Here is a 115,343-nt window from a genome sequence, read left to right on the forward strand (position 1 = left end):
GAGATCCAGCCTTCCTGCAGCGCCTTGATCAGCGCTTCCTCGTCCACGGTGGCGCCGCGGCCGGTGTTGATGAAGATCGCGCTCTTCTTCATTTGCCTGAAGTGCTTCTCGCCGAGCATGTGGTGCACCTCGGGCCGGGCCGGCGCGTGCATCGACAGGAAGTCGGACTGCGACAGCACCTCCGACAGCGTCGCCGGGATCACGCCGTGGTCGGAAATCAGGGTTTCCTGGATGAAGGGGTCGTAGGCCATCATCCGCAGGCCGAACGGAGCGGCGCGCTTGGCCACCGCACGTGCCACCCGGCCGAACGAAATGAAGCCGAGCGTCTGGCCCATCAGCCGCGGGATCTTCAGCAGTGCCGGGCGGCCCTCGGCCCAGCGGCCGCTACGCACCATCTTGTCCTGCTCGACCAGCCGACGGAAGCCCGCAAGCAGCAGCATCATGGCGTGATCGGCCACTTCCTCGATGAAGGTATCGGGGATGTTGGTGACGGGGATGCCGCGGGCGGTCGCGGCCTTGACGTCGACACTGTCGACACCGACGCTGCCGAGCGTGATGACCTTGCAGTTTTCCAGGGCGTCGATCACCGTCTTGGTGATCGGCATGCCCTTGGCGTAGATGGCGTCGGCGGTTTTGGCGGCGGCAATGAACTCCGCTTCATTGGCGGGCGCCTCGATGATTTCGGCGCCGATCGGATCGAGCGCCTCCTTTTCATAATCGTAATTGCTGCCGGCAACGGTGAAGCTCGCACCCTTCGGCGTCAATATCCTGAATTTCGGCATTTCCTGGTCCCCCCGATTTGACTCTTCGGTGTTGGTTGTGGCGGCGACGAAGCGGCGCCGTCTTCATCTTTCGCGCGATCCCTTAAGCGGCCTGGACCGTATTCCGTCCCATTCCCGGTCGCCCGAGGGGGCGCTGTCTTTATGTTACCGGGTCAGGACTTCTACGGAGTGCGCTTAACAGAGTTCTAAAGGGTCTCACGATATCGTGCACTGAATCAATCCGCCAATCGCACACCCGCGCACCCGTTCCCGGAGATCCCCCTGTGAAGCTGACAAATATGAAGATCACCCCCAAACTCGGTATTTTGGTGGGTGTGACCCTGCTCGGCCTCTGCACCGCCGGCGCCCTCGCGGGCTATTTGATGCAGCGCGAGATGTTCAACGCGCGTCTCGACCAGACCAAGGCGATCGTCGACATGGGCCTCAATCTGGCGGCCGGCCTCAAGAAGCAGGTCGATGCCGGCGAAATGACCAAGGAGGCCGCGCTGAAGGAATTAGGCAAGCGGGCCAACTCCCTGACCTACGACAAGGGCGCGGGCTACCTGTTCGGCACCGCCTATAACGGCATCACGGTGCTGGCGCCCGATCCCAAGCAGGTCGGCACCAACCGCATGGACGTCGTGACCAACGGCCGCAAACTGTCCGTGGAACTGATGGACGGCGTCAAGGCCAACGGCTCGATCCTGCTGTTTTATGAATATGTGAAGCCCGGCGAGGAAAAGCCGATCCGCAAGATGGGCTACGCGGTCGCCGTTCCCGGCTTCGACATGTACCTCGGCACCGGCGCCTATCTCGACGACCTCGACGCCAAGATGAAGCCGATCGCGTGGCTGCTCGGGCTCGCTATTCTCGGTATTGGCCTGATTTCGGGCAGCATCGCCTGGATGATCGGCCGCAGCATCAGTAAGCCGCTCGGCGAACTCGGCGCGCGCATGGAGGCGCTGGCCGACGGCAAGCTCGACGGCGCGATTCCCGGCCTCGGCCGTGGCGACGAAGTCGGTGCGATGGCTGCGACCGTGCAGATCTTCAAGGACAACGCGGTGCGCATCCGCGGGCTCGAAGAGGCCGAGGCAGCGACCCAGGCCCGCGCCGCGGCCGATCGTCGCGCTGCGATGGAGAACATTGCTGGCGATTTCGAACGCAGCGTCAACGGCATCGTCCGCTCGGTATCGACGGCCGCCGCCGGCATGCAGACCACGGCGCAGTCGATGACGGCGACCGCGAGCGATGCCAGTTCGCGCGCCGCCACGGTCAGCGCCGCGTCGGAAAGCTCGTCGAACAATGTCGGCACGGTTGCCGCCGCCGCGGAAGAACTTTCCAGCTCGGTCACCGAGATTTCCCGCCAGGTGGCGCGCTCCAGCGAGATCGCCAGCAAGGCGGTCGGCGATGCCGAACGTACCAATGCCACCGTCGGCGCGCTCTCGACCGGAGCCGAGAAGATTGGCGAAGTCGTCAAGCTGATCCACTCGATTGCCGCGCAGACCAACCTCTTGGCGCTGAACGCCACCATCGAGGCGGCGCGCGCCGGTGAATCCGGCCGCGGTTTCGCAGTCGTGGCTTCCGAGGTGAAGGCTTTGGCTAATCAGACCGCAAAGGCGACCGAGGAAATCTCGGCGCAGGTCGCGGCGATGCAGGCTTCCACCAGCGAAGCCGTCACCTCGATCGGCGGTATCACCGAAACCATCGCGCAGATGAGCGAGATCACGGTCTCGATCTCGACCGCGATCGATCAGCAGGGCGACGCCACCCGCGAGATCGCCCGCAACATCCAGTCGGTCGCGGCCGGATCGAGCGAGATCAACGCCAACATCGGTGGCGTCACCACGGCGGCCGCAGCCACCGGCAAGGCCGCGTCCGAAGTGCTGTCGAACGCCCGCGAACTCGACAACCAGTCCGGCATGCTGCGCAGCGCGGTCGACGAATTTTTGGCCAAGGTCCGCGTGGCGTAACACCAACTGTCGTGCCCCGCGAAGGCGGGGCATCCAGTACGCCGGGACGTCAGTGACAAATGGCGAAGAGCGCGGCGTACTGGATCGTCCGCTTTCGCGGACGATGACAGCGTTACTGTTTCTCAATCCCCGCCGCCGTAATCAGCTTCTCCCACAGCACCAGCTGCTCCTTCAGGAATGCGTCGAACTCCTCCGGCGGGCCCGAAAAGGCTTCCATGCCGCGCTCGGCGAGCTGGCTCTTGATGTCCGGCCGCTCGACGATCTTGCGGATTTCGGCGTTCAGCTTGACGACGATATCCTTGGGCATGTTGGCTGGGCCGAGATAGCCCTGCCACGAGGTGATATCAAAACCCTTCACGGTGTCGTCCATGGTCGGAAGTTGCGGCAGCAGCGCCGAGCGCTGCTTGGTGGTGACCGCAAGCGCCTTCAGCGCCTTGCCGTTGACGTGCGGCAGGCCGGTCGGAACGTCGACGAACATCATCGAGACGCGCCCCGCGATCACGTCGGTCAAAGCCGGCGGCGAGCTCTTGTAGGGAACGTGCAAGAGGTCGATGCCGGCGAGACGGGCGAACGTCGCGCCCGAGACGATCGCCGACGAGCTGCCGCTGGCATACGAATATTTGCCCGGCTCCTTCTTCGCCAGCGCGATCAATTCGGCGACCGAATTGGCCGGAATTTCCGGATTGATCACCAGCATGAAGGGCAGGTCGCCGGTCCGCGCGATCGGGGTGAAATCCTTGACCGGGTCGTAGCTCATGGTCTTCAGCAAATACGGGTTGGCCGAATGCGTCGTGTTGGTGGTCACGAACAGCGTGTAGCCGTCGGGCGCCGAGCGGGCGACATAGCTCGCCGCGATCGAGCCGTTGGCGCCGGCCTTGTTGTCGATCACCGTGTTGACGCCGAGCGCCACGCCGAGTTCCTTGCCGATCAGGCGGGTGGTGGTGTCGGTGCCGCTGCCGGCGGCGAACGGCAGCACCAGCGTGATGTTGTGGTTCGGATACGGCGCCTGCGCGGAAGCCGCAGCGGTCAACGCCAGCGTCAGCGAAATGGCAGCCGTGGCGAGCCGGCACGGTTTCGACAATGCGATCATATTCTCGTTTCCTCAAATGCGTTTATTGATGGATTGCGGTTCTTGATAAATTGGCGAGCACGCTAGCCTGCCTGTGCCGTAAAATCTACGCCTTCGCCGAGGCCCGCCTTGAGGCGATCACGACGCCGGCCAGCACCAGCGCGTAGCCGGTCAGGTGAAACAGCCGCAACTGTTCGCCGAGCAACAGGATCGCCATCGCCGAGCCAAACACCGGCACCAGATGGAAGAACGGCGCCGCACGATTGGGCCCGATCAGCGCGAGGCCGCGGTTGAAGAACAGGTAGGCCAGCGTCGACGGAAACACGATGGCGTAAGCCAGCGTCGCCATCGAAATCGAATCGAGTTTCAGCGTCACGCCGGTTGAAAACTCCCAGATCGAGAACGGCACCAGCATCATCGCGCCACAGCAGGTGGTGAACGAAATCAGCGACAGCGGATGCGTCACCGGCCGGCGCTGCAGCAGCGCCGAATACAGCCCGAACGCGACCAGCGAACTGCCGAACATCAGGTCGCCCCGGTTGAAACTGATGCCGGCGAGCGCACTCCAGTCGCCGCGCAGGATGATGGTGAGCACGCCGATCAGCGAGATCGCGATCCCGGCGAGTTGCGCGCCGGTCAGCCGCACACCGAACAGCAGCAGCGTCCACACCGCCACGAACAGCGGGCCGGCCGACTGGATCAGCAGCGCATTCAGCGCCTCGGTATATTGCATGGCCCAGAACGAGATGGCGTTGTTGTAGGCAAAGCCGAGCACCGACAGTAACAACAGCAGGGGCAGATGTGCGCGCAGCACCGGCCAGTCGCGCTTCAGATGCGGCCAGGCGAACGGCAGCAGGATCAGGAACGTCCCGAACCAGCGCAGGCAGGACAGCGTCAGCGGCGGCACGTGGCCGGCGACGTGACGCGCCAGCACGATATTGCCGGCCCAGAACAGCGAGGTCAGGGTCAGCAGAATATAGGGCTGGTTGTTGAGCCACCGGACCGGATCGAGGGGCGGCGCTGAAGGTGCGGGCTGGGACATGATCTCGGACGAAGTTGCGCTTGATCACATCGCGCGACAAGTCCCGCGCCTGCAATGCTACAATGTGCGAGGCAAAGCTTCGGAGAGTAAAAAATGGGCGTGGACCTGTTGAATGTCAGGGGTCTCGAGGCGATGGAGCCTGGGGCGCCGGTCGTGATGGTGAACCTGGTGCGGTTTCGCGAGCGTTCGCTCGACGGTGACGGTTCGGGCTGGGATGCGTATCTGCGTTACAGTGCACTGACCGTGCCGATGATCAAGGCGCGCGGCGGCACGTTGCTGTGGACCGGCGATGCCAAGGCGGTCGCGCTCGGCGTTGAGGCCGGCAACCAGTGGGACTATCTGGCGCTGGTGTATTACCCGACCGTATCGGCCTTCATCGACATGATGACATCGGCGGATTACGAAACCCGCTGCGACCCGCACCGCACCAACGGCTGCGCCGAGCATGTGATCATCGCGACCAAGGAAGCCTACAGCAAGTTCAAGGTGGGGTGAGACGGTCTGCTCCCTCGCCCCGCTCTTGCGGGGAGAGGGTTGGGGTGAGGGGCTCTCTCCGCGAATTCGATGCGCGTGAATAGACCTGTACCCCCTCACCCGGATTGCTTCGCAATCCGACCTCTCCCCGCAAGCGGGGCGAGGTTCAAGCAGGCCGCTTCAAAACTTCCTCACCAGGTCCGGCGTGATCTCGCTGAGCTTGCGTATCCCCAGCAAAGCGAGGTCGCGATCGATCTCGGCCTGCAGCAGCGTGATCGCGCGGGTGACGCCGGCCTCGCCGCCGGCGATCGCGGCATAGAGGAAGGGGCGTCCGATCCAGACGAAATGGGCGCCGAGCGCGAGCGCCTTGATGACGTCGGTGCCGCGGCGGATGCCGCCGTCGACCATAATGGTCATGCCTTTGGCTTCGGCCGCGATCTCCGGCAAGGTGCGCAGCCCCGACATCGTGTAGTCGAGCTGGCGGCCGCCATGGTTGGAGAGCATCAGGCCGTCGACGCCGCTCTCGCGCGCGATTCTGGCGTCGGCGGGCGAGACCAGGCCCTTGATCACCAGCTTGCCTTTCCAGCGGCGGCGGATCAACTCGACATGTTTCCAGGCGAGCTGGTCGCGATGGCCGATATTGCGCATCAGGTTCTTCGCCATCACCGGCGGGCCGCGCTGCGCGTCCATGTTCTCGAAATGCGGCATGCCGTGGTTCATCACGGTGCGCGACCAGGTACCGAACAGCCAATGCGGATGCGTCACGGTATCCCAGGCGACGCGTGGTGTGATCGCCAGCGGTACCTGAAAGCCGTTGCGGATGTTGTTCTCGCGGTTCGGCGGCACCGGCACGTCGGCGGTGACGACGAAGGTGTCGTAGCCGGCCGCCGCGACCCGGTCGACCAGCGGCTCGATCCGTTCCGGCACGCCGGCGAGATAGGCCTGGTACCACGCATCCTGATTGGCGCGGCGGACGTCTTCCAGTGTGATCAGCGACGAGGCGCTGAGAATCATCGGCACGTTTGTTTCACGCGCGGCCTTCGCCAGCACGATGTCGCCGCGATAGGCGCACAGCGCCGAGGAGCCCATCGGCGGAATGCCGAACGGCGAGGCGTAGCTCTTGCCGAACAAGGTCGCGGTCTGGTCGCGGCCGGAGACGTCGTTGAGCACGCGCGGCACAAAACCGTATTCGTCGAACGCCTTGCGGTTGTCGCGCACCGCGGCGTCGGTCTCGGCGCCGCCGGAAATATAGCCGTAGAGAAATTTCGGAATTCTCCGACGCGCCGTCGCCTCGAAATCATCCAGCGCCAGGTACTTCTTCAAGCTCCGCGGCACGGTGTTTTCGGCGCGGGTGACGGTGGCGGGCGGCGGCGTGACGGTCGTGGATTTGTCGAGCACGGCGGGCGTTTCCTGTTTTTGCTTATTATCGTGGCGCGAGACTACCGCCTGGCGGGGAGTCTATCTCCTGGCGGGGCCTGCGCCAAACTTGCTGCTGTTGATGGACTGACTGAGATCGCCGAGCATTTTTCGGGCATCGTTCAGCGCCCTGTCGGACTTCTTGTCAAAACTCTCGATCAGTTCGCGCAGCGAGATCACGGTCGGCAACAGGTCGCCGCCGTATTTGTCGCTGGCGAGGCCGCCGAGAAAATTCTGGGTCTTGCTCAGCGCGCTGTCGACGCTGCTGATGCTGGCATCGGCGGTGTTGACGATACTGGTGATCCGCTCGCCGCTGCCGGACAGCGAGGCGGTGAAGGTTTCGAAATTCAGCAGCGTGTCCTTTACCGCGACCTCGTTGTCAGTGATCACCTTGTCGACGTTGCGCAGCGCGATGCGGATTTTTTCCTGCAGGCCGAGCGTGCCCTCGGCGTCGGCGGTCAGTTCCGGAATGCCGTCCGGGCCCTTGGGCGGCGGCGGCGCGCCGTCCGAGCCGCCGGTGAACGAGATCGCCGCGATTCCGGTCAGGCCCTGGAATTCGAGGCCGACCTGGGTGTCCTTGCGGACCGGCGTGGCGCCGTCGATCATGGTCAGGGCGACGACGCGGCGCGGATGGTCGAGCTTCAGCGACACCACCTCGCCGACCCGGATGCCGGCGAAATTCACGCTGCCGCCCTTGCGCAGGCCGGAGGCGGAACCCTCGAAGATCACGCGGAACGGCACCTGCTGCCGGATGCCGGCAATCTTGCGGTAGGTGAGGAACGCGCCGAACGACCCGGCGATCAAGGCCAGGGTCAGGGTGCCGATCATCAGATTGCTGGCGCGCGCTCTCATCAGAGTGCCTTGGGGGTGCCTTGCAAAGCAGGCTTTAGAGATAGCGGATTTGGCGGGGTAAGTCACCGCGCCCTTCGGTGCCTCGCCCCGCTTGCCTTGCGGGGAGAGGGAAACGTCAGGTTTTGGGCTTTCGCGACGCAACCAGCACGCCGGTCAGCACCAGCGCAAAGCCGATGAAGTGGAAGGCTTGCGGATGCTCGTCGAGGAAGACGATCGACATGATGGTTCCGAACACCGGGATGACGTGGAAGAACGGTGCGGCGCGGTTGGCGCCGATCAACTGCACCCCGCGATTGAAGCAGAGATAGGCGATCGTGGACGGAAACACCGCGACATAGAGCACCTTCAGCAGGTTCGCGGCGTCGATCTGCATCACCGGGCGCGCGTATAGTTCCCAGATCAACAGCGGGATCAGGCAGGCGGCGCCGGCGCCGAAGGTGAAGGCGACGAACGACAGTGCGTGGATATTCGGGCGCTTCAGCGACAGCACCGAATAAAGCCCGAAGATCACCAGCGCCGCCGTGAAGATCAGGTCGCCCTTGTTGAACTCGATGTTGGACAGCGTGGTCAGGTCGCCATGCAGCAGGATCACCAGCACGCCGATCAGCGACACCAGGATCCCGCCGGCCTGCGCCAGTGTCAGCCGCACGCCGAGCAGCAGCAGCGACCAGCTCGCGACGAACAGCGGTCCGCCGGATAGCAGCAGCAGCGTGTTCAGCGCCTGGGTGTGCTCGAGCGCCCAGTATTGCAGCGTGTTGAAGGCGCCGATGCCGGTGACCGAAAGCAGGATCATGAAGCCGAGGCGGCCGCGGATCGCGCCCCAGTCGCGCGTCAGATGCTTCCAGGCAAACGGCAGCACGATGACAAATGCCAGCGACCAGCGCAGGAACGAAAGCGTCACCGGCGCGATATGCCCGGCCGCCAGCCGGCCGACGATGGCGTTGCCGGCCCAGCACAGCGCGGTGATCGAGAGCAGCAGATAAGGCTGGTTGGCGATCCAGTTTCCGGGCGCGGCAGGCGCCTTTGAGGTCGGTCCAGAAACAGACATTTTTATCCATCGTGTTTTCGCCCGGCACGAGCCACAGACACGGAATTGACGGCTTCATCAATGGGCCAGATGCATGGCGGCTGGAAAATGCGCGCGCCGCTCGCAATGGACCGTTCGGGGTTGCCAATGAGGGGGCGAATATGCAATCTAAGCGCGATTTATGAGCACGACCCAACCTGATTTTTTTTGGGACAACAGGAGGCGCAGGCGTCAGGTGTCATAACCGAGTTAAGTGTAGAGCGCTGAGTATCGAGTTCGGGTTTTGAACTGAAGAATTGAGTGTCCGTTCGACCGGTGGACCACGTTCTGGGACGACTGCGTCATTCGCTGTTCGTCTTCCGTGCGGTCGGATTTGGCAACTGATGGAACAGATTTTTGAACAAGCCATTGCTGGCCGACCAGGCCGAAGACGAGAAACTTCACCGCTTTGCGGTTCGTGCCAATTCGATTCTGGCATTCATCGAATGCGACGACGAGCAGCGCCCTAAATTGCGCGAGGCCATCGTCGAGGCGATGCTGTGGGCGCAGACGCAACCCTGACGCCGACCAAGCCTCGATCAAGGCTGTAGCGAACGCCGGGCTTATGCCGTCAGCGGCCGCGCGATCGCGCCCAAAACCATGACGACATCGTTGGGATCGAGCTCGACCTGCAATCCGCGCTGGCCGCCATTGAGGAATACGGCGGCGTGGCCGAGTGCCGCCGCCTCGATCGCGACAGGCACGCGCTTCTTCTGGCCGAACGGACTGATGCCGCCGACATGGTAGCCGGTCAGCCGCTCGGCGTCGGCCGGGCGCATCATCTTCGCGGCCTTGGCCCCGAAGGCGCTGGCGAGCTTCTTCATGCTGACCTCGGCGTCCGACGGCACCACGGCGCACACCGGCTTGCCGTCGACTTCGGCCATCAGCGTCTTCAGCATGCGATGCGGTTCGACGCCCAGCGCCTCGGCGGCCTGCAGCCCGATGCTTTCGGCGTCCGGATCGTAGTCGTAAGCGTGCAGGGTGAACCGCACGCCGAGCTTTTCCAGGGCCTGGGTTGCCCTTGTGGTTTTGGACATCTGGCAGATTACTCCCTGTTCATCACTTCGCCCCAGCGTCGCCACAAATTTTCCGGGGATATCAATGGGTTGGAGACCCTCTAAGCGGCCCCGGAGACTGCCTTCTTGCTTGCGTCAGTTGCCCGCTTCCTTTATCCGATGGAGCTGCCTTGCATCCGAACGGCCCCCGGCCGTGATTTTGGCTGGGCAGCATGATCCCGGAAAAGTGGCTACCGGTTTTCCGCAAGGATCATGCTCGGACAAGAGACTAAGGCATGATCCCGGAAAAGTGGGTACCGGTTTTCCGGTGAGATCATGCTGGGACCAACTGAGTTGCAGGGAACACCTTAGAAATGGCCAATGTTGTCGTCGTCGGCGCCCAGTGGGGCGACGAGGGGAAGGGCAAGATCGTCGACTGGTTGTCGGAGCAGGCCGATATCGTCGTGCGCTTCCAGGGCGGCCACAATGCCGGCCATACGCTCGTCATCAACGGCCAGACCTATAAACTGGCGCTGCTGCCGTCCGGCGTGCTGCGGCCGTCGAAGCTGGCGGTGATCGGCAACGGTGTGGTGTTCGACCCGCAGGCCTTCCTCGACGAAGTCGCGAAACTCAAGGGCCAGGGCGTCGCCATCAGCCCCGACAACCTGCGCATCGCCGAGAACGTCACGCTGATCCTGCCGCTGCACCGCGATCTCGATGCGCTGCGCGAATCCGGCAACGCGGTCCACGCCATCGGCACCACGCAGCGCGGCATCGGCCCGGCCTATGAAGACAAAGTCGGCCGCCGCGCTATCCGCCTGATGGATCTCGCCGATCCCGACACGCTGCCCTACAAGATCGACCGCCTGCTGGCGCACCACAACGCGCTCCGCCGCGGCTTCAACCTGCCTGAATTTGACGGCGCCGCCATCCTGAAGGAACTCACGGCGTTTGCGCCGAAACTGCTGCCTTATGCCGAGACCGTGTGGCGGCTGCTCGACATCAAGCGCCGCGAGGGCAAGCGCATCCTGTTCGAGGGCGCGCAGGGCGCTCTCCTGGATGTGGATCACGGCACCTACCCCTACGTCACCTCGTCCAACACGGTGGCGGCGCAGGCGGCGACCGGCACCGGCATGGGTCCGGGCGCGGTCGGCTATGTGCTCGGCATCTGCAAGGCCTATACGACCCGGGTTGGCCAGGGTCCGTTCCCGACCGAGCTCGACAACGAGATCGGCGAGGAGATCGGTCGCCGCGGCAAGGAATTCGGCGTCAACACCGGGCGCAAGCGGCGCTGCGGCTGGTTCGACGCCGTGCTGGTGCGGCAGACGGTGCGGACCTGCGGCATCACCGGCCTGGCGCTGACCAAGCTCGACATTCTCGACGGCTTCGATTCGATCGAGGTCTGCACCGGCTACATGCTGGACGGCAAGGAAATCGACCATCTGCCGGCGGGCGAGGGCGCCCAGGCCCGGGTCGTGCCGATCTACGAGACCATCGAGGGCTGGAAGGAACCGACCGCCAATGCCCGTTCGTGGGCGGATTTGCCGGCCCAGGCCATTAAATATGTGCGCCGGGTCGAGGAACTGGTGGGGTGCCCAATCGCCTTGCTTTCCACCAGCCCCGAACGCGAGGATACTATTCTGGTCCAGAACCCGTTTGAGGCTTAACGGGATGTTACCGGCAAGGGTGCATGATTGAGTTGATATGGCTGATTATTACCCGCTGATCGCACGTGCTATTGCCGGCCTGGACCCCAGCGCCCCCGGCGAAAGCCGGCGTGCGCTGTATGAGCGGGCCCGCTCGGCGCTGATCGCGCAGTTGCGCAGCGTACAGCCGCCCTTGAGCGAATCCGAGATCACCCGCGAACGGCTGTCGCTGGAAGAGGCCGTCCGCAAGGTCGAATCCGAGGCCGCCCAGCGCGCCCGCGAGGCCTCACGGTCGGGCGGCACCCCACGCTCCTCCAGCGGCGATGCCTTCCGCCGCGCCAACGCCCGGCCGCCGGAAACCGATCCGTCCGCGCAGGCACCGGGCCTACGTCCGCGTCCGCCCGCGGCGCCGTCGCGCGACGCCCGCCCGCCGCTCGGCCAGGACGATCCGCAGCGCGCACCGCGCAATCTCCGTCCCGATGCGCCGCCGCCGCGCCCGCAGCCGCCGCATGTGCCGATGCAGGAGACGGCGCTGCCGCCGACCCGCGAACGGTCCGGCGCGCCGCGCCGCGGCCCCGACAATTCGGCGCCGCAGATGCCGCAGCCGCCCGGCATGCGCGGCTTCCGCGATATCGCCGCCGACGCTGACGATCTCGGCCGCGCTGCCGCCACCGCCAATCGCAACGCGCGCAAGACCTACGCCAACGTGCCGTCGCCCTCGCCGGAATTCGACCGGATCGAGCCCGGCATGGAAAACCGCGGCGCCGATCCCGAGGCGCCCTATTCCTATGACGAGTCGCAGGAGGAAGCGGACCGCTACGCGCCGCAGCCGCCGCAAATGCCGCAACCGCCGCAGCAGCGTTCGCGGATCGGCCAGGGCGGCGACCGCGAGCCGAAGAAGCGTACCCGCGCCCCGGCGGTTTTCCCGTTCAAGAGCGCGATCGCGATCGGCATCGTGCTGATTCTGGTCGGTATCGGAATTGTCTCGTACAAGTCGGTCGCCTCGATGGTGAGCGGCCTGTTCAAATCGTCGCCGACCACGGTGGTGGAAGCGCCGAAGGATTCGTCCGCGCCGCAGTCGAAGCCGAAGATCCCCGATCGCGTCGGCCAGCCGTCGTCGTCGGATACGGTGGCGCCGGTGGCGCAGCGCGTGGTGCTCTATGACGAGGACCCGGGCGATCCCAAGGGCAAGCAATATGTCGGCTCGGTGATCTGGCGCACCGAACAGATCAAGGCGACCGGCAACCAGAAGCCGGATATCGCCGTGCGCGCCGACATCGATATTCCCGACCGCAAGTTCAAGATGACGATGTCGTTCCGCCGCAACACCGACTCCTCGTTGCCGGCGAGCCATACCGCGGAACTGACCTTCATCCTGCCGCCGGATTTTTCCGGCGGCGGCGTCGGCAACGTGCCCGGCATCCTGATGAAGTCGAACGAGCAGGCGCGCGGCACGCCGCTGGCCGGCCTCGCGGTCAAGGTCACCGACGGCTTCTTCCTGGTCGGCCTGTCCAACGTCGACGCCGACCGTACCCGCAACCTGCAGCTCCTGAAGGAGCGCTCCTGGTTCGACGTGCCGCTGGTCTACGTCAACCAGCGCCGCGCCATCATCGCGATCGAAAAGGGCGCCCCCGGCGAACGCGCATTCAACGAGGCGTTCGCGGCGTGGGGGGAGTAGGCGGAAGGGATCGTTGGTCTTCGCAGCTTTAACGATTCCTTAGCCACCCGCCGCCTTGCCTTGATTTTATGGACAGCGTTCGACTTTTGATACCCAGCCAGAGTGGATATGGGTCGTCCGTATAAATGCGGACAATGGGGTTTGGCCGGCAACTTCCCATTAGGGGAACCTCCGTAAACTTCCTGATTATTTGCCGTCTCGCATCGACGTTGCCCTCATTGAAGGGGGACCTGGCAGAGCCAGTGACCCGCGCGATGCTGGAACCGCATTGGGACAGATATGGCTGCCGCATCGACGAACCTCCGCGCGGAATTGAACGGCGCCCAAAAGGGCGGACCGGAGCACGATGCCCAAATTTTCGGGCAGGTGACGGACCTGTTTCTGTCCAACGTCGATCATCTCAGTGAGGCCCAGATCAATTCTGTCGATGGCGTCCTCGCTCGCCTGATCGGGCGCGTGGAGGCGACGATGCTGGTCGATCTCAGCGAAGACTTGTCCGCGATCGCGCGGGCGCCGCGCCAGACGATCCGTGCGCTTGCTTTTCACGACAATCCACGGGTCGCCGCGCCGGTGCTGCGAAGGTCCAACTGCCTGTCGGAAGCGGACCTGCTTGAAATCGTCAACAGCGGTCGCCAGCAACATTTGCTGGCAATCTGCGACCGAAAAGTCCTCAACGAGAAACTCACCGATGCGTTGATGAGATTTGGCGACGTCAATGTCTCCAATGCGCTGGCGCGGAACGCCGACGCGCGTTTCTCCGAATGCGGCTACGCGACGCTGGTCGGAAGGGCGGAGCGCGACGAAAGCCTGGCCGAAAAGCTCGGCCTTCGGCTGGACCTTCCCGGCAACCTGCTGCGGGAGTTGCTTGGCAAGGTTGCCGACGTGGTGCAGGCGCGATTCCTGACGGCGCCGCGACCTGTTGCGAAGGCGAAGGCAGAAGGGTCAGCTACGGCCGTCGAACCGGGGCGCGCGACGCGGCCAAAGGTCGACTACACCGCGGTGCAAATCGAACTCGCTGCGCTCAATCGCGCCGGCAAGCTCAATGATGGAAACGTGAACCGGTTTGCGGTGCGGGGCGAATACATCAATGTGGTGGCAGCGCTCGCACTGAAAGCCGACGTCAAGCCGGAAGTCATTGAACTCCTGCTCGACGCCGACCGGCTGTACGGGTTGATCGTGGCCTGCAAGGCCGCCCGGCTGAGCTGGTCGACAACGACGATGATCGTTCGCAACCGTCCGGGCTGCCCGCCGCCGACCCAACGCGAGCTCGACCAATGCGTTGCGATCCATGAATCCCTGCTGCTGTCGGTGGCGCAGTGGACGATCCGATACGGCGCCGATCGGCTGCTCGCCGGGAAGCCCGATCGTTCGTCTCCTCAAACGACGGCCGGCAAGATACCGGGCTGACCGGATCGGTACGATCCGCGACTGTGGCCGCGGCTGAACGGCCGGTCTGATCACTCTCGCGAACCGGAATTGGTCCCAACGGTTTCACACGGTGTGACCGAAGCCGGTTGGCTCTTGACTCCGCTCTGACCGAATTCGAAATTGCACGCGCCGAGTTGCCGATCAGGAACCGGATCATGTCCGGTCAACGGTACAAGTTCAACCTGAGACACGGGTTCACGCAGAGGCCGCAAATGAAACGCTATCTGATCTTCGGAGCCATCGGCCCCTGCGTCGGCGGCTTCCTGTTGCTGCTCGCGACCACGGTGTCGTCGGGGTATTGGACCGATACCAGTTGGGGTGAGGTCGGAAAATTCCTGGCGGCGTTCTTCAAGACGCTGCCTTACAGTTATTTGTTCGGCATCGTGCCGGCGCTGATGATGGGCGCGATCGATGACATCCTGTTTCATGTGCCGCGCATCAAGCCCGCGTTCCGCGCGGTGATCATGGCCTGTCTCGGATTTGTGCTGGCGGAATTGCTTTACGGTTCGCGCGGGCCCGATACCGGCGCGCTGCAGTTCATCCTGTACGGCAGCGCTGGCCTGGCGCCGGCGGCGATCTCGTCCGTGCTCACGCACAAATATGCCGACGAGCCGCAGCCGGTGCATTCGACGTAAAACGCCCGCGTTTCGGCGCGTCTCGCAGGCGCGAGACGCCTCCATCCTTCGGCTAATGCGACCACTCCTCATGGAACGCTTGTCTCGCTACGGCGTTCCAACTCATGAGGAGGAACTCGCCATGAAACTGAGAAGATTGTTTATCGCAGCAGCCGTGCTGCTGATGCCTGCCGCTGCACTGGCGGCGCCGGGCATCGTCACCACCACAGTCAGCCTGAGGGCAGGTCCCGGTGAAGGCTTTCCGACCGTCGACCGCATTCCCGGCGGCGCCGGTGTCAACATCCATGGGTGTCTCAGAGGCACCGCCTGGTGCGATGTGAGCTGGTCGGATGATCGTGGCTGGGTGTCGTCGCAATATCTCGAATATCTCTACCGCAACCGCTACGTCTATCTGCCCGACTATGTCGACCAGATCGACGTTCCCGTCGTGCCGTTCGTGCTGACCTCATACTGGTCGAGCTACTATGCGGGACGTCCCTGGTATCATCGCCGCGCCTACTGGAGCGGCTACTGGCAATCGCATGAGCATTTCGCGACGCGCTTGACGATCGACCGCTCGGCGGCCCGGATCGGCCGCGCGGCGGCAGCGCGCGACGCTGCGCTCCCCGAGGCAAAGGCGCGTGTCGGTGTCGAGGAGAGGTCGCGTGCCCGTGTCGACGAACGGACGCGCGCCGGCGTGACGGAACGCGTTACGCGGGAGAAAGACATTGCTACGCGGAGCGCGCGCCAAGGGCACGAAAGCGCAGTGCAGACCCGCATGACGCGCGAGAACGCGCGGATGACGCGTGAGAACACCAGAGCGGCCGTGCGCGAGCAGCCGATGGCCCGCGCCCGTACGCAGACGCCGCCGATCATGGCCCGCGGTCATGATGAACCGCGTGCGGCTGCGCCGCGGATCGAGCGTGCCACGCCCCACGAGCGTGCCACGCCCCAAATGACGCAGCCTAATGCGGTGCGGGGCGGCGGTAGCCCGCCGATGAACGCACGCGCGCAGATGCCGGCCCCGGCCGCAGCGCCCGCGATGCCGCAGGGCGGCGGCGCGCCACATATCAACGCCGCACCGCGCGGCGGCGGACCGGGCGGTGGTGGAGGCCACGGTCAGGACAAACGCCAATGAACGAAAGCCCGGCCTGAGCCGGGCTTTTCGCGCAATGTCTGGTGTGGGTTATTCAGGCAGTCCGCGCCCGAGAAGCAGTAGGCGACAGCCATGGCAGTGACGACGAGGCCCGGAATGCCCCCCGGCGTCCGGGCCTCGTAACTGCAACAGCCCATCCATTCAGCGCGATGCGAATGTTTGTCCCCCGCTGCGCGGGAAGACTTGTAGGTTGTGCGTGGTGGTCCGGCCAATCCGTATCATTACGGTGTGGATGTCGCGCTCTCACACCTATGATTCGGCTCCGCGCGCAAGGATAGAGTTGACCGAGCGCGTGCGACAAAGCAACCCGACGGGCAAATCAACGAAAGTCTGTCCAGCCCCTCGCGCAAAAATATTCCGCTGGCGCCGTCGGGCAAATCAGTCGTTCAACTCCCGCCATCCTGTCCCGCCGGAGGGGCGTAGGCCATCGTCGCAAACGAGGGGCAGGGAGCGGTGGACGCGAAGGCTGCGACTGACGAGCGCGGCAGACGCGTACGGCGAAATCGTTTGGGTCCGACGCCCCGGTGCTGGCGTCAAGTTGGCGGAAGCGAAAGCTTCCAAGGACGATGGTGGCAAGAAAGCCGGTCACCAGGACGAAATCGTATAAGCCGTAAAGCCATTGCGCGGGGAAGGCCGGTGTGTTTCCGCCAAACCTGTATGCTCGTGCGCGTGTTGTTGTTGAGTTCTGCGCATGAGACCGCGGGTGCGGCGTGCACCCGGTCTTCCCTGCGCCCTCTAATAGCGAGGGCAAGGTTTCCTGCAAAACTTCGGGCGATCAGTGCCGCGAGAATGCGAAGTCGTGTCTCGCCAGCTCTTTGACATTTGAATCCGAAACCTCTCCGCGCTCATTGCGAGCAGCGGCAGCGACGACTTGTCCGCCGTAGCTCAACGAGCGAAGGCGGAAGCAATTCATGCTCCCTCTGCGGCGGGATGGATTGCGTCGCTAGCGCTCGCAATGACGAAACGACGCACGGGCGGTCTTTCGGCCCGATTCAGACCGCCGCAGCAGGCCGTTGGTGGCGTGACGCGGCTTGCGTCTCGCATTCGCGTTACCATCTGAGGTCCATGTCAAACGACGATATCATCATGCCGAAACGTTCCCGCGCCGAGCGGCCTTCCCAAGGACCTTCTCAAGGGCCGTTCCGGGAGCGGGCGCAGGGCCGCGGGCCCGTGATCGACCAGGACGGCAACGAAATTCCGGATCCGGGGATGCGCTCGCAGTTCGAGGCCTTTCGCTTCGATCTGGGCAATAACGCCGCCAACCCGTTCGCCAACCTCACCCGCGAGCAGCGGCTGGCGCGGCTCGACGCGATCGCCAAGCTGCTCGACGTCGCCTTCATCCTGCCGGGCACCAACATCCGCTACGGCATCGACGGCCTGATCGGGCTGATCCCGGTGATCGGCGATCTCATCACCACCGCGATCTCGCTGTGGCTGGTGCGCGAGGCGCGGGCGTTGGGCGCGCCCTGGCACATCACGGCGCGGATGCTGGCGAATGTCGCGGTCGACGGCGTGGTCGGGATGGTGCCGCTGGCGGGCGACGCCTTCGACGTCATGTTCCGCGCCAATGTCCGCAACGTGCGAATGCTCAAGCGCTGGATGGACAGGCAGCCGCGCGCGTGACCCCGAAAAGTGGGTACCGGTTTCGCTCGCGACAAACGCGAAGCGTTTGCGCGGAGGTCACGCGCAAACATGCCGCAAAAAAATAAGCCCCCGGACGTGAACGTCCGAGGGCTGGTTGATTGAAACGAAAGTCTAGGCGGCGTCGGCGTCCGCAGGCGCGTCCGCGCGGGGGCGGCGCTCGAGCGGGAAGGCTTCGCTTTCATAGAGCGTGCGGATGCCGCTCTGGTCGAAGCGCGCTTCCTCGACTTGCAGATAGGCGCCGTTCAGCGAGTCCGCCGGCAGCTCCTCGATCGCGAAGCGAACCGCTTCGGCAGCGGTGCCAAATCGCCGATAGGCGAAGCCAGCCCGCTTCTTCTTGCGGATCGCGGCGGGGAAGAGTTCGGCGGCGGTATCGTAACTGAAGGGACGCATGGTCTCTGACCTCAATCTTTTTGGCTCTTGCGTGGAGCGAATGTGGATTGGATGACGGTGGGCCGCATCCCGGCGGCGCGCCGTGCTCGTCATTTCGACCCCCAATATAAGCCTGTTTGACAGAAATGCGACTCCTGAGGCGGCTCATCGGGGGTGATGATGAATCCACGCATGGCTGGGGCGGCTTGCAAATAAATCCTGTAATTTCAAATATTTATGCGGATTACAGCTTGCCGAGCAGCACCAGGATGACCAGCACGATCAAAATCACCCCGACGAGCCCCATGCCGGAATGGCCCATGCCGTAGCCATAGCCGCCGATACGGCCCGAGAAGCCGCCCAGCAGGAATATAATCAGAATGATGATGAGTATCGTTCCAAGCGACATGGCGGTCTCCCCGAAAGGCCGCGGGCGCTACGGAAAACGCTCCCGCGGGGCGGATCAAAGCACAATCCGGGCCGCGAGTCCGCAGGTGATCCGCCGACACCGCCATTCCGGGGCGCGAAGCGAACCCGGAATCTCGAGATTCCGGGTTCGATGCTGCGCATCGCCCCGGAATGACGACTAGATTATTTCTTCGTCTCGTCCACCGGCAACACCTTGAGCGGGCTCGCATAAGGCTCGACGCGAAGCGATTCCGCGGCGATCAGGCCGACCTTGTGCAGCGGCGCCTGTTCGAGATCGCCGCTGGCGGATTTGTGCACGGCATATTGCCAGACGCTCATCGAGCCCTTCGCCACCAGCATCTTGGCGATGCCGCCGGCGTTCCTGCCGTCGACCTGCGCCAGTTCGTCGTCGGACATTCCGATCACGATCTCGTCCTTCTGGGTGATGACCTTGAACAGCGAGACCTTGTCGGCGGCGAGGGCAGGCTGGATCACAACGCTCTCCATGATGAGGCAGGCAAAGCCTAGACCGGGCAGCAGACGTTTGGACATGTGCATCAGAACTTCCTGGTGGCTCGCGCGCGGGGGCAGGCGAAGGAAACGCAAAGAAAAACCCCGCGCGACCAGCTCTTGGTCGCACGGGGCGTGATACGCGTTCGAGTCAATCCGAAACTATTTCGGCTGCAGCTTCAATGCGGCCGAGTTGATGCAGTAGCGCAGCCCGGTCGGGCCGGGGCCGTCGTCGAAGACGTGGCCGAGATGGCCGTTGCACTTCGAGCACAGCACCTCGGTGCGGATCATGCCGTGGGTGACGTCGCGTTCCTCGTCGACATGGCTATCGACGGCGGGCGCCGTAAAGCTCGGCCAGCCGCAGCCGGAATCGAACTTGGCGTCGGATTCGAACAGGGTCTGGCCGCAGCCGGCGCAGGTATAGGTGCCCTTGCGGTGCTCGTGCTCATATTCGCCGGAGAACGGCCGCTCGGTCGCCTTCTCGCGCAGCACCGCATACTGCATCGGCGTCAGCTCGCGGCGCCATTCGGCTTCGCTCTTCTCGACCTTGGTCGTCTTGGTGTCGGACATTCAATCTCCTTTCAGGACGCCGTCAGTTGGTGACCTTCGCGGTGCTCACCAGTGTCGGCTTCTCGATGTAGTTCTCAGCAAAGATCTTCTTCAGGTTCTCGACCTTCGGGATGTCGTTGTAGGCAATATAGGGCTGGTTCGGGTGCAGCGTCAGGTAGTCCTGGTGATAGGCCTCCGCCGGATAGAACGCCTCCAGCGGGCCGATCTTGGTCACGATCGGCTTCTTGTACACCTTGGCGGCGTTGAGCTGGGCGATATAGGCCTCCGCGACCTTCTTCTGCTCGTCATTGGTGGTGAAGATCGCCGAGCGGTACTGCGTGCCCGAATCCGGGCCCTGGCGGTTCAACTGGGTCGGATCGTGCGCGACCGAGAAGAAGATCTGCAAGATCTTGCCGTAGCTGATCTTCTTCGGGTCGAACTTGATCTCGACCGATTCCGCGTGTCCCGTCGTGCCGGTCGATACCATGTTGTAATCGGCGGTGGCCTTGGCGCCGCCGGCATAGCCGGACACCGCGTTGATCACGCCAGCGGTGTGCTGGAACACGCCCTGGACGCCCCAGAAACAGCCGCCCGCAATCACCGCGGTCTGGATATTGCCGGCGGCTTGCGTGTCGGCGGTGGGGGCGGGAATGACCACGGCATCTTCGGCAGCAAGCGAGGGGGCGACGGCGAACGCGGCAATGGCCAGCGCGCCAATGGCGGCGGCGCCGAACGAAAGACGGCTGAATCGGCGAGGGGACATGGTTTCCTCTTGGCGAGCGGGTTGGGGGCAGTCTAGAGCGGGAGCCGTGTTTCGCAATCGGCACGGTTCTGCCCGATGCCCCAAGATACGGCCGGTGGCGGATATTGTTACGGCCCGCTTCACACGAGTTCGTGAATAAAACCGCGTGGCTGCAAGGATTTAGACCAGGAGCCAGGAAGGTTCGCGCGAATGCGCGCCCGATGGCCGGCTCCGCGACGAAGCAATCCAGACTGTTGGCGCGACGAGATGGATTGCTTCCGCCTTCGCTCGTTGAGCTTCGGCGGACAAGTCGCTTCGCTCGCAATGACGGGAAAAGATCCCCTCACACCACCACGCTCAGCCGTTTCGCGGCACGCGTGATACCCGTATAGAGCCATCGGGCGCGGCTTTCCTGGAACGCGAAGCTCTCGTCGAACAGCACGACGTCGTCCCACTGCGAGCCCTGCGACTTGTGCACGGTCAGCACATAGCCATAGTCGAACTCGTCATAGGGCTTGCGCTGTTCCCACGGAATGGTCTCGATGGCGCCGCCGAAGCAGTCGCCGCGCACCGAGACCTTGGTCACCTTGTGGCCGAAGTCCTCATCCGGCGACAGCCGCATGGTGATGATCTTGGATTTCGACTGCGCCCGCGACTTCACCCGCCACAGCCCGCCGTTGAACAGGCCTTTCTTGCGGTTGTTGCGCAGGCACACCAGCTTGTCGCCGGCGACCGGCAACGGATCCTCGATGTTCTGCTTCTGCCGTACCCGCATGTTGTAGGCGCGACGGGTGTTGTTGCGCCCGACCAGCACCTGGTCGGCTTGCATCACCCGGTCCGGATCGAGTTCGTTGCGCGAGACCACTTCGCTCTCGCCGTGGCGGCCGATTTCGAGTTCGCGGCCCTCGCGGATATCCATCGACATCCGTACGATCGGGTCGTTCTGCGCCTGGCGATGCACCTCGGTCAGCATCGCGTCGGGTTCAGAGTCGGTAAAGAAGCCGCCTCCCTGGATCGGCGGCAATTGCGCGGGGTCGCCGAGCACCAGCAGCGGACAGTCGAACGACATCAGGTCGCGGCCCAATTCCGCATCCACCATCGAACATTCGTCGATCACGATCAGTTTGGCCTTCGAGGCCGGTGCATCGTCCCACAGCTCAAAGCTCGGTTGCTCGACGCCGGATTCGCGCGCGCGGTAGATCAGGGAGTGGATGGTGGAGGCGTTGTCGCAGCCCTTGTTGCGCATCACCAGCGCCGCCTTGCCGGTGAAGGCCGCGAATTTCACCTCGCCGTCGACGCCGTCGGCGATGTGCCGCGCCAGCGTGGTCTTGCCGGTTCCGGCATAGCCGAACAGCCGGAACACCGGCGGCGTGCCGTTCCTGCCCGGCTTGGCCTTGAGCCAGTCGGCAACAGCCTTGAGCGCGGAATCCTGATGCGGCGTAAAGGTGGTCATGGGGTCCAGCGGAGGGGAGAGCGGGCCGATAGCGGCCGCGACTCATCCTCCCCAAGCTAACCATTCAGGCCGCCAGTGCAAGCCGCCTCAGGCGGCCCTGCCACCCTGTTACTGCCAGCCCGGGACGCCGCGCATGTCGGGCAAATGGTGGGCGATGCCCTTGTGGCAGTCGATGCAGGTTTTCTCGCCCGTGAACAGAAAACGCTGATGTGCCACCGCGGCGCGCGGCGATTGCCGGGTGATGTCCATCGATTCGGCGCTGTGACAGTTGCGGCATTCCAGCGAGTCATTGGCCTTGAACCGCGCCCATTCGTGCAGCGCCAGTTCGAGCCGGTTGTCGAGGAATTTCTCGCGGGTGTGGATGCTGCCGAACAGATGGCCCCAGACCTCTTTCGAGGCCTGCATCTTGCGCGCGATTTTGTCGGTCCAGTTGTGCGGAACGTGACAGTCCGGGCAGCTTGCGCGCACGCCGGAACGATTGGAGAAATGGATCGTGGGCTTCAGCTCCGCGAATACGTTGTCGCGCATCTCGTGGCAACCGGTGCAGAATTTTTCGGTGTTGGTCAGTTCCAGCGCGGTGTTGAAGCCACCCCAGAACACGACGCCGGCGACGAAGCCGGCGAATACCAGCACGCCGAGCCCGAACACCGAGCTCGGCCGCCGCAGCACGTCCCACAATTCGAGGACGAAAATCCACAGCCGCGCCGGCCACGACCGGCGAGGGGAGGCCGGGTCGACCGTGCTCATCGCCGTCCCCCGGGCGTGGCGCGGCTCAGCATGGCGTCGATGTCGATGAAGTCGTTGTCGATCGGCGGCTTCACCACATTTTGCGGCACGTGGCATTCGGTGCAGAAGAAGCGGCGCGGCGACACCGAGGCCAGGAACTGGCCGTCGCGGTCCATGAAATGGGTAATGCTGACCATCGGGGCCTGCGATTCCCCGGTGCGGGCACGGGCATGGCAGGACAGGCACTTGTTGCCATTGATATCGATCTGATAGCCCTCGGTGGTATGCGGAATGACCGGCGGCTGCTCCGGATAATTTCGTACTTCCTTCTCGGCGGTATTGCGCAACGGCGTCATCGGCGCCGCCGGCCCTTCCTCGTTGAGCGGGGTCGAGCCGCGCAGCGCGGAATTCACGGTCTGGGCGACCAGCGAAGTCGATGCGGTGGCGCTGATGATGGCGAGCGCCAGAAGCCAGTATTTTCCGATCATGAGCTTTGCACCCGCTCGATGCGTACCGCGCATTTCTTGTAGTCGGTCTGCAGCGAGATCGGATCGGTGGCGTCCAGCGTCACCTTGTTGATCAGCTGCGCCTCGTCGAACCACGGCACGAACACCAGTCCGCGCGGCGTCTTGTTGCGGCCGCGGGTTTCGACCCGGGTGCGAATGAAGCCGCGGCGCGACTGCACCTTCACCTCGTCGCCGCGCCGCAGCTTGAGTTCGGCCGCGTCGTCGGGATGCATGAAGCACACCGCCTCGGGGAACGCCTTGTAGAGTTCGGGGACACGGCGCGTCATGGTGCCGGAATGCCAGTGCTCCAGCACGCGACCGGTGGAGAGCCAGAACGGATACTCGGCATCCGGCGATTCGGCCGGCGGCTCATAGGGCAGCGCGAAGATGCGCGCCCTGCCGTCCGGAAAACCGTAGAACTGGACGTCGGCGCCTTGCTTCACATAGGGATCGAGACCCTCTCGGAAGCGCCATCTGGTTTCCTGACCGTTGACCACCGGCCAGCGCAGACCGCGCACCTGATGATAGGTGTCGAACGGCGCGAGGTCGTGGCCGTGGCCGCGGCCGAAACTCGCATATTCCTCGAACAGGCCCTTGTGGACGTAGAATCCGAACGCCTTGGATTCGTCGTTCAGGTAGCCGCCTTCGATATCGGACACTGGAAACTTGTCGACCTGGCCGTTGGCAAAGAGCACGTCGAACAGCGTCTTGCCGCGATATTCCGGCTTCTTCGCAATCAAGTCCTCGGGCCAGACTTCCTCGACCTTGAAGCGCTTTGAAAACTCCATCAATTGCCAGAGGTCCGATCGCGCCTCGCCCGGCGCGGTCACCAACTGGTGCCACAGGTGGGTCCGCCGTTCGGCGTTGCCGTAGGCGCCTTCCTTCTCGACCCACATCGCGGTCGGCAGAATGAGATCGGCCGCCAGCGCCGTCACCGATGGATAGGCATCGGATACGACGATGAAGTTGTCGGGATTGCGGTAGCCGAGCCAGGTCTCCTCGTTGGCGTTGGCGCCGGCCTGCAGGTTGTTGTTGACCTGCACCCAGTAGGCGTTGAGCAGGCCGTCCTTCAGCATCCGGTTCTGCAGCACCGCATGATAGCCGGGCTTGTCGGGAATGGTGCCTTCGGGCAGCTTCCAGATCTGTTCCGCCTTGTCGCGGTGGGCCTTGTTGGTGACCACCATGTCGGCGGGCAGACGATGCGAGAAGGTGCCGACTTCGCGCGCGGTGCCGCAGGCCGAGGGTTGGCCGGTCAGCGAGAACGGGCTGTTGCCGGGTTCGGAAATCTTTCCGGTCAGCAGATGAATATTGTAGACGAGGTTGTTGCACCAGACGCCGCGGGTGTGCTGGTTGAATCCCATGGTCCAGAAGCTGACGACCTTGGTCTTCGGGTCGGCATAGAGTTCCGCCAGCGCCTCGAGGCGGTTCAGCGGCACGCCCGACATGTCCGCGGCTTTCTCCAGCGTGTAGTCGGCGAGGAACTTGACGTAGTCGTCGTAGCTGATGTCGGTCGAATCGCCGGCCTTCGCGGCGCCGGTGGCCTTCTTCTGCAACGGATGTTCGGGCCGCAAGCCATAGCCGATATCGGTCTGCCCGCGCTTGAACAGCGTGTGTTTGTCGACGAAGTCCTTGTTGACGCGGCCGGTCTTGACGATGTGGTTGGCTATGGCGTTGAGAAGGTAGAGGTCGGTCTGCGGCTTGAACACCATGCCGATATCGGCCAGGTCGAACGAGCGGTGCTCGAAGGTCGAGAGCACGGCGACGCGGACATGCGGTGCGCTCAGGCGCCGGTCGGCGACGCGGGTCCACAGGATCGGGTGCATCTCCGCCATGTTGGAGCCCCACAGCACAAAGGCATCGGTGGCCTCGATGTCGTCATAGCAGCCCATCGGCTCGTCGATACCGAAGGTACGCATGAAGCCGACCGCGGCGGACGCCATGCAGTGGCGCGCGTTCGGATCGAGATTGTTGGAGCGGAAGCCTGCCTTCATCAATTTCAGCCCGGCGTATCCTTCCCAGATCGTCCATTGGCCGGAACCGAGCATGCCGACGCCACTCGGCCCACGCTTTTTCAGCGCGTCCTTGAACTTCTCCGCCATGACGTCGAAGGCTTCGTCCCACGACACCGGCGTGAACTCGCCGTTCTTGTCGTATTTGCCGTTCGTCTTGCGCAGCATCGGGCGGGTGAGGCGGTCATGGCCGTACATGATCTTGGAAAGGAAATAGCCTTTCACGCAGTTGAGGCCGCGGTTGACTTCGGATTTTGTGTCGCCGTGGGTCGCCACGACGCGGTTTTCCTTGGTCGCCACCATGACGCTGCAGCCGGTGCCGCAGAACCGGCACGGCGCCTTGTCCCACTTCAGCTCGCTTTCGCTTCGCGCGGTGACGAGATTGGCTGATATCGCTGGCGTCGCCATTCCTCCCGCCAATGCCGCCAGTCCGGCAGCTTCCAGCTTCAGCAGCTCGCGGCGGTCGAGCTTGGGTCCGGTCATGACAATTCTCCCGAAGAGGCCGCGTCGATGGCGTGAAAGACCAGCGCTGCGGAATAGACATCCGGCAGCAGCGCGATGGTGTTGAGCGTCGATCCCAGCGTGCCGGCATCCGGTACATCGGCCACGACGACGAGCTTGCCCCTGGGATCGCGGCCGTAGATCTCGCAGCCGGCCAATGCCAGGATGTTTGCTTCCACGCCGGCGAGGCATTCCGGCCGCGCCTGCACCAGAATGCTGGCGATCTCTCCACCATGCGGCGCGACTACGCGGTCTGGATTGAGCAGGCGGCCGGTGATGAGGGCCCGGCGGTCGATTGCGGTGTGACGTGCGGCCATGTGGTTGGTCCTTGCTGTGCTCATCGCGTTGGAGGGCCGGGCGGACCGGCCATCATTTGATAGATCCACACGGCAAGCCCGTAGCTGCCGACCGTCGCGACCGCGAAGGCCGGCATCAGCACCGCCGTCAGAAATAGAAACGCAAAGATTTCCATACGTTTGCGGCGCGGCCTTCCGCGCGCATCGTCGCCGGCGACAGACATGCGGGTCTCATTTCGATCTGATGAAAGGATGATTTGCGGCGTCAGGGCCGCTGCCCGCGCCCAAGCTAGAAGACGCCCCGAGCGCCGCCTTGATCCAAATCAAAGCGGGAACCTATCCACCGGCGTCAGCGCGCTTCCGGCCTATTCGTCGCACCCCGGTGTTGCAGCCCAGGCGCGCGTTTCGTCTGGCGGAATTCTGCATGGCTGGACACGTCGGAGCCGGGGAATACACTGGCTGAAAACAACAAACGGTTTGGGAGAGACGTCATGAAGTTCGGTATCTTCTATGAGCTGCAACTGCCGCGCCCCTGGGAAGAGGGCGACGAACTGCGGCTCTACCAGAACGCGCTGACGCAACTCGAGACGGCCGACCGGATCGGCTACGACCACGCCTGGGTGGTGGAACATCATTTCCTCGAGGAATATTCGCACTCGCCCTCGCCGGAATCTTTTCTCGCCGCCGCCAGCCAGCGCACCAAGAAGATCCGGCTCGGCCACGGCATCTTCCAGCTCACCACCAATCACCCGGCCCGCGTCGCCGAGCGCGTCGCTGTGCTGGACCTGCTCAGCAACGGCCGCTGCGAATTCGGTATGGGCGAAAGCGCCTCCATCACCGAGCTGACGCCGTTCGGCCGCGACATGGAAACCAAGCGCGAGGTGTTCGAGGAGGCGGTGCAGGCGATCTTCCCGATGTTCACCAAAGTGGGCACCGAACATCACGGCAAGTATTTCGACATTCCCTTGCGCAACGTCGTGCCCAAGCCTGTGCAGAAACCGCACCCGCCGCTGTGGATGGCGTGTTCGCAGTTGCAGACCATCGAGCGCGCCGGCGAAAACGGTTTTGGCGCGCTCGGCTTCCAGTTCGTCAGCGCCGAGGCCGCGCATGCCTGGGTGCACGCATATTACAATGCGATCACCAAGCGGCTGAAGAAGCTCGCCGACTACCAGATCAATCCGAACATGGCGCTGGTGTCGTTCTTCATGTGCGCCAAGACCGACGAGGAGGCGCGGGCACGCGCCGACGGCGCGACCTTCTTTCAGTTCGCGCTGCGCTTCTACGGCGCATCGCAGAACCGCCAGCGCCCGGCGCCCGGCACCGTCAACATGTGGGACGAATACAACAAGTGGAAGCGCGAAAATCCGGAAGCCCAGGAAGCGGCGCTGCGTGGCGGCCTGATCGGCTCGCCGGAAACTATCCGCAAGAAGCTGCGGCGGTTCCGCGCCTCGCATATCGATCAGGTGATCCTGCTCAACCAGGCCGGCAAGAACAGCCACGAGCATATCTGCGAGTCGCTTGAACTGTTCGGCAAGGAAGTGATGCCGGAATTCCAGAACGATCCCGAGCATGACGCCTGGAAGGCCGGCGTGATGAGCGGCGCGATCAAGCTCGAAGAGATCGATACCGAAGCCTTCAAGGATCGCTACGGCAAGCTCGCGGTGAGCGTGGCTCCCGCAGCGAAAGTCGCAGCGGGATAACATCGCTAGGTGTGGACGGTTGACGCGGCGCGAGAGTCATCCTCGCGCCGCGGTCGCTTCGTGGTATCGTCAGTTCAAGTTCGCCGCCGCCGTGAAACTGCGATCGACGGCTTTGCCGACGTCGAGTTTTTTCGAGAGGATTCCGTAGCGCGTGGCGCGGTCCGACGCCTCCTGAACCTCCTTGACCACAGTTTCGTCGATCGCGATCGGACTGGTGCGCTGGGCGGTGTAGGCGCTCAACAGCACGTCCTCGGGAAGTTTGGTGAGTTCGGCCGTACTCCTGGCGTACTCGGCGAGATGATCGAGCGACCAGAGTCGCGCCTTGTTCAGCCGCTGCACGAGATCCTGCACGGCGGCGCGCTTGGTGGCGATAGCCGCATCGGAGGCAACGATGAAGGTGACGGTCGGCGTCAAGCCTTCGCCATTGGCGACAATCCGCGCATTGTCCTTCAGCGTCGCATAGGACACGTAGGGTTCCCAGACGGCCCAGCCGTCGATCGAGCCCGCGACCAAAGCGATCTTGGAATCCACCGGGCCGAGCGGTGCGAAGGTCGCGTCCTCGATCCTGTTACCGCTGTTTTCCAGTGTCGCGTCGATCAGGAACTGACCCCATCCGCCGCGCGTTCCGGCCAGCCGCTTGCCTTTCAGGTCGGCGGCGCTTTTGATCAGCGAGTCCTGGCGAACCAGGATCGCCTGGGTCCGCGCATCGGCGCGGGTGCCCCCGATCGCCTTGATCGGTGCACCTGCCGCATACACGCTGAGAAACGCGAGATCGCCGGTGTAACCGACATCCAGCGCGCCGGCGTTGAGCGCTTCAAGAATAGGTGCCGCCGCCGGAAATTCCGACCATTCGATCTTGTACGGCAGGTCCTTCGCCAGCCCTGCAATTTCGAGCAATGAGCGATTGCCGCCTTTCTGGTCGCCGACGCGCAAGGTGATGGTGTCTGCGGCCATGGCCGACGTCGTCATGGCGATCCCGACGGCGACGCCGAACAGTGCCGCGCCAAGGTTGCGGATGCGTGCGCGCGCTTTTGATTCTGTGTGGACCGTATTCATGCCTGTCATCTTTCCGATTTGATCGGCTGTATTGCGTTTGCAACCAGCGACCTGAAAAAACTAAGACCAGCGGCATATCAGTCAATGAAATGGCTGACTGAATATCTCGGCACGCGGGCAATGATCGTTTCGTGTTTTCAAGGACGACAGAACGTTCTCGATGGCGTAGCGCGATCGTGTCGGCCGTCGGTCGCTCCGAAGTATAATTATCTCGTGCGGCATTCTGCTGGCGCAGACACAGCAGGAATTGGGGAACGCGTATTTTGCGCGATTGATCGGCGTCGATTCATGCCGGCAGTGGTGCCCAATCCAGGATTAGCAAGTCGAGGCAGTATTCGCGTCAAAATAAATGCGGCGCGGCCAATCGTGTTTCGGCAATAAACCCATCGTCGAAATCGGACCCGGCAGTGCTGCCGTTGCTATTTTCTCCGCGCACTCGACACTCCCATCGTGCCGCACCATCATCCTGACATCGCATGATCGCGCTACGTCGCGAACATGATCAGGAGAATGTGATGAAGCGTCGGGAATTCCTCAAACTATCGCTTGGAACTGCGGCCGTCGTTGCGCTGTCGATGCGCGCGCGAGCGGAGGCCGACGTCAAGGAAATTCGTGTCGGCTACCAGAAGAACGGCGTTCTCGTTCTCGCGCGGCAACAGGCGACCCTGGAAAAACATTTCAAGCCCCAGGGTATCGAGGTGAAATGGGTCGAGTTCTCGTCGGGGCCGCCGATGATGGAAGCGATGAATGTCGGCAGCATCGATTACGGCGCGGTCGGCGATTCGCCGCCGGTGTTTGCGCAAGCTGCGGGCGCCGCCATCGTCTATGCCGCCGGCCAGCCCATCACCAACGGGCAGGGCATCCTGGTGCCGCAAAATTCGACCATCAAGTCGATCGCGGATCTCAAGGGCAAGCGCGTCGGCTTCACCAAAGGGTCGAGCGCCCACAACATTACGGTACAGACGCTGGAAAAGGCAGGTCTGACCTATGCCGACATCACGCCGGTCTACCTGACGCCGCCGGATGCCGGGCCGGCGTTCGCCAATGGCAGCATCGACGCGTGGGCGATCTGGGATCCCTATTTCGCGATCGGCGAAACCAGGCAGAACGGTCGCATTCTCGTCAACGCATCCGAGATCACCAAGACCAACTCCTTCTACATCGCGAATCGCGATTTCGCGAAGAACCACGGCGCCGTGCTGCAGCAGATCATCGATGCCACGACTTCGACGGCGAAATGGGCCGAGCAGCATCGCGACGAGGTGGCGAAGTCGCTCAGTGCCGTCACCGGCATCGCGCTCGACATTCAGACCATCGCCGCCAGCCGCTCGGCGTTCGCCGTGGGGCCGATCACCGAAGACATCATCGCCACCCAGCAGGGCGTGGCCGATCGCTTCTTCAAGCTCGGCCTGATTCCGAGGCAGATCGCGATCCGCGACATCGTCTGGCGCCATACGCAGACCTGATGCTGCCGGCAACCCTTTCGACATAACACGGAGAATGCCAACATGACGCGTCTCATTCGGCGCTGGATTGCGAGCGCGGTACTGTCGGTCAGCATTGTCGCCGCCGCAGTCAGCGCTTCCTATGGACAGGACAAGGTGGTCCGTATCGGCTTCCAGAAATACGGCAAGCTGGTTCTGCTGAAAGGCAAGGGCTCGCTGGAAGAAAAGCTGGCACCGCTCGGTTACAGGGTGGTTTGGACGGAATTTCCATCCGGTCCGCCGCTGCTGGAAGCGCTTAATATCGGTGCCATCGATTTCGGCAATACCGGCGAGGCGCCGCCGATCTTCGCGCAGGCCGCCGGCGCGCCAATTCAATATGTCGCCTATGAGCCGCCGGCACCGAAGGGCGAGGCGATCCTGGTCCCGAAGGACAGCAAGCTGAGTTCGGTGGCGGATCTCAGGGGCAAGAAGGTTGCGCTCAACAAGGGCTCCAACGTTCACTACCTGCTGGTGAAGGCGCTCGAACAAGCGGGCGTCAAGTATTCCGAAATCGAACCGGTGTTCCTGGCGCCGGCCGATGCCCGCGCGGCGTTCGAACGCGGCTCGGTCGATGCCTGGGTGATCTGGGATCCGTTTCAGGCTGCGGCCGAAGCCGCCACCAGCGCCCGGACGCTGGCCGATGGCACCGGCATCGTCTCGAACTATCAGTTCTATTTCTCGTCGAAGAAATTTCTTGAGAGCGATCCGAAGATCGTCGATCTCGTGCTTGCGCAGTTGCGCGAAGTCGACGACTGGGCGAGGGGCGATGTTCACGCCGTGGCCGAGCAGATCGAACCGGCGGTCGGACTGCCGGTTGCTGTGGTCGAAGTGGCGCTGAAACGCCAGGCTTACGGGATCAAGCCAATCACCGATGGCGTTATCGCCGATCAACAGCAGGTCGCGGACACGTTCTTCGCCCTCGGGCTGCTGCCGAAAGCCATCAAGATTTCTGACGTCGCACGGAGGCCGGGAACATGAGTACGCCAACCAACGCCAATATCCTCTGGTTCCTGCCGACCCATGGAGACGGCCGCTATCTCGGTACCACGACCGGTGGCCGTGAGGTCAACTTCAACTACCTGCGCCAGATCGCGCAGGCGGCAGATCAACTCGGCTATTTCGGGGTGTTGCTGCCGACCGGACGAAGCTGCGAGGACTCCTGGGTGGTTGCGTCCGCGGTCGCACCCTGGACCGAGCGCCTGCGTTATCTGGTGGCGGTGCGGCCTGGCCTGCAGTCGCCGAGCGTCGCAGCCCGCATGACGGCGACGCTGGACCGGGTCACCAGCGGGCGGCTGCTGGTCAACGTCGTCACCGGCGGCGATCCCGTCGAGAACAAGGGCGACGGCATTTTCCTTGGCCACAACGAGCGCTATGCCGTAACGCGCGAGTTCCTCAACGTCTATAGCGACCTGCTTGCAGGGAACACCGTCAACGTCGAGGGCAAGCACATCCGTATCGAGGATGGTCGCCTGCTGTTCCCCCCGGTGCAGTCGCCGCGCCCGCCGCTCTATTTTGGTGGATCGTCGGATGCCGGCATCGATGTCGCCGTCGATACCGTGGACAAATACCTGACATGGGGCGAGCCACCGGCGCAGGTCGCCGACAAGGTCGAGCGCGTGCGCGCGGTCGCAGCCAAACGTGGGCGCAAGCTTTCCTTCGGCATCCGGCTGCACGTCATCGTTCGCGAGACCAATGCCGAGGCCTGGAGGGCCGCGGACGAACTCATTCAGCATGTCACCGACGAAACCGTGGCGTCGGCGCAAAAAATCTTCTCGCGCATGGACTCGGTCGGCCAGCAGCGCATGGCGCAACTGCATGGCGGCCGTCGCGACAAGCTCGAGATCAGCCCCAATCTCTGGGCCGGCGTCGGCCTGGTCCGCGGCGGGGCGGGCACCGCGTTGGTCGGCGATCCCGCCACGGTAGCCGCGCGCATTCGTGAGTATCAGGATGTCGGCATCGATACCTTCATCCTGTCGGGCTACCCGCATCTCGAGGAAGCCTATCGTTTTGCCGAACTGGTGTTCCCGCTGCTGTCGCTGACGCAGCCGAACAACGTGACGCCGATCCGCGTCAACACCGGTCCGTTCGGGGAAACTATCGGCAACGAATACCGTCCGCAGAAACAGGTATCGCAATCATGAGTCTCACTGAAAACCTTCCCCGCATCCGCGGCCGCAGCCTGCGATTGCCGCGGGCCGATGGCCTGATCCCCTGGATCGTGCCGCTCGGCATCCTTCTGGTCTGGCAACTCGCCTGCGTGACCGGCTTCGTGCCGGCGCGGGTGCTGCCGGCGCCGAGCGACGTGGCGCTAGCGGGGTGGAAACTGCTGCTGTCCGGCGAGCTCGCGCGCAACATCTGGGTCAGCTTCTGGCGCGCCAGCGCAGGCTTTCTGATCGGCGGCGGTATCGGCTTTGCCTTTGGTCTGGCCAACGGCCTGTCGCCGCTTTCCAGCAAATTGACCGACACCACGTTGCAGATGGTGCGCAACATTCCGCATCTGGCGCTGATCCCGCTCGTGATCCTGTGGTTCGGCATCGACGAATCCGCAAAACTGTTCCTGGTCGCGCTCGGCGTGTTCTTTCCGATCTATCTCAACACGCTGCACGGCATCCGCACCGTCGATCCGCAATTGATCGAAATGGGGCGGATCTACGGAATGACCGACGGCGAATTGTTCCGCCGGGTGATCTTTCCGGGCGCGCTGCCGTCGATCTTCGTCGGCCTGCGCTTCGCGCTCGGCATCATGTGGCTGACCCTGATCGTCGCCGAGACCATCGCGGCGTCGTCCGGTCTCGGTTACATGGCGATGCAGGCGCGCGAGTTCATGCTGATCGACGTCGTGGTGCTCTCGATCCTGATCTACGCCTTGCTCGGCAAGCTGGCCGACAGCGCCTCGCGCGCGCTGGAGCGGCTGACGCTGTCCTGGCATCCGGCCTTCCAGAAACATTGAGGACATCATGCAGCAAGCTATTCGTTTCATTTCTCCCGAGGCCGAGCTGGTCGAACCCGCGAACTTCGTCGAACAGGCGCGGCTGGTGCAGCGTGGTTCGGAGAGCCATCCACGCGGCCTGTCGCTGACCATTCGCGGTCTTCGCAAATCGTTCGGCGACAACGAGGTGTTGCGCGGCATCGACCTGCATATTCCGGCGGGCCAGTTCGTCGCCATCGTTGGCCGCAGCGGCTGCGGCAAGAGCACGCTGCTGCGGCTGATCGCCGGGCTCGACGCCGCCACCGCCGGCACCATCGCCTTTGGTGAACAGGCGCGGGCGGAGGACGTTCGCGTGATGTTTCAGGAGCCGCGGCTGTTGCCGTGGGCGCGGGTGCTCTCCAATGTCGAGGTGGGCCTCGGCCGCGAACGGACCACGGCCGACGCGCAGGCGCGCGCCGAAAGTGCGCTGGTCGAGGTCGGGCTCGGCGACAAACGGGCGCAATGGCCGGCGGTGCTGTCCGGCGGACAGAAGCAGCGCGTCGCGCTGGCGCGGGCCCTGGTCAGCCGGCCCCGCGTGCTGGCGTTCGACGAGCCGCTCGGCGCGCTCGACGCCCTGACGCGGATTTCGATGCAGCGGCTGCTGGAACGGGTCTGGCACGATCAGGCCTTCACCGCGATCCTGGTGACGCATGACGTATCGGAAGCCGTCGCTCTGGCCGATCGCGTGCTGGTCATCGAGGACGGCCGCATCGCGCACGACATCGACGTCGATATCCCGCGTCCGCGCCGGCGCGGCTCGGCCGAGTTGGCCGCGCTGGAGGGCTCGATCCTGAAGAACCTGCTGCAAGGTACCGACGATACTTCTGACCTTTAAGGCTGCGACCTGTGAGGCTGCCATGAATTCCGTTGTCCGCAACATCGCGATCGCGCATGAAGTCTCTTCAACCGATTTTCGCGGCGCCATGCGTCAGTTGACCGGCGGGGTCAGTGTCATCACCGCCGGGCGGGGCAAGGATATTTCCGGCATGACGGTGACGTCGGTGTCGTCGCTGTCGGTCGAGCCGGCGGCACTGATTGTCAGTATCAACCGGGAAGCCTCGTCCTGGCCGCTGGTGAAGCGCCACGGCTTTTTCGGCGTCAACATTCTGGCGTCGGATCAGCTCGACATCGCCGAACGCTTTACCGGCAAGGGCGGGCTGAGGGGTGCCGCGCGCTTCGCCGGCGCCGAATGGGTGACGCGGGTCTCCGGCGTACCGTTGCTGGTGGGCGCGCTGGCGGCGATCGACTGTGAGGTCGAGGATATCATCGAGCGGCATTCCCACGCGATCGTCATCGGCCGCGTGCTGGACCTGCGACTCTCGACGCGCACCGCGGCGCTGGCCTACTGGCAGGGCCAATATGTCGCGATCGACCGCGACGAGGATGCCGTGAGGCTGGCGGAAGTCAGCGTTCCGGGCCCGCGGGCGGTGCGTTGAACGGCCGAGCTGTCCAAAAAATAGCGGCTATGGCGCCGGGCGCACGGGAACGTTAGAAGGCTTGTGGCAAATCCTGCCCGAAACCTCAACGCGGAACCACGACGTGCTGAAGCGGATTGCGACCTGGGCATTTTACGGCGTCGGTACGCTCGCGATCGCCTATCTGGCGCTCTATGCCTATGTGGCCTTGACCGGGCGCGAGTTTACGCCTGGCGATCCCATTCATATTTTCCGCAAGCCGGACGCGCCGAGTTATTCGTGAATGGTAGTCGCGAGCTCTGATGTTTCGTCATTCCAGGGCGCGAAGCGAACCCGGAATCTCGAGATTCCGGGTCTGGTCCTTCGGACCATCCCGGAATGACGTTGGAGAGATTCGACCTACCCCGCCGCCGCAAAGCGCTGATAGTCGCCGGCGCCGGCCGGCGTGATCGGGATGCCGCCGTCGGCATATTCGTTCAGCTTGTTGCGCAGCGTGCGGATCGAAATGCCGAGGATGTTGGCAGCATGGGTCCGGTTGCCGAGGCAGTGCTTCAGCGTCTCCAGGATCAGGTCGCGTTCGACGTCGGCGACGGTGCGGCCGACCAGCGCGCGGGTGACCTGTTCGGCGGCGAAGGTCGCATGCGCCACCGCGGGCGGGGTCTTGGCGAGGTCGAGACGGTCGCCGTCGGGCGTCAGGATGGCGTCGGCGCCGATCTCGTCGCCCTGGGCCATCAGCACCGAACGGTGCATGGTGTTTTCCAGCTCGCGGACGTTGCCCTGCCAGCGGTTGGCCGTCAGCACCCGCCGTGCGTCGGCCGAAATCGGGCGCAGCGGCACGCCGTTGGCTTCGGCATATTTCTTGGCGAAGTGCTGCGCCAGTTCGAGAATGTCGGCCGGGCGGTCGCGCAGCGGCGGGATCTTCAGGTTGACGACGTTGAGGCGGAACAGCAGGTCCTCGCGGAAAGAGCCTTCGCGCACGGCGTCGGCGAGGTTGCGGTTCGAGGTCGCGATGATGCGGATATCGACCGGCACCGGCTTGGTGCCGCCGACGCGGTCGATCACGCGCTCCTGGATCGCGCGCAACAGCTTTGATTGAAGCCGCACGTCCATCTCGGAGATTTCGTCGAGCAGCAGCGTGCCGCCGGTGGCCTCCTCGAACTTGCCGATCCGCCGCGCCACCGCGCCGGTGAAGGCGCCTTTCTCGTGGCCGAACAGTTCGGATTCCAGGAGATGCTCCGGGATCGCCGCGCAGTTGATCGAGATGAATGGCCGCTTGGCGCGGGCCGAGCGGGTATGGACATAGCGTGCCAGCACTTCCTTGCCGGTGCCGGACTCGCCGGTGATCATGACAGAGGCGTCGGAGCCGGCGATCTGCTGCGCCAGCTTGATCACCTTGCCCATCGCTTCGTCGCGGTAGACGAGGTCGCGGGAATCGTTGGCGACGGCGGCCAGCACCGCTGCGATCAGTTCCGGATCGGGCGGCAGCGGGATGTATTCCTTGGCGCCGGCATGGATCGCTGCGACCGCGGCGCGGGCATCGTTGGTGATGCCGCAGGCCACGATCGGCACGTGGATGTGTTCGGCTTCCAATCGCATCACCAGGTCGCGGATGTCGAGGGCGACATCGACCAGCAGCAGATCGGCGCCTTTGCCGCTGCGCAGCACGGCCATGGCCTGCTCGGTCGCCTCGGCGTGGGTCACCGAAGCGCCGTTGTCCATCGCGATCTTGGTGGCCGTCGTGAGCTGGCCCTTCAATGTGCCAACGATGAGAAGCCGCATGTTTATCTCCTGTTCGTCTGTGCGCGCCTGTTACGCGCGTATCGCCAAAATTATTAGGTGCGTTCTGCCTTGATGATTTCGGTCATGGTCACGCCGAGCTTGTCTTCCACCAGAACCACTTCGCCGCGCGCCACCAGGCGGTTGTTGACGTAGATGTCGATGGCTTCACCGACGCGGCGATCGAGTTCGAGCACGGTGCCGGGTCCGAGCTTCAGGAGCTCGCCGACGTCCATCTTGGAGCGGCCGAGCACGGCCGAGACCTGTACCGGCACGTCGAAGACGGCCTCGAGGTCGGCCGCGATCCGGGAGGCCTGTTCGTCCTCGTTGTAGGCCAGATCGTCGACCGGGGGCGCGTCCGCGGCGTTGAGATCGGGAAGCGGTACCTGTCCGTCGGTGTCACTCATGGTTCAGTCCTCATGGCCTTCAACTTCCGGCCTGATCGCGGGACGCCAAATAGCGCCCGACAAGTTCGTTGATCTTGGCTTCGATGGCCGCGCGCTCCAGCACCACGCCACCGTCAGCCCATTCGATTCGGCAGTCGCCGCCGGCGATGCCCGGTTCGGCCAGGATGACGAGCCGCCCCTCGAAGCCGCACTGGGAGGCGAGCCGCTCGATCTTCTCGCGGGCGGCCTCGTAGAGCTGATCGTTGATGCGCACAACCAAGTGCGGCGTCGCCACCAGATGCGAGAAGCAGTCGCTCACCAGGGCGATGATCTCGGCGATCGGTTCGCGGGAAACCAGTTCGTCGCACAGCTTGCGCGCCACCGCGACCGCGACGTCGACGGCCTCGGTCTCCATCCGGGTTTCGATGCCGGAAAAGCGCGACGCGATGCCCTTGACGGCGATGCCGATTTCCTCGAGCGCCAGCGCCGCGCGGCGGTCGCTCTCCGCCTTGGCTTCGCGCTGCGCGGCGTCGTAACCGGCGCGATAGGCGCGGGCCTCGGCGGCCGCGATCTTCTCGGCGATCTCGGCGGCCGTGGCGGCACGCTCGCGCGCCTTGTCGGGCGTCCCGAAATCCATGTCGAACAGGAATTTTGCGGGTGCTGCCATCAGTACACCAGCTCGTCGTCGGCGCGGTTTTTGGTCAGCGTAATTTCACCCTTGGCCGCCATGTCCTTGGCGAGGTTGACGAGCAGCGCCTGCGCCTCGTCGACGTCGCGCAGCCGCACCGGTCCCATCGCGGCCATGTCGTCCATCAGCATCTTGCCGGCGCGCGAGGACATGTTGCCGAGGAAGAAGCTGCGGACTTCCTCGTTGGCGCTCTTCAGCGCGATGCCGAGCTTGTCCTTGTCGATATTGCGCATCAGCGTCTGCGCCGAGGCGGAGTCGAGCTTGATCAGGTCGTCGAAGGTGAACATCAGCGCCTTGATGCGCTCGGCGGATTCGCGGTTTTCCTCCTCCAGCGAGGTGATGAAGCGGGTTTCGGTCTGGCGGTCGAAATTATTGAAGATTTCGGCCATCACCTCGTGGGCATCGCGGCGGCGGGTCTGCGACAGGTTGGACATGAATTCGGTGCGCAGCGTCTGCTCGACGCGCTCGATCACTTCCTTCTGCACCGCTTCCATCTTCAGCATGCGCCCGACCACGTCGAGGGCCAGGTCCTCTGGCAGGATCGCGAGCACGCGGGCGGCGTGTTCCGGCTTCAGCTTCGAGAGCACCACGGCGATGGTCTGCGGGTATTCGTTCTTGAGATAGTTGGCGAGCACCTCTTCCTGGACGTTGGAGAGCTTCTCCCACATGTTGCGGCCGGCGGGGCCGCGAATTTCGTCCATGATGCCGGTGACGCGCTCGGAAGGCAGGTATTGCTGCAGCAGCCGTTCGGTGGCGTCGAAAGTTCCCATCAGCGCGCCGGATGCCGACATGCGCGAAACGAATTCGAGCATGAGATCCTCGACCACGTCGGCCTCGACGTTACCGAGCGTCGACATGTGGATCGACAATTCGCGAACCTCGTCGTCATCGAGCAGCGACCAGACCTTGCCGCCATATTTTTCGCCCAGCGCCAGCATCAGGATGGCGGCGCGCTTCGGGCCGCTCAGCGGCTTGCCCTTGGGCCGGGTGGCCTGACGGCTCGCCAGCGCCGAGATGACGGTGGTGATGTCGTTGGTGTTGTTGACTTGGGGTACGGCGGCCATGTCCGGTTACTCGACGGGTTCGGTCAGCCATTGACGAACAATGGATGCGGTTTCGTTGGGATTGCGTTCGGCCAGTTCGCCGACCCGGTGCACGGCCTGGGCGTGGACCTGGCCCTGAACCTGGGCGACGTCGATCAGCGATACGGGAAGCAGCGCCTGGCCGGCCGCGCCATCCGCGCTGCCGTCGGTCAGGGCCGGCGCGGCTTCGGTCTTCGGCGCCGGGACGACTTCGGCAGCCAGGATGCGCTTGACCAGCGGCCGGATCACCATGAACAGCACCACGAGGCCGAGCAGCATCATGACGCCGAGCTCGATGACGTACATGACGTCATCCTTGGTGAATTGCAGCATGCCGAGGAGGCCGGTCGGCTCCGCGACCGGGGGGACGGTCGGGGCCTCGGCGAAGCGGAGGTTGACGACCTCGACCTGGTCGCCGCGCTTCTGGTCGAAGCCGATCGCCGAGCGCACCAGGGTGGCGATACGGTCGAGCTGTTCCTTGCTGCGGTCTTGGTAGACCATCTCGCCTTTTTCGTTCTTGGTATAGGCGCCGTCGACCAGCACCGCGACCGAGATCTTGTTGACCCGTCCGACCTCGGTGACTTCGGTCTTGGTGGTGCGCGAAATTTCGTAGTTGTTGGTTTCTTCGCTCTTCTTGCTCTGGTCGCGCGCGGTCGGCCCGCTATTGGCCTGGTTGCCGGGCAATTCGTTATTGACCGTCACCTGGCCGTTGTTTTCGGCGGTGGCAGACGATTCCTCGCGGCTCTGGCTGGAGCGCAGCACCCGTCCCTCCGGATCGAACTTGTCCGAGGTCTGGGTGATCTTGTTGTAGTCGAAATCGGCGGTGAGCTGGACGCGGGCGCGGCCCTGGCCGACCACCGAGGAGACGATGCCCTCGACCTCGTTACGCATCCGCCTTTCGAAAGCGGAGCGGCGCTCGTCGCCGGCAGTGCTTTCACTGTCGCCGCCGGCGCCGTCGGCCAGCAGCCGGCCGCCCTCGTCGACGATCGATACCCGTTGCGGCTTCAGCCCGTTGACGGCGGAGGCGACCACGTGGCGGATGGCGCGGATTTGCGCCGGCTCGAGGCTGCCGCGCACCCGGACCACGATCGAGGCCGACGGCTCCGGGGTTTCGCGCGAAAACAGCGGACGTTCGGGCAGCACCAGATGGACGCGGGCGGCCTGGATGCGGTCGATGGCGCGAATGGTGCGGGCAAGTTCACCCTCCAGCGCGCGCAAATGGTTGATGTTCTGGACGAAACTGGTGGTGCCGAGGGCGTCCGATTTATCGAAAATCTCGTAGCCGACGCCGCCACCCTTGGGCAGGTTGCTTTCGGCAAGCTTCATCCGCAGTCGGGTGACCTTGTCCTTCGGCACCATGATCACGGCGCCCTCGTTACGCAGTTCGAAGGGGATCGCCTGGCGTTCCAGGTCCTTGATGATGCCGGAGGAGTCTTCGGCGGACAGGTCAGTGAACAGGGTCGTCATCTGCGGCGTCGTGACGCGCATGATGACGAACGCAAAGAAGGCAACCAGCGCGGTCGTAACCGCGATCATGGCCATCAGCCGCGAGGCGCCGAGACTTCGCAGGAAAGCAACGAGACTTTGCACCAACTGCCCCCAGGGATTCGGCCCAAGGGACCGACTGGGCAATTATTGCCTAGGTGATGGTTTCCATATGGTTAACGAAGGTTAAGAATGGCGACGAAAGTTCGGCATGAAAAAAACCGGCTTCGCAAAGCGAAGCCGGTTTTCATCAAATGCCGTTGTTCGGGAAGCTTACTGGCGGTATTGCTGGATCCGGGTGGTCCGCAAGCCGGCCAGGCCATGCTGATCGATGGAAAACTGCCAAGACAGAAACTCGTCCACCGTCAGCGTGTAGCGGCTGCAAGCCTCCTCAAGGGAGAGCAGGCCGCCGCGGACTGCGGCAACGACTTCGGCCTTGCGGCGGATGACCCACCGTTTGGTTCCGGGCGCGGGCAAGTCCGCAATTGTTAACGGACTGCCGTCAGGCCCGATGACGTATTTTACCCTCGGGCGATGGGGTTCTGTCATGGCGTACTCACAAACTCTCAACCACTGAACTCACTCTAACAACCTACGCCCCTCAACTTAAAATTTGCCTAAGCCCAAGCCTCCAATACGAATCTCCTTGAAATGGCCTGGAACGCGGTTCGGCCCGGCAATGCCGGGCCGAAGCTGTCTGGGTGGTATTGAGGGGACGCTGCCCGTCCGGCGGGCGACCGGCTAGCTGACGATGGCCTTGACCTGATTGACCGTGTAGGTCTGCCCGTTGATCGTCAGCAAAGGCGGCGACTGGGTGAGGTCCACCGAGCTGACCGTGCCCTGCAGCCGGGTCGCAACGCCGACGGTTTGGCCGTTGCTGTCGGTGGCGGTGGCGTTCAGCGTATATTTGCCGTCCGGCCACTGGGTGCCGTCGGTGCCCTTGCCGTTCCAGACAAATGGCTGATTGTCGCCGGCCTTGACTGAGTAGGTGTTGCTGAAGACGGTCTGCCCGGCGCTGTTGGTGACCGTGAGATTCAAGTTGGCGTCCTTGGGAACGCTGACATCCCATGTCGCCGAAGCGTTGGTCAGGTTCGCTGTGCTGCCGTCGACCACCGCGGTCTTGCCGACCAAGCCCAGTGCCTGCGTCGATTGCGCGGTCTGCTGCAGCGAGATCAGCGAGCCCAACTGATCGTTGGTCTTGAGCTGCTGTTCCACGCCGGCGAACTGCACCAGCTGCTGGGTGAACTGGTTGGTGTCCAGCGGACTGAGCGGATTCTGGTTCTGCAACTGCGTCGTCAGCAGCGTCAGAAACGTCTGGAAATTTCCGGCGAGCGTCGCGCCGGTGGTCGAACTCAGCGACGAGCCCGTTGATGAGGTCGGTAGCGGCGTCGTTCCCGAGACCACCGGGCCGGCCACTGTTGCTGCACCTGTCGTTGCCATGTCGTTCTCCTCAAACCCTGATGTCGACGCCGCTGCTCGATCCGAGCATGCGGCCATAGCTTCGTCCCGCGATCGCGGTTGCGGGCATGGTGTCGTCTTCGCTGATCACCAGCCGCTGCGCGTTACGGCCGGTATCGTTGCCGCTGTTCTGGCCGGAAGATGACTGGTCGCGCAGGCTGAATTGCAGCCCGCTGCCGTCGGTCTTGAAACCGGCGTCGTCGAGCGCGCGCTGCAACTGGGGTGCGTCCTGCCGCAACATCGAAAGCGTTTCCGGCTTTTCGACCGTCAGATGCGACGTCACCTGGCCGTTGCGATCGACGTCGATACGGACGTCGATGCGGCCAAGATCGGCGGGGTCGAGCCGGATTTCGAAACGGCTCTTGCCGCTCTTTGCCGACGCTGCGATCTCCATCGCAACGCCGCTCAGCGGCACCGTGGTGCTCGTCGCTGCGGTGACGGTCAATTGTGCCGCCGTAGCAGTCGTGGTGGCAGCAGACGGCTGCTGCGCCTGGATGACGCCGGCGCCCAGCACGCCGTTGCCCGACGTGTTGGCCAGGGTCTGACCGGCGTCGGCGGCGGCCGCATGTCCGTGAGCGGCGGCGTTGACGGCCGGAGCGGCATTGGCTGACGCGTCGGCCTTCACGGCATCGACGATGCCGTTCTCGGCTTTCGGCTTGCCCGCAGCTGCCTGCGGCGTGCCGGCCGGAACGATGGCGGCTGCGCCGCCGGTCGCGGTTGCCGGTGTATCCACCGTGCCGTCCGTCTCGCCCGGCGTTGTGGCGCCTTCCTTGGCTGCGACGGGAGCCTTGATCTGGGATGCGCCTTTCGATGCGGCAGGCGTCTTTGCACCCGCGGATGCGGCGAGCGCAATTCCGACGGTGACGGTTGTGTCGGCCGAGGTGGCCTGCGCGGTGACGGTCTCGCCGCCGGCGGTCTGGGTATTGGTCTTGGTGCCCTCGGCCTTGGTCGCGTTTCCCGTTGCCGCTACTGCCGTTGCCGCTGCCGTCGTCGCGACGTCGGCTGTAGCAGCGCCGGGCGCCGTACCGTTGGCCACGGCCGCGGAGGCGGCGATCGCTGCTGCGGCGATCGCGAGCGGCGCTGCCGCCTTGTCGGTCGAAGGCGTTGCGGGTAATGCGCCCGCGGGTGCTGCGGGCGCTACGGGTGCGGCAATGGTGACGGCAATGGCGTCCGCGGTCACCGCGGCCGTTGCATCCAGCTTCGCCTGATCGGTGGCTGAGGCGTCACCACTGGCGGATTTCGCCGAAGCATCCTTGGCGTCATCGGACTTGGTGTCGGTGGACTTCGACGCGTCGGATTTCGATTTGGCGCGGGGCGCATCGGTCTTGGCGCTCGCATCGGCATCGTCGCGGGCGTTGACCGCGGTATCGCGGTCATCAGAGTCGTTGCGCGGCGTATTGTCCGACGTGGCGGCGGTGTCGCGCGAGCGGCTGTCGGATGGTCCTTGCGAATCGTCGGCGCGCCGGGGGGCGGGCGCCTGTGACGCTGCCTGGGAATTGTCCTGAGAACTCGGCTGTGAATTCGCTTGCGCGCGGTTGTCGATATGGCCCGCATTGCTGTCGATCAGCGCCGCGAAACTGTCGTTTCCGGCCGGCGGGCTGGGATCCGGCCGGGCGGATCTCGCCGACGCGCCCTGCAGAGACGCGTTTGCCAACACTTCTGACGTGACACTGACCACCGACGAACCCTCGCGCTGAAACCTGGCTACTAGTCAGCAAGGACCGGGCCACCGGCGTCTGAGAAAAATATACCAATAATTTCAATTGCTTAAGCTATGACCCGGCGGGCTGCCGTGGGGTTGCCATGGCCCCCTTTTCTGCCCGGCGGCAAGATTTGCCGTCTGGAGCTGCTCCAAATGCGGGTTCGGCTGATTGCCTCGCGGGAATACGGCCTATATTAAAGAGCGGCGTCCGATCTGGGCTGCGGTGGCCGAAAAATGCCCTAAGGCCTTATATATAAAAGGTTTCTAACTCCCGGCCGTGCGCGCCACGCTAATCCTCGCGATTGAAGTCGATGACCTCTGCCATGCCAAACAGTCTGGATATCGAAGGCCGCCCCCAGGACACACGGATCGTGGTCGCCATGTCGGGTGGCGTCGACTCCTCGGTGACGGCCGCCTTGCTGAAGTCCGAAGGCTATGACGTGGTCGGGATCACGCTGCAGCTCTACGACCACGGTGCGGCGACCCATCGCAAGGGCGCCTGCTGCGCCGGCCGCGACATCCACGATGCCCGCAACGTCGCCGAGCGCATCGGCATCCCGCATTACGTGCTCGACTACGAAAGCCGCTTCCGCGAATCCGTGATCGACAATTTTGCCGACAGCTACGCGCTCGGCGAAACGCCGGTACCGTGCATCGAGTGCAACCGCTCGATCAAGTTTCGCGACCTGTTGTCGACCGCGCGCGAACTCGGCGCCCACGCGCTGGCGACCGGGCACTATGTCGCGTCGCGCCGGCTTGCCGACGGATCGCGGGCGATGGTTTGCGCCGCGGACAGCGATCGCGACCAGAGCTATTTCCTGTTCGCCACCACGCGCGAGCAGCTCGATTATCTGCGCTTTCCGCTCGGCGACATGAGCAAGCCCGAGGTGCGCGAACTGGCGCGGCGCTTCGAACTTGAAATCGCCGACAAGCAGGACAGCCAGGACATCTGCTTCGTGCCGACCGGACGCTACACCGACATCATCGGCCGATTGAAGCCCGGCGCGATCGAGCCCGGCGATATCGTCGATCTCGGCGGAAACGTCATTGGCCGGCATCAGGGCATCGTTCATTTCACCGTCGGCCAGCGCAAGGGACTGGGCATCGCATCCGGTGCGCCGCTCTACGTCATCAAGCTCGATGCCTTGAGCCGCCGCGTCGTGGTCGGACCGCGCGAGGCGCTGCGGATGGATCGTATCCGGCTGCGCGACGTCAACTGGATCGGCGACGGGCCTCTGGACCGCGTCATCGGCGACGGCATCGAGATGTTCGTGCGCGTGCGCTCGACGCGCGCGCCGCAACCGGCGTGGCTGCGCGCGGTCGACGGCGGCTATGAAGTCGAATTGGTAGCCGGCGAAGAAGGCGTGTCGCCGGGCCAGGCCTGCGTATTCTACGACGCAGCCGGCGGACAGGCGCGCGTGCTCGGCGGCGGATTCATCAAGAGCGCGACGGCGAGGAATGCGGTGGCAAGGGCAGGGGTGCGGGAAACAGCGCCGCTCGCCGAGGCGATACGCGGCTAAAAAAATCGGGGCGCTGGAAATGGCTGGGGACATCGACCGCGATGGGGTCGAAAAGGCTTATGGGCGCTGGGCGCCGGTCTACGATCTCGTCTTCGGCAAGGTGTTCGACGCCGGCCGCCAGTCGACCATCGTGGAAGCCGACAAGATCGGCGGGCGCATTCTCGACGTCGGCGTCGGCACGGGATTGTCGCTGTCGGATTATTCGCGCAGCACCAGATTATGCGGTGTCGATATTTCCGAGCCGATGCTGCGCCGGGCGCTCAAGCGCGTGCGCGCGCTCGGCCTCACCAATGTCGAAACGCTGGCGGTGATGGACGCCAAGAACCTCGCGTTCAGGGATTCGTTTTTCGACGCGGTGGTGGCGCAGTATGTCATCACCGCGGTGCCGGATCCGGAACGCACGCTGGATGATTTCATCCGGGTGCTGAAGCCCGGCGGCGAACTCATCCTGGTCAATCACATCGGCGCCGAAAGCGGCCCGCGGCGTCTGTTCGAACTGGCGTTCGCGCCACTGGCGCGGCGGCTCGGCTGGCGTCCGGAATTTCCCTGGGCCCGCCTGACCGACTGGGCCGCCAGGCACGGCGGGGTCAGCCTGACCGAGCGGCGGCCGATGCCGCCGATGGGGCATTTTTCGCTGATCCGGTTCCGCAAGGCCTGAACTGAATAGCGTTTTCGAGCGAAGCATGCCCTCGGACTTGATCCGGGGGTGGAGGCCGGTTCGCGTCAAGAAAACGCGTCAAAACAAGACCGCGATTCAGCCGGGAACATCCGCGACCATCCGCCGTTTCCCCGCATGGGAATAAAACGCGCAATCTTTCTGTCGTGTATTGTGATGGCGGCCTCCGGTGGGGCTTCCGCACAGGCCCCGCCTGGTCCGGTCACTCCCCCGGCCCAGACCGCGCCGCCATCACCACCGCCCCCCGTCAACTGCGCCCCGATGAAGCCGGCGCCGGGCTCGACGACCGTTGTGCCCGACGGAATCACCACCGGCAGAGCGCCCGAGCCGCTTGCCGACAAACTGGCCCGTTCCGATGGCGTATTGTGCCCGCCTGCGGGGATCGACCCCGAAATGCGCGCGCCGGCGCCGGATATCGGAAAAACACCTGTGATTCCACCACCCGGCAGTCCCGGCGGCGACCCCACGATCCGGCCGAAATAGCCCGGTTTGCAGACACTTGGCGGAGCAGCGGGCTTTGCTTGACAGGCCCTTGACCCACTCCTTATATGCCGCGCGTTCGCGACTGCGGTGGTGTGTGCCGTGACAGTGAACCGTGGCGAGGTAGCTCAGCTGGTTAGAGCACGGGAATCATAATCCTGGGGTCGGGGGTTCGAGTCCCTCTCTCGCTACCATCTTTCCCCACACTCCTCGAGCGTTGTGGGGGTAGGCCTGCTCCCCCAGCAGTGCGTTCAAGCGTCTGACAATCTTAACTGCGACCCCGCCTGGATGCGAGGGGTTCCGGAATACCGTTACCGTCTCGACGAGATCTCTGATTGCTTCTGCGGCCTAAGAATCCCCAGCATTCAGCCCTTCGACAAAGCGTCCTGCAGACGGGCGAGTAGTTGCTCATAGCGCGCCAGTACGGCCGGGTGGAGCGCGATAACATCGCCGACCGCAGGTTCGCCGTCCAACTCCCTCGCTACCTGCTTTCGCTCTTCGTCCAAGACACTCGAGCGAGGACCAAGCACCGCGGGGTCACCGTGTCCTTTTGCTATCGCGTCAACGAGCCGGTGTATCTCGCGACCGAGCTCGCCGAGCCGCAATTCAAGGTGAGCCCGTCTAGCGCACGCCTTGGCTAAGAGACGTTTCCGCTCATCGTGATAAGCCCGCACGTACTCAGCAATTACGCTCGGATGCCGCAGCTCGGCCTCTACGCCGGCAAGAACTGCACTTTCTACTGTCGCGAGATAGAATGTCTTTCCGTCGCGACACACGCCGCTCTCCGTGGCAGCTGAACAGCGGATGCGAATGCGTTCAGACTTATCCTTGCCATTCGTCGACATCCCTGCACCGCATGCACCGCAGCGGAGGAGGCCCGATAGCATGTGGCGCGGCCGTCGCTGTTGGTTCGGATGAGTCTTGCCTCGTTCTTGTTTGCGACTTTGTGCGGCGTCAAATAGCTTTTGCGAGACAATGCGCAGATCTGGCACATCCGTGGTCTGCCAGTCGTTCTTGGCGTTTGGACGCGACAGTCGCTTGCCCGTGTCAGGATCTTTGATCATCCTCACTTTATTCCAGACAAGCCGGCCCACGTAGAGTTCGTTTTGGACTATGCCCGTGGCACGCTGCTTATTCCCATTAATTGTAGAGGCGTTCCATGAGCGCCCGCGTGGCGGTGATATGCGTTCATTGTTCAGATCGTATGCGATTTCACGAGGTGTCCTTCCAGCAACGTATTCCTCGAAAATACGTTGGACGATTTTAGCTTCAGCTTCGACAATGATCCGCTTGCCCTTTTCGCCGGCGGCAGGAGCATAGCCATAGGCCTTCCCACCTGCATTGAGGCCTTGGCCGATGCGACCAGCCAGACTTCTGCGCACCTTGTGGGCATTGTCCTCGCGAAATAGCTGACCCACCAGTCAAACAATGGAAACCGCAGCCCGAAAACAAAGTTAGAAGGGAGTGGGGATGAGAGTTGGGGGCCGGCTACATCTTGCGGGCTCATCAAACCGGACGCTGTCCCTTCAACGATCGAGCTATTTTTCTCGACTTGCCTTTCCGAACACTACTGGTGGAACGGCGCGGTTGACGACATCCCGCATGGCGAAGCTAGACTGGATACGTGCAACGCGTGGCAGGCGAGAAAGCTCGGTCCGATGGATCCGCTCGAAGTCTTGGATATCGCGGGCTAGCACGATGGCGACATAGTCGTCGCTCCCGGACATCAAGAAACACCTGACCACGGACGGGCAATTCACTACGCCGGCCTCGAACGCTTTAAGCGCCTGGTCGCTCTGACTCTCTAACGCGATCCGGACGAGCACGGTCGTGCGAAGACCGAACCGGCTCAAATCGAGGGTGGCTTGATAGCCGTGTATGAAGCCGTTTTCTTCCAGGGACCTTTGTCGCCTCGCGATTGCGGTGTTCGAGAGGCCGACACGGCTGGCCAAGTCGACCATGCTCACTCTCGCGTTCGCTGATAATTCGGCAAGGATCATGATATCGATTCTATCGATTTCCATATGTTCAATTTCCTGCGTCATTTAGCCGAATATAGTTCATTTTACTCGAAAATTGGTCAATTATTCGCCAGATTGCAGAGAATTTAACCTTATATTGCGTTATAAAACAACGTCATTCAGGAAAGGCGTTCTTCATGCGCGTCGGCGTGCCCAAGGAAATCAAAACGCACGAATATCGTGTTGGTCTCACTCCAGGCGCGGTTCGGGAATACGTAAACGCCGGCCACAGCGTTCTTGTGGAATCGAAAGCTGGCGTTGGAATCGGAGCGGGCGACGAGATCTATCGCATGGCCGGCGCCATCGTGGTTGATACGGCGGCCGAAGTGTTCGCCACCGCCGATATGATCGTCAAAGTTAAGGAGCCCCAGCCGGTCGAGTGGGTGCAGTTGAGGGAAGGTCAGATCGTCTACACGTATTTGCATTTGGCCCCTGATCCCAAACAGGCGAGAGGTCTTATGGACTCCGGCTGTACAGCGATCGCCTACGAGACAGTCACGGACAAGCGCGGTGGCCTTCCCCTTCTCGCTCCGATGAGCGAGGTTGCGGGCAGACTTTCGATCGAGGCGGCCGGGACGGCCCTCAAGCGCCACAATGGCGGTCGTGGCTTATTGATCGGAGGCGTCCCCGGGGTTCAGCCCGCGCGCGTCGTAGTGATCGGCGGCGGTGTTGTCGGGACGCATGCCGCACGCATGGCGACCGGCCTCGGAGCGGAGGTGTCTATCCTTGACCGCTCGATCCCCCGCCTGCGCGAACTGGACGAATTGTTCGAGGGGCGCGTCCGCACAAGATTTTCCACAATTGAGGCGATCGAACAGGAAGTCTTCACAGCAGATGTCGTGATCGGAGCCGTACTTGTGCCGGGTGCGAGCGCACCGAAATTGATATCACGGGAGATGTTGAAATCGATGAAGCCCGGCTCGGTAATCGTCGACGTAGCTATCGACCAGGGCGGCTGTTTTGAAACATCACGTGCGACGACCCATGCTGATCCCACCTATGAGGTCAATTGTGTCGTCCACTATTGCGTTGCGAACATGCCCGGTGCGGTACCGGTCACCTCAAGCCAGGCGTTGAACAACGCGACGCTACCTTTCGGGTTGGCGCTGGCGAACAGGGGGTTCGCTGCAATCATCGAGGATCCTCATCTGCGAGCCGGCCTCAACGTCCATCGCGGTCGCCTTACCTACAGGGCTGTGGCGGAAAGCCTCGGGCTTCAATTCTCTCCTCTCCAAGATGGAGTCGCCGCCTAGGCGTTTTCATCTGCAGCATTGAGTTTCTCCCAGACTTGAGCCGCGGTTATGCGGCTTTCTTTTTTTCACGGCAATCATGCGGAAGCAATCGAGATCACCTTAATCCGCAGATCATTGGCGAGCGATGAACAAAGGCGGATTGCGGAAGATGCAATTGCCGATGTCAATGCGCCGGGACTTTGGCCGGGCAAGGCGGTGACCGAAGTTGCGCCGGTTGGACCCTCCTGGGAGGCTGAACCTGAGCATCAGGATTATTTGGAGCGCTTCCCGGACGGATATACTTGTCATTTCATCAGACCCGACTGGAAACCGCCGCAACGATCAGACCTTCAGCGACAGGGCGCGGGCGGCGTCAATCATGGTGCTTGAGACCATGAACGAGATCCGGCTTGGTCAATTTTTGCCGCCATCTCGCTTATCCCGAGATCGCCGGCCGCCTGCTCGTTGATCCTGCACGCGACTTCCGTGCTGGCCTATTGAACCAGCTGCCGGGCATAAGCCTTGGCTCCCGCAATGAGAGCGTCGACCGCTCGTTTGGACCGGGCTTTGCCTGGTTTGGCCAGCTCCTGCAGGATCAGGCCGTCCACGCCAGACAGGATGAAGCGCGCAAGCGAGGCGCAAGCCGCGGACGAGAGTGCTTGCGATTCCCGCGTTACGTTCCTGAGATGGTCATGATACAGGCGAACGTAGGATTCATACTGGCGCTCGGCCAGCCATTGGGCGCCCTCGCGAAGAGCGTAGAGCGTCAGCTCGTACTGGACGATCTGAAGTTCTCTCGTCTGCGAGACCGAACGCCATGCGCCATGAATCAACTGTTCGATGCATTCGTCCAGGTCCGAGCCGATCGTCACACGTCGCGCGCGAAGTCTCGCCGCCATGTCTTCGATCAGCGCCTCGAGCACCGCGACCAGCAACGCGCTCTTGCTGTCGAAATGATAATGCAGCGTGGCGAGCCGCACGCCGGCCTCCGTCGCAATCTCGCGAGTCGTCGTGCCGATAACGCCCGAGCGTGACAGCGCGCGTAACGCGCCTTCGATGATCTGGGCGCGGGTTTGATCGCTCTTCGTTTTCTTCATCCCGCCTTGTTTGCTCTCCTCCATTGGTTTGTCAAATCGGCAGAGGTCGCCCCCGGCGCGAGCACGGCATCACGCACCGGCAATTTACCTGACGACCAAGCGGGCCGCGCGCGAAATATGGTCATTTGACCAAAATTGGTCGCTTGACCAAATATTGGATTTGTAGATATGCTTCGTTCGAGTGCTGCGGCGCGTAATTCGCATGCCGTCTCGGCGCTGTCGCAATGACTGTTCCTGTGCCCGGACGGTAGTAGGTACGTTGAAGCCGCAACATGAATGATCGAAGAAAACAGCACCGGCATCGGAGCGGAAGAGCCGCCCCACATGTTGCATGCCGGCGAAGGCTTCAACGCTATCAAGGCTGCCGCTGAAATGATCTGCGCGCTGATCGATGTCCGGCCTAACGATCGAGTCAACATTCCGCACAAGGATCAGGCCGGATTTCTCATTGTTCACGCCAATGGCGAGGGCCGCGACGGGATACTGGACCTTGCCGAAACGCTGTCCGTGACCGTTGGTCGGGAGCGTGGGTTGAGCGCGAGGGAGACCCGGATGAGTTGGGGCGTCAACGTGAGGAGTGCCGTCGCCGGGTGGCGAGCGAACGCTACGATATATCCAGGCCGTGGAAATTGCAGAACGGTTTCGGTGTTGCAGGCAACCGGAGGATGACATGACACGTGATGAGCGGATCTTTGCAGGTCTGACACGCCGCAATCTTCTCAAGGCCGGTGCCGCCCTGGCCGCGACACCGACGTTGATGACGCTGGATCAGGCGCGGGCTCAGGGTGTTGCCCCCAAGCGTGGCGGCATCCTCACGAGCCTTCTCACCCCGGAGCCGCCCGTCGCGATGATCGGCGTCAATGCGCAGGGGCCGACGCTGGTTGTCGCGAGCAAGATGTTTCAAGCGCTGATCACCTACACGCCTACGCTTGGCTTCAAGCCGGTGCTGGCCAAGAGCTGGGAAATATCGGACGACAAGAGGGTCTACAAATTCAATCTCCGGGAGGGTGTGAAGTTTCATGACGGCACGCCGATGACATCCGAAGACGTGGTTTTCTCGGCCATGAAGTTCATGAGGGCGCTTTCGGTGCGATCGAGGCTCGTATTCGAGCCGATCGAGAAGGCGGAAACGCCCGATGAACACACGGTGATCTTCACGCTCAAGGAGCCGCTGGCGGCGTTCATGATGGGTATCGGAGGTACCGCGCTGCCAATCGTTCCCAAGCACCTCAATGATGTCGCCGACTATCGCAACAATCCGAACAATGCCAAGCCTATCGGAACCGGGCCGTTCAAATTCGTCGAATGGCGTCGAGGCAGCTTCATTCGGCTGGCGCGACATGAGGAGTATTGGAAGCCGGGGCAACCTTATCTCGACGAGATCGTCTACCGCTTCGTTCCCGACAGCCAGAGCCGTGCGCTCGCCCTGCAGTCCGGTCAAGCCCTTCTCGCGGGCGGCACCGACATCGAGCCCTTCGATCTTCCCCGCTTCCAGCAGCAGCCGGGCATAAACGTGACGACCAAGGGCTGGGAATATTACGGGCCGATATCCTGGATCGAACTGAACAAGCGGATCAAGCCGCTCGATGATGTCAGGGTTCGGCGCGCCATGAGCATGGCGCTTGACCGGGATTTCATTGTCCAGAAGCTCTGGTTTGGCAGCGGCAAGCCGGCGACCGGGCCGTTGTGCGAAACCACACCGTTCTACGACCCAAATGTGAAGATGCCTGCCTTCGACGTCGCCGCGGCCAACAAGCTTCTCGACGACGCCGGATACAAGCCCGACTCGCGCGGCCTGCGGTTTACACTCCGGCATCTGCCGCTGCCCTATGGCGAAGTGTGGACACGGCTATCGGAGTATTTTCGAGCTTCGATGCAAAAGATCGGCATCGGTATCGTCATGGACGCGATCGATGCGGGCGGCATTGCCGCGCGATGGGCAAACTGGGATTTCGAAACCTCCGTTACCTACGTCTTCCAGCTCGGAGATGCCAGCATCGGGTTGGAGCAACACTTCACGTCCGAGAACATCAAGCATGTCGCATTCACCAACGTCGGTGGATACAAGAACGACCGGATCGACGAGATCTTCGCGAAAACGCGTACGATGACCGATCCGGTGGAGCGGCAGAAACTGCTGTCCGAGTTCCAGCGAATTGCCGTCGAGGATATGCCCTATCTCTTCCTCACGCAGATGGCATTCCCTACCTATTATTCGAGCAAGGTGAGCAATCCCGTGACCACGGCCATGGGCATCGCCGGAGACTTCGACGACGTCTTTTTCGCATGAGCGGCGGACGCAACCGGTCGCTTGGCCACGTGCTGGCTAGGCGCTTGTTCAAGATGGCGGTGATGGTTCTCGCCATCGTCGTCGTGAACTTCCTGTTGATTCACGCCGCCCCGGGAGATCCTGCAAGCGCGATGGCCGGCCAATCGGGACAGGCCGACGAGCAGTTCATGGCGCAGCTTCGGGCGCAATTCGGTCTTGATAAGCCTTTGCCCGTGCAACTCTGGATCTACGTGAAGCACGTCCTGACGTTGGATCTCGGTGTTTCGCACCGGTTGCAGCGCCCCGTGCTCGATGTGATTTTCGAGCGGCTGCCGGCAACGATCATGTTGACCGGCTCGGCCTTCGCGCTGGCGCTGCTGGGAGGAATAGCGCTCGGGGTCCGTGCCTCGCGCCGGCCGGGAGGGCTGGCCGACAATCTGATCATGACAGTATCGTTGATCTTCTATGCGACGCCGTTGTTCTGGGTCGGAATCCTTCTGGTTCTCGTGTTCGGAATGTGGCTCGACTGGCTGCCGACATTTGGCATGATGTCGGTGGACGTTGAATTGCATGGTATCGACCTGGCCATCGACATCGTTCGGCACGCTATTCTACCCGTGCTCACGCTCGCGTTGTTCTATTCGGCGGTCTACATTCGCCTGACCCGCGCCTCGATGATGGAGGTGGCCACGCAGCCGTTTGTGCGGACGGCCTTCGCCAAGGGCGCGAGCGAATCGCGCGTCACCTGGGTGCACATCCTGCGCAATGCGCTGCTCCCCGTGATAACTCTCGCCGGAATTCAGGCGGGACACCTGATCGGCGGGTCTGTGCTGGTGGAGACCGTCTTTGCCTGGCCGGGTATCGGAAGCCTGGCTTTCGAGGCGTTGCTGGCGCGGGACTACGACCTGCTGCTCGGCATTTTCCTTTGCACCTCGGTGCTGGTGCTGCTGTTCAATCTTGTGACGGATATCCTCTACCTGGCGGTCGATCCCCGCGTGCAGGCGTTGTGACAATGAGCTTTATTGTTCGCTATCCACGCCTGGTCGCCGGTCTGGTTATCATCGCTTCCATTGTGCTTTCCGCGGCCGGCGCGCCCTTTGTGTTCCCGTTCTCACCGTGGGAAATGCGGGGCGCCCCCTTCCTGCCGCCCGGCAGTCCTGACTTTCTTCTCGGTACAGATGCGTTGGGCCGCGATGTCGCCGCCGGGATCGCACATGGCGCGCTGGTGTCCTTGCTGATCGGAGGCGTTTCAACGGTGGTTGCACTCGGCATCGGCATCGGCCTCGGCGGAACGGCCGGCTACGTGGGCAATCGCATCGACGACGCCATCATGCGGTTCACGGAGTTCTTTCAGACGATTCCGAGTTTCCTGTTCGCGATTCTCCTGGTCGCGATCTTCAATCCGAGCATTCTGTCGATCATCGTCGCGATTGCCCTGGTATCGTGGCCGCCGATTGCGCGCGTGGTTCGCGCCGAGTTCATGACCCTTCGCCAGCGCGAGTTTGTCCAGGCGGCGGACGTCCTGGGTGTTTCGCATCTTCGCATCATGTTCCAGACGCTGCTTCCCAATGCCTTGCCACCGGTGATCGTGCTGGCAAGCTTGATGGTGGCGAACGCAATTCTGGCCGAGTCAGCGCTCTCGTTTCTCGGCCTCGGGGATGCCAACTGGATGTCTTGGGGGTTCATGGTCGGGGCCGGCCGCAGCGTCATCCGGATCGGATGGTGGGTCAGCGTGCTTCCCGGACTTGCGATCTTCGTTACCGTGCTTGGATTGAACCTTGTGGGAGAGGGTCTTCAGATCTTGCTCAATCCTCGTCTTGCGGGAAGTGACCGGCCATGACGGCGCCGCTGCTCAGCATCAAAAACCTCACGGTCGGCTTGCCGCCGCGTGCCGACCGGCCGCATGCCGTGTCCGACGTGACCTTGACCGTTGGCGCTGGAGAAATTGTTTGCGTCGTCGGCGAGTCCGGATCGGGCAAGTCCATGATCGCGAATTCGGTGATGGGGCTCTTGCCGAGGGTCCTTCCCGTGCTCGACGGCGAGATCCAGCTTGATGGGGTGAGCTTGCGCGCTCTCTCGCCGGAGCAGATGCGTACGGTTCGCGGCGCGCGGGTCGGCATGGTGTTCCAGGAGCCGATGGCTGCCCTGAACCCGCTGATGCGAATTGGTGACCAGATTGCGGAAGTGTTCACCGTGCACAGGCAGCCATGCACGCCGGAACGCGTCGAGGAGTTATTGCGCTCCGTCAACTTGCCCGATCCGGCTTCGTTGGCGCGGGTCTATCCGCATATGTTGTCGGGCGGCCAACGGCAGCGCGTGGTGATCGCGATGGCGATCGCGCTGGAGCCGTCGCTGCTGGTAGCCGATGAACCGACCACTGCGCTTGATGTCACGACGCAAGCGCAGATCCTCAAACTGATTCTCGATATCCAGCAACGCCGAGGTACCGGCGTACTGTTCATCACACATGATTTCGGTGTTGTCGGGGAGATCGCCGACCGTGTCGTCGTCATGCAGAACGGCAGGGTCGTCGAGCAAGGAGCTGCTCATGACGTCCTGAATCGTCCGTCTCACGAGTATACGAAAAAGCTGTTGGCGGCGGTACCGAAGCCGCGCACGGACCGTGTGGCGGCCCGGCCCGAGCAGACCATGCTTGAGATCGCAGGGCTGCGTAAAACGTTCTGGCGCGACCGGGTCGAGGTCGCTGCGCTCAACGATGTGAGTCTCGTGGTGCGGCGCGGCGAGACCATGGGGCTCGTCGGCGAGAGCGGTTCGGGCAAATCGACGCTTGCGCGCGCGATTGTGAACCTGGTCACGCCGAGCGACGGCGATGTCAGCTTCGAGGGGGCCAGTCTGCGCGGCCTGTCGGGACGCGACTGGAAGCAGCTGCGGAAACGTATCCAGTTCCTGTTCCAGGACCCGTTCGCGTCGCTAGATCCGCGTCGGCGGGTCGGGGATATCATCTCGGACGGCCCGCGGGCGCACGGAGCCAGCCGTACGAAGGCTATGTCGATCGCGCGCGAAAAGCTCGAACTGGTCAGTCTGGATCCGTCCGCGATCGACAGGTGGCCGCACGAATTCAGCGGGGGGCAGCGCCAGAGGATAGGCATCGCCCGGGCGCTTGCGATGGATGCACAACTTCTGATCGCGGATGAGCCGGTATCGGCACTCGACGTTTCCGTGCAGGCGCAAATCCTGTCGCTTCTCGAGCGCCTTCGCGATCAGCTCGGGCTGACCATGCTGTTCATTACCCACGACATGCGCGTCGCGGCGCGGATATGCGATCGCATCGCGGTCATGAAACATGGGGCGATCGTCGAGGAGGCTGCGGCGCAGGATCTCCTGGGCAATCCGCAACATCCCTACACCAAGGCGCTTCTAGCGTCGGTTCCAGGACTGCTGGACGATGCGCGAGGAGCAAAGATGTCAGAAAGGAATCTGCCGTGAAGATCGTTTCGTCGCCGGATCAGCTTGAACATCGGCCTCTCAAGATGATGATTCGAGGTCAACTCGTTACGCCCGTCGAACAATCCGAACGGCTGAACGTGCTGACCTCAAGCCTTGCGCAGGACGGGCATCAAGCGGAAAGACCAGGCGATCATGCGCTGGATCCCGTTTTGCAGGTGCATGATCCGGCCTATGTCGATTTTCTGAAACAGGCCTTCGCGGAATGGCGAAGGATGCCGAATGCCGGTCCCGAAGTGCTCCCCAACACGCATCAGTATCGCGGCGCTTGCCAGGCCGGTCAGCCGCCCGGAAGGCCGCCGGCCCAAAGTATCGCCGGACAGGCCGGCTGGTTCGTCAGTGACCTGACCAGCGCCATCGGTGAAGGGACCTGGACCGCCGTCGCCGCGTCGGTGCGCTCTGCCATGCATGGCGCGAAATATGTCGCCGCGGGCGAAGCAAGCGTCTATGCGGCCTGTCGTCCGCCCGGGCATCACGCCTATGTCGATCAGGCCGGCGGATTTTGCTTCCTCAACAACGCGGCTGTCGCTGCGAATATGCTCGTCTCGACATTCGGACGCGTGGCCATCATCGATTTCGATACCCATCACGGCGATGGCACGCAATCGATCTTCTATGGACGAAACGACGTGTTCGTCGGGTCGGTCCACACTGACCCGTCGTCCTATTACCCCTTCTATGTCGGATATGCCGATGAACGGGGGGCAGGGGAGGGCCACGGCTTCAACATGAATATCCCGTTGGCGCCCGGCGTCGGCGATCATGAGTTCGTGGAGGCGTGCGATGCCTTGGCGAAGGCGGCTGCCGCGAAGGGATGCAGGGCGCTGGTTTTGAGCGCCGGATGGGACGCTCACGGCAACGACCCGCTGTCCTTGTTGAAAGTTACGGACGACGGCTATGCCCGCGTTGCCGAACGTCTGGCCAAATTGGCATTGCCAACCCTGATCGTTCAAGAGGGAGGCTATTCGTTGGACGTCATCGCAAGCGCGCCACGGCGCTTCCTCTCTGCATTCTGTTCCAGTCACAAGCTTTGACACCTGCAATCGTGGCGGGACAGCGCCAGAAAAAGTCGCATGCAATATCGCATGCGGTCGTAGTTCAGTTAACTGGAGAATAGACCATGGGTATTCGGCCAAATTCGATGGAAGCTCGTGACGTCGCTCACGTGCTTCATCCCTATACGAACGCGGTGGCCCACGAGAAGGATGGCCCGCTGATGATCGCGGGCGGGGACGGCATTCATGTAATCGATAGCGATGGAAAGAAATACATCGAAGGACTTGGCGGGCTCTTCTGTGCGTCGCTCGGCTTCAGCGAGCGCCGCCTGGTCGATGCCGCGATACGTCAGATGAACGTGCTGCCGTTCTATCATTGCTTTGGCGGCAAATCGCATGAAACCGTGATCGAGCTTGCCGAGCGGTTGATCGAGCTTGCGCCGGTGCCGATGAGCAAGGTGTTCTTTGTCAATTCCGGATCGGAAGCAAACGATACGGCGGTGAAACTGGTCTGGTACTACCACAACGCCATAGGCAAGCCCGAAAAGAAGAAGATCATCTCGCGATTGAGAGGCTATCACGGCGTGACGGTTGCATCGGCAAGCCTTACCGGCCTGCCCAACAATCATCGCGATTTCGATCTTCCGCTCGAGCGCATGCTCCACACTGATTGTCCGTTGCATTATCGCTATGCGCTGGAGGGTGAGAGCGAAGAGGCGTTCGCGACACGATGCGCAGCCTCGCTGGAGCAATTGATCCAGAAGGAAGGGCCCGAGACCATCGCGGCATTTTTCGCTGAACCGCTGATGGCGTCCGGCGGATGTATCGTCCCGTCGCCGGCCTATTATGAGAAGATCCAGGCCATCCTTAGGAAGTACGACATCCTCCTGATCGCAGACGAGGTGATCTGCGGCTTTGGTCGTACCGGCAACATGTTCGGGTGCGAAAGCTTCGGAATCGAACCCGATATGATCTCGATGGCGAAGCAGCTTTCGGCCGCGTATCAGCCGATCGCCGCCTTGATGATAAATGAAAAGATCTACCGCGCTATTCGTGTCGAAAGCGAAAAGATCGGAGTCTTCGGGCATGGAATCACCTACGGCGGTCATCCGGTTGCCACCGCCGTCGCGCTGGAAACGCTGAAGATCTACAAGGAGCGCGATATTCTGGGCCACGTGCGATCCGTGATGGGTGCCTTCCAGGAAGGGCTTCACGCATTCGCGGATCACCCGCTCGTTGGAGATGTCCGTGGAATGGGCCTGATCGGGACTCTCGAGTTGGTCAAGGACAAGGTCACGAAGGAGCCCTACGATCCCGCCTGGGGTGTTGCCACGCATGTGGGCAAGCGCGCACAGGAGCATGGTCTGATCACCCGGGCGCTTGGCGATACCGTGAATTTCTGCCCGCCGCTTATTATCAACAAGACTGAAATCGCCGAGATGTTCGCGCGGACCAGGCGGGCGCTGGACGAGACCCATGCGTGGGTCCAGGCGGGCCGGCCGGCGCATTGACGCCTCCGGCGGCCGGGGTCGAACGAAAGTGGCAGATGCGCGGTCATTCGCGCATCGCCCGGGAGCGGTGCGCGAGCCGCACGTCGCCGACACTTTCCGGTGTCATCTTATCGGGGGAACACACTATGCGCCTGACGCAGCTGAGGGCCCTTGCATGATGTTCCCAACCTTGCAAAGTGCCGTCGCATCGGGTGATTGAGCTGCAATAGCCGTGCGGCAGCATCGTTGCGAACGGTAAGGAAAGACCGCCGAGGAGATCCTCGGTGAAAACCAAGTAAATGGGACAGGCATGAGCAGCGTCAATCACGATCCATTCACCACCCGGCCGGAGATCGAGGGTACATTCGGAGTCGTCACATCGACGCACTGGATCGCGACTGCCGTAGGGATGGCGACGCTGGAAAGAGGGGGCAACGCATTTGATGCCGGTGTTGCCACCGCATTCACGCTGCAGGTTGTCGAACCGCACCTGAACGGTCCGGGCGGCGACGTGCCGATCATCGTGCACGATGTGAAGCGTGGACGCACCGAGGTGATCTGCGGCCAGGGCACGGCGCCCGCCGGCGCCACCATCGCGCATTATCGCAGCGAAGGCCTCGACATGGTGCCCGGCACCGGATTGCTGGCGGCTTGCGTGCCCGGCACCTTCGAATCCTGGATGTTGCTGCTGCGCGACTATGGCACGCTGCGGCTGCGGGACGTGCTCGAGCCGGCCATCATCTATGCCCGCGACGGCTATCCGCTGGTGGAGCGCATATCGGCAACCATTGCCACGGTCGAACAGCTGTTCCGCAAGCACTGGACCAGTTCGGCGGCGGTCTATCTGCCTGATGACAAGGTGCCGGTGCCCGGCACCCTGTTCACCAACCGGAAGCTGGCCGAGACCTACACGCGGATCCTGCAGGAAGCCGAAAGCGCGGGCCCTGACCGCGTCGCGCAGATCGAGTGCGCGCGCAAGGCGTGGTCGCACGGTTTCGTCGCCGAGGCGATCGACCGCTTCTGCCGGACGCAGGATGTCATGGACGTCAGCGGAGCGCCGCATCGCGGCGTGCTGACGGCCGACGACATAGCGCGCTGGCAGCCGACCATCGAGGCCCCGTTGACCTATGACTACAAGAACTACACCGTCTGCAAGGCCGGCGTATGGAGCCAGGGTCCGGTGATGCTGCAACAGCTCGCCTTGCTGAAGGGATTCGATCTCGACGGTCTCGACCCGACCGGCCCCGAGTTCATCCATCTGCAGATCGAGTGCGCCAAGCTCGCTTTTGCCGACCGCGAGAAGTTCTACGGCGACCCCAAATTCACCGATGTCCCGATCGCGACCCTGCTGTCGGACGAATACAACGATGCGCGCCGGGTGCTGATCACGGACAAGGCGTCGCTCGATTTTATTCCGGGCTCGGTGGAAGGCTTTGGTTCAGTTGTGAAAATGCGCCGGCAGGAAGGCCAGCGCGAGGCGGTCGGCGCGATGGGGGCGGGAGAGCCCACCGTCGGCCGGTTTGGCGAAGTCCGTGGCGACACCGTGCATTTCGACATTGTCGACCAGGCCGGCAACATGATCTCGGCGACCCCGTCGGGCGGTTGGCTGCAGTCTTCGCCGGTAATTCCCGACCTCGGCTTTTGCCTCGGCACCCGTGCGCAGATGTTCTGGCTCGAAGAGAACCATCCGGCGGCGCTGGCGCCGGGCAAGCGCCCGCGCACGACGCTCAGCCCCACCATGGCGCTGCGGGACGGCGAGCCGTACATCGCGTGGGGCTCGCCCGGCGGCGACCAGCAGGACCAATGGACAACGCAATTCTTCCTGCGCCATGTTCACGCCGGCATGAACATGCAGGAAGCGATCGACGCGCCCGCCTGGCATTCCGAGCATTTTCCGATCTCGTTCTGGCCGCGCACCGCGCGTCCCGGCGTGCTGGTGGTGGAGAGCCGCTTGCCGGCGGCGACCATCGCGGCTCTGAAGGAGCGGGGCCATGTGGTCGAGACCGGGCCGGCCTGGTCGGAAGGACGGCTGACCGCCGCCTCGAAGATCGGCCGCCGCCGCCGCGCTGCCGCCAATCCGCGCGGCATGCAGGGCTACGCGGCCGGACGCTGATTTCACGCCCGCGGGGCTGCGCCAGCGCAGCTCCGCGACAACAGCTTCATCCGATCACGCCAGCCGGGTTCAATTTGCAATGGCCTTCTCTCTCGATCACGTGGTGATCAATACGCTGTTCGACATGGACGTCGCCGAGACGCTGATGGCCCGGCTCGGTTTCACGCTGACGCCGCGCGGCTATCATTCGTTAGGCTCGATCAATCACCTCATCATGTTCGAGGGCCATTACCTGGAGCTGGTTGGCCTTCCCTCCGGCACCGACGTGCTGCGTCAGGAGGTGCTGGAGAGCCCGCGCGGCCTGAACGGGCTGGTCTTCCAGGCCAGCGACATCGACGCCACCGTCGCGCAGCTACAGGGCAGCAAGCTCGCAATTCTCGCGCCGCAAAGCTTCTCGCGCCCGGTGACGCTCGACGGAATCGAGCAACTGGCCCGATTCCGCACGGTACGGACGGCATCGGAACTGTTCGAAGCAGGGCGCGTCTATTATTGCCAGCATTATACCCCCGAGCTGGTCTGGCGCCGCGAATGGATGTCGCATGCCAACGGCAGCACCGGCCTCAGCGAACTGGTGGTCGTGACCGAGACGGCAGACGCGGATCTCTTGCATTATTCCAAGGCGGCCCAGGCGGCGATGAGTAGCCCTGCCGAGGGCGTCTGGACCGTCGATCTTCCCGATTCCTTTCGGATCACGCTGCTGTCTCTGGCGCGTTATCGCGAACGTTACGGTCAACTCTGTGTCGATGCCGGGGGCCGGCGCAGCTTCTTCGGCGCCATCGTCCTGAAGGCGCCCGACCTCGGGCGGATTCCGCGCGATCCGGCCGTGCTTGCCGGGCTTCGGGCGAGCGAGGCGGTGCATTCCCTGGCGCTGTCGGTGCCTTGCCTGAATACACTGCTGGAATTTCGCAACGACCGCTGACCGTCCCGAGGTCTATTCGGCGTCTCCGAGCGCTTGCCAAATTGCACGGGTATAGCCGGTGAATTCAGGGTTCGCGCGCAACGCGCGGAGGTCGCGCGGCCGCGGCAGGGCGATTCGATGCTCCGCGACAATGCGGGCCGGCCTCGGCGAAAACACCAGCACGCGATCCGCTAACGCCACGGCTTCCTCGATGTCATGGGTCACGAACAGGATGCTGCGCCGTTCCGCTTCCCAGATCCGCAACAGCTCCCGTCCCATGACGACCTTGGTCTGGAAATCAAGCGCGCCGAACGGCTCATCCATCAACATGACCGCCGGTTCATAGGCCAGCATGCGGCCGAGTGACACGCGGTGGCGCATGCCGCCGGACAATTGCGCCGGATAGGCATCGCGAAAGTCTGACAGTCGCAGCAGCGCCAACAGCTCGGCCATTCGCGGCGCTCTTCGGGCTTGCGATACGCCAGCCAGGTCAAGGCCCACCTCGATATTCCCGCGTACCGTCTGCCACGGCAGCAGCGTGTCCTTTTGAAACATGAACCCGATGTGTTCCGGCGGGCCGTCGACATTCTTGTCGTCGACGCTGACGGTCCCGCTCTCGGCTCGGGTCAGGCCGGCGATGGCGCGCAGGATCGTCGACTTGCCGCAGCCGCTCGGTCCGACCAGCACCACGAACTCGGCCTTGCCCACCGCCAGGCTGACGCGGTCCACCACGTGCAGGCGGCCGCGATCGGTCTCGAACGAGATCGAGACATCGTCGAGCAGGATGCGCGGCGCCTCGGTCGCGGTCGCTACTGGGTCGAGCGGCGCCAATGAAGCACCTTTCGTTCAATCATGAAGATGATCTGGTTGGCGATCATGGCGATCAGCATGAGCAGGAACAGGCCGGTGAACACGCCGGCGGTGTCGAGCTGACCGCCGGCCCGCACGACGTACCAGCCCAGCCCGCGATTGGCGCCGATCAGCTCGCTGACCACCGCCCCCACCAGTGATAGCCCGATCCCGATCCGGAACGAGGCGATCAGCCACGGCACGATGGAGGGGATCATGACCTTGCGCATGATGTAGGCGCGGGGCGCCCGCATTGTTCGCATCAGATCGACCATGTCGGGATCGACCGTGCGGATACCCTCGGTGACATTGAGGATGAAAACGAACAGCACCATGGAAAAGGACATCATGACCTTCGAGAACAGGCCGATGCCGAACCAAAGGATGAACATCGGGGCGAGCGCCACGCGCGGCAGGCCGTAAAGCCCCATGATGAAGGGATCGACGATTTTCGCCGCACGTCGATAGTGCGCCAGGGCAATTCCGATGGGCGTTCCAACCACCGCTCCAAGCAGCAGGCCGAGTAGCGCCTCCGACACCGTGGCGTAGACGTGCCGCCAGATTTCTCCACTCCGCAGCAACATCAGCAGCCGTTCGGCAACCAGGCTTGGGCGGCTGCTCCAGAATTCATTGAACAGACGGCCGGCGGCGAATTCCCAAACCAGCAACACGCCGGCCACCAAAGCAAGCCGCCAGACCATGGCGGAAATATCCATGCGCCCGCGCACCGGCCGGCGGGCCGTCAGGAGCTCCTCGGCGGCTACGGGCTCAGTCATCAGCGCGGTCAGGGCAGATAGCGAAGGGCGACGACATCCTTGTAGGCGAGCTCCTTCACGGTGGGATCGGCAACCCGCAACATCGCGAGCGCCGTCTTGAAGCCGGCTTCTTGCGCGCGGCCGTCGTGCGACAGGCTTCGTTCGGCCGCGTCTTTGGCAACCGTGACGACGAGGTCCGGGGACAGCGTGGGAAAACGCTCGTGAACGGCCGCCTCGACGGCCTTCGGGTCGGTCTGGATGATCTGCTGCGCCTTCACGATAGCACGCGCGACGGCATGTGCGGTCGTATCATGCGTCTTGGTCCAGCTTCCGGCAGCAACGAGATCGAGGGCCATGTAGTCCAGGTCCCGGAAATCGGCCACGAACTTGTACTTGCCGGTCGCCATGTAGGTCTGCACGTCCGGCGTCGTGAACATGCCGGCGGCCACCGACCCGGTGTCGAGCGCCGCGCGCATGGAAGCGCCGGTTCCGGCCGCGATGATTTCGTAATCGCTGTCCGGATCGAGGCCGATGTTTCGGATCATGTAGCGGATCGTATTGTCGGTCAGGCTGCCCGCAGAAGTGATGCCGACCGGCTTACCGCGAAGACTTTTCAGGTCGGTGGCTGGCGAGCTGACCGGCGCGAGCAGCGAATAGGGATGCTTGTCGAGCAAGGCGACCACCACGGTGCCGCCCAGTCCGCGGCTGGCCAGCCGCAAGGCATGATCGCCGGCGCAGATGCACAGATCGACGCCGCCACCGACCAGAGCCTGCACGGCGGGGCCGCCGCCGTCGAAATCGATGATCTCCGCCGTCAGGCCCTCGGCCTCGAACAGCTTCTGCTGCTGGGCCACGACGACAGGAATCGACGCGATCGACTGCTGCGCCGAGGCAATACGGAGCGCCGTCGCCGCCGCGGCGGTATTCCCATGAAAGGAGACAGCCAGCCAGGCGCAGAGTACGAGGGAGACGGATCGGAAAGGGCTGGCGGCGGGCGCTTGCAAACGAGAAACATTCATCCAGGCAAACCCACCGTCTGAGATCAGGTCGGCAACTTAGCGGCGAAAGCAGAGTTGCGCAAACACAGCCGCCCTCTGGGATCCTGCCAGAGTTGTTCCTTTTCGTGCAGCAGGCCGATCGCGCGCGCGACCGTGTTGAACTTGAATTTGGAAAATCGTTCGGCGACATCGGTGAAATACAGCGGGGTCTTGCCGATCAGGGCGGCGATGTCGTCGGCGAGCTGTCCGATCACGGACTCCGGCGTCTCGTCGCTCTCATGGTCCGCCTTGCCGCCGAGGTAATCCTCGATCTTGGCCGTGTCGGCGTAGGCATAGGTGATGCGCTCATAGCGCTCCTTCGGAATGCCCTCCGAAATCGTCGCATCGATGCCGACCTTCGCGGTCGTCGGCACGATGCCATGGGGCGTTGGCGCCAGGCTGGGATCCAGCGGCTTGCCGCGGGCGTTGCTGATGATCATGATGTCGCGGTCGCCCTGGACGCGGGTCGCAATCGCCCATTCGACCTCGACGGGATTGAACACGTCGATGTCGTCGTCGACGACGACCACGTGTTTCAGATCCATCACGGACAGCGCGGCCAGCAGCGCGTTCTTGCCTTCGCCGGCCTGTTTCTTGATCGAGATGACCGCGTGCCAGAAGGTCACGCCGCCCATGGTCATGTTGATGTCCTTGACCGCGACACCAGCGGTGCGCAGCGCCTGCCGGATCGCGGTATAGCGCGTCGGCGCCATCAGCCAGGTGTTTTCCCAGGGCATATGCAGCGCGTAGTAGACGGCGTCGCGCCGCATCGACACCGCCTTGACCCGGACGACCGGGTTCCAGTGCAAGCCTCCCATCAGCCAGGTGAATTCACCGAAACGGCCTTCGGGCTGCGTCCATCCGACCGGCAGCACCTCCGCCTCGAGGACGATTTCGGCGTCCGCGATATAGGGAACGTCGACGGTTTCGCAGGCGGCCAGCTTGACCGCCTTGCCACGGATGCCGCCGGCGATGGCCATCTCGTCGGTGCCGAGCGGGGCGCGGAAACCGGCACCGAGCAGTTCGACCGGATGGGTACCGATGCTGATCGAGATCGGCAGCGGCCGTTTTGCCTCATACGCGCGCTGCACGAACAGTCGCATGTTGTTGGGCGTGACAATATCGATTCCGGTCAGGTTCTTCTCCTTGACCATGAACCGGTAGATGCCGGTATTCATCCCGAGTTCGGGATCGTGAGCGATCACGACGCCGGCGGTGATCATCGGGCCGCCGTCGTAGATGGACGACATCGGAATCGGCAGCTTGTAGAGATCGACGTCATCGCCCTTCATGACGATCTCGCGCGTCGGCGAGCTCGCCACGCGCTCGGGCGGAATCGGATTGGTGATGCCGTTCTTGAGCCGGTCCTCGATCTGCAGATATTCGGTGGCGCCCATGGCCATCATGGCCCGTTCGCGCGTGCGGATAATGCCTGACACGACCGGCATCTTGTAGCCGATGACATTGTGGAAGAATAACGCCTTGTCGGACTGATCGACCAGCGTCGCGATGTGACGGATGTCGATGGGTTGATTGAAGTCGACCAATTCGCCCTTTTGACGCAAGCGATCAAGAAATCCGCGGAATGTTTCGTCCATCTGATACTAGCTCCGTATGTCCCGGTGTAGCCGCCCTTGGGCGAGGAAGGTGTTGATACCGAATTCAGGGCTGCAGCTTTTCAGCCGCGAGCGTGCGCAGCGCGTTGCGATCCAGCTTATTGGTGGAGGCCAGGGGCAGGCTATCGAGAAACCAGACCGAGCGCGGATGCTGGTAGGCCGGAGCGTTCTCGAGCGCATAGGCCTTCAGGCTCTTTTCGGAGATGTCGCTGCCCTCGCGCGCTACGACGAACGCCACCGGCTTCGCGCCCTTGAGATCGTCCGGAACCGGTACGACACAGGCGTTGATCACGGCGGGATGGGTTTCCAGCATCTTCTCCACTTCGCCCGGGAAGATATTCTCGCCGCCGCTGACGAACATGTCGTCGGTTCGCCCGACAAAGAAGTGGAAGCCGTTTTCGTCACGACGGAACACGTCGCCGGTGATGTAGAAACCATCCTCGGTAATCGGGGGCTTGAGGTCCGGACGGTTGTGATAGCCGTTCATGATCGCGGGGCATTTGAGTTCGAGGACGCCGACCTCAGACGGATTGCCGCTCTCGTCGATCAACCGGACCTGCACCTTCCGATGCGGATAGCCAACCGACATCTCCGGCTGCGGCAATCCTGCCGGATGCGGGCCGAACACGACCGGGCCGCCTTCGGTCGTGCCGTAAGCGTTGGTGATCGCCGCATGCGGCATCGCCTGGTGAATCGACTCCAGCAGGCTATGGCTGACAGGCGCCGATCCCATCCGCAGGAATTCGACGCTGGACAGATCCGTCGCGGCCAGCCGGGGCTTGTCGTTCAGCATCATGGCGATCATCGGCGGCACCGCCGTCAGCCAGGTGCAGCGATAGGTCGCGATCGCGTCGAGATAGGCCTTGGTGGTAAACTGCGGCAACAGGACGATGGTGGCATAGCTGGCGCAGGCGAGCTGGCTCATCGCCAGCGCGTTCATGTGATAGAGCGGCGCGGCGACCAGGTAGCGATGACGCGACAGGTCCGGGCCGGCGGTTCGCTGTTCGACGACCCAGATATGGCTCTGGTGCGAGAGCACGACGCCCTTGGGGCGGCCGGTCGAGCCCGAGGTGTAGAGGTACATCGCCGGCTCGCGGGGCAACGCCGCGACGGCCTCGAACGGCCCCGGCTCCAGGAAATCCGGAAAGCCGATGCCGTCGCCGTCAAATCCGATGCGCGGCAGATCAGGGGGGGCGTCGCCGAAACGCGCGGTATCGCAAAACACCAGCTTGGCGCCGGAATCCCGAATGATGTAATCGATCGTCGACGCCGGAAACTTGAAGTTGACCGGGACGGCGACGAATCCGGCGCGCATCGCGCCATATACCGTGGTGAGATATTCGAAACGATTGGCCGACAACACGGCCACCCGATCGCCCCGCACCAGACCCAGCCTGGTCAAGGCGCGGGCGACCGCGTTGGCCTGTTCCTCGAAATCGCGGTAGCTGAAAGAGCGCTCGCTGCCGGTGCTCAGATCAATGACCGCGGCCTTTTCGAGATCGCGGTCGACAGGAGTAAGTGATCCGAGATTTGCGAACGCTTGCATTTCAAACTCCACAACTTTGCATCAAGCGGGCGGCGCCGTCAGATAGGTGCCCCGTCCGCTGGCCAGCAACCGATTATCCTGATCGAACACTTCGGCTTCGGCGACGGAAAATTGCCGGCCGAAATGAATGATCTTACCTTTGGCCGTGAGCAGGCCCGGCATCGCGGCACGATGATAGTCCACGCGCAGGTCGATGGTGGGGACGCCTCGTCCGGTCTTCGAGACCATAGCCCAGTCGGCGGTCAAGTCGACGAGCGTGGCAAGGATGCCGCCATGCGTATAACGTCGATCCGGATTGACGACCCATTCCTCGCGCCACGTCGCGGTCAGCTCAATGGAGCCTTCGCCGACCGCGACGATATTCAACCCCAGCCATTGGTGGAAGGGGCCGCGCGATATCAACTTTTGGACGTCTTCGACACTCGGCACTTCGCTCATCGACGTATCCTTTTCCTTTGTAGTTTAGAGATTTCCCGCGCAAATCCGGATGGCAGCACCGGGGCGGGAAGCGCGGTGCGCTTCCCGCATCATGTCGCGTCAGCAAGCCGCGAGTTACGGAACGATCACGACCTTGCCGATGACTTCGCGGTCCTTGATCAGGCGGAGGCCTTCGGCGGCCTGATCGAGCGTCAGGACCTCGTCGATCAGCGGCTTGATCTGCTTCTTGGCGATCATATCCATGAGACTGGTCAAGTTGTCCTGATAGAAGCTGTTGGAGCCGATGACCTTGAGTTCGAAGCTCCAGATGTAACGGAGATCTTCCTTCGGGTCGTATCCCGCGGTCGCGCCGCAGACCAACAGGCTTCCGCCGCGCTTCAGGCAGCGCAGCGACGGCACCCAGGTGTCTCCGCCAGTAAAGTTGATGACGACATCGACGCCGCCCTCGTTGGTGCGGCGCTGTGGCTTGCCGTATTTTTCCACAGCCCATTTCGAGAAATCGACTTCCTTATAGTTTATCGCCTCGTCTGCGCCGATCGACTTGAGCTTTTCCATCTTCTCCGCGCTGCTCGCGCAGGCGATGACCTCAGCGCCAAGCAGCTTGCACAATACAACGCAGGCAGTACCGACGCCGCCGCTCGCACCCAGGATGACAACGCGGTCGCCCTTGCGAATGGTCTTGTGCGTGATCAGCATGCGGTGGGCGGTGCCATAGGCCACCGGCAACGACGCTGCCTCTTCGAAGGTGATGCCGTCGGGCATTGCGATCAACTGATCGGCTTCAACAAGGCAATATTCCGCCATTCCGCCGTCGAGCATCTCGCCCATCAGGCCCTTTTTCTTGTTCAGGGGATTAACCAGAACGCGGGCGCCGGCCTTCCAGCCGGTGACCCCTTCGCCGACTTCAACGATCTCGCCGGCCATATCCAGACCGATGACCACGGGCAGCGGAACCTTGATGCCCGGCATGCCCTGGACGGTGAAGACGTCGTGATAGTTGAAGGACGATGCACGGACACGGATCACGACCGCCCCGGCTGTTGCTTTCGGCTTGGGGTGGTCGAGCACAACCAGGTTTTCCAACCCACCATGCTGGCGCAGGACCAGCGCCTTCATCGTTTCTGACATTCCTTGTTTTTCCTCGTTCAGGTTAACGGCCCAGCGCCATTCGCGGGGCTCCGATGCAAGCGTTTGATCGGATCCGGATATCCGCTGCACCCTTTTGTGATTTACTTCCGCAGGCAACGAGAAGCGACGCGGCAAATGCTGCCCTGACCGTAAATGCGATGGTCATGCAATTTTGCTCATTCCATTCAAAATATCAAGATACTTTCTTCCGATTGGTATTATTTGAGAAAGCACTTGCGCAACTATCGCTAATTGAGCAATACTGTACCTCTCACAGAGAGAGTAGCCATGCCCTATTTTATGCAAGTTGGCGATGTGCCGAGAAAGCGCTTTTCGCGTTTCGAAAAGACGGATGGAAGCTTCTATGCTGCCGAAGTGATGGGGGAGGATGGGTTTTCCTCCGACATGTCATTGCTTTATCACAAGGAGGCGCCGACCGGTGTTCTCTCCTATGAGAAGGCCAATTATCGGGCGCCGGAGCTGTACGACAACGATCCGCTGATTCCTCGCCTCTACCGGACCTCGGGACTGGCCGTGTCCGGCAATACGCTGACGGCCCGTACCGCGATCTGCGGAAACGAGGATGTCATGGTGTCGTTCGTGGTGGCGGACACCACGTCGCCGCTCTATCGCAATGCCATCGCCGACGAGCTGTATTTCGTGCACGAAGGCAGTGCCACGATGGAGAGCATTTTCGGCTCGCTGCCCGTCGAAAAGGGCGACTACGTGCTTATTCCCAAGGGCACGACCCATCGTTTCGTGCCCAGCAGCAACCTGCGCGCACTGGTTTTCGAGGTCGCCGGCCATGTGCGGCCGCCGGACCATTATCTGACGAAGTATGGGCAATACTCGCAGATGGCGCCGTACTCGGAAATGGACCTGAAGCGGCCCACCGGCCCGCTGCTGCTCGAAGGCGAAAACGTCGAAGTCATGGTGCGCACCCGGCAGGGAATGACGCGCTACGTCTATCAGACCCATCCGTTTGACGTGATCGGCTGGTTCGGTTGCAACTACCCCTACGTCTTCAATGTCCGGGATTTCTCGCCCATCACGGGCAGCTTTCACCGGCCGCCGCCGTCGGCGCAGGTGTTCGAGGCCACCAACCTGGTGTTCTGCAACTTTGTGCCGCGCATGCTCGACTACGATCCGCGCGCGATGCCGATTCCGTCGTTCCATTCGAATGTCGACTCCGAAGAAGTGCTGTTCTACGACGAGGGCAACTTCGCCACGCGTAAGGGCGGCGTCGAGCGCGGGGCGATCTCCCTGCATCCGTCCGGCCATACGCACGGTCCGCATCCAGCCGCCCTGAAGAATGTCGGCGCCCGGGTCGGTCAGCGTTCCGAGGAATGCGTCATCATGCTCGATACGTTCCGGCCGCTGCGGCTCGCCAAGGAATCGGCCAAGCTCGAGGTGCCGGACTACGTGATGTCCTGGACGCGGCCATAAACCACGGAGTGCAGCCCCGCTGTATATAACGGAGAAGTTCTGTGGTAGCAGACTACTTCATTCGATTTTGGATAGCGGGAATTTCGCATGGATGATGTCGACTTTGCCCTTCTGCAGATCCTGCAAGAGGACGCGACCGTAAAGGTTGCCGAAATTGCCCAGCAGGTCGGTCTTTCTCCGACCCCCTGCTGGCGGCGTATTCAGAAGCTTGACGAGGAGGGCATTATTCGCAAGCGCGTCGCCCTGCTGGATCCCAACAAGCTGAACGTTGGCGTGACCGTCTTCATCGCCATTCGCACAAACCGGCATAATGCGGCGTGGGTTAAGAAGTTTTCCGCCATCATCAACACGATTCCGGAAATCGTCGAATTCTACAGGATGAGCGGTGACGTCGATTACCTGCTGCGCGCCGTCGTTCCGGATATCGCCGGCTATGATGCGGTCTATAAAAGGCTGATTGAAAAGATCGAACTTGACGACGTAAGTTCGAGCTTTGCCATGGAGCAGATCAAGTTCACGACGGCCTTGCCGCTGCAGTTTGCCATGCGCAGCGAAGCGGCCTCACGCGGCGAGAAGGATAGCAAGTCTTGACAGAGAAGAACGAGGACGGCGCGTTGGCCGCTTTCAACGCGCGCGTCGCCGAAGATCACCTCGTAGGAAATTGGGTTGTGGAACCCTTCCTCGCGACGCTCGGTGACGGTCCGAAGCCGGCTTCCGCGCCGCATCTCTGGGACTGGCAAACGGTTCGGAATCATCTGCTCGAGACGTTCTCGGTATTGCCCGAAACCGAAGGCGCGCGGCGCGTGCTGACGTTCCTCAATCCCGCGCTGCCGCGCGGTACGACACACACCTTGTCGTCAGGTATTCAGCTGATAGGTCCTGGCGAGATTGCAACCGCGCACAGTCATTCGATGAACGCGCTGCGCTTCGTGATCGAGGGCGACTCCAAACTCGAAACCGTCGTCAACGGCATTCCGTGTCCGATGGAGAATTACGATCTGATCCTGACGCCTTCCTACAGCTTGCATGACCACTACAACGGATCGGACGGCAACGTATCCTGGCTCGACGTTCTCGATGTCACGCTGTATTCGCGGCTGAACCAGATGTTCTTCAGCCCGCACGAGGAGCCGCGCCAGGCCCATCGCAACGTGCTGCTGGGCAACGGTCCGGCATGGTTGCGTCCGCGTTGGGGCGATGCGCAGGATTGGCCGCAATATCGTTTCCCCTGGTCGGAAACCTATCCGCTGCTGAAACAGCTGGCGAGCCAGGGGCCGGGATCGCCGACCGACGGCGTCATGCTGGAATACACCAGCCCCCTGACCGGCGGATCGCTGTTCCCGACCATGAGCTGCACGTTGCAATGGCTGCATCCGAAGCAAACGACCCGCCGCTATCGTCGGACCTCCAGCAGCATCTACTTCGCCATTCAAGGCAACGGCACCCTGAGCGTCGATGGCCGGGAGCTTGCGTGGGGACCGCACGATACGTTCGCACTGCCCAATTGGGCCTGGCATCGCTTTACCAACACGTCGGCCACGGAACCTACCATCCTGTTCGGCGTCCATGACGAGCCGGCTATTCGCGCGCTCTCCATGTATCGTGACGAGGTCGCAGAGAGCTGATCGCCAGTCAGGCCGGCCGGCAAAGCGCGCAGCGGCCGATACGTTGTGCATGGCGGGTCTGGTGCGTTCCGATCGCGAACGCGACGGCACCGGGTGTTTGGTCTGACATTATCCGCAACAACAAGGTTGAGACGATGCGTATCTGCAGATTTGATGGCGACCGGATCGGCGTCGTGAAGGGCGACAAGGTCCACGACGTAACCGATTGCCTCGATCGGCTGCCGCCGTTGCGCTATCCGTACCCGCTGGAAGACCAGCTCATCGTGCACCTCGAAAAGCTGATGCCGCTTTTTGCGGCGAAGGCCGCCGTTGCCCCAGGTCTCGATCTTGCCGAGGTAAAGCTCGAGAACCCGGTTGCCAACGCAAGCAAAGTCATCGGCACGCCGTCCAACTACAAGAAGCACGTCGAAGAGGCCGGCCGCGATCCGATGATCAGCCAGGGACGACCGCGACAGACGCTCAAGGAGGCGGGGTTTTTCCTCAAGGCGAATACCTCGCTGTGCGGAGCCGGAGATTCACTCGTGGTCCACTTCCCGGATCGCCGGACCGATCACGAACTCGAGCTTGCCGCCGTGATCGGCCGCAAGGCTAAGAATATCACCGAGGCCGAAGCCCTGGATTATGTGGCCGGCTATGCGATTGGTCTCGACATGACACTGCGCGGAGGCGAGGACCGAAGCTTGCGCAAGTCGGTCGATACCTACTCGATCGTCGGTCCATGGCTTGTCACCCGCGACGAGATTGCCGACCCGGATAATCTCGACATGACGTTGTGGGTGAACGGCGAGACACGGCAATCCTCGAACACCAGGCACATGATCTATAATGTGGCACAGCAGGTCGCGATCGCCTCGACATTCTATACTTTGCTGCCAGGCGACATTATCATGACCGGCACTCCGGAAGGTGTCGGACCGGTCAAGGCCGGCGAACGCATGCGCGCCAGCATCGAGACGATCGGCTCCATGGAAATTCTGGCGCGCGACTAGTCGAAAGGCGGCGACATGGCTTCCATCGCTAAAGAGGCAAAGCGTCCGCCGCGGCGGGCAACGGCATCGGAATGGCGCGGCATCGTCGTCGTGGTCGCGCTCCTCGTCGTCTGGGAATTGACAGCGCAGTGGATGCAGTCGCTGTTCGTTCCGACCCTGGCGCAGATCGGCCGCGCGGCGGTTCAGCTCTCCGCCAGCGGCGATCTGGCACTGCATGTCGAAGCAACCCTCGGACGCGTCCTCGTCGGATTTATGTTCGGCACCGCGGCGGGGCTGATTGTCGGGCTGCTGCTGGGCGTATCGGTCTGGGTGAAGCGCCTGACCGACTCAGGATTGACGCTGCTGCGCCACATCCCGATCTTCGGCCTCATCCCGTTGGTTACCCTCTGGTTCGGTACCCAGGATCTGGCGAAGATCGTGCTGATCGCCACCGCAGCCTTCTTTCCGACCATGCTGCAGACACAAGAGGGCATCCGCACCGTGCCGGCGAAATACCTGGAATTGGCGGCCGCGCTGACCTTCAGCCGCTGGCAGACCTTCCTGCGCGTTCTGTTGCCGGCGGCATTGCCGTTCATCCTGACAGGCGTGCGGCACGCGATTGCCTTCGCGTGGATATCGGGTGTCGGCGGAGAATTGTTCATGAACACCGGCGCCGGACTGGGCAGTCTCCTCACTGCAGCGCGGATCGAGACCCGGATGGACTATATTCTGCTCGGCATCATGATCGTCGCCGTCATCGGCTATGCGATGACCCGGGGGGCCGTTGCCGTGGAGAACCGCATCATGACCTGGCCCGCGCCGCGCTGAACCGGCGGGGCAGGGCGCGCCGGGTTCGGCGTTACGCCGGGATCATAGGTGCGCTAACGGACGTCAGGCCGCGACAGCGGGCCATGATCGTCTCGGCGTCGGTTACGGCATTGCCGCGCCACGCGATGTGGCCATCCGGCCTGACCAGCACCAGCGCCGCGCCATACAGGCTTGCGATATTCTCATCCGCAATGGCGACGGCGGTCAGCGGCACGCCGTCTCGCTTGGCCACCCGGACCAGGGCTTCGCCGTCCTGGTCCGGGTCGAAGCAGAGCAGCGTGAAGCCGGTGCCGAACAGATCGAGCGTCGAGCGCCCGTCGGCAAGCCACGCATGTGGCGCCCGCATGCCGGGCAGCGCACGGCCCGGGGCCGCCACCGCGTCGTCCGGCTGCACGATCGGCGAATCCGGATAGCCATAGGCCATTTTCTCTTCTTCGCTGATCGAGAAAACGCCGAGGTTGCCGAGCCACCCCTTGGCCGCCGTTGCCGAATTGGCGTCCTGACCGGGAATGTTGCGTAACTGACCGTAAATACGCGTGGCAGTCGCCACGTTGCGCAGCGCGATCGGCCTGCGCTCTGCAGCGTAGGACTCGACGAGATGGGGGCCGCCCCAGCCTTCGATCATGGCGGCAAGCTTCCAGCCGAGGTTGACGGCCTCCTCGATCCCGGTGTGCATTCCCAAACCGCCGGTTGGCGAACATTGATGCGCCGCATCGCCTGCGATCAGCACGCGGCCGCCGCCATATGAATCGGCGACGACATCGCGCCGCTCCCACGGCATGACCGAAAGGGTTTCGTGCGGGAACGCGGCGCCCGCCATCCGGACCAGTGCCGCCTCCGGATCGCGCGCCAGGGCCTCATCGTCGAACACCGTCAGGCGCCACAAATCGCGGCCGTTGATGGGAATCAACTCGGCCCAGCAGCCGCTGGTGTCGATGAACCGATAGAACCGCGCCCAGCCCTTGTCATGGAACGAGCCGAGGGCCTCCGATCGAAAGAAGATGTTCACGCTGTGGGCGACGATACGCAGCTCGCCCAGGTTGATGTCGAGGCGCTCGCGGATGATTCCACCGGGACCATCGCAACCGATCAGGTATCGCCCGGTGACGAACTCGGTCTTATCCGTGGCCATATCGGTCAGCGTCGTCGAGACGCCATCGGCCGTTTCCTCGAATGCATCCAGCCGCACGCCATAACGAAGCTTCACGCTGGCGTATTCGGCGGCTCGCCTGGCGAGGATGGGGTCGAAATATATCTGCGGACAGTGACAACCACCTTCCGGCGTAAAAGCGAGCTTGCGCCCGGCCGCCGTGGACGGCAGCTTGTTGCGCGCGAGTTCGCGGCCACGCAGGCTGTCCAGGTAGACGAAATCCATTGCGTGGCTTTCGGGCCAGACGGCGGTGCGAACTTCTTCTGCAATGCCCCAACGGCGGCAGAATTCCATATTGCGCGAACTCACCGCGCTCATGCGCGGCAGGCTGATCGTGCCGTCGCGCTTCTCCACCAGCATGCAGTCGATGCCGCGCAGGCCGAGCTCGCAGGCAAGGGCCAGTCCGACCGGACCCGCGCCGGAAATGACGACGGAAGTTGTATGGGACATTTGTGCCATGATCGTTCTGCGATGGTTCGTGCGGCTGGAAGAGGCGCGGGTCGGTCAGGTCTCGTTCGTCGAATGACGGCGGCTGTGCCGTAACGCTGCCCAGCTTCGCCAAATCGAGACAGGGCAGCGGTCTTTGGCGGGCAGGGTCTTCGTGAGTCCGGACAATTCCATTACGGGTTTGCAGGCGTGATCGGCTTGCCTTCCTTGTCGGCGGCCGGCCAGTAATTCTCCAGGTCCTGCGATTTCAGCGCCGAGGCGACGAAGCGCGAGTCGATGAAATCATCGATCGCGAAAGGCTTGCGGATCATCTTCTGCTCATGCAGGAAGGTCACGACCTCCGTGTAGTGCGCCCGCGTGAAGGCGTCCACCAGCGGCACCATCTGCTCCCGTAACGGCTCGTTCTCGAATTCCTTGACGAGCATGTCATAGCTGGCACCGGCCGTGACGGACGAGCGCAGGATTTCCTCCCGATTCTCCGGCAACGATGCGTATTTCGCGGCCTTCACGAAGCTGTTGACGAGCTTCTGCGTCGATTCCGGATATTGCTGGGAGAACTTATCCGTCACGAACAGATCGAGCGTGAATTTCCAGCCTAGCGGGAGATTGCGGGTCGACCAGATGACGCGCGCCTGCTTTCTCTCTTCCATGACCGTGGCAAACGGCTCCGGCTGATAGAGGGCGTCGACATTGCCGGTGAGCAGCGCGGCTGCACCGTCGCCCGGGCTCAGATTGAAGATCTGGAAATCGCTCTCCTTCAAATCGTTCGTGGCGAGCAGCCGCGAGAAGGCGAAGTTCCACGGCCGCCCCTTGTTGACGGCGAGGCGCTTGCCCTTCAGATCCTTGATCGAGTTCGCCGTCGAGCCGGCGGGCACCAGCAGATAGGAGTTCATGCCGCGCTTGCCGCCGAGAATGAGCTTGGTCGTCAGATTTCCGGCGCGGCCGATCACCGCGGGGAAATCACCATAATAGGCGAAATCGATCTGCCCGCCCGCAAGGGCTTCGTTGACGCCGGGACCGGCACTTGGCACCGGCACCCAGACGATCTTGGTGGGGCTGCCGGCAAAATCCTTCGCCACGACGCGATCGATATAGGCTGTCGCGGTGCCGAGTTCCGGCTTTCCGGAAGAGCCGACTTGCGATGGCAGGCCAATGCGCAATTCGGCCGGCGGCGTTTCAGCCCGCCCGCTCGACATCACGGAGAGGACTGCCAAAAACGAGAAGCCGAACGTCAATATTCTCATACTTCAAATTCCTCCAGAATTTCGTGGCGCAGCGCTATAAAGTCCGGGCTTTCGCGATTCCGCGGACGGGGAAGATCGATATCGACGATACGTTCGATGCGACCGGGATTTGGCTTCAGAACGACGATGCGGTCGCTCATGAACAGGGCTTCGTCGATGTCATGCGTGATGAAGATCATCGTCACATTCTTGGTCATCCAGATCGTTTGCAACTCGCGCTGCAGGCGCATCCTGGTAAAGTAGTCGAGCGCGCCGAGCGGCTCGTCCAGCAGGACCATCCTGGGGTGATTGACCAGGGCCCGCGCGATCGCCGCCCGCTGTGCCATGCCTCCCGACAGCTGATGCGGAAACGCCTTCTCGAAGCCGCGCAGGCCAACGAGTTCAATATGTTCTTCGATCAGTGCCCGCTGCTTTGCGGCGGGGATCGGCCGGGCTTCAAAAGCCATGGCGATGTTGTCAAAGACATTGAGCCACGGAAACAACCGATGGTCCTGGAAAACGATTCCCCGGTCGAGACTGGGCCCGAGCACCGGCTGGCCATCGATGGAAATCGCTCCTTCGAAGTCGAGATCGAGGCCCGCAATGAGGCGCAGCAGCGTCGACTTGCCGCATCCGCTGGCACCGACGATTGATACGAACTCGCCTTCGCCGACGAAGAAATCGATGTTGTCGAGCACCGGCAGCGCCGCGCCGTTCACTTCATACGTCTTGCCGACGTGACTCACCTGCACGCCGCCACCGTGGCTCCGGGGCGATGGGTCCTGCAACATGGGTCTGTTCATGCGGTCCTCTGCGAATTCCAGCGGGAAAGGCGCCGTTCGATCCGTCGAAGCGAGATATCGAGCACCAGCCCGATCAGGCCGGCCAGTAATACGCCCACCATGACGATGTCGAGCTGAAAAAGCTGACGCCCCCAGTCGATGAGATAGCCGATGCCTTCGCTGGACGCGAAAAGCTCGGCTGCGACCAGGATCAGCCAAGCACGCGACAATGAGACGCGGAGGCCGGTGACGATCGCCGGAAGCGCGGCGGGGAGAATGACGCGGCGGATCAGCATCCACCAGCGCAAGCACAGGGCGGAGGCAACCTCCAGATAGGCTGCCGGTACGTTGCGGGTGCCGTCCAGTGTATTCAATGCCACAGGGAAGAAGGTGGCGACCGCGATCATGACGACCTTGAACGTCTCCTGAATGCCGAAAATCAGCATCAGCAACGGCGCCAGCGCGATGACCGGTATCTGACGCAGCATGTTGAAGATCATGCCGAGATACTGGTTGGCCTTCGGTACCAGACCAAGAAGCAGACCAAAAGCGATGCCGGTAACGGCCCCGCTGATATAGCCCAACGCCAGACGCCTGAGGCTTGCGATCAGATTGGTTGTGATGTCGCCGCTCTGGCAGAGTTCAATGAATGTGAGCACCACCGTCCATGGTGGAACGAGGATCGACGGAGGGAACAGTCCGCTACGGGATGTGAGCTCCCAGGCCACCAGCAGAACCACAAGCGATATGAGCCAATCGAAGCGCGATTTCCGCGCCGGTCGCGTGCGGGCCTTGGTCTGCTGCGGTCGTGCTATCACGAGGCGGGTTGCCTCGGCGGGATAGGATGGAGAGGCTTTCATCGGGCGGGCGCTGTGACGTTCGGCTCGGCGGCTTCGTTGATGAATGCCGTAAGCTGGTCTCGTACCCCGATATGGTTCATCATCAGCAGAACGAGGCGCGACAACACCGCCGGGTAATCATCGCCGGCTGCGGTCAGCTTGTCGGCAAGCAGGGAATAGACATCCTCAAGGTCCTGTCCACTCATTCGATCTGTCATCACACCAACCTCGGAATGGATCAAGCGACCAGGCGGTCTCTCCGCGATGGCCCGAATCCGGGCCATCAGTCACGTTGCAGACGTCCATATCCCGGTAGTAAACATCTTCGCGCAATCAAAGGAAAGGAGAAAAATTGACCATTATGCGGTTACCAAGCGATATCTGCACCTAACTGCCGTTCAAAACGTAGTTTTTCTTTGCATGTGGTTATTTCTTGGAATAGCTTCATTCGCAACGTCGCCGCAGAAGGATTAATCGATGGCTGAACGCGAGTTATTGGCGGTACCGATGACGGCTGCTCCGGGCGGCGCGCTGGATCTCCAGTCCGGCATCGCGCGCATGGCTGGCGTGTTGTGGTGTACGCGCTGGCGGGCCACACCCGGCAAACTCTCGAAAGTCGTCCTGATTTTCGTGCATCCGTCGTCGAGTTTCATGGGGCATTACGCCCTTTCGACGATGGCCGAACTCGGGGTCGATGCCGTCGGGATGTCGACACGTTATATGAACAATGAATCGACGCTGCTTCTCGAAAATTGCGTCCTCGATATCGGCTTCGTGATCCGTCACCTCAAGTCTGAGGGATACGAGCGCGTCGTGCTGGTCGGCAATTCCGGGGGCGGGTCACTGGTGCCTCTTTACCAGAGCGAAGCGGAACATCCGTCCATCACCGCCCCGCCCGGCGGGGGCGCGCCGGATCTGACCAAGGCTAGCCTGCCAACTGCCGATGGTCTCATCCTTCTGATGGCGCACCCCGGACGCAGCATTGTTCTGACGGAAAAACTCGACCCTGCGATTCGGGATGAAGCCGATCCGTTCGATCGCGACCCCGAACTGGACATGTTCGATCCGGCCAACGGGCCGCCCTATTCGGCGGAATTTCTCACCCGCTTCCGCGCGGCGCAGATTGCCCGTAACGAGCGCATCACCGACTGGGCCATCGCCCGGCTTGAGGAGGTGATGAAGCGGACGAATGGCAAGGTGCACGATCTTCCCTTTGTTGTCCACGGCACGGTTGCGGATCCGCGCAACCTCGATCTTTCGCTCGATCCTTCCGACCGCAAGGCGACGACGCACTGGGGCGAGCCCTTTACCGCAAATTTCATCCCGGCTTCGCTGGGGCACTATACGAGTTTGCGTTCGTGGCTGTCGCAATGGAGCAATCGGTGCTCCAACGGTAATGGACCGGCATGCCTGAAGCGGGTGAGCGTGCCGATTCACGTCATCTACGGAACGGCGGACCCCGGCTGCTACCCCAGCTACGCGCAACAGTTTTTCGATGCGATCCCGCATGATCGCAAGAAGCTCACGGCAGTAAAGGGGGGCAATCACTATCTGACGGGCCAGCCGGAGCAGAAGCAGTTCGCGTGTCAGCTCATGGCGGACTGGTCTCGGGCGCTCACTTAGCAGGCTTGTCGCATGGAAACTGTTTTCTCGGAGTACTTCCCCTACACCCATCATCCGGTTCAAATGCCGCCGCTCGCAGCCGGCCGGGAGCCGGGTCGCAAGCCCGTGGTGATTGCGGGTGGCGGACCGACGGGCCTGGCGTTAGCTCTTGGCCTCGCCAGGTTCGGCGTCGCGACCATCGTTCTTGAAGCCGACGATACGGTTTGCTCCGGCAGTCGGGCCGGCGCCTTTACCCGGCGCACGATGGAAATTCTGCAGCGCATCGGAATTGCCGACGAGATGGTGCGCAACAGTTACGGGTGGTCCAGGAGTTGGACATTTTTCCGTGAGCAGGAAGTTTTGCGCACGGATCATCCGATGGATGAACTTCAGAAATATCCTCCGACCATCAGTCAGCTCCAGAACTACATGGAAGACGTCATGGTCAAGCATGCCGAGCGCAGCGGCGGCTTGATCGACATTCGCTGGCAGACCAGTGTGACCGCGGTCAAGCAACTTGGCGATGGTGTCTCTGTCAGCGTTGCGACACCCGACGGCGAGTATGCGATCGAGACCGATTGGCTGGTTGCTTGTGACGGCGGCCACAGCACGGTCCGCAAGTCGCTGGACCTGCGCATGGAAGGCAGTCGCTATTCCGGCCGCTACATCATTATCGACGTCAGGGTCGATACCGGCGACATGCTGCCCGGACGCCGCTTCTGGTTCGACCCTCCGACGCGGCCGGGCGGAACGCTCATCATGTACAAGAAGCCAAACGGCATGTTGCGTTTCGACTACCAGGTCCGCGAAGGCGAGGATGAAAACGAAGAGATCAAGCAGGAGAAGGTCTTCGACTTCGTTGGCCGGCAGCTGAAATGGATGGGGATCAAGGCGCCCTGGGAGCCGGTTTGGCTTTCGCTCTATCGCGTAACCGCGACAACGCTGCCTTCCTATGTGCATGACCGGGTGATTTTCGCAGGCGATGCGGCCCACATCATGCCGATATTCGGCGTTCGGGGTTTCAACTCGGCGATCGAGGATACGCACAATCTTTCCTGGAAGCTTGCCCTGGTCCTCAAGGGGCAGGCGGATGCCTCGCTGCTGAAAAGCTATTCGACCGAACGCGTCGCCGTTGCCCGCCGTAATCATTTCTTTGCGATCCGGCGCGCCGAGTTCTACGCCCCGCCGTCGCGCGGCGCGCGCACCCTGCGCGATGCCGTGTTGAGCCTCGCAGGCAGGCATCCGTGGGCTGCTTCGCTGCTCGACCCGAGATGGCATTCGGCGAGCCAGTTGATGGCGTCTCCGCTGAATTCGGCGACGGATGATCCGAGTTTCAAGAAAGGGCCGATGCCCGGCGACGTGCTGCCGGAATGTCCTGTTGTCAAAGACGCAGATAGCGGCTTTCTGACCGACCTGCTTGGGCCGCACTTTACCTGTATGACCTTCTCAATGGACGGCCGGCCGTCGGGCGCCAGCGAGGAAATCGAAACGTGTTTGCGGGATGCGCTTCCGATCAGGTTCCTTCACGTCGCTGTCGGTGACCCGGGCCAGGGCGCCGTTCACGATCCGTCGGGACGTCTGCCGAGCCTGTTCGATGCACGGCCCGGCACAACCTATCTGGTTCGGCCTGACGGCCATGTCCAGGCGAGGTGGCGCGAGTTGCTGCCCGAGCAGATTATTGCGCTGCTAAAGAAGACTTTGGCTCGTGCCGATAGCCCGGCGGCGACGGCGGAATTAGCCTCGTAACGAGGCTTTGGGCCTTTGCCCCGAAGGTCGAATGACCCCGGCGAGCCGCTGATGTCTGCGATTTGCCGGTTAGGTCGCGTCCTGGACCGCCGCGTCGGCGATCACCTCGATCGAAGGCAGCAAGCTCGAAATATCCGTGCTGCCGCGCTTCTGGAGCGCGAACTCCACCATGCTGCGCAGAACGGAACGGATTTCCTCACGGTCCACTTTTTCGTGCTTCGCCGGGCGGAGCGGCAAACACTCCGCCATCAGCCGGTTTTGCAGGCGTTCGGCCGCCAGTTCGGCAAGCTTGATCTTGGACCTGAATTGCTCTGTTTCGCTGGTGGGCGCCGGCGGAGGACCGGTCTTCAATCCCTTGCGAACCGCGCGGAGTGGCTGAATGATCTGCTCGCGCCAGGGGCTGCAGGCATGGTCCAGCTCGCGGATGTCGGAAGCTGTGAGCAGGATCCGGTGCCTGGTGGCGACGAAAGCCGACATCAGCAGCATCATGACGTCAACGCCGGCGGCCTCCTGAAGGTTTAGGCAAGCATCGGCGACCCCGGGTTGGGCGTAGATATGAAGGGCAAATGCCCAGCTGTCGGCCTCGAGGTCTGGTCGAGACTCAGTCATGAAGCGTCTTTGGTTCCGTTCAGGCCGCTCCAGCGGTGGACGACCGCCGTTTCGATGTCGAACAGATCGAGCACCCGGCCAAGCGTGTGGTCGACCATCTGCTCCAGACTTTCCGGACGCGCATAGAACGCCGGTACCGGCGGATAGACGATTGCGCCCATTTCCGCCGCCGCCGTCATCGAGCGCAAATGGCCGAGATGGAGCGGGGCTTCACGGACCATCAGGACCAGGCGCCGCCTTTCCTTGAGGACGACGTCGGCTGCGCGTGTCACCAGCGACGACGTCACGCCTGAGGCGATCTCGGAAAGGCTTCGCATCGAACACGGCGCTACCACCATGCCGAGCGTCTTGAACGATCCGCTGGAAATGGAGGCGCCGATATTGTCGACCTGATGAACGACGTCGGCCAGGGCCAGCACGTCCGTGACGTTGGTTTTGAGCTCCTGCGTCAGCGTAATCCTGGCCGATCGGCTCATGACGAGATGCGTTTCGATGTCGGTTGAACGCAGGAGCTGCAGCAGCCTTACGCCGTAGATGGCGCCGGAGGCACCCGTGATTCCGACGATCAATCGACGCGGTGAATTCATTGCAAAACATCCAATGCTGGTTGCCTGGTTCGAGTGCCGCCTCTCTCAGGCATCGAAAATTCGATGCCGAGCCCGATTCCGGCGGCCAGGACAAACGCTGTTGGTGGGACGGCGGGTGATCTTTGACCTGTCGCAAAGATAACACAAGTTGCCGGGCTTTCCATAGAATAAAAAATGCTACACTGTAGATATTTGCACATTTATATGCCATGTATAAATACATTCACGCAATAGTTTGCTAATAATGAGGCGTAATTGGAAATTTCTGGTGGATTTAGCCTTCAGGAATTTGGTAATGTCCGTGCTGAAATTGCGACGGTAAAGGCGAAACGAATGCGGGCGATTGGGAGCGGCATGAGCTGGGAAAGTACTGCGGTGGATTGCCGGCGCATCGGCCGTTGCGGAAACGTGCGGGGGAATTGAAATGGGCCCGGTGAATCGGCATCTATCGCGAGCGGCTGATTTGTTCGCGCGCTTCAAAGACGATCTCGTGCGCGATGACCGCCTCGAATACCTCGCGGCGGAATTGATCGGCAACGATGCGGAGATCCATGGGCCGTTCGGGCCAAGGCCGCTCGTTTACGCGGACTACGTGGCATCCGGCCGGGCCATCTCGGCCATTGAACGATTTGTCCTAGAGAAGGTGCTCCCCTTCTACGCCAACAGCCACACCGAGGCCTCCTACTGCGGCGGGTTCATGACCGGGCTGCGCATCGCCGCCCGCAATCTGATCGGCCGCTGTTGTGGGGCAGACGAGAGCTGTGCCGTCATCTTCACGGGCGCGGGCGCAACGGCGGGATTGAATAGGCTTGTCAACCTGTTTGGCGTCGAGGCCTCGTTGTCAAACGGTGTCACCCCGCGCGTTGTGACCGGCCCTTACGAACATCATTCAAATATACTGCCCTGGCGAGAAAGCGGCGCGGAAGTTGTCGCGATTGCCGAGGCGGCGTTCGGCGGTCCGGATCTCGACCAGCTCGATGCGGCCATCGCAGCGGCCAACGGACGACTGGTGATATGCGCATTGTCTGCGGCGTCGAACGTCACGGGCATTGTTTCGGACGTCGCCGCCATTACCAGGAGGGTGAAGCGCGCCGGCGCGAAAGTGGTCTGGGACTATGCCGGCGGCGGACCGTATCTGCCGATTTCGATGCAGCCTGCCGCGGATGCCCCCATCGATGCCATCGTGCTTTCGCCGCATAAATTCATCGGCGGTCCCGCCGCGTCCGGCATTCTGATCGTTCGTCGAGATTCGGTTGTGACAACGAAGCCGACCTGGCCCGGCGGCGGCACCGTAAAATTCGTGTCTCCGACCGAACACGATTACAGCGACAGCCTGGAGACGCGCGAGGAAGGCGGGACGCCCAACGTCATTGGAGACATTCGTGCCGCTCTCGCCTTTCTTTTGAAGGAAGCAATCGGGCAAGATCTTATCCGCGACCGCAACGCGGCGCTGAGCGCCAAAGTGCTATCCGCATGGAGCGATATCGAGCGCATCGAGCTTCTCGGAAACATGCAGGCGCAACGTCTTCCGATTTTCTCGCTGCGCGTCAGGGACGGAAAGGGCGACTACGTTCATCCGCAGCTCGTCACGCGCATGCTGAGCGACAGGTTTGGCATTCAGGCGCGCGGCGGCTGCGCTTGCGCGGGTCCGTACGTTCATCATCTTCTCAACATCAATGACGCGGAATCGCGCGAAATACGGAACGCCATTACCGAAGGTAACGAAATCCGGAAGCCCGGCTTTACGCGCCTTAACTTCAGCGTCCTTCTTTCGAACGAGAAGGTCGACTACATCGTGGACTCCGTAGCGCAACTTGCGCGCGACGCCACGGAATTCCAGAACCACTACGACGTGGATAAGAGCCGGGCCATTTTCTATCCCAAGGCCGCGCATGTGGTCAACAGCGCCGCCTCGTAGTCCGACGTGGCGCGCCGGACGACGGGTTGAATGCTTATCCCGTTGGGGGGCTATTCGATCGCGGTGCATCTGGATGCCGCATCGCCAGGACGCCAGGACGCCGGCCGGTCTCTCCGTGAGCCAATGGTGGAGGCGCGAGTTTGCACCTTGTGCGGAGTTCGCTTCACGGCGCTCCCTCGTTGCGACCGAAGGCTCCTCGAGGCGTGAAAGAGCCCGATCAAGAGGACCACCGGCAGCGCCGGAGAGAAGTGTCAGCAGGGATTGGTACTCCAGGTCGACGCCGTGGATAAGCAGCGCCGCAACAACAAGGCAGGCCCATCCGGCAATCAGGTTGGGAACCGGAGAATTGCCGAACAGGCGCGGATATGACCTTTGTGCTGTTCAGAAAGATGGCCGCTCGCCTCCACGTCGCCGGCGAGAATTGAATCCACGATTGGTTGGTGCTGATCGATTATGGTCGAAATTTTAGAGATCAGCGCGTCGCTTGAGCGGATATACATCCTGATCTGCTGTTTGATTAGGGCGTATTGGGAGCCAAGCCGCCTGTGATCGGACATCTGGATGATTGTCTTGTGTAGGGCAAAGTCGGCCTCGGCGATCCGGGGGGGCGAGCCCCGCTTGCATTCCTTGGCCAGACCGTCGAACGCCCATTTCAGTCGCAAAGACTTGGACGAGTTGATTGATCCGGCGACGAATTGAGCGGCCAGCCGCTCGACAGCCGACCTTAGCGTGTAGAGCTCCCATACATCCCGGGACGACAGCGAGAGAACGGTCCAGCCGGTGTAGGGCACCAGGTTCAGCAACCCTTCCTTGGCAAGTTGGTGCAACGCGGTCCGAATGATGGCGCGCGACAGGTTCAGTTGTTGGGAGATCTGAATTTCCGTGATGCGGGCGCCTGCGGTAATTGTCCCGTTGACAATGGAATCGCGCAGCGCGTCGGTTACCTGTGCTTCGACCGGCATCTTAACGACCGGGGGATTGTCAGTCGGCCCATAGCTATCTCCTGGAAACGGTGGCTGCCGCTGCCTCAATGTCTCGCTATCTCCACGCGAGTGATTTCCACATTACTGAGGAGCGCGGACTTATTGCGCGGTAGGTCACGCCATTGGTTCGGCGCGTCCTGATTGAGGATATCGAAGTACCGCACAGAGGCGAGCCAACCAGCATGAATAACTGTCCACCCCACCTGAGGGCTTTGCTGTCTTCTAAATACAAACCACCTCGTGACGCATCACGAACGGGTCGAGCAGGCGGTGCACGTCGCCGGCGACTGCAGCGCGCTGATCTTCCGGGACGTGGGCGAGGGTGACGGTGGCTACGCTGCCGTGGCTGCCGTGCGGTCCCACTTCGACCTTGCAATCGATCCCTTGTTCGCGGATCGGAGCGAGAACGCCGGTGAAGACCCGCGTAGCTGCATCCCAGCGAAGCTGGGGCTTGAAGACCTTGCCGACGCCGGTGAGCGGCATGGGATCGATCGTAATGATCTGCGCCGGAATGGCGGCGCGCTCGGGCGTGCGCTCGCGGACCCAGGCCTCGATCTCGCCCGGCGCAACGTTCGCGCCCGGCTTCAACTGCACATACCCTACGGGCAATTCGCCGGCATATGCGTCGGGTTGACCGACAACGGCAGCCAGGCCGACGGCGGGATGCTGGAACATGATATCTTCGATGGGGCCGGGGTCGATGTTGTGTCCGCCGCGGATCACGAGATCCTTGGCGCGGCCGGTGATCCAGAGGAAGCCGGCCTTGTCCACGCGGCCGAGATCGCCGGAGTTGACCCAATGGCCGTCGACGAAGGCTCCATTGTTGTGGGCTTCGTTGAGATAGCCGCTGAAGACTCCCGGCCCGGCCATGGTTACGACGCCGATCTCGTCGACCGCGCAGTCGGATACCAAGCGACTGCTAGCGTCGAGCTTGACGATACGAACGCGGCTGTAAGGCAGGGGGAGGCCGACCGATCCGATGTGGATGGGCCGGTCCGGGTAGGCGATGGTGTGGACGCTCGAGGTCTCGGTCATGCCGTAGACTTCGAGGACCGGAAGCTTGAGCTTTTCCTGGATCGCGTTGCCGACCGCCACCGGGATCGCCGAACCGCCGCCAGCTGCAAATTTCAGGCTCGACAGGTCGGCTTTGCCGAGCGGGATGGCAAGCGCTGCCGCCAGAACGGTCGGCACGCTCGACAGCGCCTCGGGTTTGTAGCGTTCGACGAGGCCCCAAATATTCCGGATGGACGACGGATTGCGCCACCCGGCGGGCGACAGAACGACGAGGCAGCCGCCGGCCGAGAGCGTGGTCAGCACCTGCGTGAGCGAGCCGCCGACGTGAAAGAGCGGCATGCCGAAAAGCAGGTTTACTCCCGCTTTCGCTTTGAGCATCAGATTGACGGCCCAGGCTTGGTAGACCTGATTGCCGTGGGTGTGACGAACCAGTTTCGGCGTGCCGGTGGTGCCCCCGGTGTGGAAATAGGCGGCGATCTCGTCGGCGGAAATGTGCCTGCCGCTGACGAGCCCGTCCGACGGCTGCTCCATGATGAGATCATTGAACGAATAAACCCCGTTTGCGGGATCGCCGGGGCCCTGGACCACCACGGTCGCCTTGAGGTGCTTCAGCTTGCCGCGCACCTGCTCGACTTTCTGCCAGATGTCGGTCCCGGGCATGGGGCCGAGGGTCACCAGGACTTTGGTCTGCGCGGCCTCGAGGATTTCCTCGATTTGATGCGACTCCAGGAAGGGATTGACGGGATTGACGATGCCGGCGGCTTCGGCGCCGAACAGGGTGACAAAGGCCTCGGGCAAGAGCGGAAGCAGGAAGCTCACCACGTCGCCGCTGCCGACGCCGAGCGCATGGAACATGTTGGCGGCTTGCGTGACGCGGCTAACGAAATCGTGGTGGCTGATGACGATCGGCTGATCGGCCGGATCGGCATTGGGCAGGAACTGGATGGCAGGGGCATCCGGGTCGTGGGCCGCGCCGAGCTTGAGGGCGTCATAGGTGCTCGGCGCGGCAATGCGATCCGCGTAGGGGACCTGTTCGAAGGCACTCAGCTCGGCGTCCGTGGCGAAGCTCGGATATTCGTTGCCGATGAGGCGATCGAGCAAATGTATGCCTGCCATGGTCGGAATTCTCCTTGAGATTGGCTATCCACGCAAATTAGCCGGACCTTGGCAATGGATGGTTGAAGAAAGTGCGCCCGCACCGCGGGCCTGCACGAAGCGCAACTGGAAATTTGTCTCTTTTGTCCAGCATTTGTCTAGTGAATTTGTCTCGTGTTCATTTGAGCGCGAGCATGTTCTTGTAGATGCGACCATCCTTCATGATCAGCCTGAAATTCTTCCCGGGGTCAGCAACGAGATCAATGTTGATGGTCGGATCGCCGTCGACGAGCAGAATATCGGCGAATGCTCCATCTTCGATCACGCCGACCTTGCCGGGATAAGGATTCCGTGGCCCGGACATGGCGAGCAGTTCGGCATTTGTCCCGGTTGCTGTCTTCAGGGCGTCGGCGGCTGAATACCAGCGCTTCATCTTCGCGAGTTGAGCTCCCTGACGTGTCGCGAGCTTGGCATCGAAGAGCGTGTCCGTGCCCCAGGCGGTCTTTAGATTGTACTTCTTTGCCAGGCCGAACGCGGTATCGGTGCCGGCCGACATCTGCAGTTGCTTCGCGCGGTTCGGCGACCCTGCAGGAAACGGGATTGCGTCCTCGTCGTCGAGGAATGGCTGCGAGCTGAGCCAGATACCCTTATCCGCGATGATGCGTGCGGTTGCGTCGTCGATCAGTTGTCCGTGCTCGATGCAACGGACACCTCCCCGAATTGCTGTCTGGATTGCACGGGGAGTGTAGGCATGCACTGCGACATATGTGCCCCAGTTCTCGGCCGCATCCACCGCGGCCCGAAACTCGGCTTCCGTATATTGACTCACGTCGAGCGGGTCATAGTTTGACGAGACCCCGCCGCCTGCCGCGAGCTTCAGCTGAGTTGCCCCCAACATCAGCTGCTCGCGCGCACGCTTGAGAACTTCGTTGACGCCGTCGGCGATCGCGCTGCCACCCGCGGCTTCACTATGGCTTAGGGGAGCGTTGGGCGCGACGGGAATCTCGTAGCGCATGCGGAAGTCCGCGTGCCCACTCGTCTGGGAAATCATGGCGCCGGAAGGCCAGATGCGGGGTCCCGCGGTCAATCCAGCATCGATAGCGCGCTTGAGGCTGAAGCTCGGTCCTGCCATATCGCGGACGCTCGTGAAGCCTCGCATGAGGGTTTGCTCTGCCTGTTGGGCAGCAACGAGATTTATGTATCCCACCTCGGCGGTGAGAGCGTCGTTGATCGACATCGCGGCATACATGGCGTGCCAATGCGCGTCTATTAGGCCGGGCATCAGAACGCAGCCGGCGCCGTCGATGGATTGGATGCCAGCAGGGAGCGGCTTGTCGTGAGGTTCGACGGCCTTGATCTTGTTTGCCTCAACGACGACGCGAAGGCCAGTACGGAGCGCATTCGACGCCCCATCGAATATGCGGACGTTCGTAAACGCAAGGGGTGATGCCGGCGCATCCGGTATGCGCGCCAAGGCGGAGCTCGAGCCAAAAGCAGCAAAGGCGGCCGAACCCGCCAGAAACGAGCGGCGAGACATCTTCTGGGTCAGAGCCGCACTAAGTCGCGCAAAAGCTGGACTGTGACAGAGGCAACCAATTGTCGGCTCTACGGATTCGTTCGTGGGCGAATTGTCTTCCAGGCACTGAAACATACGATCCTCCCTTTGACATAGATCTAACGGGCTCTCTGGAGACACTGTTTTGACTTGGACTATCTTCTGATCGGGTCGGCCTTTCCTCCAGCGGAGACGCCTTTTCGTGGACTGTTGGCGCGCGCCATGGTGTTTTGTCGCTGTTCCACGAAGAGTCTCCGGAGGTCTGCCGCGAGAGAAAGGTGCAAACAGTCCGCGTTGGGGGTTATTTTGGGACGAGGTCGGACAATCGCAGTAGTCGCTGGGGGCATGCATCGCGGGTAACTACGTTCCAGCTTGGCTTTGTCCTTGATGACGCTGCGAGCGAACCGTGTGCGCTCATCGTTGTATTCCGATAGACCCTGAAGTAATCGCGATCATTCAGCACCTCACGCAACCGGTCGAGCACGGCCGCTTCGATCTTGTTTCGATTGACCATGCGGAAGTTTGTGCAAAGATCAGCAAGGCGCTGGATGAAATTGTGCGGAAGAAGTGATCAGTCAGCCAATCCTGGTTCCGGCATGGGAACACCGTATTTTTCCGGAATTCTCAAGCCAATGGAAAATAATATGCTTTGTTCTCGCCGGGGCTGAAATTTAATCCCGTACATATTTGTACCGGCAGGGGTCGCGCGAATGCGACCCTTTTTGATTCTGGTGCTCGTTGATTCTGGTGCTCGCGGAGAGTTACTTGACCAGCGTGCACTCCGGTCAGATCATCGATCGCGGGTGATCTGCGAGCCAGCCCGACGTCTTCGGATCAATTGGATTCGACCGGAGCAATAAGGTCCGTAATCCGAAGCAGGCCCTGACAAACCCGCCAAATGCTATTGGTGCCCAAAAAAAGTTCGGTCGCGTTGTTCATGTCGCCAAATTGCAGATGGTATCCGTTGGCGACAACGTTGATTGAAATACGAGCGCCTTGCGTCACGACGAGTTGGGTGCGCGCGCAATGGACGGCTTCGATCAACCGTCGACCGAATTCCCTTGCGTCTTCGAGGTCGATCGAGGCCAGCCGCGGCGGTGTACGTGATTGGTTGAAAGGATAAACCGCCTCGAGGAAGATTGTCCTTCCGTCGGACAGAAAAAGAAGTTGGCTGACCGACTTTCCTGCCGGGAAAAGAAACGACCTTTCGTCGAGATCGATTTTGATTTCGAATTTCGCCTTTAGCTCTGCGACAATCCGCGGAGTGAGGTTGATCGACATGGCTTTCACGTCCGCCGGAGTTCAGGATTTCGGAAATCGTAGAGTTTCTCGCCACCAAGGGCAACAATTGGTTCCGTATCGCATCGGCATAGATGGGCCGGTGTCCCGGCTGCTGGTCGACAAATTGGCAAAACCATTGGTGGTCGGGTATGGAGATCATCGTGGTCGGCATTGATTAGTGCCCCAAATAGGGTTGCTGGCGGGGCGGCGGCTGTTTGGAAACCAGTGGCGGGCTGAGGGGAATTACGGATGGCAATCAGGATCAGCGAAGTAAGATCGTCGAGGCTTTCCGACGATAATAAGGAAATCATCGTCGACAGCACCGGGAAATATACCGGGGATCTGGAGCTCAGGTTTGCGAGGGAATGTTTGGATCAGCTCCTTCAAATGCTGACGCAAGCCAAGGATACGCTCGAACCGTCGACCAAGTCGGCCTCCGTTCCAAGCACGGCCCAACCAGCTGTCGCGCCACCCAACGCGGAGTCGGTCGTTGCGCCGAAGGCCAATCCCGATGAAGTCAGATTTGAAATACCAAAGAATTTCACGGTAACCGCCGATACAAGCGGTCGTGGATTGGTGCTGATGATCATCAACCACCGGCTCGCGAACCAGAACGGCTACGCGTTCTCCCCGGATGCCGCCAAACAAGTAGCAGGCGGGTTGATAAAGAGCGCAGACGCGTCATTGGCGCTTAAGCAATCGGCAACACCAACAAATTAGCGACGGCGCTGGCAAATTCACGGCATTTATCGGCGGATTCAATTCAGGAAATTTCAATGACCCAAGCAATCACCCTCAACGCCAGTCTGAAATGGCCGGACGTCAAGGACGACTATGTTGTTCGATTTGAGGAGCATGTGGTTGGCCGGATAAGGCTCGGCGGCGAGCGCTACGGTGAGGGCAACACGTGGGAATGGAGTATCGACATCCCGATGGAGATGCCGGCCTGGGCAAGCGGTGTTGCCGAGGGCCGCGACGCTTGCATGAAGGATTTTACTGCTGCCTGGGGAAGGCTGTTGAAAGTCACCAGCCGGGAACGCCTGGAGCGGGCCTGGGAGCTCGATCGGGCTGTCGCGGCACGACACCAGCGGTTGGTGACGAGCCAGGCGGTCGCCAGCTAAAGTTGTCGGGCTTTATCTGAACATTGCGACCGATGCGGCCAACACAATCTCGCCGCAAATCAGCAAAGGCAGCAGCTCGGAGGGCCCCGATTAAGCGATTGTGATACGGCTAAATTCCCCGCGCCGGTCAACTGAATTGCCGCTCCCCTGATACCGAAGCGCTTCAAAATAGTTAGTTTTTTCAACTGTTTAGTTCGAAATTGCAGCGCGCCGGAAATCCTGTCGGATCGAAGTTCGCGCGCGTACATTCCATTCCAACGGCATGCAGAGCGGAAGTTGCAAAGTTAACATTGCGTTAATGGTAAAAAGTTGTCTAAAGTCGGGCTAATGGGTCGGCATTGTTAGTGCGCAGACACATCGGGTAGGGGCTAATTTGTTCAGGTTGCATCCAGGAGTTTGACATGCCGGCGCGCTCTCAGCGTATGCCGGTTTTTTGTTGTTCGCATCAAAGCGACGAAACGATTTTGCGCTCGAAGAAAGCAGCCTGCGTTCTTGGACGCCAACTTTTAGCTGACGCTTGCTGATTTTGACTTTTTGATTTCAGAAGGAATTGATTATGGCCACGTACAAATATGACTCATCGACGGGCACATACATTCTGATCGATGACTCGTCGCTCCTCTCGGATCCTTCACTAGCCAACACATCTGTGAGTACTGATCTCCCGGACTATGCGCCGGGATCGACCGCGGCGTTCACTGCCAATGTCGGTGTCGGTGACACGGTTACGTTCAATGTCGCCGACGTGGCTGGCTTGGCGGTGTCGGGCACCAACACGCCATGGACCATCACCGATGGCGGCATGGGTGACCTCGATGGCGTGGCGAATGGCGTGATCCAGACGAGCTGGGCCGTCGGGCAGGATGCGGCTGGCGAGGCATTTGTGCTGAGCGCAACGGATCAGACGGCCGGCGTCATGGTGACAACGGCCTTCACCGATTCTGCTCCTCACACACCCGTGCCGGCAGTTGTTCCGGGAACATTGACCAATGGGATCGTTTTTCTAACCGGTGATATCAACACCGCAACAGGCACCGGTATCTTCCCCTCCTTCGTGCAGTTACAGGGTGACAAGCAAAGCGGCGGGACCAGCTATAATAACGATGGTCTCTCATCAACCGAAGAAGGTTTTAACACCCTCAACCCTCCAATTGAGGATAGCGGCAGCTCCGCCGTGCACAATCATCCGTTGCTGTTCTCGGCTGTCCCAACGGTAGTAGTGGGTGGAGTCACTTATCGCGAGTTCCGTCTCGATTTGAATGACCAGGGGACCACGATCAACCTCGACTCCCTTAAAATCTATAAGGCAGCGACTGGTGATCTCACCTCGCTTTCCGGCGCCACCGAACTTTACAATATGGACGGCGGGGCCGATGGCAAAACCGGGGGCGTCGGCGACGTCGATGTGTCCGTTGTTCTCACGGCGTGGGCCTCGGGCAGCGGCCATAGCGATTACAAGGTGCTGATCCCCGACACCTATTTCACAGGCACGAATGGGGGCGATTTCATCTATCTTTATTCGGCGTTTTCTGACGCCAATTCGGGATTCGAGGAATGGTCGGTAGGCCCGACAAGCCCGACAACGCCAGGCTCCACGCCGGATGCGGTAGTGGGCATCGACAAGCAAATCTCCGTCGATGGAACCAATTGGCTCGACGTTGGCGCCTACAACACTATCGATGGCAGCGCGACGGCCCCTACTCTGTTGGCTGGGTCTACCGTTTATTACCAGGTGCTCTTGACCAACAACACTACTCCGAATGCGGGGAATCCTGATCCGCTGATGACGCTAACGACCCTGTCGGACGTGAACGGGCCCACGCTGACGGCAAAACTGGACGGCAGCGGCCACAATGTTGGTGATGCAAATCACGATGGGAACTGGGACGTTGGCGAGACGTGGGTCTACACCGGCTCGACCTCCGCCGTTAACGGTCTGCAAATCGACACCGCGACCGCCAACGTGACGGTCACTGGGACTGGCGGAACCACTAGTGGTGTAGACGATGACAAGGCCAACTACATCGGTGTGACACCAAAGATCCATATCGACAAAGTGACGGTTGACGGCACGCTGGATGCGAACGGAAACCTCGAGTTGGTGGGCGGTAAGGGCGCCGTCGGCGACAATCTGACAATCATCCAGGGAGAGTCGATCATCTGGGAGTACAAGGTCACAAACCCTGGTGATGTCGCGCTCTCAAACGTGACCGTGACAGACAATCAGGGCGTGACTCCGACCAGTCTGCTGAACGGTGACGGCTTTAATGTTGGCGATCTCAACGAGGACGGCAAACTCGACACCAACGAGACCTGGATTTACACGGCCGCCGGCACAGCCATCGACGGTGTTTATACCAACACGGGGACCGCGAGCGGCTCCTTCACCGACGATGCGAACCACACCGCGACACCGACAGCCAGCGACGGCTCCGGTTATACCGGCGTTCATCCCGCCATCCATATCGACAAGGTGACGACCGGCGTCGACTCTGCAACGGTCGTGAACAACGTCATTACTCCCCATTATGCAACAGGAGATGGTCTCAGCTTCCTGGCCGGTTATGGCGTTACCTGGACATACACGGTCACCAATGCCGGCGACGTTTCGCTCTCGAACATCGGCGTGACGGACAATCAGCCGGGAGTGACCCCCACAGGGGTGCTGCAGGCAGATCACATTCACAACCTCGGGGATATCAACGACAACGGCTTGCTGGATGTCGGCGAAAGCTGGACGTTCACGGCTTCCGGAACCTCTGTTCTCGGAAGCTACAGCAATGTCGGAACGGCAAGCGGTTCGTTCACTGACACGGCTCTCCACTCAGTCACGCCAACCGCGACCGATGGTTCGAGCTACACCGGCACCTTCATCGAGCAGGGCGGCACCCTGACCCAGGGCTTCTGGGGTAGCCATGCGGACGCCTGGGATGGCGTCACCGGCCACGAAAGCAATCCGACCAAGAGCGCCTTTGGCAGCGGTGTACTGTCCGCCCTGGATATCAACCCGCGGCACGATGGTAACCTTTTGCTCGGCGACGCCAACCATAATGGCGTTGCGGACGATGCCCACGATTTGCTGATTTCGGATTCTCTGGCGGCGTCGATTCTGTCTTCCAGCACGACCGGCGACGCCCGCATCATTATGCTGCAGCAGACCATCGCAGCGCAGCTCAACATCGATAACGGCAAGGCGGAGCCGTTCAATATCATCGACGAAGCCGTGATGTGGTTGACCGGCAAGGGCGCGTGGAGCGGCAACGGGTTTTCCGTCGATGCAGACAGTAATGGCGTTATCGACACGTCGGCCGGCAAGCTCGCAGGCGTGGCCGTAGCCACAAGCGGAAACGCCTGGCAGAAATATGTTGACGTTACCGACCCGGTTTCAATCATCGATTGGAATAGTGGTAAGGAAGCGGATGGCGAAGGACTCAAGAACGCGCTGATGTGGTGGAACGACGGCCATCTCGTGACTAGTGCGTCCGGCCAGGTGGCCTATGATCCTGACGGGCTCGGCGCTGGTGGCGTGAATCCAGCTACCATCCAGGTAAATACGCTCGACCAGTTCTGGCTTACGCTGCATCAGCAAACCGGATTGACCGGGATCGCCTGATTTTTGGATCACCGTGCTAGATGATGCCCCGCGACAGTCACGCTGCCGCGGGGTTTGTTGTCGTGACCTACCTGCGACGACCCTGTCGACCGATCGAAGCGATCACGCCGTCAGGGTCCAGGTACTGGTACCGAGATGGAGCAAGTTCGGTGCGACACCGAGCACGTCAACGACCATCGCCGACGGCTGGCCATTGTGCGGGTCGATCGCGACGTCGGTGCCTCCATTGCCGTCGGTCAGCAGATTGAGCCATCCGTCGGCGATCGGGTTGGCTCCGGTATATCCGACCGTCGCAAGTAGCTGATGGAAGTCGATGACGTCCTGGCCAGTGGCAAAGTCGCGGATCTGGGCGAGCGCGGTGTTCATGAAGTTGAACACGAAGGTGTCGCTGCCGGGTCCGCCGTAGAGGATGTCTGCACCGTGTCCGGCGACGATTGTATCGTTGCCGCGCCCACCCTGAATGGTGTCGCCGGCGTCGTTGGCGATAATCGTATCGTTGCCGTCGCCGGCCCAGACCGCCTTGATGACGGTGCCCGTTCCGATCTGAAGGGTCTTGCCGGCAACGGTGTCGAGTGCACCAGAATGCAGGTCGAGATATGAAGCCGTGGTCACTGCGGCGGTGTTGATGGTCGCTGAGCCGCTGCTGTCATTCAGGATCGTGCGACTTGCACCAGACGCGGTCGCAAATTCGTCGGTATAAACATAGGTTGCAGGCGTCGAGGGTGCATCGCCAAGCGCCGTTAGCGTCCAGCTGTTGAGTGTTCCGACATTGCCTGTGACATTGTCGGTCACGGTCAACGTCCAATTGCCTTTGGCGTCCTCTCCCCAAAAATCATTGGCTGTGGTCTCAAACACGATCCCGCTGCCGGTGCCGCTTGCGGGATGGTTGACGAGTACGGCACTGGTCCCGTCGGGCGATGTAAGTGTAACCGTAAGGTCGCTGACATGCGGATGCGTGATGTTGAGGTCGACCACGACCTTATCGAGACGTTCCGATGAAGCTAACGTGATCGTACTTTGTAGGCTGCCCGTATCGTCGGGTATTGCAAGGTTGTCGGTGTGACTGACGGTCTGCGTGGACATGTCGGCATAAGTCGACTGCTTCTGCCAACTCTCAGCCAACCTTACGGCAGCCGTCGCATCGACCAGACCAAAACCGAAGTCGTTGCTGAAATGGAGGCCGCCGCCGTTCCAGTCGTGAGAGCCGTTGGTTTGCCAGCCGGCGTTGGTGGGGTCGGTCTGCTTCGCCGAATAGGCAAGGATTTCCTGGACGTCGCGGTAGCCAAGGTTCGGATTGGCCTGAAGCATTAGTGCGATGATTCCGGACACCGCGGGAGCGGCATAGGACGTCCCGGACATCGTCGTATAGTCGCCACTGGAATAGCCGGATGTGCCAAGACGGTCGTCCGTGATTTCGCCATAGCCCGGCGCTGAAACCAGCAACGCGGCTCCGGGACTGCTGAAGGAGGTGATATGTCCCGTGCCGTCGGTTGCTGCGACCGTAATCACGAAGGGATCGTTTTGGTAGTTGTGATAATTTACGTTGTCGCCGGAGGAGCGCGCATTTCCGGCAGCGAAGACGATGTTAATACCAAGTCCGCCGCGGCCATTGGCGACGTCGTTCTGGATCGCCGTTTTCGAAGCGGACCACGAGGAAAAGAAATTGTCCTGATATGCGGTAGAATAGCCCCAACTCGCGTTTGCAACATCCATCCCGCTTGTGGCGAGATGGTTCAATGCGTCGGCTATCTGGCTCGCGCTGCCCGTCGAACCATACGCTATCCGGAAGCCCGCGATGCTTGCGTTGTATGCAACACCCACATTGCCCGCGCCATTACGTGCAGCCGCCAGCACGCCGGCAACCGTCGTGCCATGCCAGTCGTAGGCTGTATTGCCGTACGCTGTGCCGTCGGCCGTCACCGCGTCGTAATCGAGGTTGAGCAGATAGTGCGGGCTAAGGTCTGGATGGTTATAGTCGATGCCATCGTCGACGATGCCGACCTTGATGCCTAGTCCGGTATAATTTTGCCAGGCTTTCATCACGTTGATTCCAGCCGCGGCGCTGGTCATTTCCCATTCTTGATTGAAATTGGTGTCGGTCGGCGTTCCCGTATCCCCAGTCGGCGGATTGAGGGTTCGCCAGGTAATCGGAATCGTCGGAAAGCTCGATGCCGTGCCCGTACCGCCGGTCGAGCCACCACTCGTTGTCCCGCCGCCAGTAGAGCCGCCGCTGCCACTCGTCGTGCCACCGCCTGTGGTTTTCTTTCCGCCGGCCGCCGCTGCGTCAGGGCCCTCCGAGGCGGTGTCACTGGTCAGCCCGTCGGCGAAAACGGGGGCAACATATAAGTCGTCGCCTGCAGGCGAAACCGGTGCGCCGATTGCCGACACGACGATTGAGTTCCAATCGCCGGCGCTTGCGTCCGTTCCAAATGGGTCGTTACCGGATTGCCCGAAACTGAAATGGTCGGCGAAGCCACGCTTTTGCATTTAGCCTCCTCGCCGGCTGAGGCGCCGGACAGCGCGCCGCAATTGGCGCATCGACGCTGCTTAGGAGGAGCGGGGGCTCTTAAGGACAAGTAAAAATGGGAACTTGGAAAGTAACGATGCTTATTTCTGGCTAGTAATTACTTGAACAGTCTATTCATAAAGGAAAATATACTTCTGCTGAAATCGGTGTGATTTTAGCAAAAATCGTTCCGTCGATGGACAAATCCCGTCCCAGAACGCAAGCTCCCGCTCGAGGCCGGTACAAATGCGGGGGATTGCCGGACGCCGGCTTCTCGGAAGAAAACAGGCGTGTTAAACATTGTTATAGATAAAGCAAAAATCCTAATCAGTAACTGCTACACATTGGATGTGGCTGCGGGTGCAGTATTTCGAGTGAATTGCGCGACAGGCTATTAATGTAGAGGGGCGGGTTTCCGCCAGATTGTGTGATTAATCCTCATAAGAAGCCGGACGAACTCAGCCTTTTGTTGCGGAGTTGCAGTCGGTATTTCCTCACGGCAGCGATCTTTAGCGGCGCGATCAACCTGCTTTATCTGGCAGGCCCGCTCTACATGTTGCAGGTCTATGACCGGGTGATCTCGAGCGCCAGCGAGGTCACGCTGGTGATGCTGACGATTGCGTTGCTGCTGGCCTATATCGCGCTGGCAGGGCTCGACGCCGTTCGTGCCAAGGTTTTGACGCGCGCCAGCATTCGTCTGGATCAGAGGATTGCGGCCCGAGTCATGACCGCGATCATCGATCGCTCGGCAAATTTTGGAGGGGCTCGAAGCCAGCTGCTGCGGGACTTTGATACGTTTCGCCAGTTCATTACCGGTGCCGGTATTCATGCCATCTTTGATCTGCCCTGGGCGCCGATCTATATTCTGGTGATTTTTGCCTTGCACCCGTTTCTTGGCGCATTTGCGCTGGGGTGCTCCGTTGTACTCGTCCTGATGGCGCTCCTCAACGAGCGGATCGTCAAGCCGCCGCTCACGGAATCAGGCGAGGCGGCATCGCGCAACTACAGCTTCACCGAAATGAGCCTGCGCAACACCGAAGTGGTGCGCGCCATGGGTATGACGTCAGGGCTTCTCAAGCGATGGGGCCGCGACCGTAACCGCATGCTTGATCGGCAGGTGGCTGCGAGTGACCGTGCTGCCACCATGCAGAGCATTATCCGCTTTCTGCGCTTGACCATGCAGTCGCTGATTCTGGGCCTTGGCGCCTATCTGGTGATCGAGCGGCTGGCGACGGTCGGCGCGATGTTTGCCGCCAGCATTCTGCTCGGTCGGGCGCTGCAGCCGGTTGAGCAGATTGTCGGGTCCTGGCGTAATCTGGTTTCGGCCAGGGCCGCGTTCTTACGCGTTCGCGAGCTGTTGGCGGCCAATCCTCCTCATGAAACGGGATTGAAGCTGCCGCGGCCCAAGGGGCGTCTTTCCGTCGAGGGCCTGACCTTTGTGGCTCCCATCAACCCCAGGCCGATCCTGCGTGGCGTAACGTTCGATATCGAACCCGGCGAAGTGCTGGGCATTATCGGTCCGTCAGGCGCGGGTAAATCAACACTCGCGCGTCACATCGTCGGCGTGCTTAAGCCGAGCGCAGGTGCCGTTCGACTTGACGGGGCGGATGTCGCGGTCTGGACCAAGTCTTCGCTTGGCCAGTATCTTGGTTATCTTCCGCAGGATATCGAGTTGTTCGCTGATACTGTCGCTGCCAATATCAGCCGATTTCAGGATGGCGAGGACAAGGAAGCCATACTGGCCGCGCAGATGGCCGGCGTGCACGAGATGATCCTTCGGCTGGCCAACGGTTACGACACCCAGGTCGGGGAGGGCGGCGCCATTCTGTCCGGGGGCTACCGCCAGCGGATCGGTCTGGCGCGGGCGGTCTACGGCAATCCCAGCCTGGTCGTGCTCGATGAGCCGAGCTCAAATCTGGATTCCGATGGCGATGCCGCGCTGGCCGACTGCATCCTGCAGCTCAAGAAGCGCGGAACAACCGTGGTGATCATTTCACATCGACCGAGCACGATTGGCGTGGTCGACAAGATCCTGGTTCTGAGGGACGGCATCGCCGAGATGTTCGGGCCACGCAACGAAATCATGTCCCGTCTCACAAGGGCTGTGCCCGTGCCGGTGCACGCGGTCCAGGGAACGGCGAGCTAGGAACCAGGCCATGGCGCTTTTGGATACTGCAAGCCGGGTGATGCGGCCGGTCTTTAACTTCACCGATGTAAAGCCGGTCACAGCGGACGGAGCTCCCAGCGATTCCATCAGGAAAGTTGCGCTCGCCGGCTGGGCGATCATCGCAGTCTTTTTCGGTGGCATCGGTGCCTGGGCCATGACGGCCCCACTCAACGGGGCGGTGGTCGGCAACGCCGTGATCAAGATTGATGGCAACCGCAAGAGCGTCCAGCACCTCGACGGCGGCATCGTCAAGGAGATGCACATCAAGGAAGGCGACAGGGTCAATGTCGGTGACGTCCTTATCGTGCTCGATGAAACCCAGGCGCGGGCCGAATACGAAGTGCTGTCGCAGCAATATATGGTGCTTCGGGCTACCGAAGTGCGCCTGCTGACTGAACTGGATCATGGGTCAACGCTGGTGATGCCGGCGGACCTGAAGACCCAGGACAGCTATTTCAAGAGCGTCTGGAACGGCCAACTCAGCCAGTTCGAAAGCCGTCGCGCTGCACTGGAAGGCCAGCGGTCCGTCATCCGGGAGAAGATCAACCAGCTGATGTCGCAGATCGTCGGCTCCGAGGCGCAGGTCAAGTCGTTCACGGACCAGATCTCATCGGTCCGCGCGGAGGCCAAGGACATCGCGCCGCTGGTTGAGCGCGGACTGATCGCACGCCCGCGGATCCTGCAGCTGGAGCGGACGGCTTTTGGCCTTGAAGGCCAGATCGCCGACGCCAGCGCCAATATCGCAAAAGCCCGCCAGGCCATTGCGGAACAGCAACAGCAAATCGCCCAGCTCGACAACGATCGAATGGCCGATATCACCAAGGATCTGCGCGACACCCAGGCCAAGATGCTGGAGGTAATTCCGAAGGCGATGAACGCCAAGGCAGTGCTCGGCCGCATGGAAATCCGCGCGCCCTATTCCGGGCGCGTGGTGGCCTTGACGGTATTTTCGGTTGGTGGCGTCATTCAGCGGGGCGAGAAGATCCTCGACATCGTGCCCGATCAGGACTCCCTCACGATCGAGGCACAAATCGCCGTCGAGGACATCAGTGACATCAGGCCGAACATGCGGGCCGAGGTGCATCTGACGGCCTACAAGCAGCGCATCGTCCCGATCATTCATGGCGATGTAATCCAGATATCGGCCGACCGTCTGACGGACCCGAAGACCAATAATCCGTATTACATTGCCTTTGTCCGGATTGATCAGGCCGAGCTGGAGGCGATGCCCAACATCAAGCTCTATCCCGGCATGCCTGCAACCGTGATGATCCCGACGATCCAGCGCACGGCGTTCGATTATATCGTTGGACCATTGGTGATGTCATTCAATCATTCCTTCCGCCAAAAATGAACCGTCTGGCCGTGGATCGCAATTTCGCTCACTTGAGCCGGTAACGACCGCGGCGTTCCCATGGCAGGTTTTGTCGTATTTTGTCACGCGACGCCGATTCGATGGCGTCGTCTTGCGTCGGCTCGAAATGGTGTATGCAGCCGAGATTACCAACGGTCGGAATCGTGGATTAATCCGTCCGGAATGGCACTCATCACCTTTCCTCTGCGGCGAACCTAATCATGGCGGTCTTTATCGCGGTCATCAAAAGAGACGGTGAGGCCACTTACACGGCATCGTTTCCCGATTTTCCGGGGCTTGCGGTGGACGAGCCGACCCTCGACCGATTGCTGGCAAAAGCCGGCGAGGTGCTGGCGCTGCATATCGAAAGATTGCTGGAGGCCCACCGGGCCATAGCCGTTCCGACGCCTGCCGACGCCATCGAGCGAGGTGATGCATTGCTCCTGGCGGCCGTGCATGTGCCCGACGATATCGGGATGGCACATGTTGAGCTTGCGCTCCCGGCGCTTTCGCTGGCCCGGATTGATTCTGTTGCCCGCAGGCTTGGGCTAACTCGTTCGGCCCTGTTCGTTCAGGCCGTCAATCGCTTGGAGATCGAGACGGCCGTTCCGCGCGACAGACGGGCGGCGGGCCCCGATGGTCCCACACTGTTTGATTTTGTGACGCCGCTGCAATTGAGGGTTGAGGCATCCGCGACGGCCTATCCGCCGCTTCCTGCAGTGAACCCCCAAGCAGTGAACCCCCAAGCCGCGGAAGAGGGCGCCACGGCGCAAGTTAGCCTCGTTGATATTGAGGCCGAGCTGGAGCGATTGATCGAAGAATCGTCCGCGCCGAAGCCCGATGCTGCGATTGAGGGCCGGCCGGTCAAAGAAGCGAAAGGCGAATAGTCAAAAAGCATGTTCGCAGCCTGCGAAGTGAATGGGTTGACGGGGTTCTCGCCCGGATTGGAAAGCCTTTCATCTCGGGGCGCTGCGTGCGATCGCTTGTTGCTCTCGGGTTCGTTGCCGCATTGACGGGCTGCGGGATCTCCCGCCAGGTGGAACAGGAGGGCACCGAGTCGGCGGCGCTGAACTTGAACCAAGCGCTCGCCGAGTGCCGCAATGGGTATCCGGACCAGATTACCCAGGCCGTCGCTCGTGCGACTTGCGTAATCAAAGCAACAGAGCCGCTGCGGCCGCTATTGCCATTTCCAGAACTGCTCGATCGGGAAAACGACTTGCGAAAATCGCTGGCGGCGCAGGTCCAAAGCGGTAGCATGTCGCTTCTGGAGCGGAACCTCCAGATGACCAAATTCCACGCCAGTCTGCTCGTAGAGGAAAACAGTCGGTTGAAGGAAAAACCCACTGAAGTTGCGCCAGCTGTATTGGGCGCGACGCAATGGCGGTTGTCCAACTCTGACGGCTGTACATCACTGGGCGGGAATACCGCGAACTGCTTTTGATTTTGGCCGCGGCCCTGTTTGAAGCTATCGACCAGAGGGAAAATGTGATGGAGCTTACCGTCACGCCCTGTGTTGAAGATGCGAAGGCAGGGCCGATTTTAGCATCGATGGCTGCACGCTGATTTTGCGCGACCTGCCCAGCCAACAGACGCTAGTACATTTCAGAACCGGCTTGCTGCGAACGGCAACCTTCGACGCGCCGACCGATCATAATGCTGTTGGTCGGCGTTGCAGATTTCGGAAAACAAGAGTTCAATGACCCGCTAGCGCATTCTTTAGCGTGGAGCAGGTAATTATGAGCAAAGCGATTGAACACATCGTTGCGGGATATTCGACCCTTAAAAATCGAGAGGCCTTAGAGGAAATACGGGACCATCGCCGGCGGCTACTGATGAAAAATCGGATGAGCGCTGCTAATTCCGGCTTTAACCTGGATCGGATCGCCAGCGATCTTCAGGAAGAGATAAGCATCGTCGAGGCTGCGTTATCAAGATTTCAGGATCGAGGATCCAATGAGCTTGGCTGAGCAATCGCTGCCAAGTTAGACGACGGTTTGCTATTCCCAATGAGAATTCGTCAATCAGGCAGCTTTTGATGCCATTGCAGATGGAGGCGTCGGTCAGCCTTGCGGCGATGTGCCACTCGCCAGTGGAAAACCCAACTGCGTGTTTCTTCAAGACCTTGATGATCTGCCTTTTTGCGAACCTGCCCTTACGCGTGGTCTAGCTCCTCGGTGGAAAACGGGATCCTGATTTAGAATCGAGGGCACCTCAGCAGAGCAGGTCACGCGTGCTATCTAATTGAAGCAGAAGTGAAATCGAACGAAGTTGTGCCCGAGGTTTTTTGCTCGCGATGGGATCGCGGCGTGACTTCCCATACCGGCATGCTGCGCGGGACTCGGGATTCGATTGAGCAGACAAGTTTTGCTTGTGGAGCGGTTGCGATGGTGTCATATTTGTTTCAACAAATTTCTGCAGGCTGCGCGGCAATTACTCCCGCGAAACTCCTTTCTGGTAGGGAGGCTGCATTGGAAGCTTTTTCTTTTTATAAAAATTTTCCGTGTTGGCGTTCAGCTAATTTTCGGCTCGCTGATTTTCAGTTTGTTGTTTCTCGAATTCCGAATTCGTTGCCAGGCGGCTTCGCCGCCAACAGAACCCCACGAACCTTCCTGCACTCGCCTCGCTCTTGACGTCCGGTCCCAGGGGCTCGTTGAGCCCGTGGCCCGTTGTTGTTGCCTTTTTTGAGTTGTTTGCACGCCGTTAGATTTTGAAAGTCCATTCAGGGGGCATTCCCATGGGGAAGGCTTGGCGCTGGGGTAAGTATTCATTCAAGCGAACCGGCTTGGATGCGGTGCTCGATAAGGTCGTGCGCGAATTTTTCGCCGGCGACAATCGGCCCCAGAAACCGCGACGGATCGGCGGCGCGGGCGCACCGAAGAAACCGCAACGCCAAAGTTTTACTCTGGAAGCCATCGAGCCACGGCTGCTGCTGTCGGCAGATTTGACGTACGGCGCTCCCGGCAGCATACCGGGCGACATCACCAGTGCGGTGGACGTCGGCAATTACATCAGTTCGCTGACCGCGACGACCTTCGTGCTCAAGGCCGAAGAGAGCGGCGGCAACGCTTTTTGGAACCTCTATGGGACCGGCCTGGATGGCACCGGACCGTTGGCGCTTGCTGCGTCCAAGCAGATTACCTCGGCGCTCGACCTTGATGTGAATATCAAGCGGGACGATTTCGGCGTTAGCAATTCGAAGATCAGCCTGATCGATTTCGTCGGCGATAAGGTGACCGTCGATACCGACAGCCTGTCGGTACTCAACACCAGATTTGCAGGTACGCAGATCAACATCGACTTTAATGGTGGCAAGGACATCGATCTCGGTGCGCTGATCGGCGTCGCGCTACCGCTTTCCCTCGGCAACGATCAGGTGGCGCTCAGCGGCAACGGTGGAACCTTCAGCGGGCATGACTTCACGTTGCACAGTACCTCGGACATCGTGAACGATGCCAGCGGGTTGCAGATTACGGACGCAGGCGGGTCGTTCCAAGTCGTGTCCGACTCGAAGGTCACCATCGACCAAGGCTCGGCAATCACCGCCGCCAACATCACCTTGAAGGCCGATTCCAAGAGCACGGGTGGGTTGTTCCAGGGCTTACTCGCCGACGCGAAAAGCGGAGTTACGCTCGATAATGCGACCCTTACCGCCAGTGGCGGTGCGGTCCAGCTACTGGCCCATTCCGACGCTACCTTCACCGAGAGCGGCGACACATTTTTCAGCAACGGTGCCGCCGGCACCGCTGTGGTCAGCTTCGGCGATGCGCTTGTCGATGTGAAATCCGGTGCGGTTGTCCACGCGAAGGATGTCACCATCGACGCGACGGTAAAGGACGATATTACCGCGAACACCGATTCGGCCACCGCCGCCTTCAAGGCCGTTGTTGTCACTGTGATCGACAACCCCGAAGTAAAGCTCGCGGGAAGCTTCGATCTGACCGGATCCTTCAGTGCTACGGCATCGTCCGACGTCACGATCGTTGCGACGACCGCCCCCAAAGACGGCGGCGCTTCCACCTCTGATGCTGCGGTTGCCGTGTCCGTGGTCAAGAGCGACCCGAAAATCACCGTGACCGGCGGCGCGATCAATGCCGGCGGGTCGGTCCTGATTGCGGCCAACAACAAGGTCGATGTCAATGACGCGGCTGCCGGCGACAAAGGCGGCTCGGACGGCCATGGTGCAGGCGCGAAGGGCGCCGCGGTAGGCGTCACGGTTCTGTGGGGCGACACCTCGGCCGGCATCACCGGCGGGACCGTGCAGGGCGCCGGCGTCACGCTCTCCGCGACCAGTGACCGCACCGCGACAACGCTCGCTGTTGCAACCGGAGGCGGTTCCGACGACGGCGATCCTTCCAATCAGTCCAAGCAGCGTCTCGCCGATCCCAATCCCAACAAGGCCAGCGACGGCAAGTCCGTCGACAAGGCCAAAACCAGCGACGGCGCTCTGCCATTCGCTGCGGGAGTTTCCGTCGGCGTCGTCACTGGCGATACCACTGCATCGATTACCGGCGGCACTGTGATCGCTACCGGCGTGACCGACATCGGCGTCATCGCAAGCGGCAAGCACACCGTGGCCACGACCGCCGACGGATCGAACAAGACCGATAATTCCGGCACGGCGGTCGGCGTTGCGGTAGCGATTCAGGTCGTCGACAGCAATAGTGCGGCCTCGATCGGCGGCACGGCCAGTCTCACGGCCGCGCATGTCAACGTGACGGGCGAGATGCCGACCAGCACGTTCGACGCGAAGGCGACGGCAGGCGCCAGTGGATCCGGCATATCGGTCGCCGGCGCTCTCGCAATCAACGTCGCAACGCTCGACGCGAACGCTTTGGTCAGTTCCGGCCCGGTGGACGTGCATGGTGCTGATGTAGCGCTAACGGCCAGTTCGACGCTGACCAATACCGCCGAGGCCCTCGGCAAGTCGGAGACCAGTGGAAACGTCGGCGTCGGGGCCGCCGTGGCCCTCAACATCGTCAATGACACCACGGTTGCGGCGATCGCCGACGGCGCAAACCTTTTGTCGGCACATGATCTTGGCCTGTCTGCGACCGCGGTCGATACCATCGCTACGACTTCGGAGGCGGGTTCTTCCGGCGGCACCGCGGTTTCGCCGAGTGTCGCGATCACGCTTGCCAATATCAATACCAAGGCATTTGTCGGAACTGGCAGCCCGCTGACCCTAAGCGGCAAGTTGTCCGTTACAGCGATACAAACCGCCAATGTGACAGAGACCAACGCCAAAGCGGATGCGGCTAGTTCTAGCACTGCGGCGATCGGGGCTTCGCTGGCATTGGCGATCATCGACGATTCGGTGACCGCGTCGATCTCGCGCAATGTCAGTGCCGCTGGCGATATCGACGTCAGCGCTATCGGATCCGCTTCGGCCGACACCGAGGCCAGCGCCAGCGCCGCCGGCGCCAAGGACAAAGACCAGAACGCCGCCGACGGCGAAGGCGATGTCAACAAAAAGGGCGATGACCAACTCGCGCTCGGCAACAGCCGCGCGCAAAGCGATAATGGCGGCGACGCCACGAAGGCATCCGGCAAGAGCAACACGCCCGATGCTTCCACCGGCGACAAGGATACCGGCGGTAGCGGCAACTCCAAGGTTCAGGTCGCGGCCGCGGTCGCCTTCGACATGCTCACCACGTCCTCGCAGGCACTGTTCCTTGGTGCCCCGTCGATCACATCTACCGGCGGTAGGGTGTCGCTGAAGAGCTCGGCCAATACCGACGCGAAGAAGACCAAGGCAGACGGCACGGCGACGGACGCTTCGTCGGCTGGCATTGCGGCCGCCGTGGCGATCAACCTCGTGGACATTACCAACAAGGCGTCGACCGGAACGGCGACGGTCGTTGCGCAAACCGGCCTCGACATCGAAGCGACGATGACGAACCTGTCGGGAGACCAGACTCACGAGATCGTCAGCGAAGCCAATTCGGGTGCGACCGGCAACGACAAAGTCAGCGTTGCCGGTGCTCTGGCGCTGAACATCGTTCACAACAACACCGAAGCTTCCGTAAGTGGCGGATCGGTCACGGTGAACGGTGGTCCGATCACAATTAAGGCGATCAATACCGAGGTGGATGACGCCAAAGCCGACTCGGAAGCCGAGGCCGGGAAGGTCGGTGTGGGTGCCTCAGTTGCACTCAATCTGCTGCTGTCGAGCCACACAACCGCGCAGGTCGCCGACGGTGCGAGCTTTACGGGGAGCAATCTTGGTACTGTCGAAGTCAGTTCGGATTCGGAGCGCACGGTAAAGACCAAGGTCGACGGCGGTTCGCAAGGCGAAATTTCGATCACGCCGGCGGTCGCATTGGCGCTCGACTTGGATGATAAGTCGACCGCGCGCATCGGTACCGGCACCGGCTCCCTCTCGGGTAGCGGAACCGTCACGGTCGAGGCCAAACATACGGCGGACTACAATGAAACCGAGGCAAAAGTGGCCGCCGCAGGGAGCAAAGCGGCTATCGGCGCAGGTGTGTCGATCGTAGTCGTCGATGGCTGGGCCACAACCTCGGAAGTGGACCGGGGCGTCACTGGAAGCCAGGTCAGCATTCTTGCTACTTCCGATTTCGAGAGCACGGTTGCGGCCAGCGCCAGCGCCAAGGGCGGCAGCACGACTGACAAGAAGGGCAATGAAAAGACCGACGATCAGCTGCAGAACAACAGCAACACCAGCGGTGCCGGTGCGCCCACCACCAACACGTCACAGAACAGCGGCGCCGATGCTAACGGCCAATCAAGCGGCCAGTCGGGTGCAGGCGGCAGCAGTGTCGGCATCGCGGCGAGCGTCGCAGTGGACGTGGTATCCGTAAGCAATACCGCGGCGATCGGCGACAACACGACGGTTACGGCCACGAGCGGCTTGCTTAAGGTCAGCGCGTCGAACAATGTCGACGCCAAAGCGAAGAGCGACAGCACTGCCATTGACAAGGACGGCAGCGTCAATATTGCCGCGGCGTTCTCGCTCAACTCCATCTCCAACACGAATACCGCGAAGATAGGCGCAGGCGCAATCGCCAGCGGCAACGGCATTACCGTCGAAGCGATTACGCCTGACACGAATGATATCTCATCGCGCGCCCTCTCTGCGGCCGGTAATAAAAGTGGTAATGTCGCCATCGCTGGCGTCGCCGCCATCAATGTCGTGGATTCAGAAACCAGGGCCTACACCGGCGACGGGTCGCATCTGCACGGCGGCGCGGGTGAGGTCGACATCACGGCTCGGCACGACCTGCGCACCCAGGCACTGGCCGCGTCGGCGGGCTTCTCGGGCGGTGGTGCCGGCATCGGCGTCGCCGTGGCGATCAACGTTGTAGGCACGGGTACTGGCGGGTCGCATACGACCGCCAGCATTGGCGATCCCACAGGCAATGGCTCCGCCGCTACCGTCGACGGTACGGGCGCCGTAAACGTCACGGCCCAGCACACCCTTAACCCCCTGGACGTCGACTTCAGTGATCTTCCAAGTGTCATCAGCTCAAAGCTGAGCAGCGTCAGCATTCCGCTGACCTCGATCGCGCTGGCCGCGGGCGGAAGCACGGGCAGCAGCAAGCCGGGCCTCGCCGGATCCGCGAGCATCAACGTGTACGACACCACGACGCAGGCGTTCGTCGACAGCAACGCAACCGTCGGCCAGGGCCTTTCGCACAACGCATCGCTGACAGTGTCGGCTACCGACACGACGACGGTTAAGTCCGCCGCAGGTTCGGCGGGCGTCGGGGTGAGTGGTGCAGGAATTGGGGCTGGCCTGGACCTGTCGATCATCAACAAGGACACCCGTGCCTATATTGGCCAGAGTGCACATGTTACGACGACCGGCTTGACTTCGATAACGGCAACTTCGAGCGAGGACATCCTCTCCATCTCTGCCAATGCCGGTATCGGAGGCAGCGGACCGGGCGTGGCGGCATCTGCTTCGGTGGAGGTGCTCACGACGCAGACGCGTGCCTACATCGACGGCGGAGCGCTGGTTACGCAGGTTGGCAGCGTGAACATCGACGCCAGCGACACCATGAATATGGTGATGGTAGCCGGCTCGATTGGCTTTGGCAGCAGTGTAGGTGCTGGCGCCGCGGTTACGACGCTTGTTCAGAACGATACGGTTGAGGCCTATATCGGCCAGAGCGCGCAGGTCACGGCGTTAGCGGGGCCCATCACCATCAACGCGCATTCTACCGAGACGGAAGCGGCCATCGGCGCCGCAGGCGCTGGCTCCTCGGGAAGCTTCGCGTTTGCCGGCGCCGGCGTGATCAATGTCCTGACCGAGAATACGCGCGCGTTCGTGGACCGGTCGGCTACCGTCAATGCCGCCGGCGACCTTACGGTCCACGCAGACGATCAGACCAAATTCGTGTCGGTGGCAGGCAACCTCGCCGTCTCCGCCGGGTCAGCGGCCGGCGCGGGGGCAGCGGTTGCGGTGGTCAACAAGCACACCGATGCCTTCATCGAGTCCAATGTATCGTCGACCGTCGGCGGCAATATCGACGTAAAGGCGACATCGAAGGAGACGATCACCGCCATCGGCGCCGGCATCTCGGCCAGCGGCAACGTTGCGGTCACCGTCGACGCCGCGGTCGATGTGCTGAACGTCGACACGCGTGCCTTTATCGGCGACGATCCCGACGACGCCAACCCCAGCGCCGGCGCAGGCAATGTCCACGCCAACGGCTCGATCGCGATCGAGGCTGACGAGCGCACCGAGCTTAATGCCATCGTCGGTGTGGTCGGCTTCTCCGGCTCCGCCGCGATTACCGCGGGTGCCGTCGTCACCGTTACCAACAAGCACACCGAAGCCTTCGTCGGCAGCGGGGCCATCGTGTCCGCTTCAGGCAACCAGGCGATTTTTGCTGCGACAGGTCATCTGAACCCTGTGACGTCGAGCGACGGTGGGGCGCAGGGCAAGATCGACACCGGCACCGTCAACGGCTCGCCCAACGCCGACAGCCTCGCGTCGCAAGGCCGGGTAGTGTCGCCGGGTGTCAGCAATGCCAACGCACCGACGGTGGCAGACGACGGCGGAAATGCGCGTCCGAACAACCCGGGGACCAGCAGCAGCATGCTGGGCGGCAAGGTCGTTCTGCAGCCGCTCGCCACCAGCCAGACCGGCGTCTCGATTACCGCGACCAACTATGATCAGATCAATGGCCTGGCGGCGGGCATCGCCGGTGCTGGTTCGGCCGCCGTTGCGCTCAGTGCTGTCGTCAACTCCATTAACGACACGACGACAGCCTCGGTAGCGGCGAACGCGCAAGTCACTGCGAGCGCTGGTGATGTCAACATCAGCGCTGCCAGCGACGTACACCACCTTGCGGTTGCAGCTTCGCTGGCCGTCTCGGGCGGCGGCGCCGTTGCGCCTGCAGTCGATGTTACGGTAATCAGCAACACTACCACTGCGTCAGCCGAGGCAGATTCGGTGGTCACTGCCTCCGCGGGCAACATCGTGGTCGATGCCAACGCGAAGGAAGACATGCTGCTGGTCGGCTTCGGCATCGCCGGCGCCACGGTCGGCATCGGCGGAGCGGTCAGTGTGCTGGTGGTCAACAACACGACCACCGCGAAGATTGCCGGCACGGCCGACGCGTGGGGTAACGTTGTCGTGCATTCAACCGACGATACCGACATCACAATCGTCGACGGCGCGGGCGGCTTCGGACTGGGCGGCGCGGGCGCGTCGGTCGGCGTCATCAGCCTCAGCAAGACGACCGAAGCCTACATTGCGAATACGGCGGCAGATCACGCGATCGTGCATGCGGGTGGCCATGACACCGGCGCGACCGGCATGGTCGGTACGCTGACCGGCGGCGAGAGCGCCAGCGGTTTCGACACAGCGAGCGTCAAGGGCGTGCTCGTCGAGGCGCAATCGCATGAGCAGGTGTTCCATCTCAACGTTGCGGCCGGTGGTGGCTTCATCGGCCTGGCCGGCGGCGTCACGGTCACCACGTTGGCGGGTAACACCCATGCCTATATCGACAACGCCGACGTCAACTGGACGAACAACCTGGGTACCGATGGCGATCAATCGGTGTGGGTGAATGCCGGCGACGAGGCACGCGTAGCCACATTCGCCGGAGGCATCGCCGGCGGTGCCGGGGCGATGGCCGGTGCCGTCGACATCGGCGTGATGCGCAACAACATCAACGCCGAGATCAAGTCGGGAGCCCGCGTCGCGGCCAACCGCGACGTCAAGGTCAACGCCCTGGGTATCAAGGACATCGACAGCATCGCCGCGAGTGGCGCCGGTGGCATCGTCGGCCTCGCCGCGTCGGTTAGCGTGTGGTCGGTGGGGCAGCAACTCAGCAGCAACTACAAAGGCGATGGCGGCGCGCCGTCGAATTCGCTCGAACACGGCGGCAGTACAGCCGACAGCGACGCCACGAAGCAGGGCTCGGATGCGAGTGGCCAACTTGCCAACTCGGTTAGCGGCACCGGGGGAAAGTTCGGCTCGGCCGACGTCAATCCTGGCGGCAACACCGTCCACCTGGCTGCCGGCAATCGCCTGGGCACTGGCTCGAAGGTGACCTACTACGACGGCGGATCGGCAGCCGGCAACCTCAACAACGGGCAGACCTACTTCGTCCGCGACACCGGCGACCACCAGACCTTCAAACTGTACAACAGCTTTGACGACGCCAAGAATGACGTCGGCGCGGTCGACATCACGTCCTCTGGTGGCGCGAACCAGTCCATCGTCGGCAACGTCGGTCTCACCAACGGCAGCACGGATCCGGGCACCGCGTCCAACTCGCAGGACCGCACGTCCGCGATCTCCTATCAAGCGCTCAACGGCACGGGCGGTTTCTCTACCAAAGCACCGAATCAGACCTCGCTGGGAAGCGCGTTGATCGGGCCGACAGTAGGTACTAACGCGGCGATCGGCGGAAGCGCCCAAGTCAACACCGGCACCGGCGACATTACGGTCAATGCCGTTGAGAATCTGCACATGACCACGACGCAGGGCGGCGTCGCAATCGGCGGCCTCGGCATCGGCGCGGGTATCGGTGTTCTCAACATTGCCTCCAACGTATCGGCCACCGCAGGCGGCACGCTATCGGCGGGCGGCGCAATCAACATCCACGCTGACCTTTACGAAAAAGTGAACGAGGTCGCGTTCGCCGCCGCTGGCGGTGTTATCGGCTTGGGTGCCGGCGTCGCGGTGATCAGCGACAGCAGCACGACCACCGCCGGGTTGAGCAATAATGCCGTGGTGCACAAGGCCTCGGCTATCGACATTCATGCCAACGCCAAGCAAGACATCACGGTTCTTTCCGTCGGCGTGACCATCGGAGGTCTGGCCGCTGGCGCGTCATTTACCAAGGTCGACGTGCATAACGACGGCGCCACGGACGTGCTCGCCTTCATCGGCGACAATGTATCGATCGGCCAGGCGGCAGGCGACAGCGTCGGTAGCGTGACCGTGGATGCCGACTCCACCGTGCTTGTCGATGCGCATTCCTTCGGTCTGTCCGGGGGCGGCATCGCGCTCACCGCCAATTTCGCGTTCGTCACTGTTACGCCCGATGTGGTTGCCACGGTCGGCGACGGTGCCACCGGTGCCAACATCACGCTGAATGGCAGCGGCGACCTGAAGGTCTCCTCCTCATCGACCGACAATCTCGACGCCACCGTCACCGGCGTTAGTGTTGGTGGTGTTGCGGCCGGCTTGTCTTACTCCAGTGTCGATGCCAGGCCCCAGGTGCGCTCGAAGGTGGTGAAAGGCAACGTCAAGGCGCGCAACGTCACGGTCGAGACGAGTGCCAACGTCGGGGCGCCGAACGATTATGGATCGTCGGCAATCGCGTTCGCAGGCGCAGGAGGCGTCGCGGCGGCATCAGGTGCGCTTGCGAAGTCGACCAACAGCCCGACGCTCGAGTCCGTGGTCGGTAGCGGTGCGACCATTGCGGGCACCGGCGAAGTCAAGATCACGGCGGAAGGCAATGATCTCGCAGCTGCAAGAGCCAGCGGCGTCGCCATCGGCTTCGCGGGTATCGGCGGCACCTCCGCCGAAGCGCACACCGATGGCGACATCGAAGCCCATCTCGACGGTCAGGTGGTCGGCGTCGGCAACACGGCGGGTGCAACCAACCTCACGGTCCAGGGCAAGTCCAGCGATGCGGCCAATGCGCTTGCCGAGGCGGCGACCGGAGGTATGTATTCGGGCCAGCTGAACGTAACGAACGCAACCAGCAATTCGACCGTCAAGGGTTACATTGCAAGCACCGGCACGATCAAGGTCAGCTCGAACCTCGACGTCGAGGCCTTGTCTCATCCCGAAGCGGATGCGCTGACCAAGGGAACCACCATCGGCGGCATCAGCGTTGGCGGTTCGCAAGCGACCACCCAGGTGGTCCCGATTGTCACCGCCTATGCAATGGCGGGCTCCATCGACGCGGGCGGCAGCATTACCGTCCACGCGGAAGCGACGCCACAGGGTCAGCCGCAGCCGACCTACAACGTGGTATCGGGCAGCGACAGCAACAACAGCGTCGAAGTCGACAATCATGGCCTGCAGGCGGGCGACGCGGTCGTCTTCAGTGGCCCGAGCCAGTCCGGCCTTACTCAGGATCGCGAATACAGCGTCCTGCCGACGGATACCAACGACCTGTCGTTCGGTTCCCAGTTCAGTGGGACCTCGGCCAATGTCAACGTGGACACGGACACGATCAAGTTCGACGCCCCGCACCACTTCGTCACGGGCGACAGGGTGCAATACATCACCGCGGGCGGCACGCAGATCGGCGGCCTGACCAGCGGCAACCTGTATTGGGTGAAGGTGGTCGACGGCACGTCGATCAAGCTGACTACCTACGACCCGACGGTCACCGACCCGTTAAAGAACTTCACTCCGTCTGGATCGACCATCACGGTCGGCGGCACCAATTACGCTACCGATCTGCCGGTGACCTATCACGCGCCCGCCGCAATGACCTTCTCAAACCAGCAGGTCGACGTCAATGACACCACCAATAGCGGTGTCGCGGAGCTCAACAACAACGTCAACGCCAACAACATCGAGTTCGTCGATACCTCGGGCATCGTGGGCAGCGACGGCAATCCGATCGCCTCCGGCTTCAACAATACCGACCTTGTCGTCTACCACGTGACCAACGGGTTCGCCGTCGGCGGCTTGAAGGACGGTACGACCTATCGCGTCTCGGGCGCAGGTGGCACGAATAACAGCATTGTGCAGCTTGATGCCTACGTCAAAGACCTCGGCGTCACCTTCCACAAGAGCGGCGACAACAATGTCAGCGACACGATCACGCGCGCATCGGGTAGCTGGCGTGATGCGGGCTTCGCGATCGGGCAGCAGATCAGCGTCTCCGGAGCCGGCGTCAACGACACCACCTACACGCTCGTCGATGTCAACGACAGCACGCTGACGCTCAGCGTCAAGAATAGCGTCACGGGCGGTGATTTTACAAAGACCATCGAAAGCAACGCGATCGCGCTTGTGCCGACCAAGGCGCAGACGCTGGCGCTGACCTTCATCAACGACGGTGCTGGCAACAACCTCGACCAGATCCAGCGCAGCTCGGGCAGCTTCCTGGCCGACGGCTACCAGGTCGGGCAGACGGTTTCGCTGAGCGGCGGTTCCAGCGCCACCGACAAGGCGACCAATAACGGCAGCTTCACGATCAGTGCCATCTCGGCGGACGGGAAAACCCTCACGCTCAAAGACACCGACAATGTCGTCACTGCCGGTGTGTTCACCAAGTCGATTGCTGCCGACAAGGGTGCGGTGCACAGCCTTATCAAGCTCGGCGACCTGCCGATGCAATATTCCTCCGATGGCGTCCACTTCTTCAATGCCGACGGACGCACCTTCTATGTCATCAATCCGGATGGCAACGATACCTTCCAGCTCGCGCTGACGCCGGGCGGCCCTGCGCTGACCCTCGTGGGCCCGGACTCGCCGAGCGGCAACCACAAGATCGGGCCAGAAAGCGTCGACATTTTGAGCCCGGCCACTGGCAACCAGTGGATTCGCATGGACATCACGGGCAACGTCACCGGGGCGACCCTCACGGGTCCGGGCGGCGTACCGCTTTCGGTGTTGTCGCCGCCGATCGGCGACGGCGCTTCGTCCGCGGTGGCTCGGGGTTCCGGCGGCGGCTTTATTGGCATCAACATCAATGACGGCACGATCACCGATAGCCCAACCGTCAATGCC

Annotated in this window: 97 protein-coding genes, 1 tRNA gene and 1 pseudogene (2 of these 99 only partly in view); 50 read left to right on the forward strand and 49 right to left on the reverse strand. The window is 62.0% G+C overall.

The window, feature by feature from the left end; genetic code table 11:
* Window positions 1–782 carry the 5' portion of a C-terminal binding protein gene (locus FFI89_RS06540; protein ID WP_138833984.1) on the reverse strand. Its footprint begins 262 nt before the window's first position, so only the first 782 of its 1,044 coding nucleotides appear in the window; its start codon is at window positions 780–782; its stop codon lies off the left edge, out of view.
* A 263-nt stretch (window positions 783–1,045) separates the two neighbouring features.
* Here FFI89_RS06540 and FFI89_RS06545 point away from each other — a divergent pair, with 263 nt between their 5' ends.
* The gene (locus FFI89_RS06545) at window positions 1,046–2,731 is read left to right on the forward strand and encodes a methyl-accepting chemotaxis protein (RefSeq protein WP_138833986.1); all 1,686 of its coding nucleotides are present in this window, start codon (window positions 1,046–1,048) and stop codon (window positions 2,729–2,731) included.
* Between the two features lie 112 nt (window positions 2,732–2,843).
* Here FFI89_RS06545 and FFI89_RS06550 read toward each other — a convergent pair whose 3' ends face one another.
* Together FFI89_RS06550 and FFI89_RS06555 are read right to left on the reverse strand one after the other, a co-directional pair.
* Window positions 2,844–3,821: a tripartite tricarboxylate transporter substrate binding protein gene (locus FFI89_RS06550; RefSeq protein WP_138833988.1), complete on the reverse strand. Its 978-nt coding sequence runs from the start codon at window positions 3,819–3,821 to the stop codon at window positions 2,844–2,846.
* Window positions 3,822–3,906: 85 nt separating this feature from the next.
* Window positions 3,907–4,842 (reverse strand): DMT family transporter, encoded by a 936-nt coding sequence (locus FFI89_RS06555; protein ID WP_138833990.1) that lies wholly within the window; start codon window positions 4,840–4,842, stop codon window positions 3,907–3,909.
* A 93-nt stretch (window positions 4,843–4,935) separates the two neighbouring features.
* On the opposite strand from FFI89_RS06555, the gene FFI89_RS06560 reads away from it, so the two are divergent.
* Entirely contained in the window at window positions 4,936–5,337 is a 402-nt protein-coding gene (locus FFI89_RS06560) for a DUF1330 domain-containing protein (RefSeq protein ID WP_138833992.1), read from the forward strand.
* 159 nt (window positions 5,338–5,496) lie between these two features.
* Here FFI89_RS06560 and FFI89_RS06565 read toward each other — a convergent pair whose 3' ends face one another.
* The 3 genes from FFI89_RS06565 to FFI89_RS06575 form a co-directional block, all read right to left on the reverse strand.
* Complete coding sequence (locus FFI89_RS06565) at window positions 5,497–6,651, reverse strand: alpha-hydroxy acid oxidase (protein WP_138836139.1); 1,155 nt, start codon at window positions 6,649–6,651, stop codon at window positions 5,497–5,499.
* A 123-nt stretch (window positions 6,652–6,774) separates the two neighbouring features.
* Complete coding sequence (locus FFI89_RS06570; protein WP_138833994.1) at window positions 6,775–7,584, reverse strand: MlaD family protein; 810 nt, start codon at window positions 7,582–7,584, stop codon at window positions 6,775–6,777.
* A gap of 115 nt (window positions 7,585–7,699) precedes the next feature.
* The gene (locus FFI89_RS06575; RefSeq protein WP_138833996.1) at window positions 7,700–8,632 is read right to left on the reverse strand and encodes a DMT family transporter; all 933 of its coding nucleotides are present in this window, start codon (window positions 8,630–8,632) and stop codon (window positions 7,700–7,702) included.
* Between the two features lie 375 nt (window positions 8,633–9,007).
* Here FFI89_RS06575 and FFI89_RS34255 point away from each other — a divergent pair, with 375 nt between their 5' ends.
* Window positions 9,008–9,172: a hypothetical protein gene (locus tag FFI89_RS34255; RefSeq protein WP_168212805.1), complete on the forward strand. Its 165-nt coding sequence runs from the start codon at window positions 9,008–9,010 to the stop codon at window positions 9,170–9,172.
* Between the two features lie 41 nt (window positions 9,173–9,213).
* Here FFI89_RS34255 and ybaK read toward each other — a convergent pair whose 3' ends face one another.
* Window positions 9,214–9,687, reverse strand: a complete 474-nt coding sequence (gene ybaK, locus FFI89_RS06580) for a Cys-tRNA(Pro) deacylase (protein WP_138833998.1) — start codon at window positions 9,685–9,687, stop codon at window positions 9,214–9,216.
* A 332-nt stretch (window positions 9,688–10,019) separates the two neighbouring features.
* Here ybaK and FFI89_RS06585 point away from each other — a divergent pair, with 332 nt between their 5' ends.
* The 6 genes from FFI89_RS06585 (at window position 10,020) to FFI89_RS06610 (ending at window position 17,790) form a co-directional block, all read left to right on the forward strand.
* Window positions 10,020–11,312 (forward strand): adenylosuccinate synthase, encoded by a 1,293-nt coding sequence (locus FFI89_RS06585; RefSeq protein WP_138834000.1) that lies wholly within the window; start codon window positions 10,020–10,022, stop codon window positions 11,310–11,312.
* Window positions 11,313–11,349: 37 nt separating this feature from the next.
* Entirely contained in the window at window positions 11,350–12,969 is a 1,620-nt protein-coding gene (locus FFI89_RS06590) for a hypothetical protein (RefSeq protein WP_138834002.1), read from the forward strand.
* A 279-nt stretch (window positions 12,970–13,248) separates the two neighbouring features.
* Window positions 13,249–14,376, forward strand: a complete 1,128-nt coding sequence (locus FFI89_RS06595) for a DUF2336 domain-containing protein (RefSeq protein WP_138834004.1) — start codon at window positions 13,249–13,251, stop codon at window positions 14,374–14,376.
* Window positions 14,377–14,609: 233 nt separating this feature from the next.
* Complete coding sequence (locus FFI89_RS06600; protein WP_138834006.1) at window positions 14,610–15,032, forward strand: DUF5413 family protein; 423 nt, start codon at window positions 14,610–14,612, stop codon at window positions 15,030–15,032.
* A gap of 121 nt (window positions 15,033–15,153) precedes the next feature.
* Window positions 15,154–16,149 (forward strand): SH3 domain-containing protein, encoded by a 996-nt coding sequence (locus FFI89_RS06605; RefSeq protein ID WP_138834008.1) that lies wholly within the window; start codon window positions 15,154–15,156, stop codon window positions 16,147–16,149.
* A 1,083-nt stretch (window positions 16,150–17,232) separates the two neighbouring features.
* On the forward strand, window positions 17,233–17,790 hold the full coding sequence (locus FFI89_RS06610) for a DUF4112 domain-containing protein (protein ID WP_138834010.1): 558 nt from the start codon (window positions 17,233–17,235) through the stop codon (window positions 17,788–17,790).
* A 132-nt stretch (window positions 17,791–17,922) separates the two neighbouring features.
* Here FFI89_RS06610 and FFI89_RS06615 read toward each other — a convergent pair whose 3' ends face one another.
* The 11 genes from FFI89_RS06615 to napE form a co-directional block, all read right to left on the reverse strand.
* Window positions 17,923–18,201, reverse strand: coding sequence for a hypothetical protein (locus FFI89_RS06615; RefSeq protein ID WP_027536864.1), 279 nt, complete (start codon window positions 18,199–18,201; stop codon window positions 17,923–17,925).
* A 223-nt stretch (window positions 18,202–18,424) separates the two neighbouring features.
* Complete coding sequence (locus FFI89_RS06620; RefSeq protein ID WP_138834011.1) at window positions 18,425–18,589, reverse strand: DUF3309 family protein; 165 nt, start codon at window positions 18,587–18,589, stop codon at window positions 18,425–18,427.
* Between the two features lie 182 nt (window positions 18,590–18,771).
* Window positions 18,772–19,146, reverse strand: a complete 375-nt coding sequence (locus FFI89_RS06625) for a hypothetical protein (protein WP_246669377.1) — start codon at window positions 19,144–19,146, stop codon at window positions 18,772–18,774.
* A 114-nt stretch (window positions 19,147–19,260) separates the two neighbouring features.
* Window positions 19,261–19,668: a peptide-methionine (R)-S-oxide reductase MsrB gene (gene msrB, locus FFI89_RS06630; protein WP_138834013.1), complete on the reverse strand. Its 408-nt coding sequence runs from the start codon at window positions 19,666–19,668 to the stop codon at window positions 19,261–19,263.
* A 22-nt stretch (window positions 19,669–19,690) separates the two neighbouring features.
* Window positions 19,691–20,410 carry a peptide-methionine (S)-S-oxide reductase MsrA gene (msrA, locus tag FFI89_RS06635; protein ID WP_138834015.1) on the reverse strand — a complete coding sequence of 240 codons (720 nt, stop codon included), beginning with the start codon at window positions 20,408–20,410 and terminating at the stop codon, window positions 19,691–19,693.
* Window positions 20,411–20,732: 322 nt separating this feature from the next.
* Window positions 20,733–21,842 (reverse strand): ATP-dependent RecD-like DNA helicase, encoded by a 1,110-nt coding sequence (locus FFI89_RS06640; protein WP_138834017.1) that lies wholly within the window; start codon window positions 21,840–21,842, stop codon window positions 20,733–20,735.
* Window positions 21,843–21,950: 108 nt separating this feature from the next.
* Entirely contained in the window at window positions 21,951–22,589 is a 639-nt protein-coding gene (locus FFI89_RS06645) for a NapC/NirT family cytochrome c (protein WP_138834019.1), read from the reverse strand.
* On the reverse strand, window positions 22,586–23,056 hold the full coding sequence (locus tag FFI89_RS06650) for a nitrate reductase cytochrome c-type subunit (RefSeq protein WP_168212806.1): 471 nt from the start codon (window positions 23,054–23,056) through the stop codon (window positions 22,586–22,588). Before FFI89_RS06650 ends, FFI89_RS06645 begins: the two co-directional genes overlap by 4 nt.
* A complete protein-coding gene (gene napA / locus FFI89_RS06655; RefSeq protein ID WP_138834023.1) occupies window positions 23,053–25,566 on the reverse strand; it encodes a nitrate reductase catalytic subunit NapA in 2,514 nt (837 codons plus the stop codon). The genes FFI89_RS06650 and napA overlap by 4 nt, the downstream gene beginning before the upstream one ends.
* On the reverse strand, window positions 25,563–25,901 hold the full coding sequence (locus tag FFI89_RS06660) for a chaperone NapD (RefSeq protein ID WP_138834025.1): 339 nt from the start codon (window positions 25,899–25,901) through the stop codon (window positions 25,563–25,565). The genes napA and FFI89_RS06660 overlap by 4 nt, the downstream gene beginning before the upstream one ends.
* A 20-nt stretch (window positions 25,902–25,921) precedes the next feature.
* Window positions 25,922–26,104: a periplasmic nitrate reductase, NapE protein gene (gene napE / locus FFI89_RS06665; RefSeq protein WP_138834026.1), complete on the reverse strand. Its 183-nt coding sequence runs from the start codon at window positions 26,102–26,104 to the stop codon at window positions 25,922–25,924.
* 267 nt (window positions 26,105–26,371) lie between these two features.
* Between napE and FFI89_RS06670 the strand changes: the two genes are divergently transcribed.
* A complete protein-coding gene (locus FFI89_RS06670; RefSeq protein WP_138834028.1) occupies window positions 26,372–27,580 on the forward strand; it encodes an LLM class flavin-dependent oxidoreductase in 1,209 nt (402 codons plus the stop codon).
* Between the two features lie 69 nt (window positions 27,581–27,649).
* Here the strand turns inward: FFI89_RS06670 and FFI89_RS06675 are convergent, their stop codons facing one another.
* On the reverse strand, window positions 27,650–28,549 hold the full coding sequence (locus tag FFI89_RS06675; protein WP_371722498.1) for an ABC transporter substrate-binding protein: 900 nt from the start codon (window positions 28,547–28,549) through the stop codon (window positions 27,650–27,652).
* Window positions 28,550–29,151: 602 nt separating this feature from the next.
* Between FFI89_RS06675 and FFI89_RS06680 the strand changes: the two genes are divergently transcribed.
* The 7 genes from FFI89_RS06680 to FFI89_RS34260 all read left to right on the forward strand — a co-directional run bounded on the left by FFI89_RS06680 (window position 29,152) and on the right by FFI89_RS34260 (window position 34,786).
* Window positions 29,152–30,102: a sulfonate ABC transporter substrate-binding protein gene (locus tag FFI89_RS06680; protein WP_138834032.1), complete on the forward strand. Its 951-nt coding sequence runs from the start codon at window positions 29,152–29,154 to the stop codon at window positions 30,100–30,102.
* Between the two features lie 42 nt (window positions 30,103–30,144).
* Window positions 30,145–31,098, forward strand: coding sequence for a sulfonate ABC transporter substrate-binding protein (locus tag FFI89_RS06685; protein WP_138834033.1), 954 nt, complete (start codon window positions 30,145–30,147; stop codon window positions 31,096–31,098).
* On the forward strand, window positions 31,095–32,261 hold the full coding sequence (gene ssuD / locus FFI89_RS06690; RefSeq protein WP_138834035.1) for an FMNH2-dependent alkanesulfonate monooxygenase: 1,167 nt from the start codon (window positions 31,095–31,097) through the stop codon (window positions 32,259–32,261). Before FFI89_RS06685 ends, ssuD begins: the two co-directional genes overlap by 4 nt.
* Window positions 32,258–33,070: an ABC transporter permease subunit gene (locus FFI89_RS06695; RefSeq protein ID WP_138834038.1), complete on the forward strand. Its 813-nt coding sequence runs from the start codon at window positions 32,258–32,260 to the stop codon at window positions 33,068–33,070. The genes ssuD and FFI89_RS06695 overlap by 4 nt, the downstream gene beginning before the upstream one ends.
* A gap of 7 nt (window positions 33,071–33,077) precedes the next feature.
* Window positions 33,078–33,923: an ATP-binding cassette domain-containing protein gene (locus FFI89_RS06700; protein WP_138834040.1), complete on the forward strand. Its 846-nt coding sequence runs from the start codon at window positions 33,078–33,080 to the stop codon at window positions 33,921–33,923.
* A gap of 22 nt (window positions 33,924–33,945) precedes the next feature.
* A complete protein-coding gene (locus FFI89_RS06705) occupies window positions 33,946–34,524 on the forward strand; it encodes a flavin reductase family protein (RefSeq protein WP_138834042.1) in 579 nt (192 codons plus the stop codon).
* A 103-nt stretch (window positions 34,525–34,627) separates the two neighbouring features.
* Window positions 34,628–34,786: a hypothetical protein gene (locus tag FFI89_RS34260; protein WP_168212726.1), complete on the forward strand. Its 159-nt coding sequence runs from the start codon at window positions 34,628–34,630 to the stop codon at window positions 34,784–34,786.
* Between the two features lie 116 nt (window positions 34,787–34,902).
* Here FFI89_RS34260 and FFI89_RS06710 read toward each other — a convergent pair whose 3' ends face one another.
* From FFI89_RS06710 to FFI89_RS06745, 8 genes are all read right to left on the reverse strand, one after another.
* A complete protein-coding gene (locus tag FFI89_RS06710) occupies window positions 34,903–36,282 on the reverse strand; it encodes a sigma-54-dependent Fis family transcriptional regulator (protein WP_138834044.1) in 1,380 nt (459 codons plus the stop codon).
* A 53-nt stretch (window positions 36,283–36,335) separates the two neighbouring features.
* Window positions 36,336–36,686 (reverse strand): flagellar motor switch protein FliN, encoded by a 351-nt coding sequence (gene fliN / locus FFI89_RS06715; protein ID WP_138834046.1) that lies wholly within the window; start codon window positions 36,684–36,686, stop codon window positions 36,336–36,338.
* Between the two features lie 19 nt (window positions 36,687–36,705).
* Window positions 36,706–37,332 (reverse strand): FliH/SctL family protein, encoded by a 627-nt coding sequence (locus FFI89_RS06720; protein ID WP_138834049.1) that lies wholly within the window; start codon window positions 37,330–37,332, stop codon window positions 36,706–36,708.
* Window positions 37,332–38,417: a flagellar motor switch protein FliG gene (gene fliG, locus FFI89_RS06725; protein WP_138834051.1), complete on the reverse strand. Its 1,086-nt coding sequence runs from the start codon at window positions 38,415–38,417 to the stop codon at window positions 37,332–37,334. The genes FFI89_RS06720 and fliG overlap by 1 nt, the downstream gene beginning before the upstream one ends.
* 6 nt (window positions 38,418–38,423) lie before the next feature.
* The gene (gene fliF, locus FFI89_RS06730; protein ID WP_138834053.1) at window positions 38,424–40,025 is read right to left on the reverse strand and encodes a flagellar basal-body MS-ring/collar protein FliF; all 1,602 of its coding nucleotides are present in this window, start codon (window positions 40,023–40,025) and stop codon (window positions 38,424–38,426) included.
* A 168-nt stretch (window positions 40,026–40,193) separates the two neighbouring features.
* Window positions 40,194–40,469: a DUF1153 domain-containing protein gene (locus tag FFI89_RS06735; RefSeq protein WP_002714638.1), complete on the reverse strand. Its 276-nt coding sequence runs from the start codon at window positions 40,467–40,469 to the stop codon at window positions 40,194–40,196.
* Window positions 40,470–40,661: 192 nt separating this feature from the next.
* The gene (locus FFI89_RS06740) at window positions 40,662–41,360 is read right to left on the reverse strand and encodes a flagellar hook assembly protein FlgD (RefSeq protein WP_138834054.1); all 699 of its coding nucleotides are present in this window, start codon (window positions 41,358–41,360) and stop codon (window positions 40,662–40,664) included.
* Window positions 41,361–41,370: 10 nt separating this feature from the next.
* Window positions 41,371–43,035 carry a flagellar hook-length control protein FliK gene (locus FFI89_RS06745; RefSeq protein ID WP_246669482.1) on the reverse strand — a complete coding sequence of 555 codons (1,665 nt, stop codon included), beginning with the start codon at window positions 43,033–43,035 and terminating at the stop codon, window positions 41,371–41,373.
* Window positions 43,036–43,403: 368 nt separating this feature from the next.
* Between FFI89_RS06745 and mnmA the strand changes: the two genes are divergently transcribed.
* From mnmA to FFI89_RS06765, 4 genes are all read left to right on the forward strand, one after another.
* Window positions 43,404–44,600, forward strand: coding sequence for a tRNA 2-thiouridine(34) synthase MnmA (gene mnmA, locus FFI89_RS06750; RefSeq protein WP_138834058.1), 1,197 nt, complete (start codon window positions 43,404–43,406; stop codon window positions 44,598–44,600).
* 19 nt (window positions 44,601–44,619) lie between these two features.
* Window positions 44,620–45,258 (forward strand): class I SAM-dependent methyltransferase, encoded by a 639-nt coding sequence (locus tag FFI89_RS06755; RefSeq protein WP_138834060.1) that lies wholly within the window; start codon window positions 44,620–44,622, stop codon window positions 45,256–45,258.
* A gap of 135 nt (window positions 45,259–45,393) precedes the next feature.
* Window positions 45,394–45,759 (forward strand): hypothetical protein, encoded by a 366-nt coding sequence (locus FFI89_RS34800; RefSeq protein ID WP_138834062.1) that lies wholly within the window; start codon window positions 45,394–45,396, stop codon window positions 45,757–45,759.
* Between the two features lie 114 nt (window positions 45,760–45,873).
* Window positions 45,874–45,950 (forward strand) — tRNA-Met (locus tag FFI89_RS06765).
* A gap of 171 nt (window positions 45,951–46,121) precedes the next feature.
* Here FFI89_RS06765 and FFI89_RS06770 read toward each other — a convergent pair.
* Window positions 46,122–47,174: a recombinase family protein gene (locus FFI89_RS06770; RefSeq protein WP_246669378.1), complete on the reverse strand. Its 1,053-nt coding sequence runs from the start codon at window positions 47,172–47,174 to the stop codon at window positions 46,122–46,124.
* A 120-nt stretch (window positions 47,175–47,294) separates the two neighbouring features.
* The gene (locus FFI89_RS06775; protein ID WP_138836143.1) at window positions 47,295–47,780 is read right to left on the reverse strand and encodes an Lrp/AsnC family transcriptional regulator; all 486 of its coding nucleotides are present in this window, start codon (window positions 47,778–47,780) and stop codon (window positions 47,295–47,297) included.
* Between the two features lie 134 nt (window positions 47,781–47,914).
* On the opposite strand from FFI89_RS06775, the gene ald reads away from it, so the two are divergent.
* Complete coding sequence (gene ald, locus FFI89_RS06780) at window positions 47,915–49,030, forward strand: alanine dehydrogenase (protein WP_138834064.1); 1,116 nt, start codon at window positions 47,915–47,917, stop codon at window positions 49,028–49,030.
* Window positions 49,031–49,096: 66 nt separating this feature from the next.
* Window positions 49,097–49,399, forward strand: a pseudogene (locus tag FFI89_RS06785) (peptide-methionine (S)-S-oxide reductase); the annotation flags it as partial.
* A gap of 104 nt (window positions 49,400–49,503) precedes the next feature.
* Here FFI89_RS06785 and FFI89_RS06790 read toward each other — a convergent pair.
* Window positions 49,504–50,106: a TetR/AcrR family transcriptional regulator gene (locus tag FFI89_RS06790; protein WP_168212807.1), complete on the reverse strand. Its 603-nt coding sequence runs from the start codon at window positions 50,104–50,106 to the stop codon at window positions 49,504–49,506.
* A gap of 276 nt (window positions 50,107–50,382) precedes the next feature.
* On the opposite strand from FFI89_RS06790, the gene FFI89_RS06795 reads away from it, so the two are divergent.
* The 9 genes from FFI89_RS06795 to FFI89_RS06835 all read left to right on the forward strand — a co-directional run bounded on the left by FFI89_RS06795 (window position 50,383) and on the right by FFI89_RS06835 (window position 61,357).
* The gene (locus FFI89_RS06795) at window positions 50,383–50,775 is read left to right on the forward strand and encodes a hypothetical protein (protein ID WP_138834070.1); all 393 of its coding nucleotides are present in this window, start codon (window positions 50,383–50,385) and stop codon (window positions 50,773–50,775) included.
* 1 nt (window position 50,776) lies between these two features.
* On the forward strand, window positions 50,777–52,396 hold the full coding sequence (locus FFI89_RS06800; RefSeq protein WP_210249077.1) for an ABC transporter substrate-binding protein: 1,620 nt from the start codon (window positions 50,777–50,779) through the stop codon (window positions 52,394–52,396).
* A complete protein-coding gene (locus tag FFI89_RS06805) occupies window positions 52,393–53,385 on the forward strand; it encodes an ABC transporter permease (RefSeq protein ID WP_138834072.1) in 993 nt (330 codons plus the stop codon). The genes FFI89_RS06800 and FFI89_RS06805 overlap by 4 nt, the downstream gene beginning before the upstream one ends.
* A 2-nt stretch (window positions 53,386–53,387) precedes the next feature.
* Window positions 53,388–54,215, forward strand: a complete 828-nt coding sequence (locus FFI89_RS06810) for an ABC transporter permease (RefSeq protein ID WP_138834074.1) — start codon at window positions 53,388–53,390, stop codon at window positions 54,213–54,215.
* Window positions 54,212–55,822, forward strand: a complete 1,611-nt coding sequence (locus FFI89_RS06815) for an ABC transporter ATP-binding protein (RefSeq protein ID WP_138834075.1) — start codon at window positions 54,212–54,214, stop codon at window positions 55,820–55,822. The genes FFI89_RS06810 and FFI89_RS06815 overlap by 4 nt, the downstream gene beginning before the upstream one ends.
* Window positions 55,819–56,874 carry a histone deacetylase family protein gene (locus FFI89_RS06820; RefSeq protein ID WP_138834077.1) on the forward strand — a complete coding sequence of 352 codons (1,056 nt, stop codon included), beginning with the start codon at window positions 55,819–55,821 and terminating at the stop codon, window positions 56,872–56,874. Before FFI89_RS06815 ends, FFI89_RS06820 begins: the two co-directional genes overlap by 4 nt.
* An 86-nt stretch (window positions 56,875–56,960) precedes the next feature.
* On the forward strand, window positions 56,961–58,346 hold the full coding sequence (locus FFI89_RS06825) for an aspartate aminotransferase family protein (protein ID WP_138834079.1): 1,386 nt from the start codon (window positions 56,961–56,963) through the stop codon (window positions 58,344–58,346).
* A 289-nt stretch (window positions 58,347–58,635) separates the two neighbouring features.
* A complete protein-coding gene (locus FFI89_RS06830) occupies window positions 58,636–60,438 on the forward strand; it encodes a gamma-glutamyltransferase family protein (RefSeq protein WP_138834081.1) in 1,803 nt (600 codons plus the stop codon).
* Window positions 60,439–60,517: 79 nt separating this feature from the next.
* Window positions 60,518–61,357 (forward strand): VOC family protein, encoded by an 840-nt coding sequence (locus FFI89_RS06835; RefSeq protein ID WP_138834083.1) that lies wholly within the window; start codon window positions 60,518–60,520, stop codon window positions 61,355–61,357.
* Window positions 61,358–61,369: 12 nt separating this feature from the next.
* Here FFI89_RS06835 and FFI89_RS06840 read toward each other — a convergent pair whose 3' ends face one another.
* The 7 genes from FFI89_RS06840 to FFI89_RS06870 all read right to left on the reverse strand — a co-directional run bounded on the left by FFI89_RS06840 (window position 61,370) and on the right by FFI89_RS06870 (window position 68,705).
* Window positions 61,370–62,167: an ABC transporter ATP-binding protein gene (locus tag FFI89_RS06840; RefSeq protein WP_210249078.1), complete on the reverse strand. Its 798-nt coding sequence runs from the start codon at window positions 62,165–62,167 to the stop codon at window positions 61,370–61,372.
* A complete protein-coding gene (locus FFI89_RS06845) occupies window positions 62,146–62,961 on the reverse strand; it encodes an ABC transporter permease (protein WP_210249079.1) in 816 nt (271 codons plus the stop codon). The genes FFI89_RS06840 and FFI89_RS06845 overlap by 22 nt, the downstream gene beginning before the upstream one ends.
* An 8-nt stretch (window positions 62,962–62,969) precedes the next feature.
* A complete protein-coding gene (locus tag FFI89_RS06850; RefSeq protein WP_168212808.1) occupies window positions 62,970–63,944 on the reverse strand; it encodes an ABC transporter substrate-binding protein in 975 nt (324 codons plus the stop codon).
* Between the two features lie 38 nt (window positions 63,945–63,982).
* A complete protein-coding gene (locus FFI89_RS06855) occupies window positions 63,983–65,575 on the reverse strand; it encodes a UbiD family decarboxylase (RefSeq protein WP_138834087.1) in 1,593 nt (530 codons plus the stop codon).
* 64 nt (window positions 65,576–65,639) lie between these two features.
* Window positions 65,640–67,139, reverse strand: coding sequence for a class I adenylate-forming enzyme family protein (locus FFI89_RS06860; RefSeq protein ID WP_138834089.1), 1,500 nt, complete (start codon window positions 67,137–67,139; stop codon window positions 65,640–65,642).
* Window positions 67,140–67,160: 21 nt separating this feature from the next.
* Window positions 67,161–67,577 carry a PaaI family thioesterase gene (locus tag FFI89_RS06865; protein WP_138834091.1) on the reverse strand — a complete coding sequence of 139 codons (417 nt, stop codon included), beginning with the start codon at window positions 67,575–67,577 and terminating at the stop codon, window positions 67,161–67,163.
* Between the two features lie 114 nt (window positions 67,578–67,691).
* Window positions 67,692–68,705 carry an SDR family NAD(P)-dependent oxidoreductase gene (locus FFI89_RS06870; protein ID WP_138834092.1) on the reverse strand — a complete coding sequence of 338 codons (1,014 nt, stop codon included), beginning with the start codon at window positions 68,703–68,705 and terminating at the stop codon, window positions 67,692–67,694.
* 288 nt (window positions 68,706–68,993) lie between these two features.
* Between FFI89_RS06870 and FFI89_RS06875 the strand changes: the two genes are divergently transcribed.
* From FFI89_RS06875 to FFI89_RS06895, 5 genes are all read left to right on the forward strand, one after another.
* A complete protein-coding gene (locus FFI89_RS06875) occupies window positions 68,994–70,151 on the forward strand; it encodes a homogentisate 1,2-dioxygenase (protein ID WP_138834094.1) in 1,158 nt (385 codons plus the stop codon).
* Between the two features lie 87 nt (window positions 70,152–70,238).
* Window positions 70,239–70,742, forward strand: coding sequence for an Lrp/AsnC family transcriptional regulator (locus tag FFI89_RS06880; RefSeq protein ID WP_138834096.1), 504 nt, complete (start codon window positions 70,239–70,241; stop codon window positions 70,740–70,742).
* The gene (locus FFI89_RS06885; RefSeq protein ID WP_138834098.1) at window positions 70,739–71,776 is read left to right on the forward strand and encodes a cupin domain-containing protein; all 1,038 of its coding nucleotides are present in this window, start codon (window positions 70,739–70,741) and stop codon (window positions 71,774–71,776) included. The genes FFI89_RS06880 and FFI89_RS06885 overlap by 4 nt, the downstream gene beginning before the upstream one ends.
* A gap of 134 nt (window positions 71,777–71,910) precedes the next feature.
* On the forward strand, window positions 71,911–72,765 hold the full coding sequence (locus tag FFI89_RS06890; RefSeq protein WP_138834099.1) for a fumarylacetoacetate hydrolase family protein: 855 nt from the start codon (window positions 71,911–71,913) through the stop codon (window positions 72,763–72,765).
* Between the two features lie 15 nt (window positions 72,766–72,780).
* Window positions 72,781–73,572, forward strand: coding sequence for an ABC transporter permease (locus tag FFI89_RS06895; protein WP_138834101.1), 792 nt, complete (start codon window positions 72,781–72,783; stop codon window positions 73,570–73,572).
* Window positions 73,573–73,603: 31 nt separating this feature from the next.
* Here the strand turns inward: FFI89_RS06895 and FFI89_RS06900 are convergent, their stop codons facing one another.
* From FFI89_RS06900 to FFI89_RS06920, 5 genes are all read right to left on the reverse strand, one after another.
* Window positions 73,604–75,181 carry an FAD-dependent monooxygenase gene (locus FFI89_RS06900; RefSeq protein ID WP_138834103.1) on the reverse strand — a complete coding sequence of 526 codons (1,578 nt, stop codon included), beginning with the start codon at window positions 75,179–75,181 and terminating at the stop codon, window positions 73,604–73,606.
* A gap of 161 nt (window positions 75,182–75,342) precedes the next feature.
* Window positions 75,343–76,413, reverse strand: coding sequence for an ABC transporter substrate-binding protein (locus FFI89_RS06905; RefSeq protein WP_138834105.1), 1,071 nt, complete (start codon window positions 76,411–76,413; stop codon window positions 75,343–75,345).
* Entirely contained in the window at window positions 76,410–77,195 is a 786-nt protein-coding gene (locus FFI89_RS06910; protein WP_246669379.1) for an ABC transporter ATP-binding protein, read from the reverse strand. Before FFI89_RS06910 ends, FFI89_RS06905 begins: the two co-directional genes overlap by 4 nt.
* Entirely contained in the window at window positions 77,192–77,902 is a 711-nt protein-coding gene (locus FFI89_RS06915; protein ID WP_210249080.1) for an ABC transporter permease, read from the reverse strand. The genes FFI89_RS06910 and FFI89_RS06915 overlap by 4 nt, the downstream gene beginning before the upstream one ends.
* 128 nt (window positions 77,903–78,030) lie before the next feature.
* Entirely contained in the window at window positions 78,031–78,219 is a 189-nt protein-coding gene (locus tag FFI89_RS06920; RefSeq protein WP_168212809.1) for a DUF2783 domain-containing protein, read from the reverse strand.
* A 271-nt stretch (window positions 78,220–78,490) separates the two neighbouring features.
* Between FFI89_RS06920 and FFI89_RS06925 the strand changes: the two genes are divergently transcribed.
* Window positions 78,491–79,636, forward strand: coding sequence for an alpha/beta fold hydrolase (locus FFI89_RS06925; RefSeq protein ID WP_138834111.1), 1,146 nt, complete (start codon window positions 78,491–78,493; stop codon window positions 79,634–79,636).
* 12 nt (window positions 79,637–79,648) lie between these two features.
* Complete coding sequence (locus FFI89_RS06930) at window positions 79,649–81,361, forward strand: FAD-dependent monooxygenase (protein WP_138834113.1); 1,713 nt, start codon at window positions 79,649–79,651, stop codon at window positions 81,359–81,361.
* Between the two features lie 69 nt (window positions 81,362–81,430).
* On the opposite strand, the gene FFI89_RS06935 is transcribed toward FFI89_RS06930, so the two are convergent.
* On the reverse strand, window positions 81,431–81,970 hold the full coding sequence (locus FFI89_RS06935) for a TIGR02444 family protein (protein ID WP_138834115.1): 540 nt from the start codon (window positions 81,968–81,970) through the stop codon (window positions 81,431–81,433).
* Complete coding sequence (locus FFI89_RS06940; RefSeq protein ID WP_138834117.1) at window positions 81,967–82,557, reverse strand: UbiX family flavin prenyltransferase; 591 nt, start codon at window positions 82,555–82,557, stop codon at window positions 81,967–81,969. The genes FFI89_RS06935 and FFI89_RS06940 overlap by 4 nt, the downstream gene beginning before the upstream one ends.
* A 424-nt stretch (window positions 82,558–82,981) precedes the next feature.
* Between FFI89_RS06940 and FFI89_RS06945 the strand changes: the two genes are divergently transcribed.
* On the forward strand, window positions 82,982–84,475 hold the full coding sequence (locus FFI89_RS06945) for an aminotransferase class V-fold PLP-dependent enzyme (RefSeq protein WP_138834119.1): 1,494 nt from the start codon (window positions 82,982–82,984) through the stop codon (window positions 84,473–84,475).
* Between the two features lie 326 nt (window positions 84,476–84,801).
* Here the strand turns inward: FFI89_RS06945 and FFI89_RS06950 are convergent, their stop codons facing one another.
* The 4 genes from FFI89_RS06950 to FFI89_RS06965 form a co-directional block, all read right to left on the reverse strand.
* The gene (locus FFI89_RS06950) at window positions 84,802–85,437 is read right to left on the reverse strand and encodes a GntR family transcriptional regulator (protein WP_138834121.1); all 636 of its coding nucleotides are present in this window, start codon (window positions 85,435–85,437) and stop codon (window positions 84,802–84,804) included.
* A 243-nt stretch (window positions 85,438–85,680) separates the two neighbouring features.
* Window positions 85,681–87,588: an acyl-CoA synthetase gene (locus FFI89_RS06955; RefSeq protein ID WP_138834123.1), complete on the reverse strand. Its 1,908-nt coding sequence runs from the start codon at window positions 87,586–87,588 to the stop codon at window positions 85,681–85,683.
* A 157-nt stretch (window positions 87,589–87,745) separates the two neighbouring features.
* Window positions 87,746–89,218 (reverse strand): amidohydrolase family protein, encoded by a 1,473-nt coding sequence (locus FFI89_RS06960; RefSeq protein ID WP_138834126.1) that lies wholly within the window; start codon window positions 89,216–89,218, stop codon window positions 87,746–87,748.
* Window positions 89,219–89,956: 738 nt separating this feature from the next.
* On the reverse strand, window positions 89,957–90,403 hold the full coding sequence (locus tag FFI89_RS06965; protein WP_138834128.1) for a hypothetical protein: 447 nt from the start codon (window positions 90,401–90,403) through the stop codon (window positions 89,957–89,959).
* 249 nt (window positions 90,404–90,652) lie between these two features.
* On the opposite strand from FFI89_RS06965, the gene FFI89_RS06970 reads away from it, so the two are divergent.
* From FFI89_RS06970 to FFI89_RS06980, 3 genes are all read left to right on the forward strand, one after another.
* Window positions 90,653–91,123 carry a hypothetical protein gene (locus FFI89_RS06970; RefSeq protein WP_138834130.1) on the forward strand — a complete coding sequence of 157 codons (471 nt, stop codon included), beginning with the start codon at window positions 90,653–90,655 and terminating at the stop codon, window positions 91,121–91,123.
* Between the two features lie 56 nt (window positions 91,124–91,179).
* On the forward strand, window positions 91,180–91,524 hold the full coding sequence (locus tag FFI89_RS06975) for a hypothetical protein (RefSeq protein ID WP_138834132.1): 345 nt from the start codon (window positions 91,180–91,182) through the stop codon (window positions 91,522–91,524).
* 556 nt (window positions 91,525–92,080) lie between these two features.
* Entirely contained in the window at window positions 92,081–95,137 is a 3,057-nt protein-coding gene (locus FFI89_RS06980) for a hypothetical protein (protein ID WP_138834134.1), read from the forward strand.
* A gap of 102 nt (window positions 95,138–95,239) precedes the next feature.
* On the opposite strand, the gene FFI89_RS06985 is transcribed toward FFI89_RS06980, so the two are convergent.
* Window positions 95,240–97,624 carry a S8 family serine peptidase gene (locus FFI89_RS06985; protein ID WP_138834136.1) on the reverse strand — a complete coding sequence of 795 codons (2,385 nt, stop codon included), beginning with the start codon at window positions 97,622–97,624 and terminating at the stop codon, window positions 95,240–95,242.
* Between the two features lie 485 nt (window positions 97,625–98,109).
* Between FFI89_RS06985 and FFI89_RS06990 the strand changes: the two genes are divergently transcribed.
* The 7 genes from FFI89_RS06990 to FFI89_RS07020 all read left to right on the forward strand — a co-directional run.
* A complete protein-coding gene (locus FFI89_RS06990) occupies window positions 98,110–99,789 on the forward strand; it encodes a type I secretion system permease/ATPase (RefSeq protein WP_371722499.1) in 1,680 nt (559 codons plus the stop codon).
* A gap of 10 nt (window positions 99,790–99,799) precedes the next feature.
* Complete coding sequence (locus FFI89_RS06995) at window positions 99,800–101,164, forward strand: HlyD family type I secretion periplasmic adaptor subunit (RefSeq protein ID WP_246669380.1); 1,365 nt, start codon at window positions 99,800–99,802, stop codon at window positions 101,162–101,164.
* A 221-nt stretch (window positions 101,165–101,385) separates the two neighbouring features.
* Entirely contained in the window at window positions 101,386–102,051 is a 666-nt protein-coding gene (locus FFI89_RS07000; protein WP_138834140.1) for a type II toxin-antitoxin system HicB family antitoxin, read from the forward strand.
* An 86-nt stretch (window positions 102,052–102,137) separates the two neighbouring features.
* Complete coding sequence (locus FFI89_RS07005) at window positions 102,138–102,605, forward strand: hypothetical protein (RefSeq protein ID WP_138834142.1); 468 nt, start codon at window positions 102,138–102,140, stop codon at window positions 102,603–102,605.
* Window positions 102,606–102,900: 295 nt separating this feature from the next.
* Complete coding sequence (locus tag FFI89_RS07010) at window positions 102,901–103,131, forward strand: hypothetical protein (RefSeq protein WP_138834144.1); 231 nt, start codon at window positions 102,901–102,903, stop codon at window positions 103,129–103,131.
* 285 nt (window positions 103,132–103,416) lie between these two features.
* On the forward strand, window positions 103,417–103,794 hold the full coding sequence (locus tag FFI89_RS07015) for a hypothetical protein (protein ID WP_138834146.1): 378 nt from the start codon (window positions 103,417–103,419) through the stop codon (window positions 103,792–103,794).
* 176 nt (window positions 103,795–103,970) lie between these two features.
* On the forward strand, window positions 103,971–115,343 hold the 5' end (the start) of the coding sequence (locus FFI89_RS07020; protein ID WP_168212810.1) for an LEPR-XLL domain-containing protein. The gene runs 16,404 nt beyond the window's last position; only the first 11,373 of its 27,777 coding nucleotides appear in the window; its start codon is at window positions 103,971–103,973; its stop codon lies beyond the right edge, outside the window.

The sequence above is a fragment of the Bradyrhizobium sp. KBS0727 genome, assembly GCF_005937885.2.
In the GTDB taxonomy this organism is placed as follows: Bacteria; Pseudomonadota; Alphaproteobacteria; order Rhizobiales; family Xanthobacteraceae; genus Bradyrhizobium.

Excerpts from the sequence above, each read along its gene's own strand:
- FFI89_RS06620 (WP_138834011.1), bottom strand. The coding sequence starts at position 18,589 with ATGTCGCTTGGAACGATACTCATCATCATTCTGATTATATTCCTGCTG.
- FFI89_RS06805 (WP_138834072.1), top strand. The coding sequence starts at position 52,393 with ATGAGCGGCGGACGCAACCGGTCGCTTGGCCACGTGCTGGCTAGGCGC.
- FFI89_RS06965 (WP_138834128.1), bottom strand. The coding sequence starts at position 90,403 with ATGTCGATCAACCTCACTCCGCGGATTGTCGCAGAGCTAAAGGCGAAA.
- FFI89_RS06600 (WP_138834006.1), top strand. The coding sequence starts at position 14,610 with ATGAAACGCTATCTGATCTTCGGAGCCATCGGCCCCTGCGTCGGCGGC.
- FFI89_RS06845 (WP_210249079.1), bottom strand. The coding sequence starts at position 62,961 with ATGACTGAGCCCGTAGCCGCCGAGGAGCTCCTGACGGCCCGCCGGCCG.
- msrB (WP_138834013.1), bottom strand. The coding sequence starts at position 19,668 with ATGTCCGACACCAAGACGACCAAGGTCGAGAAGAGCGAAGCCGAATGG.
- FFI89_RS06875 (WP_138834094.1), top strand. The coding sequence starts at position 68,994 with ATGCCCTATTTTATGCAAGTTGGCGATGTGCCGAGAAAGCGCTTTTCG.
- FFI89_RS06890 (WP_138834099.1), top strand. The coding sequence starts at position 71,911 with ATGCGTATCTGCAGATTTGATGGCGACCGGATCGGCGTCGTGAAGGGC.
- fliG (WP_138834051.1), bottom strand. The coding sequence starts at position 38,417 with ATGGCCGCCGTACCCCAAGTCAACAACACCAACGACATCACCACCGTC.
- FFI89_RS06590 (WP_138834002.1), top strand. The coding sequence starts at position 11,350 with ATGGCTGATTATTACCCGCTGATCGCACGTGCTATTGCCGGCCTGGAC.
- FFI89_RS06740 (WP_138834054.1), bottom strand. The coding sequence starts at position 41,360 with ATGGCAACGACAGGTGCAGCAACAGTGGCCGGCCCGGTGGTCTCGGGA.
- FFI89_RS06685 (WP_138834033.1), top strand. The coding sequence starts at position 30,145 with ATGACGCGTCTCATTCGGCGCTGGATTGCGAGCGCGGTACTGTCGGTC.
- mnmA (WP_138834058.1), top strand. The coding sequence starts at position 43,404 with ATGCCAAACAGTCTGGATATCGAAGGCCGCCCCCAGGACACACGGATC.
- FFI89_RS07000 (WP_138834140.1), top strand. The coding sequence starts at position 101,386 with ATGGCGGTCTTTATCGCGGTCATCAAAAGAGACGGTGAGGCCACTTAC.
- FFI89_RS07010 (WP_138834144.1), top strand. The coding sequence starts at position 102,901 with ATGAGCAAAGCGATTGAACACATCGTTGCGGGATATTCGACCCTTAAA.
- FFI89_RS06855 (WP_138834087.1), bottom strand. The coding sequence starts at position 65,575 with ATGGACGAAACATTCCGCGGATTTCTTGATCGCTTGCGTCAAAAGGGC.
- FFI89_RS06625 (WP_246669377.1), bottom strand. The coding sequence starts at position 19,146 with ATGCACATGTCCAAACGTCTGCTGCCCGGTCTAGGCTTTGCCTGCCTC.
- FFI89_RS06610 (WP_138834010.1), top strand. The coding sequence starts at position 17,233 with ATGTCAAACGACGATATCATCATGCCGAAACGTTCCCGCGCCGAGCGG.
- FFI89_RS34800 (WP_138834062.1), top strand. The coding sequence starts at position 45,394 with ATGGGAATAAAACGCGCAATCTTTCTGTCGTGTATTGTGATGGCGGCC.
- FFI89_RS06595 (WP_138834004.1), top strand. The coding sequence starts at position 13,249 with ATGGCTGCCGCATCGACGAACCTCCGCGCGGAATTGAACGGCGCCCAA.
- FFI89_RS06555 (WP_138833990.1), bottom strand. The coding sequence starts at position 4,842 with ATGTCCCAGCCCGCACCTTCAGCGCCGCCCCTCGATCCGGTCCGGTGG.
- FFI89_RS06585 (WP_138834000.1), top strand. The coding sequence starts at position 10,020 with ATGGCCAATGTTGTCGTCGTCGGCGCCCAGTGGGGCGACGAGGGGAAG.
- napA (WP_138834023.1), bottom strand. The coding sequence starts at position 25,566 with ATGACCGGACCCAAGCTCGACCGCCGCGAGCTGCTGAAGCTGGAAGCT.
- FFI89_RS06940 (WP_138834117.1), bottom strand. The coding sequence starts at position 82,557 with ATGAATTCACCGCGTCGATTGATCGTCGGAATCACGGGTGCCTCCGGC.
- FFI89_RS06795 (WP_138834070.1), top strand. The coding sequence starts at position 50,383 with ATGATCGAAGAAAACAGCACCGGCATCGGAGCGGAAGAGCCGCCCCAC.
- FFI89_RS06560 (WP_138833992.1), top strand. The coding sequence starts at position 4,936 with ATGGGCGTGGACCTGTTGAATGTCAGGGGTCTCGAGGCGATGGAGCCT.
- FFI89_RS06550 (WP_138833988.1), bottom strand. The coding sequence starts at position 3,821 with ATGATCGCATTGTCGAAACCGTGCCGGCTCGCCACGGCTGCCATTTCG.
- FFI89_RS06570 (WP_138833994.1), bottom strand. The coding sequence starts at position 7,584 with ATGAGAGCGCGCGCCAGCAATCTGATGATCGGCACCCTGACCCTGGCC.
- FFI89_RS06895 (WP_138834101.1), top strand. The coding sequence starts at position 72,781 with ATGGCTTCCATCGCTAAAGAGGCAAAGCGTCCGCCGCGGCGGGCAACG.
- FFI89_RS06935 (WP_138834115.1), bottom strand. The coding sequence starts at position 81,970 with ATGACTGAGTCTCGACCAGACCTCGAGGCCGACAGCTGGGCATTTGCC.
- FFI89_RS06790 (WP_168212807.1), bottom strand. The coding sequence starts at position 50,106 with ATGAAGAAAACGAAGAGCGATCAAACCCGCGCCCAGATCATCGAAGGC.
- FFI89_RS06705 (WP_138834042.1), top strand. The coding sequence starts at position 33,946 with ATGAATTCCGTTGTCCGCAACATCGCGATCGCGCATGAAGTCTCTTCA.
- FFI89_RS06865 (WP_138834091.1), bottom strand. The coding sequence starts at position 67,577 with ATGAGCGAAGTGCCGAGTGTCGAAGACGTCCAAAAGTTGATATCGCGC.
- FFI89_RS06670 (WP_138834028.1), top strand. The coding sequence starts at position 26,372 with ATGAAGTTCGGTATCTTCTATGAGCTGCAACTGCCGCGCCCCTGGGAA.
- FFI89_RS06720 (WP_138834049.1), bottom strand. The coding sequence starts at position 37,332 with ATGGCAGCACCCGCAAAATTCCTGTTCGACATGGATTTCGGGACGCCC.
- FFI89_RS06880 (WP_138834096.1), top strand. The coding sequence starts at position 70,239 with ATGGATGATGTCGACTTTGCCCTTCTGCAGATCCTGCAAGAGGACGCG.
- FFI89_RS06925 (WP_138834111.1), top strand. The coding sequence starts at position 78,491 with ATGGCTGAACGCGAGTTATTGGCGGTACCGATGACGGCTGCTCCGGGC.
- FFI89_RS06945 (WP_138834119.1), top strand. The coding sequence starts at position 82,982 with ATGGGCCCGGTGAATCGGCATCTATCGCGAGCGGCTGATTTGTTCGCG.
- napE (WP_138834026.1), bottom strand. The coding sequence starts at position 26,104 with ATGTCTGTCGCCGGCGACGATGCGCGCGGAAGGCCGCGCCGCAAACGT.
- FFI89_RS06650 (WP_168212806.1), bottom strand. The coding sequence starts at position 23,056 with ATGATCGGAAAATACTGGCTTCTGGCGCTCGCCATCATCAGCGCCACC.
- FFI89_RS06675 (WP_371722498.1), bottom strand. The coding sequence starts at position 28,549 with ATGACGACGTCGGCCATGGCCGCAGACACCATCACCTTGCGCGTCGGC.
- FFI89_RS06955 (WP_138834123.1), bottom strand. The coding sequence starts at position 87,588 with ATGGCAGGCATACATTTGCTCGATCGCCTCATCGGCAACGAATATCCG.
- FFI89_RS06835 (WP_138834083.1), top strand. The coding sequence starts at position 60,518 with ATGGCCTTCTCTCTCGATCACGTGGTGATCAATACGCTGTTCGACATG.
- FFI89_RS06800 (WP_210249077.1), top strand. The coding sequence starts at position 50,777 with ATGACACGTGATGAGCGGATCTTTGCAGGTCTGACACGCCGCAATCTT.
- FFI89_RS06950 (WP_138834121.1), bottom strand. The coding sequence starts at position 85,437 with ATGCCGGTCGAAGCACAGGTAACCGACGCGCTGCGCGATTCCATTGTC.
- FFI89_RS06575 (WP_138833996.1), bottom strand. The coding sequence starts at position 8,632 with ATGTCTGTTTCTGGACCGACCTCAAAGGCGCCTGCCGCGCCCGGAAAC.
- ybaK (WP_138833998.1), bottom strand. The coding sequence starts at position 9,687 with ATGTCCAAAACCACAAGGGCAACCCAGGCCCTGGAAAAGCTCGGCGTG.
- FFI89_RS06710 (WP_138834044.1), bottom strand. The coding sequence starts at position 36,282 with ATGCGGCTTCTCATCGTTGGCACATTGAAGGGCCAGCTCACGACGGCC.
- FFI89_RS06605 (WP_138834008.1), top strand. The coding sequence starts at position 15,154 with ATGAAACTGAGAAGATTGTTTATCGCAGCAGCCGTGCTGCTGATGCCT.
- FFI89_RS06810 (WP_138834074.1), top strand. The coding sequence starts at position 53,388 with ATGAGCTTTATTGTTCGCTATCCACGCCTGGTCGCCGGTCTGGTTATC.
- FFI89_RS06695 (WP_138834038.1), top strand. The coding sequence starts at position 32,258 with ATGAGTCTCACTGAAAACCTTCCCCGCATCCGCGGCCGCAGCCTGCGA.
- FFI89_RS06930 (WP_138834113.1), top strand. The coding sequence starts at position 79,649 with ATGGAAACTGTTTTCTCGGAGTACTTCCCCTACACCCATCATCCGGTT.
- FFI89_RS06985 (WP_138834136.1), bottom strand. The coding sequence starts at position 97,624 with ATGCAAAAGCGTGGCTTCGCCGACCATTTCAGTTTCGGGCAATCCGGT.
- FFI89_RS06970 (WP_138834130.1), top strand. The coding sequence starts at position 90,653 with ATGGCAATCAGGATCAGCGAAGTAAGATCGTCGAGGCTTTCCGACGAT.
- ald (WP_138834064.1), top strand. The coding sequence starts at position 47,915 with ATGCGCGTCGGCGTGCCCAAGGAAATCAAAACGCACGAATATCGTGTT.
- FFI89_RS06660 (WP_138834025.1), bottom strand. The coding sequence starts at position 25,901 with ATGGCCGCACGTCACACCGCAATCGACCGCCGGGCCCTCATCACCGGC.
- FFI89_RS06775 (WP_138836143.1), bottom strand. The coding sequence starts at position 47,780 with ATGGAAATCGATAGAATCGATATCATGATCCTTGCCGAATTATCAGCG.
- FFI89_RS06815 (WP_138834075.1), top strand. The coding sequence starts at position 54,212 with ATGACGGCGCCGCTGCTCAGCATCAAAAACCTCACGGTCGGCTTGCCG.
- FFI89_RS06700 (WP_138834040.1), top strand. The coding sequence starts at position 33,078 with ATGCAGCAAGCTATTCGTTTCATTTCTCCCGAGGCCGAGCTGGTCGAA.
- FFI89_RS06860 (WP_138834089.1), bottom strand. The coding sequence starts at position 67,139 with ATGCAAGCGTTCGCAAATCTCGGATCACTTACTCCTGTCGACCGCGAT.
- FFI89_RS06900 (WP_138834103.1), bottom strand. The coding sequence starts at position 75,181 with ATGGCACAAATGTCCCATACAACTTCCGTCGTCATTTCCGGCGCGGGT.
- FFI89_RS06960 (WP_138834126.1), bottom strand. The coding sequence starts at position 89,218 with ATGTTTCAGTGCCTGGAAGACAATTCGCCCACGAACGAATCCGTAGAG.
- FFI89_RS06615 (WP_027536864.1), bottom strand. The coding sequence starts at position 18,201 with ATGCGTCCCTTCAGTTACGATACCGCCGCCGAACTCTTCCCCGCCGCG.
- FFI89_RS06910 (WP_246669379.1), bottom strand. The coding sequence starts at position 77,195 with ATGAACAGACCCATGTTGCAGGACCCATCGCCCCGGAGCCACGGTGGC.
- FFI89_RS06645 (WP_138834019.1), bottom strand. The coding sequence starts at position 22,589 with ATGAGCACGGTCGACCCGGCCTCCCCTCGCCGGTCGTGGCCGGCGCGG.
- FFI89_RS06975 (WP_138834132.1), top strand. The coding sequence starts at position 91,180 with ATGACCCAAGCAATCACCCTCAACGCCAGTCTGAAATGGCCGGACGTC.
- FFI89_RS06830 (WP_138834081.1), top strand. The coding sequence starts at position 58,636 with ATGAGCAGCGTCAATCACGATCCATTCACCACCCGGCCGGAGATCGAG.
- FFI89_RS06640 (WP_138834017.1), bottom strand. The coding sequence starts at position 21,842 with ATGACCACCTTTACGCCGCATCAGGATTCCGCGCTCAAGGCTGTTGCC.
- FFI89_RS06995 (WP_246669380.1), top strand. The coding sequence starts at position 99,800 with ATGGCGCTTTTGGATACTGCAAGCCGGGTGATGCGGCCGGTCTTTAAC.
- ssuD (WP_138834035.1), top strand. The coding sequence starts at position 31,095 with ATGAGTACGCCAACCAACGCCAATATCCTCTGGTTCCTGCCGACCCAT.
- FFI89_RS06680 (WP_138834032.1), top strand. The coding sequence starts at position 29,152 with ATGAAGCGTCGGGAATTCCTCAAACTATCGCTTGGAACTGCGGCCGTC.
- FFI89_RS06905 (WP_138834105.1), bottom strand. The coding sequence starts at position 76,413 with ATGAGAATATTGACGTTCGGCTTCTCGTTTTTGGCAGTCCTCTCCGTG.
- msrA (WP_138834015.1), bottom strand. The coding sequence starts at position 20,410 with ATGTCCCCTCGCCGATTCAGCCGTCTTTCGTTCGGCGCCGCCGCCATT.
- fliN (WP_138834046.1), bottom strand. The coding sequence starts at position 36,686 with ATGAGTGACACCGACGGACAGGTACCGCTTCCCGATCTCAACGCCGCG.
- FFI89_RS06980 (WP_138834134.1), top strand. The coding sequence starts at position 92,081 with ATGGCCACGTACAAATATGACTCATCGACGGGCACATACATTCTGATC.
- FFI89_RS06870 (WP_138834092.1), bottom strand. The coding sequence starts at position 68,705 with ATGTCAGAAACGATGAAGGCGCTGGTCCTGCGCCAGCATGGTGGGTTG.
- FFI89_RS06735 (WP_002714638.1), bottom strand. The coding sequence starts at position 40,469 with ATGACAGAACCCCATCGCCCGAGGGTAAAATACGTCATCGGGCCTGAC.
- FFI89_RS06920 (WP_168212809.1), bottom strand. The coding sequence starts at position 78,219 with ATGAGTGGACAGGACCTTGAGGATGTCTATTCCCTGCTTGCCGACAAG.
- FFI89_RS06755 (WP_138834060.1), top strand. The coding sequence starts at position 44,620 with ATGGCTGGGGACATCGACCGCGATGGGGTCGAAAAGGCTTATGGGCGC.
- FFI89_RS06825 (WP_138834079.1), top strand. The coding sequence starts at position 56,961 with ATGGGTATTCGGCCAAATTCGATGGAAGCTCGTGACGTCGCTCACGTG.